The sequence below is a fragment of the Sphingopyxis sp. Root154 genome (assembly GCF_001427105.1).
In the GTDB taxonomy this organism is placed as follows: domain Bacteria; phylum Pseudomonadota; class Alphaproteobacteria; order Sphingomonadales; family Sphingomonadaceae; genus Sphingopyxis.
Genome location: NZ_LMGI01000001.1, coordinates 287,178 through 402,520, shown reverse-complemented (window position 1 = coordinate 402,520; position 115,343 = coordinate 287,178). Strand labels below are relative to the sequence as shown.

94 protein-coding genes and 2 pseudogenes (2 of these 96 cut by a window edge) are annotated in these 115,343 nt (G+C 62.7%); 51 read left to right on the top strand and 45 right to left on the bottom strand.

Annotated features, from left to right (window positions below; genetic code table 11):
* The 7 genes and pseudogenes from ASD73_RS01725 to ASD73_RS23110 form a co-directional block, all read left to right on the top strand.
* On the top strand, positions 1–1,563 hold the 3' portion of the coding sequence (locus ASD73_RS01725) for a hypothetical protein (RefSeq protein WP_056369688.1). 144 nt of this gene lie to the left of the window's left edge; the window shows 1,563 of its 1,707 coding nt (coding positions 145–1,707); the start codon falls outside the window, past its left edge; its stop codon occupies positions 1,561–1,563.
* A 25-nt stretch (positions 1,564–1,588) separates the two neighbouring features.
* The gene (locus tag ASD73_RS01720) at positions 1,589–3,121 is read left to right on the top strand and encodes an aldehyde dehydrogenase family protein (protein WP_162248120.1); all 1,533 of its coding nucleotides are present in this window, start codon (positions 1,589–1,591) and stop codon (positions 3,119–3,121) included.
* Positions 3,118–4,155, top strand: a complete 1,038-nt coding sequence (locus ASD73_RS01715; RefSeq protein WP_056369692.1) for a hypothetical protein — start codon at positions 3,118–3,120, stop codon at positions 4,153–4,155. The genes ASD73_RS01720 and ASD73_RS01715 overlap by 4 nt, the downstream gene beginning before the upstream one ends.
* A gap of 18 nt (positions 4,156–4,173) precedes the next feature.
* Positions 4,174–4,692 carry a cupin domain-containing protein gene (locus tag ASD73_RS01710; protein ID WP_056369694.1) on the top strand — a complete coding sequence of 173 codons (519 nt, stop codon included), beginning with the start codon at positions 4,174–4,176 and terminating at the stop codon, positions 4,690–4,692.
* Positions 4,693–4,735: 43 nt separating this feature from the next.
* Complete coding sequence (locus tag ASD73_RS01705) at positions 4,736–6,202, top strand: FAD-binding oxidoreductase (RefSeq protein WP_162248119.1); 1,467 nt, start codon at positions 4,736–4,738, stop codon at positions 6,200–6,202.
* A 32-nt stretch (positions 6,203–6,234) separates the two neighbouring features.
* Entirely contained in the window at positions 6,235–6,978 is a 744-nt protein-coding gene (locus ASD73_RS01700; RefSeq protein WP_056369699.1) for a GntR family transcriptional regulator, read from the top strand.
* A 152-nt stretch (positions 6,979–7,130) separates the two neighbouring features.
* Positions 7,131–7,486, top strand: a pseudogene (locus tag ASD73_RS23110) (ATP-binding protein); the annotation flags it as partial.
* Between the two features lie 195 nt (positions 7,487–7,681).
* Here the strand turns inward: ASD73_RS23110 and ASD73_RS01695 are convergent.
* From ASD73_RS01695 to ASD73_RS01680, 4 genes are all read right to left on the bottom strand, one after another.
* Complete coding sequence (locus ASD73_RS01695) at positions 7,682–8,152, bottom strand: hypothetical protein (RefSeq protein WP_056369700.1); 471 nt, start codon at positions 8,150–8,152, stop codon at positions 7,682–7,684.
* Positions 8,153–8,404: 252 nt separating this feature from the next.
* A complete protein-coding gene (locus tag ASD73_RS01690; RefSeq protein ID WP_082521291.1) occupies positions 8,405–10,627 on the bottom strand; it encodes a TonB-dependent receptor in 2,223 nt (740 codons plus the stop codon).
* A 151-nt stretch (positions 10,628–10,778) separates the two neighbouring features.
* Positions 10,779–13,139, bottom strand: coding sequence for a molybdopterin-dependent oxidoreductase (locus ASD73_RS01685; protein ID WP_056369704.1), 2,361 nt, complete (start codon positions 13,137–13,139; stop codon positions 10,779–10,781).
* Between the two features lie 76 nt (positions 13,140–13,215).
* Entirely contained in the window at positions 13,216–13,872 is a 657-nt protein-coding gene (locus tag ASD73_RS01680; protein ID WP_082521290.1) for an FAD-binding protein, read from the bottom strand.
* 444 nt (positions 13,873–14,316) lie between these two features.
* On the opposite strand from ASD73_RS01680, the gene ASD73_RS01675 reads away from it, so the two are divergent.
* The 4 genes from ASD73_RS01675 to ASD73_RS01660 all read left to right on the top strand — a co-directional run bounded on the left by ASD73_RS01675 (position 14,317) and on the right by ASD73_RS01660 (position 18,041).
* A complete protein-coding gene (locus ASD73_RS01675; RefSeq protein WP_235534065.1) occupies positions 14,317–15,006 on the top strand; it encodes a MarR family winged helix-turn-helix transcriptional regulator in 690 nt (229 codons plus the stop codon).
* Complete coding sequence (locus tag ASD73_RS01670) at positions 15,003–15,215, top strand: hypothetical protein (RefSeq protein ID WP_056375904.1); 213 nt, start codon at positions 15,003–15,005, stop codon at positions 15,213–15,215. Before ASD73_RS01675 ends, ASD73_RS01670 begins: the two co-directional genes overlap by 4 nt.
* A 10-nt stretch (positions 15,216–15,225) precedes the next feature.
* Positions 15,226–16,524 (top strand): O-acetylhomoserine aminocarboxypropyltransferase/cysteine synthase family protein, encoded by a 1,299-nt coding sequence (locus ASD73_RS01665; protein ID WP_056369711.1) that lies wholly within the window; start codon positions 15,226–15,228, stop codon positions 16,522–16,524.
* Positions 16,525–16,793: 269 nt separating this feature from the next.
* On the top strand, positions 16,794–18,041 hold the full coding sequence (locus tag ASD73_RS01660; RefSeq protein ID WP_162248118.1) for a DJ-1/PfpI family protein: 1,248 nt from the start codon (positions 16,794–16,796) through the stop codon (positions 18,039–18,041).
* A gap of 266 nt (positions 18,042–18,307) precedes the next feature.
* On the opposite strand, the gene ASD73_RS01655 is transcribed toward ASD73_RS01660, so the two are convergent.
* From ASD73_RS01655 to ASD73_RS01640, 4 genes are all read right to left on the bottom strand, one after another.
* Positions 18,308–19,720, bottom strand: coding sequence for an efflux transporter outer membrane subunit (locus ASD73_RS01655; RefSeq protein ID WP_056369714.1), 1,413 nt, complete (start codon positions 19,718–19,720; stop codon positions 18,308–18,310).
* Positions 19,713–22,790: an efflux RND transporter permease subunit gene (locus ASD73_RS01650; protein WP_056369716.1), complete on the bottom strand. Its 3,078-nt coding sequence runs from the start codon at positions 22,788–22,790 to the stop codon at positions 19,713–19,715. Before ASD73_RS01650 ends, ASD73_RS01655 begins: the two co-directional genes overlap by 8 nt.
* A gap of 1 nt (position 22,791) precedes the next feature.
* Positions 22,792–23,910 carry an efflux RND transporter periplasmic adaptor subunit gene (locus ASD73_RS01645; RefSeq protein ID WP_056369718.1) on the bottom strand — a complete coding sequence of 373 codons (1,119 nt, stop codon included), beginning with the start codon at positions 23,908–23,910 and terminating at the stop codon, positions 22,792–22,794.
* A gap of 132 nt (positions 23,911–24,042) precedes the next feature.
* Positions 24,043–24,804 (bottom strand): DJ-1/PfpI family protein, encoded by a 762-nt coding sequence (locus tag ASD73_RS01640; RefSeq protein WP_056369720.1) that lies wholly within the window; start codon positions 24,802–24,804, stop codon positions 24,043–24,045.
* 155 nt (positions 24,805–24,959) lie between these two features.
* On the opposite strand from ASD73_RS01640, the gene ASD73_RS01635 reads away from it, so the two are divergent.
* Positions 24,960–25,949 (top strand): GlxA family transcriptional regulator, encoded by a 990-nt coding sequence (locus ASD73_RS01635; protein WP_200934863.1) that lies wholly within the window; start codon positions 24,960–24,962, stop codon positions 25,947–25,949.
* Positions 25,950–26,166: 217 nt separating this feature from the next.
* Here the strand turns inward: ASD73_RS01635 and ASD73_RS01630 are convergent, their stop codons facing one another.
* From ASD73_RS01630 to ASD73_RS01605, 6 genes are all read right to left on the bottom strand, one after another.
* Positions 26,167–28,314: a TonB-dependent receptor gene (locus ASD73_RS01630; protein ID WP_200934862.1), complete on the bottom strand. Its 2,148-nt coding sequence runs from the start codon at positions 28,312–28,314 to the stop codon at positions 26,167–26,169.
* The gene (locus tag ASD73_RS01625) at positions 28,311–29,435 is read right to left on the bottom strand and encodes a PepSY-associated TM helix domain-containing protein (RefSeq protein ID WP_056369724.1); all 1,125 of its coding nucleotides are present in this window, start codon (positions 29,433–29,435) and stop codon (positions 28,311–28,313) included. Before ASD73_RS01625 ends, ASD73_RS01630 begins: the two co-directional genes overlap by 4 nt.
* Before the next feature lie 28 nt (positions 29,436–29,463).
* The gene (locus tag ASD73_RS01620) at positions 29,464–30,123 is read right to left on the bottom strand and encodes an SCO family protein (RefSeq protein WP_056369726.1); all 660 of its coding nucleotides are present in this window, start codon (positions 30,121–30,123) and stop codon (positions 29,464–29,466) included.
* Positions 30,110–30,595 carry a copper chaperone PCu(A)C gene (locus ASD73_RS01615; protein ID WP_056369728.1) on the bottom strand — a complete coding sequence of 162 codons (486 nt, stop codon included), beginning with the start codon at positions 30,593–30,595 and terminating at the stop codon, positions 30,110–30,112. Before ASD73_RS01615 ends, ASD73_RS01620 begins: the two co-directional genes overlap by 14 nt.
* Before the next feature lie 169 nt (positions 30,596–30,764).
* Positions 30,765–31,190, bottom strand: a complete 426-nt coding sequence (locus tag ASD73_RS01610; protein ID WP_235534064.1) for a DUF2244 domain-containing protein — start codon at positions 31,188–31,190, stop codon at positions 30,765–30,767.
* A gap of 172 nt (positions 31,191–31,362) precedes the next feature.
* Positions 31,363–31,770, bottom strand: a complete 408-nt coding sequence (locus ASD73_RS01605) for a DUF2946 family protein (RefSeq protein ID WP_056369731.1) — start codon at positions 31,768–31,770, stop codon at positions 31,363–31,365.
* Between the two features lie 166 nt (positions 31,771–31,936).
* Between ASD73_RS01605 and ASD73_RS01600 the strand changes: the two genes are divergently transcribed.
* Positions 31,937–32,656: a superoxide dismutase gene (locus tag ASD73_RS01600; protein WP_056369733.1), complete on the top strand. Its 720-nt coding sequence runs from the start codon at positions 31,937–31,939 to the stop codon at positions 32,654–32,656.
* A 400-nt stretch (positions 32,657–33,056) separates the two neighbouring features.
* On the top strand, positions 33,057–33,914 hold the full coding sequence (locus ASD73_RS01595; RefSeq protein ID WP_056369735.1) for an NmrA family NAD(P)-binding protein: 858 nt from the start codon (positions 33,057–33,059) through the stop codon (positions 33,912–33,914).
* A gap of 269 nt (positions 33,915–34,183) precedes the next feature.
* Here ASD73_RS01595 and ASD73_RS01590 read toward each other — a convergent pair whose 3' ends face one another.
* Positions 34,184–35,074, bottom strand: coding sequence for a LysR substrate-binding domain-containing protein (locus ASD73_RS01590; RefSeq protein WP_056370440.1), 891 nt, complete (start codon positions 35,072–35,074; stop codon positions 34,184–34,186).
* A 94-nt stretch (positions 35,075–35,168) separates the two neighbouring features.
* Here ASD73_RS01590 and ASD73_RS01585 point away from each other — a divergent pair, with 94 nt between their 5' ends.
* The 15 genes from ASD73_RS01585 to ASD73_RS01515 all read left to right on the top strand — a co-directional run bounded on the left by ASD73_RS01585 (position 35,169) and on the right by ASD73_RS01515 (position 52,936).
* A complete protein-coding gene (locus ASD73_RS01585) occupies positions 35,169–36,281 on the top strand; it encodes an S-(hydroxymethyl)glutathione dehydrogenase/class III alcohol dehydrogenase (protein WP_056369737.1) in 1,113 nt (370 codons plus the stop codon).
* 73 nt (positions 36,282–36,354) lie between these two features.
* Positions 36,355–36,735 (top strand): VOC family protein, encoded by a 381-nt coding sequence (locus tag ASD73_RS01580; protein WP_056369739.1) that lies wholly within the window; start codon positions 36,355–36,357, stop codon positions 36,733–36,735.
* Position 36,736: 1 nt separating this feature from the next.
* The gene (gene fghA / locus ASD73_RS01575; protein ID WP_056369741.1) at positions 36,737–37,591 is read left to right on the top strand and encodes an S-formylglutathione hydrolase; all 855 of its coding nucleotides are present in this window, start codon (positions 36,737–36,739) and stop codon (positions 37,589–37,591) included.
* 246 nt (positions 37,592–37,837) lie between these two features.
* Complete coding sequence (locus ASD73_RS01570) at positions 37,838–39,058, top strand: NAD(P)/FAD-dependent oxidoreductase (protein ID WP_056369743.1); 1,221 nt, start codon at positions 37,838–37,840, stop codon at positions 39,056–39,058.
* A 16-nt stretch (positions 39,059–39,074) separates the two neighbouring features.
* Positions 39,075–39,485, top strand: coding sequence for a carboxymuconolactone decarboxylase family protein (locus ASD73_RS01565; RefSeq protein ID WP_056370442.1), 411 nt, complete (start codon positions 39,075–39,077; stop codon positions 39,483–39,485).
* A gap of 72 nt (positions 39,486–39,557) precedes the next feature.
* Positions 39,558–40,580 carry a helix-turn-helix domain-containing protein gene (locus tag ASD73_RS01560; protein WP_056369744.1) on the top strand — a complete coding sequence of 341 codons (1,023 nt, stop codon included), beginning with the start codon at positions 39,558–39,560 and terminating at the stop codon, positions 40,578–40,580.
* Positions 40,581–40,642: 62 nt separating this feature from the next.
* Positions 40,643–42,049, top strand: coding sequence for an aminotransferase (locus ASD73_RS01555; protein WP_056369747.1), 1,407 nt, complete (start codon positions 40,643–40,645; stop codon positions 42,047–42,049).
* 16 nt (positions 42,050–42,065) lie between these two features.
* Positions 42,066–43,379, top strand: a complete 1,314-nt coding sequence (locus tag ASD73_RS01550; protein ID WP_056369749.1) for an amino acid permease — start codon at positions 42,066–42,068, stop codon at positions 43,377–43,379.
* Between the two features lie 135 nt (positions 43,380–43,514).
* Positions 43,515–45,800, top strand: a complete 2,286-nt coding sequence (locus ASD73_RS01545; RefSeq protein ID WP_056369750.1) for a TonB-dependent receptor — start codon at positions 43,515–43,517, stop codon at positions 45,798–45,800.
* Positions 45,801–46,232: 432 nt separating this feature from the next.
* Complete coding sequence (locus tag ASD73_RS01540) at positions 46,233–48,551, top strand: bifunctional salicylyl-CoA 5-hydroxylase/oxidoreductase (protein ID WP_056369752.1); 2,319 nt, start codon at positions 46,233–46,235, stop codon at positions 48,549–48,551.
* Positions 48,548–49,309, top strand: a complete 762-nt coding sequence (locus tag ASD73_RS01535; RefSeq protein ID WP_056369754.1) for an SDR family NAD(P)-dependent oxidoreductase — start codon at positions 48,548–48,550, stop codon at positions 49,307–49,309. The genes ASD73_RS01540 and ASD73_RS01535 overlap by 4 nt, the downstream gene beginning before the upstream one ends.
* An 11-nt stretch (positions 49,310–49,320) precedes the next feature.
* Positions 49,321–50,133 (top strand): enoyl-CoA hydratase family protein, encoded by an 813-nt coding sequence (locus ASD73_RS01530; protein WP_056369756.1) that lies wholly within the window; start codon positions 49,321–49,323, stop codon positions 50,131–50,133.
* Position 50,134: 1 nt separating this feature from the next.
* The gene (locus tag ASD73_RS01525) at positions 50,135–51,316 is read left to right on the top strand and encodes an acyl-CoA dehydrogenase family protein (RefSeq protein ID WP_056369758.1); all 1,182 of its coding nucleotides are present in this window, start codon (positions 50,135–50,137) and stop codon (positions 51,314–51,316) included.
* On the top strand, positions 51,313–51,705 hold the full coding sequence (locus tag ASD73_RS01520; RefSeq protein ID WP_056369761.1) for a RidA family protein: 393 nt from the start codon (positions 51,313–51,315) through the stop codon (positions 51,703–51,705). Before ASD73_RS01525 ends, ASD73_RS01520 begins: the two co-directional genes overlap by 4 nt.
* 46 nt (positions 51,706–51,751) lie before the next feature.
* On the top strand, positions 51,752–52,936 hold the full coding sequence (locus ASD73_RS01515; protein ID WP_056369764.1) for an acyl-CoA dehydrogenase: 1,185 nt from the start codon (positions 51,752–51,754) through the stop codon (positions 52,934–52,936).
* A 212-nt stretch (positions 52,937–53,148) separates the two neighbouring features.
* Here ASD73_RS01515 and ASD73_RS01510 read toward each other — a convergent pair whose 3' ends face one another.
* The 11 genes from ASD73_RS01510 to ASD73_RS01460 all read right to left on the bottom strand — a co-directional run bounded on the left by ASD73_RS01510 (position 53,149) and on the right by ASD73_RS01460 (position 66,910).
* Complete coding sequence (locus tag ASD73_RS01510; protein ID WP_235534168.1) at positions 53,149–54,189, bottom strand: amidohydrolase family protein; 1,041 nt, start codon at positions 54,187–54,189, stop codon at positions 53,149–53,151.
* A gap of 50 nt (positions 54,190–54,239) precedes the next feature.
* Positions 54,240–55,370 carry a class II histone deacetylase gene (locus tag ASD73_RS01505; protein WP_056369768.1) on the bottom strand — a complete coding sequence of 377 codons (1,131 nt, stop codon included), beginning with the start codon at positions 55,368–55,370 and terminating at the stop codon, positions 54,240–54,242.
* A gap of 33 nt (positions 55,371–55,403) precedes the next feature.
* Positions 55,404–57,965 carry a TonB-dependent receptor gene (locus tag ASD73_RS01500; RefSeq protein WP_056369770.1) on the bottom strand — a complete coding sequence of 854 codons (2,562 nt, stop codon included), beginning with the start codon at positions 57,963–57,965 and terminating at the stop codon, positions 55,404–55,406.
* A gap of 303 nt (positions 57,966–58,268) precedes the next feature.
* The gene (locus tag ASD73_RS01495; protein ID WP_056369772.1) at positions 58,269–59,480 is read right to left on the bottom strand and encodes a molybdopterin molybdotransferase MoeA; all 1,212 of its coding nucleotides are present in this window, start codon (positions 59,478–59,480) and stop codon (positions 58,269–58,271) included.
* Positions 59,473–60,015, bottom strand: a complete 543-nt coding sequence (gene mobA / locus ASD73_RS22095) for a molybdenum cofactor guanylyltransferase (RefSeq protein WP_082521288.1) — start codon at positions 60,013–60,015, stop codon at positions 59,473–59,475. Before mobA ends, ASD73_RS01495 begins: the two co-directional genes overlap by 8 nt.
* The gene (locus ASD73_RS01485; protein WP_082521287.1) at positions 60,012–60,734 is read right to left on the bottom strand and encodes a formate dehydrogenase accessory sulfurtransferase FdhD; all 723 of its coding nucleotides are present in this window, start codon (positions 60,732–60,734) and stop codon (positions 60,012–60,014) included. Before ASD73_RS01485 ends, mobA begins: the two co-directional genes overlap by 4 nt.
* A gap of 56 nt (positions 60,735–60,790) precedes the next feature.
* Positions 60,791–61,033 carry a formate dehydrogenase subunit delta gene (locus ASD73_RS01480; protein WP_235534062.1) on the bottom strand — a complete coding sequence of 81 codons (243 nt, stop codon included), beginning with the start codon at positions 61,031–61,033 and terminating at the stop codon, positions 60,791–60,793.
* Entirely contained in the window at positions 61,034–63,880 is a 2,847-nt protein-coding gene (gene fdhF, locus ASD73_RS01475; RefSeq protein ID WP_056370447.1) for a formate dehydrogenase subunit alpha, read from the bottom strand.
* A gap of 4 nt (positions 63,881–63,884) precedes the next feature.
* Positions 63,885–65,459 carry an NADH-ubiquinone oxidoreductase-F iron-sulfur binding region domain-containing protein gene (locus ASD73_RS01470; RefSeq protein ID WP_056369778.1) on the bottom strand — a complete coding sequence of 525 codons (1,575 nt, stop codon included), beginning with the start codon at positions 65,457–65,459 and terminating at the stop codon, positions 63,885–63,887.
* Positions 65,456–65,923 (bottom strand): NAD(P)H-dependent oxidoreductase subunit E, encoded by a 468-nt coding sequence (locus ASD73_RS01465; protein ID WP_056369780.1) that lies wholly within the window; start codon positions 65,921–65,923, stop codon positions 65,456–65,458. The genes ASD73_RS01470 and ASD73_RS01465 overlap by 4 nt, the downstream gene beginning before the upstream one ends.
* Before the next feature lie 69 nt (positions 65,924–65,992).
* The gene (locus ASD73_RS01460) at positions 65,993–66,910 is read right to left on the bottom strand and encodes a LysR family transcriptional regulator (RefSeq protein ID WP_056369782.1); all 918 of its coding nucleotides are present in this window, start codon (positions 66,908–66,910) and stop codon (positions 65,993–65,995) included.
* Positions 66,911–67,402: 492 nt separating this feature from the next.
* On the opposite strand from ASD73_RS01460, the gene ASD73_RS01455 reads away from it, so the two are divergent.
* Entirely contained in the window at positions 67,403–68,704 is a 1,302-nt protein-coding gene (locus ASD73_RS01455; RefSeq protein WP_082521286.1) for an AraC family transcriptional regulator, read from the top strand.
* A gap of 50 nt (positions 68,705–68,754) precedes the next feature.
* Here ASD73_RS01455 and ASD73_RS01450 read toward each other — a convergent pair whose 3' ends face one another.
* A complete protein-coding gene (locus ASD73_RS01450; RefSeq protein WP_056369785.1) occupies positions 68,755–71,157 on the bottom strand; it encodes a TonB-dependent receptor in 2,403 nt (800 codons plus the stop codon).
* Positions 71,158–71,585: 428 nt separating this feature from the next.
* On the opposite strand from ASD73_RS01450, the gene ASD73_RS01445 reads away from it, so the two are divergent.
* Positions 71,586–73,064, top strand: coding sequence for an aldehyde dehydrogenase family protein (locus tag ASD73_RS01445; RefSeq protein ID WP_235534060.1), 1,479 nt, complete (start codon positions 71,586–71,588; stop codon positions 73,062–73,064).
* Between the two features lie 233 nt (positions 73,065–73,297).
* Here ASD73_RS01445 and ASD73_RS01440 read toward each other — a convergent pair whose 3' ends face one another.
* From ASD73_RS01440 to ASD73_RS01410, 8 genes and pseudogenes are all read right to left on the bottom strand, one after another.
* Positions 73,298–73,894, bottom strand: a complete 597-nt coding sequence (locus tag ASD73_RS01440; RefSeq protein WP_056369787.1) for an NADPH-dependent FMN reductase — start codon at positions 73,892–73,894, stop codon at positions 73,298–73,300.
* 106 nt (positions 73,895–74,000) lie between these two features.
* Positions 74,001–74,510 (bottom strand): hypothetical protein, encoded by a 510-nt coding sequence (locus ASD73_RS23510; protein ID WP_443027955.1) that lies wholly within the window; start codon positions 74,508–74,510, stop codon positions 74,001–74,003.
* A 57-nt stretch (positions 74,511–74,567) separates the two neighbouring features.
* A pseudogene (locus tag ASD73_RS23505) lies at positions 74,568–75,044 on the bottom strand (3,4-dihydroxy-2-butanone-4-phosphate synthase); the annotation flags it as partial.
* A 119-nt stretch (positions 75,045–75,163) separates the two neighbouring features.
* Positions 75,164–76,225 carry an aromatic ring-hydroxylating dioxygenase subunit alpha gene (locus ASD73_RS01430; RefSeq protein WP_056369791.1) on the bottom strand — a complete coding sequence of 354 codons (1,062 nt, stop codon included), beginning with the start codon at positions 76,223–76,225 and terminating at the stop codon, positions 75,164–75,166.
* 203 nt (positions 76,226–76,428) lie between these two features.
* Positions 76,429–78,723 carry a TonB-dependent receptor gene (locus tag ASD73_RS01425; RefSeq protein ID WP_162248116.1) on the bottom strand — a complete coding sequence of 765 codons (2,295 nt, stop codon included), beginning with the start codon at positions 78,721–78,723 and terminating at the stop codon, positions 76,429–76,431.
* Positions 78,724–79,136: 413 nt separating this feature from the next.
* Entirely contained in the window at positions 79,137–79,892 is a 756-nt protein-coding gene (locus ASD73_RS01420) for a GntR family transcriptional regulator (protein WP_056375897.1), read from the bottom strand.
* Positions 79,893–80,070: 178 nt separating this feature from the next.
* Complete coding sequence (locus ASD73_RS01415; protein ID WP_056369797.1) at positions 80,071–80,454, bottom strand: VOC family protein; 384 nt, start codon at positions 80,452–80,454, stop codon at positions 80,071–80,073.
* A gap of 58 nt (positions 80,455–80,512) precedes the next feature.
* Positions 80,513–81,976, bottom strand: coding sequence for a 4-hydroxyphenylacetate 3-hydroxylase family protein (locus ASD73_RS01410; protein WP_056369798.1), 1,464 nt, complete (start codon positions 81,974–81,976; stop codon positions 80,513–80,515).
* A 964-nt stretch (positions 81,977–82,940) separates the two neighbouring features.
* Here ASD73_RS01410 and ASD73_RS01405 point away from each other — a divergent pair.
* The 6 genes from ASD73_RS01405 (at position 82,941) to ASD73_RS01380 (ending at position 88,687) form a co-directional block, all read left to right on the top strand.
* A complete protein-coding gene (locus ASD73_RS01405; RefSeq protein ID WP_056370451.1) occupies positions 82,941–83,528 on the top strand; it encodes an amino acid synthesis family protein in 588 nt (195 codons plus the stop codon).
* 60 nt (positions 83,529–83,588) lie between these two features.
* Positions 83,589–84,701, top strand: a complete 1,113-nt coding sequence (locus tag ASD73_RS01400) for an alpha/beta hydrolase family protein (protein ID WP_056369800.1) — start codon at positions 83,589–83,591, stop codon at positions 84,699–84,701.
* 63 nt (positions 84,702–84,764) lie between these two features.
* The gene (locus ASD73_RS01395) at positions 84,765–85,337 is read left to right on the top strand and encodes a hypothetical protein (protein WP_056369802.1); all 573 of its coding nucleotides are present in this window, start codon (positions 84,765–84,767) and stop codon (positions 85,335–85,337) included.
* A gap of 3 nt (positions 85,338–85,340) precedes the next feature.
* On the top strand, positions 85,341–86,537 hold the full coding sequence (locus ASD73_RS01390; protein WP_056369804.1) for an amidohydrolase family protein: 1,197 nt from the start codon (positions 85,341–85,343) through the stop codon (positions 86,535–86,537).
* Positions 86,538–86,544: 7 nt separating this feature from the next.
* Complete coding sequence (locus ASD73_RS01385; protein WP_200934860.1) at positions 86,545–87,201, top strand: flavin reductase family protein; 657 nt, start codon at positions 86,545–86,547, stop codon at positions 87,199–87,201.
* 55 nt (positions 87,202–87,256) lie between these two features.
* On the top strand, positions 87,257–88,687 hold the full coding sequence (locus ASD73_RS01380; protein WP_156377247.1) for an NAD-dependent succinate-semialdehyde dehydrogenase: 1,431 nt from the start codon (positions 87,257–87,259) through the stop codon (positions 88,685–88,687).
* 856 nt (positions 88,688–89,543) lie between these two features.
* Here ASD73_RS01380 and ASD73_RS01375 read toward each other — a convergent pair.
* Complete coding sequence (locus ASD73_RS01375) at positions 89,544–90,479, bottom strand: helix-turn-helix transcriptional regulator (protein ID WP_056369808.1); 936 nt, start codon at positions 90,477–90,479, stop codon at positions 89,544–89,546.
* 123 nt (positions 90,480–90,602) lie between these two features.
* Between ASD73_RS01375 and ASD73_RS01370 the strand changes: the two genes are divergently transcribed.
* Both ASD73_RS01370 and ASD73_RS01365 read left to right on the top strand, forming a co-directional pair.
* Positions 90,603–91,043, top strand: coding sequence for a YybH family protein (locus tag ASD73_RS01370; RefSeq protein WP_156377246.1), 441 nt, complete (start codon positions 90,603–90,605; stop codon positions 91,041–91,043).
* Positions 91,044–91,171: 128 nt separating this feature from the next.
* Entirely contained in the window at positions 91,172–91,489 is a 318-nt protein-coding gene (locus ASD73_RS01365) for a nuclear transport factor 2 family protein (protein WP_200934859.1), read from the top strand.
* Positions 91,490–91,607: 118 nt separating this feature from the next.
* Here ASD73_RS01365 and ASD73_RS01360 read toward each other — a convergent pair whose 3' ends face one another.
* The 7 genes from ASD73_RS01360 to ASD73_RS01330 all read right to left on the bottom strand — a co-directional run bounded on the left by ASD73_RS01360 (position 91,608) and on the right by ASD73_RS01330 (position 98,373).
* Positions 91,608–92,240, bottom strand: a complete 633-nt coding sequence (locus tag ASD73_RS01360; protein WP_156377245.1) for a hypothetical protein — start codon at positions 92,238–92,240, stop codon at positions 91,608–91,610.
* Positions 92,241–92,372: 132 nt separating this feature from the next.
* Positions 92,373–93,704 carry an MFS transporter gene (locus ASD73_RS01355; RefSeq protein ID WP_056369813.1) on the bottom strand — a complete coding sequence of 444 codons (1,332 nt, stop codon included), beginning with the start codon at positions 93,702–93,704 and terminating at the stop codon, positions 92,373–92,375.
* Between the two features lie 43 nt (positions 93,705–93,747).
* Positions 93,748–94,491, bottom strand: coding sequence for a maleate cis-trans isomerase family protein (locus ASD73_RS01350; protein ID WP_056369815.1), 744 nt, complete (start codon positions 94,489–94,491; stop codon positions 93,748–93,750).
* Positions 94,492–94,510: 19 nt separating this feature from the next.
* Positions 94,511–95,548, bottom strand: coding sequence for a carbon-nitrogen hydrolase family protein (locus ASD73_RS01345; RefSeq protein ID WP_056369816.1), 1,038 nt, complete (start codon positions 95,546–95,548; stop codon positions 94,511–94,513).
* Positions 95,549–95,678: 130 nt separating this feature from the next.
* Positions 95,679–96,029, bottom strand: a complete 351-nt coding sequence (locus ASD73_RS01340) for a cupin domain-containing protein (protein ID WP_056369818.1) — start codon at positions 96,027–96,029, stop codon at positions 95,679–95,681.
* Between the two features lie 185 nt (positions 96,030–96,214).
* Positions 96,215–97,687 carry an aldehyde dehydrogenase gene (locus tag ASD73_RS01335; RefSeq protein WP_200934858.1) on the bottom strand — a complete coding sequence of 491 codons (1,473 nt, stop codon included), beginning with the start codon at positions 97,685–97,687 and terminating at the stop codon, positions 96,215–96,217.
* An 11-nt stretch (positions 97,688–97,698) separates the two neighbouring features.
* Entirely contained in the window at positions 97,699–98,373 is a 675-nt protein-coding gene (locus tag ASD73_RS01330) for a flavin reductase family protein (RefSeq protein ID WP_056369820.1), read from the bottom strand.
* A gap of 247 nt (positions 98,374–98,620) precedes the next feature.
* On the opposite strand from ASD73_RS01330, the gene ASD73_RS01325 reads away from it, so the two are divergent.
* The 9 genes from ASD73_RS01325 to ASD73_RS01285 all read left to right on the top strand — a co-directional run bounded on the left by ASD73_RS01325 (position 98,621) and on the right by ASD73_RS01285 (position 108,041).
* Positions 98,621–99,748 carry a cupin domain-containing protein gene (locus ASD73_RS01325; RefSeq protein WP_056369822.1) on the top strand — a complete coding sequence of 376 codons (1,128 nt, stop codon included), beginning with the start codon at positions 98,621–98,623 and terminating at the stop codon, positions 99,746–99,748.
* A gap of 36 nt (positions 99,749–99,784) precedes the next feature.
* Positions 99,785–100,699 (top strand): fumarylacetoacetate hydrolase family protein, encoded by a 915-nt coding sequence (locus ASD73_RS01320; protein WP_056369825.1) that lies wholly within the window; start codon positions 99,785–99,787, stop codon positions 100,697–100,699.
* Positions 100,700–101,102: 403 nt separating this feature from the next.
* The gene (locus tag ASD73_RS01315; protein WP_082521284.1) at positions 101,103–102,071 is read left to right on the top strand and encodes a PDR/VanB family oxidoreductase; all 969 of its coding nucleotides are present in this window, start codon (positions 101,103–101,105) and stop codon (positions 102,069–102,071) included.
* A 27-nt stretch (positions 102,072–102,098) separates the two neighbouring features.
* Entirely contained in the window at positions 102,099–103,403 is a 1,305-nt protein-coding gene (locus ASD73_RS01310) for an aromatic ring-hydroxylating dioxygenase subunit alpha (RefSeq protein WP_056369828.1), read from the top strand.
* 3 nt (positions 103,404–103,406) lie between these two features.
* Complete coding sequence (locus ASD73_RS01305; RefSeq protein WP_235534058.1) at positions 103,407–103,901, top strand: aromatic-ring-hydroxylating dioxygenase subunit beta; 495 nt, start codon at positions 103,407–103,409, stop codon at positions 103,899–103,901.
* The gene (locus ASD73_RS01300) at positions 103,898–104,485 is read left to right on the top strand and encodes a cysteine hydrolase family protein (RefSeq protein WP_082521283.1); all 588 of its coding nucleotides are present in this window, start codon (positions 103,898–103,900) and stop codon (positions 104,483–104,485) included. The genes ASD73_RS01305 and ASD73_RS01300 overlap by 4 nt, the downstream gene beginning before the upstream one ends.
* Positions 104,482–105,273: an SDR family oxidoreductase gene (locus tag ASD73_RS01295; protein WP_056369830.1), complete on the top strand. Its 792-nt coding sequence runs from the start codon at positions 104,482–104,484 to the stop codon at positions 105,271–105,273. The genes ASD73_RS01300 and ASD73_RS01295 overlap by 4 nt, the downstream gene beginning before the upstream one ends.
* Complete coding sequence (locus ASD73_RS01290; RefSeq protein ID WP_056369832.1) at positions 105,270–106,847, top strand: phytoene desaturase family protein; 1,578 nt, start codon at positions 105,270–105,272, stop codon at positions 106,845–106,847. The genes ASD73_RS01295 and ASD73_RS01290 overlap by 4 nt, the downstream gene beginning before the upstream one ends.
* 264 nt (positions 106,848–107,111) lie before the next feature.
* The gene (locus ASD73_RS01285) at positions 107,112–108,041 is read left to right on the top strand and encodes an AraC family transcriptional regulator (protein WP_162256166.1); all 930 of its coding nucleotides are present in this window, start codon (positions 107,112–107,114) and stop codon (positions 108,039–108,041) included.
* 59 nt (positions 108,042–108,100) lie between these two features.
* Here the strand turns inward: ASD73_RS01285 and ASD73_RS01280 are convergent, their stop codons facing one another.
* Positions 108,101–108,571 (bottom strand): MarR family winged helix-turn-helix transcriptional regulator, encoded by a 471-nt coding sequence (locus tag ASD73_RS01280; RefSeq protein WP_235534056.1) that lies wholly within the window; start codon positions 108,569–108,571, stop codon positions 108,101–108,103.
* A 156-nt stretch (positions 108,572–108,727) separates the two neighbouring features.
* On the opposite strand from ASD73_RS01280, the gene ASD73_RS01275 reads away from it, so the two are divergent.
* Both ASD73_RS01275 and ASD73_RS01270 read left to right on the top strand, forming a co-directional pair.
* Entirely contained in the window at positions 108,728–110,866 is a 2,139-nt protein-coding gene (locus tag ASD73_RS01275; protein WP_056369838.1) for an indolepyruvate ferredoxin oxidoreductase subunit alpha, read from the top strand.
* On the top strand, positions 110,866–112,371 hold the full coding sequence (locus ASD73_RS01270) for an indolepyruvate oxidoreductase subunit beta family protein (protein WP_056370463.1): 1,506 nt from the start codon (positions 110,866–110,868) through the stop codon (positions 112,369–112,371). The genes ASD73_RS01275 and ASD73_RS01270 overlap by 1 nt, the downstream gene beginning before the upstream one ends.
* Before the next feature lie 36 nt (positions 112,372–112,407).
* Here the strand turns inward: ASD73_RS01270 and ASD73_RS01265 are convergent, their stop codons facing one another.
* On the bottom strand, positions 112,408–113,187 hold the full coding sequence (locus ASD73_RS01265) for a cyclase family protein (RefSeq protein ID WP_056369840.1): 780 nt from the start codon (positions 113,185–113,187) through the stop codon (positions 112,408–112,410).
* 296 nt (positions 113,188–113,483) lie between these two features.
* On the opposite strand from ASD73_RS01265, the gene ASD73_RS01260 reads away from it, so the two are divergent.
* Positions 113,484–115,343: the 5' portion of a bifunctional salicylyl-CoA 5-hydroxylase/oxidoreductase gene (locus ASD73_RS01260; protein ID WP_056369841.1), read on the top strand. It continues 441 nt past the right edge of the window; only the first 1,860 of its 2,301 coding nucleotides appear in the window; its start codon is at positions 113,484–113,486; its stop codon lies off the right edge, out of view.

The following is a 115,343-nucleotide window of genomic DNA, read 5'->3' as shown; positions in this document are numbered from 1 at the left end:
GTCAATCACGATCCCTGCTGCGCAATGGCCCATTGGGGCATCGCCTTTGCCTTGGGGCCCAATTACAACAAGGGCTGGCGCCTGTTCGATGCCGGTGATTTCGTGCAATCGAGCGAAATGGCGCGCGCAGCGCTGGCGAGGGCGCAGGCGCTGGCGGATCGGATCACGCCGGTGGAGCGCGCGCTGATCGAGGCGTTGCCGCGCCGTTTCGCGGCCGAATTTCTACCGCCGATGGAACGCCAGCCGCTCAACACCGCCTATGCCGATGCGATGCGCGAGGTTTACGGAGCGTTTCCGGAGGATCTCGATGTCGCGTCGCTCTTTGCCGATGCGCTGCTGTGCGTCAGCCCGCGCCAGTTGTGGGATTTGCCGACCGGCGAGCCTAAAGTTCCCGGCACGCTGGAGGCGGACGGCGTGCTGACCCGCGCGATGGCCACGCCCGAGGGGGAAAAACATCCCGCGCTCAACCATCTCTATATTCACCTGATGGAAATGTCGCCGCGTCCCGAACTGGCGATCCCCCAAGCCGACCGCGTCCGCCGCATGATGCCCGGAGCGTCGCATATGGCGCACATGGCCAGCCATATCGATAACGCTGTCGGCAATTATCGCGGTTGTATCGATGCCAATGAAATCGCCGCCGCCGCCAATGATGTCTATCTCGACCGGGCGGAAGGGGTGCGCTTCTATCACATCTACCGCGCGCATGATCTTTATGTGCAGACCTATGGCGCGATGATGATCGGGCGCTTTCATCAGGCATGGAAATCGGCCTGTCGGCTCCGCGATGCCCTGCCCGAACATATTTTGCGCGTGACCAGTCCGCCGATGGCCGATTGGGCGGAAAGCCATGTGTCCGCCTATGTCCATGTGCTGATCCGGTTCGGCAAATGGGAAGAGGTGCTGGAACTCGACCTGCCCGAGGACCGCGACCTGTATTGCGTGACGGTGGCGATGATCTGTTATGCGCGCGGCGTGGCGTTGTCGGCGCTGGGGCGGATCGAAGAGGCCGAGGCGGCGAAGGTCGAATTTTATGCCGCCTTGGCCAAGGTGCCGGATAGCCGGATGAGCCTGCCCAACAAGGAAGTCGATGTCCTGAAGGTGGCAGCGGCGATGCTGGAAGGCGAATTTGCCTATCGCGTCGGTGATTATGACGTCGCCTATGGCCATCTTCGTAATGCGATCGAGCTGGAAGATGCGTTGCAATATGCCGATCCCCGGTCGTGGCTCCAGCCGGTGCGGCACGCCTATGGCGCGCTGCTGCTGGAACAGGGCCATGTGGTCGAGGCCGAGGCCGTCTATCGCGCCGATCTGGGCTTTGACGGCAGCCTGCCGCGCGCAAAGGTCCATCCCAATAATGTCTGGAGCCTGCACGGACTGTACGAATGTCTGGTGCGCCTGGGCCGCGACGATCAAGCGGCGATGATCCGGATGCAACGGGACATCGCGGTTGCGTCCGCCGACATCCCGATCGCCGCCTCCTGTTATTGTCGCCGCAGTGCCTATGCCGCTGGCGAGCCAGAGGCCGGCGCGGGCGAAAGCTGCTGCGCTACAGCTGATTGATCATTCTTCCGAAGGACTTGAATTAATGGAGACCACCACAATGGCCGATGCGGCGACTGCGTACCTGGACGGGCGCGAATTCCGGATGCTGATCGGCGGGGACTTCGTGCAGGGTGGTTCAGGACAGACCGCGCCGGTGACCAACCCATCGACCGGCGAGGCGGTGACGCGCGTTCCGATTGCGGATGCCGCCGATGTCGATCGCGCCGTGGTTGCGGCAAAGGGCGCGCAGCCTGCCTGGGAAGCGCTTGGCGTGGAAGGGCGTGGCGAGTGCATGCTCAAATTCGCGCAGCTGGTGCGGGAAAATCGCGAGGATCTCGCGATGCTCGACGCGATCGATTGCGGCAATCCGGTGCAGGCGATGCGGTTCGATATCGACATCTGCGATGCCTATATCAAGGGATGGCCGGCGCTGGCCCGTTCGCTGACGGGTGAGGTTATTCCCGCCAGCCCCGGCAATCTTCATTATACCGCGCACCGCGCTTATGGCGTGGTGGGACGGATCACCGCTTTCAACCATCCGGCGATGTTCGCCATCACCCGGCCGTTGCCGTCGCTGATCACCGGCAACACGCTGGTGCTGAAGGCTTCGGATGAAACATCGCTGTCGACGTTGGCACTGGGCAAGCTGTTCAACGAAGCCTTCCCGCCGGGCGTGGTCAATATCGTGTCCGGCGATGCCGGGGTGGGCGATGCGATCGTGACCCATCCCGTCATCAAGCGGCTCGCCTTTACCGGATCGGTCAACACCGGGCTGGTTATCCAGCGGCGCGCTGCCGAATCGGGCTACGTCAAACATGTGTCGCTGGAACTGGGCGGCAAGAACGCGATGGTCGTGTTCCCCGATGTCGACCTTGAACAGGCAGTGGACGGGGCGATCTTTGGTATGAACCTCAATGTCTGCCAGGGGCAGGCATGCGGCTCCAATTCGCGGATCCTGGTCCATGCGCGCATCTATGACGCCTTTGTCGCCCGCATGGCCGAGAAGCTGGCGAATTATCGCGTCGGTGTCGCTTATGATGAAACGACCGACGTTGGCCCGGTGGTCAGCAAGGCACATTGGGGACGGATCATGGACTATGTCCAGTCCGGGGTCGAACAGGGCGCAACGCTGGTGTGCGGCGGCGAGCGGCCCGACGGCCTGCCCGCAGGGGGCAATTTTGTCGAACCTGCGCTGTTCGCCGATGTCACGCTGGATATGCGGATCGGGCGTGAGGAGATATTCGGTCCCGTGCTCAGTGTGTTCCGCTGGGACGATTATGACCAGATGATCGCCGATGTTAACTCGCTCGACCTGGGGCTGGCGGCCAGCGTCTGGACGAATGACCTGACCATCGCGCACAAGACGGCCGATGCGATCGAGGCGGGTTATGTCTGGGTCAATGATTCCAGCCGGCACTATTTCGGCACGCCCTTCGGCGGGTGGAAGAACAGCGCATTGGGACGCGAGGAATCGAAGGACGAACTGCTGACCTACCTTGAGCACAAGGTGGTCCATACCCGGCTGGGTCAGGCCAAAACGGCTCTCGATCGCTTGATGAACAATGCGGCAGGGTGAGCGGCAAGATGAACATGGTCACCAATCCCCCTACAACGGACCGAACCGCCGGTCACGGGTCGCGCCAAGCCACCCGGCTGTCGATCGCCCTTGATCGGTACGACCGCACGCTGGCCTATTTCAACGCCCGGTTGCGTTTGCCACCCGGGCTTGAATTGCAGCCCAAAGAGGTCGGGATGCTGGAGTCGCGGGCAGATGGCGACCGCCGTCACGGGCGCATGTTGCACGATCGCGAATTCGATATCGCAGAGGTTTCGCTGGCCTCCTATGTCATCGCCCGATCACGCGGCGCGCGCTTTACCGCGGCGCCGGTGTTCCAGCGGCGGCTGTTTAGTCAGGCGCAAATCTATGTCGCGCAGAACAGTGGGCTGGTGCGGGGCGAGGATCTGGCCGGACGGCGGGTAATCCTGCACGCCTTTCAGGTTACGGTTTCGGTTCAGGCCAAGGGTGATTTGCAGCGCGAATATGGCGTGCCCTGGACCGAGGTCGAATGGATGACCATGGCAGACGAGGAAATCGACCGCGAAGGCCTGCCGATCACCCGGCTGCCTGTCGATTGCGATCCGTTCGAAATGCTGCGCCAGGGGCAGGCCGATGCCGTGATCCTGCCGCATCCGCCGGCGGGCGCGCTGGCGCCTGGGCAGGGGATCAGACGGCTCTACCCCGATACCGAAAGCGAATGTTTCGCCTATTACCGGCGTAATGGCTACTTCCCGATCATGCATATTCTGGCGCTGCGCGATGATGTCGCCGAACGCCTGCCCGAACTGGCGCCGATGCTGATGGATATTGACCGTCAGGCGATGGATTATGCCTATGACCTCTATCACGACACCGGTTATTCGGTGACCGCATTGCAATGCCTGGCGCAGGAGCGGCAGAAGGCTTCGCTGGGCCTGGATATCTGGCCCGACGGCATCGCCGCAAACCGGCTTAACCTCGAACGCTTCATCGCCGATCTGGTCGATCAGAAACTGATCGATCGGCCTTTGGCAGTGGAAGAATTGTTCCACCCCTCCACACACGCCAGCTGACATGATGGAGCAATTTCGATGAATGCACCCAGCCCTCTCTTCACCCGCAACGGCACAGGGCAGGCCTGGTGGTTCCTGGGCATGCTTGCGGTGCTGCGAAACCCGTCCGGCGCGCCGCGCACACCGGTGGCGATCGAACTGACGATACCCCCCGGTGGTGCCTCGCCGCTTCACACCCACGCCGCGCTCGACGATTGTTTTCATATGCTCGAAGGCGAAATGGTCGTGCGCTGCGGCGATGAGATGCTGGTGCTGGGCGCCGGCGATTATGCCTGCCTGCCGCACGGTGTGCCCTATACCTTCGTGGTGATCAGTCCCGGCCCGGTGCGGCTGTTGCTGGTCCATGCGCTGGACCGCTTTCTCGCATTGATCGAGGCCGGAGGCACCCCGGCGGGCGAGCTGCGGCTGCCGCGCGACGGCGAATTTAACAGCGATTTTGAAGAAATCGGCAGGCTCTGCGCCGAATATGACGCGCCGATCATGGGGCCGCCACTGGGTGAAGCCGAGGCGCGCGCCTTTCTGGCCCGGTCGGCCTGACGATCGATACGATGACAACCATAAAATCAGCGGGAAGATGGAAATGATCGAAGCCGACCACAATCAGACTGCGCGCCGGACATTCCTGGCCGGAAGCGCCGCCGGCGCCGCATTTGCCCTGTCGGGCTGCGTAACGACCGTCAGGGCAAGGGGACAGGAGCCGGTGCTGCAAGGCGTGCTGGCCCGCCCGGGCAGCGAGGAATATCGCCAGGCGACTTATGCGTGGAACGCATCTGTCCGGCACAGCCCGCCGCTGGTCGTGATCGCAAATGGTGCCGAAGATGTGGCCGCGGCCTTCCGCTATGCTGCCGCCAATGGCCTGCCCGTCGGGGTGAATAGTGCCGGGCACGGGGCCGTGGCCTCGATCGATCGGGGCATATTGGTCAGCACCCAGCGGCTTAAGAAGATAGAGATTGATCCGGTGACCCGCCTCGCAACGGTCGGTGCCGGAGTTAAATGGGGGGAGGCGCTCGAAGCCGCGCAACCATATGGCTTGCTGGGTCTGGGCGGTTCCTCGCCCGATGTGGGGGTCGTCGGTTATACCGTGGGCGGTGGGATGCCGATTATGGGCCGCAAGTTCGGTTTTGCCGCCGACCGCGTAAAAAGCTTTGAAGTGGTTACACCGGACGGGGTGATCCGCCATGTCGATGCAGCGAGCGAACCGGACCTGTTCTGGGGGCTGTGCGGTGGCTCGGGCAATCTTGGCATCGTGACCGAGATGACCTTTGAAATGATCCACATGCCAAGCATTTATGGCGGCGGAATCTTCTACGATGGCCGGGATGCTTCGGCTGTGATGCATCGCTATGTCGCATGGGCCGAATCCCTGCCCGAAGAGATGTGCACCTCGATCGCGATCATTTGGATGCCCGATAGCGAGGATGTGCCCCCGCCCATGCGCGGCAAGCCGGTGACGCATTTACGCATTGCATATGCGGGCAGTCGTGCGGAGGGCGAGCCGCTGCTGGCTCCGATGCGCGCAGTGGCCCCGGCGCTGCTCGACGCAGTGGCCGACATGCCCTATGCCCATTCCGGCTCGATCCACCGCGATCCGCACCTGCCGATCCCTTTCTATCATAGCGGTGTGCTGTTCCGCGAAGTGAACGGGGACACGGTCGATGCGCTGCTGGGCGCATGCGGGCCGGACACCAATATTCCGATGATCCTGTGGGAACTGCGCCAGCTGGGTGGCGGCTTCGCGCGCGGACCGGCGGCGGGCAATGCGGTCGGCGGGCGCGATGCGGCCTGGGGCATCTCGATCGTTGGCCTGAACACGCCGCAGACGGCTGCAGCGGTCGCGGAGGGGCTGGGCCGCGTGGTGCGCGCGCTTGCCCCCTGGTCGACCGGGGGGACCGCGATCAACCTGCATGGCATGATCGGCAATGAAGCGGATCGTGCGCGCGCCTGGGACGATGCGACCTATCAGCGGCTGGTGACTCTGGTCCACAGATATGATCCCAAGGGGTTGATGCGTTTTGGTCATGTGGTGGGACGCAACGCGGGTGGTTGACGTTGAACGCCGATGACCACAAGAGAACAGGAATGGATAATCTGGGTTCCGCATCGCGTCTCGCACCGCGGTTGAATCGCAACTTTTCGCTCTATCATCAGATCGAGGCGATTTTGCTCGAGCAGATCGTGACCGGCGAATTTGCGCCGGGAACGCAGCTGCCGACCGAAAAGGAACTTTGCGATCTCTACCACGTCAGCCGCCCGACCGTGCGGCAGGCGCTGGTCGGACTGGAAAGCCAGAATCTGGTGCGACGCGAACAGGGGCGCGGTACTTTCGTGCTGGAACCGGTTCGGCGCGATCGCATGGCGCTGGAAAAGATCGCGTTCAGCCGACTGCTGGAACCTGAAAAACTTACCCGGATTGCGCTCCAGCGAACGGGGGTCATCCGCGGGCACGGCGACGTGCACGCTAATCTTGGCCTGCCCAAGGACGCCGAGATTTTCTATTTTGTCCGGATTTTCATTCTGGGCACAACGCCGATCGGTGCGGCCAAGGTTCACCTGCCGATCGCTTTCTCTGACCGCCTGACCAAGTCAGACATGATCGCGGGCGATGTCCACCAGATGCTCGAGGAGCGTTGCGGGTTTCGCTTCGGAACAACGGACTGCGGGGTCGGCGCGGTGCTGGCGCAGCCATTTTATGCCGAAATGCTGGGCTGCCAGACCGGCGTGCCGCTGATTCACGCGCGTCGCACCGGGCTCGGCGGTGATCAACGGCCGCTCGAGCACACGGAACTCCTATTCCGAACCGATCGATGCGAAATCATACCATGATCACGCACCGGCCCCAAAATGCTGTCCATTTGCACTGAGAGTTCAGCCGGGACGGGTATATTCCCCTGAAAGTGACCCATGCTCTGCCCCTTCGCCTGGCTGTTGCGTGGGGGATATCGGAATGATTGGCTTGGCAAGTGATGACTAACCCAGGGCAACTCGCCGAGAGCCTGCTACGCCTCGACCTCGTCGCCCTCGATGAGCTGGGCTATCTGCCGTAGCCCGTCAGGCGGGGCGCTGCTGTTCCACCGGCTCAGCAAACTCTACGAATGGCCAACGTCGGCATCACCACCAACCTCCGCTGCAAATGGCCGACGTGTTCGGTGATCCCGAGATGGCCACCGCCCTGCTGGATCGGCCTACCTATCATTTGTTCTTCGTCGAAACCGGAAACGACAGCTTCCGGTTACGACCCAGCTCTGCAGCCCACAAACACGGCAAGAAAAATCAGCAGCTTGCCCCACAACCCGCACTGCGGGACATATCTTGGGCCCGGTCATCTCAATGAAACCCGGGGTCAGCTCTCAGTGCAAATCAACATGCCGCGCGACCTTGCAAGTCGAACCCTGCGTTAGCTCCAATGCAATTTTTCTTTCGTTCGAACTCGATTGCCTCTCGCGCCAGGCCTCTCAGATCAAGCGAGGTGCGAAGCCTCGAGGGCCCCGAAGTCCCGAAGCGGAAGTGCGAGCCTTTCGTCGCCCAATCAGTGTTCAATCGGGATGTAATCCATTCCGGCCGGGAAATAGACATAGAACAGGCAGGGCTCATCGCTCAGGCACTGATTGATATGCCCGGCATTTCCGGGCTGGAACCAATAGCTGCCCGGCACAATCGGGCTTGCTTTTCCAGCTTTGGTCTCGCGCGCGGATTCGGTGCCGCTCAGCATGACTCCCCAATAGTCCGAGCTGTGAATATGCATCGGCGAAAGGCCGCCCGGCATTACCCGGAACACGGCTGCGAAAGGCTTCCCGACCACGCCCGGTTCGCCAAAGACAACGGCCATCGCCGGGCCGGCATCGCCCATTTCGGGGATCATCGGAACCCATTTCGCGTCTTCGGGCGAGACGATTACAGGCGCGGCGGCGATAGTTTCGGCCAAGGCCGGAATGGCGCCTGCGGTGAAGCTGGCGGCAAATGCCAGTGCTGCCGCGGTGAGGGTGGTCGTGAGTTTCATGATCTTTTCCTTGTTCGGTTCGATTTAGACAAATGGTTTTCAGCCGCGGGCAGGACGGCCAGATGATCCGCATCCCTAGTCATGATGTCGGAGCTTTGCGGCCCGATCGGCATACATGGGTGATGATGTCATCTCGCGGATGACGCGGCGGACGAGCATGTTTCTCTGATCTGGCAGCTTGGCGGTCACAATGGTGTCGGCCGCGACCCGAGTGAACCGGATCGCGGCTGAATTCTTCCTCGCGATACAGGATCAGAAATTGAACTTCACCGACACCCCATAAGTGCGCGGCGGGGCGTACTGGATGGCGTCGCCCTGTATTTGCGAATATAAAAGCACGGCGTAATCTTCATTGGCGAGATTGCGACCAAACAACATGACTTCATAGCTTTCGTCTGGCGATGTCCAGGAAATCTGCGCGTTGACCATATGATAGGCCTTTTGGCGCAGGCGCTCGTCAGCTTCGGCAAAGAAGCCGTCATTGTACGTATAAGTGCCGTTCAGCTTGAACTCGCCAACCGAAGAGGGAATCCGATAATCGAGGCCGACCGTCCCCACAAGATCCGGTGCTACGGGCAATTCATTGCCTTTCGCATCGAAGGTGCCAAAGGCCGTGCCGCCGCCCGGAATTGGCGTGCTCAGGACAGCGGTATCGAAATCGAGATATTCGCTGTGCAAAAGGGCGAGGGACGCATGAACTTTCAACCGCGACGAGACGAGCCAATCAGCATCGAGATCCAGGCCATAGAGTCTCGCTTTGGCGCCGTTATAGATGCTTAGAACGCCGCCGTTCAGATCCTGCACCTGGATATTGCTGTAATCATAGTAAAATGCGCTGGCATTGAAGCGCAGACGGCGATCAAATAGACTGCTTTTGATGCCGACCTCATAGGCATTGATCGTCTCAGGCTCATAGGCCGGTGCGTTCGGATTGCCGGGGCTGAAACCACCGCTCTTGAACCCGCGATTATATGACGCGTAACCCAGAATATCGTCCGAGAAGTCATGATCGAGCGACAGTCGCGCGGTTAGCGCGCGTGTTGAAAGTTTCCCTCCGCCGGAAACGGTGCCGACGACGGGTCCATCGATAATCGGAATCGATTGTCCAACCGCACGAAGGGTCCATAAAATGTCCGCGTCGCGCTGCTCCCACGAATAACGAAGTCCGGCGGTCAAGCGAGTCGTATCGGTAATCTTATATGTTCCTTGGCCATAAACAGCCTGAGATTTCGTGTGGTTTTTTGTATTAATCGTTATTCTGATCGGAGCATAAAACGGACCATAAAGCTCTACGGGGTCATATTTCGATTTTTCGGAAAAGAAATATGCCCCAGCGGTCCATGTCAGTGGACCACTGTTATCCGATGATAGCTGAAATTCCTGGGAATATTGATTATGTTCTTCACTGATTTCGAGATTGGAAACAACATTTGAATTAGGCGTAAGGCCACCGTTGAATGATATTTCATTCTTACTGGAACGATAAGCGGAAATGCTCTGCAATGTCGCAAAGCCCATGTCATATTCTGCGGTCAAAGATACGCCGCCGGCTTGCAAGCGGCCATAAGGATCATATGTGCCGTTCATGTCCCGGCGGTCACGGATTTCCGGTCCAGCGCCGCCCAAGGGCGTCGTTCCAGGAGCCGAGGTGAAGACCGGAGAGTAGCGAGAGCGCTGATAATTTGCTGCCAACACAAAACTCAAGTCATCAGATGGCGCAAATTTGATCTTCGATCGAAGTCCCAGTGACCGTTTGTAATCAATCCTGGTGCCGGTGAAAATATTCTTCGCATATCCATCGCTTTGATGCGAAAAATCGAACGCGAAATCAGCGGCGACTATGTCCGATCCGCCGGTAAAGTAACCGGATGCGCTGACCGTATCGTAATTGGCATAGACAATAGCGAAATTACCACCAAGGTCGGGGGAAGGATCCATCGTGCGAATCTGGATAAGACCGCCGGTGGCGTTGCGGCCAAAAAGCGTGCCCTGCGGTCCGTTGATGACCTCGACCGAACGAATGTTGCTGAAATCTGAAACGCCGCCGATTGGCTGAGCAATATAGACGCCATCGACATAAAGCGCGACGGCATTTTCGATGCCGGGGCCATTGCCGAGCGTCCCGACACCGCGCAAGCGAGGCTGAATATAAGATCCCGAAGCAGCCACGCTCAAGCTGGGCGCGAGCAACGGCAGATCGGCGGCGCTATTGACGCCGGACGCGGCGAGATCGCCGCCCGAAATCGCGGTGATGCTGATCGGCACGTCCTGAAGATTTTCCGAGCGGCGCTGCGCCGTCACCACAATCTCGCCGATTTCCAGCTTTTCAGTATCTGCGGAGACTTGTGCGTCTTGAGATTGTGTGGCTGCCGTGTCGGATGGATTGATATCTACGGTCGGCGCGTTCTGCGCGAACACGGGTGATGCCAAAGCGATTCCCAACACGAATAAGCTGGTACGGCTTGTTATCTTCATTCCAATTCTCCCCTGATCAAGTTTATATTCTTGGATTTTAACTGAAAAATTTGCGTTCAAACTGTAGACGGGCACGTCCAGTTCGTTGGAGAAAGGGCGTTCGTTGATCGTGGGATGCGGCCATGCCCCCCTTCATCCGATCGCCCTCTCTTCATCGGGCTTCAGATGCCGGATCGCTGAGGATCTCGGCCATCGGCGTGAAAGCGCGAACCTCCGGCAACGGTCCATCAAAGAGTTCGATCTCGACCAGGCAACTGTGCGCCGTGGGGCCTTGCGCCAAGGAGGAACTGCCTTTGTCACGGGTCAACACATTGGGATTTCCGTGAACTTCCAATGGCTTGTCTTCCACTGGGTCCATTGACCAATACCAGGCGCCTGTCGCCAGCTCGACGACATTCTCGCTCAAATCCTCGCTGATCACGGCGGCGGCCAGGCAGGCGCCGCGATCATTGAAGATCCGCACGATGTCGCCGTCCGTTATCCCGCGGGCGGCAGCATCGCGGGCGGTCATCCGTACCGGCTCGCGCCCCTTGATTTTGGCGGACCGGCTGGCCGGACCATGATCGAGCTGGCTGTGCAGCTTCAGGCGCGGCTGGTTGGAGATCATGTGCAGCGGAAATTGCGTGCTCCGCGGGGCGCCAAGCCATTCTTCCTTGTCCAGCCAGACCGGATGGGCAGGGCAATCATCATAGCCAAAGCCGCCGATAACCTCGGAGAAAATCTCGATCTTGCCGCTGGGTGTCGCAAGCGGATTGGCTGCGGGATCGCTGCGGAAGCGTTCCAGCGTGAATGGCACCTCGGGCAACTGGTCGCCATAATAGATCTGTTCGCCTGCCCAGAATTCCGCAAAGGGTGGTAAAGTGACCCCCTGTTCCGCCGCGCGGGCGCGCGTTTCTTCATGCAGATATTCAATCCATTCGATTTCGGAACGCCCCTCGGTAAAGGCTTGTTCGATCCCGAAACGTTGCGCGATACCGCTGAAGATCTGATGATCGGTCCGCGCCTGGGCAAAGGGCTGCACGACCTGGCGCATCGGTGACATGTTGGCTCCGTCGGTGTCTGCGCCCCAATCCTGTCGCTCCAGCATCGTCGCGACGGGAAATACGATGTCGGCATGACGCGCCGCGCCGGTCCAGAACGGATCGTTGATGATGACCGTATGCGGCTTGCGCCACGCTTTACGCATGCGGTTGAGATCCTGGTGGTGATGGAACGGGTTGCCGCCCGCCCAATAGATCAGCTGAACATCAGGATAGGTCAGCGTTTGACCGTCATATGTGAAAGACCCGCCCGGCTTTTCGAGCATCTCCGTTACGCGGGAGACCGGAATGAAACTGCCGGTGGGATTTTCACCTTGGGGAACGGAGGCACACCGGAAGGGCGAACATCGGCGTCCGCCAAAACCGACATTGTGCACACAGCCATAACCATAGGCGACGCCGCCGCCTGCCAAACCGATGTGACCGAGCATGGCCGCCAGGACGGTGCCCATCCAATAGGCCTGTTCGCCATGTTCCTGACGCTGGAGCGACCAGCTTAATCCGATGACGCTGCGCCCGGCTGCAATCTTGCGGGTTAACTGGCTGATTTGCTCGGCATCGATGCCGCACAGGCCCGACGCCCAGGCTGCGTCTTTGGGAACGCCATCCTCGGTTCCCAGGAGATAGGGCAGAAAGCGATCGAAACCGACGCAATAACGTTCCAGAAAGGCGGCGTCATGCCGGCCCTCGGTGTAAAGAACATGCGCCATCCCCAGCATCAGCGCCACATCGGAACCGGGCCGTGCCGCGACCCATTCGGCATTGAGGAAATCGGCCGTGTCGCTGCGGATCGGGCTTATATTGATGAACGTGACACCGGCATCGCGCATCTGCTTTAACTGGGCAGACGCACTATGGGCATGAAGGCCGCTGGCGTTGACTTGGCTGTTTTTGAGTGCAGCCCCGCCAAACAGCACGACCGTTTTGCAATGGGCGGCGATATCGTCCGCCGTTGGCGCTTCGCCCATGACGTGAAATGCATTCATGCCGATGATGTGAGGAAGAATGACCTCTGCGGCGGCAATGGAATAGGTGTTTGCCGAAGCGGTGTAGCCGCCGATCATATTGAGAAAGCGATGGATCTGGCTTTGGGCGTGATGGAAGCGGCCGGCACTGCCCCACCCATAGGATCCGCCGTAAATCGACTGGCTGCCGTGCTTGTCGCGTGCCTGACGAAGGGCGTCTGCGGCTAGATCGAGCGCGACATCCCAACTGACCGGGACATAGCGATCAATGCCGCGCAAATGCGGTTGGCTGTTATGCGGGTCCTTCAGATAAGAATCGCGCACCATCGGCTGCGGGATGCGGACCGCCGGATCGAGCATCGCCAGCATATTGTCCGCAATCGGGGTCGGTTCCTTGTCTATATCATAAGGATGAATCCCCAGGATATTGTCGCCGCTATGCTCGACGCGATAATTTCCCCAATGCGTACTCGTAGGCGTAAAAGTCGTGGCGGGAGCATCGGTCATAGCGGTTCCTCGTCTCTCAAAGTCTCGCGATTGTGCGGATATCGGCCCGTGCGCGACCGGCGGCAGAGGGCTGGAGCTAGGCTGACTGCGGGTTTTCGCTGCGCCCTACGACGCGGCCAAAGTGCGACCGGCCGTCCGGAACGGCTTCCTGCATGAGCGCGACGAGCCGACGATATGTCTCATCTTCCCGGAAGCGCGCACGATCTGCCTCATCGCCGATGACGCCATGCAGGCAGATGGCAGTCCGGCCCGTCGACCATCTCTCCAATGCGTCGAGGATGCCGCCGCCGACCGTATAGCCTGTCACGGCGACGTCGGACGACGAACCGGACTGATCTACAATCCCATAGGGGGAAGCGGTACGGTGCGTTTCGGACCCTTTCGCACCGGCGCCCACTATCTCCTTGCGATTGGCCGGGTCGATTGCCGACGTTTCCAATTGCTGGGTGCTGACCAGTACAACATCGTCGATGGGCGCGACGGCGCCACGGCCTGCGCGGTCCACGCCGACAGGAAGGTCGCGTGCTGCTGCAAGGCGGAAAGCAGCCTGCATATCCGAGTTATTGGCAACCCCAACGACCGACGATGGCTTGGACCGAAGCGATAAATTCCACGAACAAGCTGCCTTGACAGAGTTGGCCGCGCCAGGAAGCAAACATTCAGTCGGTGCGCTCTCGAACCCGGCTAGCCCCTTGCGTTCGGGCGCGCCAAGACGCTGGCCGGGCATCGTCATCAAAAATCCCTCCCATCATCGGCGGTCAATGCCCGCACGCACCGCTATTCCCACGCCTAACTTGTCGACTGGCAATATGCCGAACTTGTTGTGGCATGCTGCAGGACGCGGAAGCCGCTCGCCTAACAGCCGCAAAGATCATTGGAGTATATTTGTATTGTCATCATTACAACATGTCAAGTGGGCAGCGCGTTGAAGCGACCACCCACGTCAGAGGTCGTTGCCTCGCCAGTGGCGCTCATGCACTCAAGATCTGCCTTCACCTCTCGGAAGGGACCGTCACTCGTTTCGGATTGATAGGGGGCTGCGCGGGTTAGGCGCTATCTGCCGAAGGCGGAGGTGCCATGAATGCCGACCTCGACTCGACCGTCCTCGCCTAGCCAGTGGAGCCCGGTGCAAGGTCGCAGCGGTCGCGCGCCACTCTCCCAGCACCGGGGGGTGTCGATGGTTCGCGAGGCGATGCCCGCGCCATTCTTTAAATCTTCGGCGGCGATGCCGGACAGCGCCGTTCCCCGCGTGGGTTCTCGTTGCAAGGGGATGCAGATCGAAACGCATGCGTGCTTCGGATGGCGTCCGTCCGGTGTTGAACCTAGGCCGCTCGACGAAAGCGCCGCGTGGCGATATGGACCGGCGCCAGGCCGCTCTGCCGGAGCGGCGAATTGTCAAAGGAAGCTTGTGGTAATCGATCCCAAATCCGACGGTTCCAGCTTCGATGCCGATGAGTGGCCATTCTTCTGGTTGACGCATGCAACAGGGCTCTATCTTTCCCGACTCGAAACCAGTCTGAAGCCGGTCGGCCTCGACATCGCGCGCTGGCGCGTCTTGATGTGCATTCGCCCTGTCGAAGCGCGCAGCGTCAGCGAAATCGCGGAACTCGCGATCGTCAAGCTGCCTACGATGATGAAGCTCATCCAGCGCATGGAAGGCGATGGACTCTTGCGCTGCGAACAGCGGATGAGCGACGGGAGGGTCACCGATGTATCGCTTACCGCCGCGGGACTCGAGGCGCGCAAACGTGCCTGGCATAGCGCGAGCAAGATTTTCTCTCAGATATTCGCCGATGCCGAAGGGCCCGATCCCGATCAGCTCAACAAGCTGCTGCGCACTCTCGTCGGGCGTTTGAGAGCGGCATGAATAAGATGCATTCGAGCCGGCTGGGTACTCAATCGCCTGACCGCGCGCTGCGCATCGCCTCCACGCGCCCCGGCGGAGTGTTTTTCGGGATTGCCGCCGATGCCGCCTCGACGCCGGCCCGTGCAAACCGGTTGCGTTGTGCCGGGATCGAAATTGCCCGATCGCACACGGAAATGAAACAGCCAGCCGGCTCGCCCGGCTGCCAGTGAAGGAACCGAAATGACCGAACGCAAATTGCATCCCGAAACCCTCGCGCTCCACGCTGGCTGGCGTGCCGACCCGGTCACGGGCGCCGTGGCTCCGCCGATCTACCAGAGCACTTCCTATCAGTTTCAGGACACGGGGCATGCCGCGCGGCTGTTCGCTCTTGAAGAGCTGGGAAATATCTACACGCGCATCGGCAACCCGACGACGGACATATTGGAGCAGCGTATTGCCGCGCTCGAAGGCGGGGCTGCCGCGGTGGCGGTGGCCTCGGGACAGGCAGCCTCGGCTTACGCCGTTCAGAACCTCGCGCAGCACGGCGACAATATCGTGAGCGGTACCGACCTTTATGGCGGAACCTATAATCTGTTCGCCAACACGCTCAAAAATCAGGGTCTGGAGGTTCGGTTTGTCGATCCCGCCGATCCGGACGCTTTCGTAGCAGCCAGCGACGAGCGGACGCGTGCCTGGTACGTCGAGACGCTGCCCAATCCCAAGCTGGTCGTCTGTCCGATCGGCGAGATCGCCGCTTTGGGGCGCCCCCTTGGCATCCCGCTGATCGTCGATAACACGTCGGCTCCCTTGCTGGCGCGGCCACTTGACCATGGCGCCGCGATCATCGTCTATTCGACCACCAAATATATCGGTGGCCACGGCACCTCGATCGGCGGTATGATTGTCGATGGCGGTAATTTCGACTGGAGCGCCTTTCCGCAGCGGCAGCCGATGCTCAATTCTCCCGATCCCAGCTATCATGGCGCCGTGTGGAGCGAGGCGGCAAAACCATTGGGTCCGATCGCATATGCGCTTCGCGCCCGGACAGTTTTGCTGCGCGATCTGGGAGCCGCGCTTTCGCCATTCAATGCCTTTCAATTGCTGCAAGGGCTCGAGACCCTGCCGCTGCGCATGCCGCGCCACTGCGAAAACGCCGCGAAGGTCGTCGCCTATCTTGCGACGCGGTCGGACGTGACGCGCATCATTCACCCCTCGGTGCAGACGGGTATCGAAGCAGATCGGGCGCGTCGGTATCTCGTCGGCGGTCTTGGGGGCCTGGTGGGGTTCGAACTGGACGGCGGCCGGGAGGCAGGCCGTCGCTTCATCGATGCGCTCGAGCTCTTTTATCATGTCGCGAATATTGGCGATGCCCGAAGCCTCGCGATCCATCCGGCGTCGACGACCCACTCGCAGCTTTCGGAAAGGGAGCAGGCCGCGACCGGCGTGTCGGCCGGCTATATTCGCTTGTCGATCGGGCTGGAGCACATCGAGGATATTCTGGCCGATCTGACGCAGGCTCTGGATAAAGCCGCCGGCTGAATATGGCGCGCAGTCCTGTCCGGCCATTGTGCGGATGCGAGGACAGGAGATAAATTGCGCGTCCGTTCGTGCCGTGCTGAAGGTCTAGCATTGGCAGCAGGCGACGCCAGCGAAGCACAAGCGCCTCGCTGCGTCGCCGATCCACGCGGGTCCCGAACCGCGCTCTTTTGGCCGCGCCGCGAATGACGACTGACCGGTCGCGGCGCGCGGTCGGAATTCGACCACAGGCGGCGCAGTGGCCCTGGGCCACATGCGCAGAGGCGAGCGACATGGATCGCACATCCATGTCGCAAAGCGAGCGATCTACGTCCTTTACGCTATCGGTGCGCCCGGCGGATACTCCGGCCTCGATCTGCGATGAAGGGTATCCCATGCACAATTTGACTCGGCGGACGATGGTCTCATCCGCTGTCATAGCGTTCGCCAGCCTTGCGCTTGCCGGGCGAGCGGCGACCGCTCACCAGGCTCCGGTGACATCGTCCGCGGCGTTCGATGCCTCCGGCAATCCGAACCCGGAAAAAATTGCGCGCTATCAAGCCCGCTTTGGCCGTGCCAAGCCCCTGGTTGCCGTCGTCGGACTCAATGAAGGAACCATAATCTCCGACTTCGTCATTCCGTACGGCGTGATGGCGCGATCAGGCGTGGCCGATGTCGTGTCGGTCTCGGTCAAGCCGGGCCCGGTGAAAATGCAGCCGCTCACCTTCGAACTGCAATCGACGATCGACGCGTTCGACAAGCGCTACCCCGAGGGTGCCGACTATCTGTTCGTCCCGGCCGTTGAAAACTTCAGTGACCCGGACCTGCTGAAGTGGGTGAAATCGCAGGGCGACAAGGGCGGCACCGTGATCAGCATCTGTTTCGGTGCGCTGGTTGTTGCCAGCACGGGCCTGTTCGATGGCCACCGCGCAACTTCCCATTATGGCAATGAGGAGATGCGCGCGGTGCGCTTCCCGAAGGTAAAGTGGGAGAAGAATATCCGCTATGTCGCAGACGGCAAGAGGGTGTCGAGCGCGGGCGTTAGTGCGTCCATGCCGACCTCGATTGCCCTCGTCGAGGCGATTGCCGGTCCGGAGAAGGCCGCCGAGGTCGCCCGCGATGTCGGTATCGACAGCTGGAGCTCGCGGCATGATAGCGACATGTTCCAGGCCGAGGCGGCCGAAGCGGGAATGCCGCCCGCCGATCAGCAGCCGCAGGTGACGCTCGGGATTCCGGTCAAGGCCGGAGACGACGAGATCGCGCTGGCCCTGACCGCCGAGACCTACAGCCGGACGGGTATCACCATGGCCTTTGCCGTGGCGGCGAGCAAAGCGCCCTTGCGCCTCGCCCATGGACTTGTGCTCTTGCCCGACCGGGTCGCGGGCGGACCCGATCCGGTCGACCGCACCCTAGCTCCCCTCGATGCGAGCCAGGCCACGCGCGCGCTCGGCATGTCGCTGGCCGACATCTCGAAAACCTACGGCCGGCAGGCCGCGCGCAACGTCGCGCTGTTCATGGAATATCCTGGCCCAATTGAATGAGCTGCTGCTGTGGATAATCGCAAGACGAACGAGGCGCGATCATCCCGAAGCGAGCAAGTTCAGCACCCACGTCGCGGCTGCCACCTACTTATTCGCAATGCGGACGGATGTACCTGGGCTTCGCGAGGGTCTCGGCTGCCCATCGGTGTCCATTTGTCGTGCTGCGGCGTCTCGGCCAGACTTTGCGTCGATTGGTTCGCCGGTAGTGGCGGCGCTGGCGACCGGGCTTGTCGGCAAATGGGCACACCAGCGATCGCCTTAAGGCTCTATGGCGCGCTGGCGCCTTCCCAGCCACCGCCAAGCGCCTTGAACAGGTCGACACGGCGCGATGACAGTTGCTGCTGCGCGCTGGCCTGCGCCGAGCGGGCCGCGAGCAAATCGCCTTGCGCGGACAGTAAGTCGAGAAAGGACGCCGCGCCCGCGGCATAACGCTGCTTGGCGATATCGAAGGCGATCTGCGTACGCCGCAGCGCTTCGGCGAGGTTCGACAGGCGCGTCTGCGCCGCGGCCACCAGAGTCAGGGCCTGTTCGACTTCCTTCAGCGCCTGAAGGACGCGGCCGTCGAACTGCGCCAACGACGATTCGCCCTGAGCCTGGGCACCGCGCAGCCGCGCGCGCGCCACCGATGTGTTGGGAAAGCTCCACGAAATCAACGGCCCGAGCGAGAAGGAGAAGGCGTCGCCGCCTCGGACCGTGTCGTTTCGGAAGAAATTGCCCGAGCCGCCGAGGCTAATCCGGGGATAGAGATCGGCCGTCGCCACGCCGATCCGCGCAGTATCCGCCGCCAATTGTCTCTCGGCCTGCCGAAGGTCAGGACGGCGCCGGAGCAGCGCGGCCCCATCGCCGACCGCGATTGCGCCGAGGGGTTCGGGTATCACCGAACATGTGCGCGCGGCGGCAGGGACGTCCTGCGGTGTCCCCCCTGTCAGCGCCGCCAGTTCGAACAACGCCACCTGGCGCTGTGCTTCGAGCGGGGCGAGGCTTGCCCGCGCGCTCGCGCCCGCGGCGCCAGCGCGCTCGACCTCGAGCCGGCCCACCGAGCCGGCGCGTTCCTGCGCGCTGACGAGACGCAGGACATCGCCGCTGGTCTGGACCGATTCCTGCGCGATCGCGAGGGCATGCGCCGATGTGCAGACATCGAGATATGCCCGCGTCGTTTCGGCGACGATCGTGACGCGGACCGCGTCGCGCACCGCCTCCACCGCCTCGGTGTCGGCGCTGGCTGCATCGATCGTCCGTCCGACGCGGCCGAACAGATCGACCTCCCACGAAAGGGCGATCCCGCCGTTTTGCGACCATTGCGAACCGTCATTGGTTGCGCCTCCGCCCCCGGAATCCGGGCCATTGCCACGACTGAGTCCGCCCGACAGCGAGGTCGAGGGAAGGCGTCCCGCGCGCGCTTCGGTCATGACCGCTCGCGATTTGGCCAAATTCGCGGCCGCGGCGCGCAGGTCGGTATTGGCGATCAAGGCTTGCTCGATCAGCGCGTCCAAACCGGGATCGCGATAGAGCCGCCACCAGTCCTGCGCGGGTTGCGACGCCGCGTCGAAGCCGGGGGCGCGCGTGACGAAGGCGTCAGCGGCTGCGGCCGGGGGTTGCGGGGGAACATAGCGGGGGCCGACGGCACAGGACGCGGCGAACAGCGGCAAGGGCATCAGAAGCAATCGGCGCTTATGCATGGGCCATATCCCTTTCACCCGGCGATCGCGCCGGCGTCGTGCCGGACAAGCGGTGGTCGCCCGCGAGCAGCGTGTAGACCGTCGGCAAAACGAAGAGCGTGAACAGCGTCCCCACCAGAAGCCCGGTGACCACGACGATCCCGATTGCGAAGCGGCTGTTGGCACCCGCGCCTGCTGCGAAAAGCAAGGGTACGAGACCTGCGGCCATCGCGGCGGTGGTCATGAGGACGGGCCGCGCGCGCACGGCCGCCGCGTGCTTTATCGCTGCGGCACGATCCAGGCCCTCGCTCCGCTGCATGTCGTTGGCAAAGCTCACCATCAAGATGCCATGTTTGGAGATCAGGCCGATAAGCGTGACCAGGCCGATCTGGGTATAGATATTGATCGTGGTGAAGCCCAGATACAGCGGAACCAGCGCGCCGCACACGGCGAGCGGCACGGTCACGAGGATCACCAGCGGGTCGCGAAAACTTTCGAACTGGGCCGCCAGAACCAGAAAGATGACGATCATCGCAAGTCCGAAGGATATCGTAAGCCGGTCCCCCTCGGTTACATATTGCCGGCTGTCGGACAGCCAGTCGACGGTCGTGCCTGCCGGCAGAGGCTGACGGCCGAGAAAGTCGACGGCCTGGCCCATGGTGACGCCCGGCATGAGTACGGCCGAAAGCGTCGCCGAATTCATCTGGTTGAACTGGGGCAGCATGTTGGGCTGCGAGCGAAGGTCGATCCGCACCACGGTCGATAGCGGGACAAGTTTGCCCGACGCCGATTTGACGAAAAACTGCCCCAGGCTCTCGGGCGTCATACGCAGACCGCGCGGTACCTGCGCAATCACGTCGTAGGAGCGGTCGTGCCAATTGAAGCGGTTGACGTAATTTTCGCCGACGAGAATTGCCAACGTATCTGCGATCTCGCTCATCGAGACGCCGATCGCTCCCGCTTTGGCCCGGTCGATGCTGATCCGGGCTTCCGCGCTGTCAAAAGCGAGGTCGCCATCGACAAAAGCAAACAAGCCGCTTTGCCGCGCCGCGCCCTTGAGCGTCTCGAGACTCATGTAGATTTGCGAGAAATCATCGGCGGACCGAATGACTATCTGGAACGGAAGGCCGCCGCTGGCAGCGGGCAGCGGGCTGCCTTGAAAAGCAGTGACCGAGACGCCGGTTACCGCAGGAATCCGGCCCGACAGGTCGGCCTGGACGGCGTCCGCCGGACGATCGCGCTGCGACCAGTCCTTGAGCACGATCCCGCCGAAGCTGCCTGTTGGCCCGAATTCGCCGCCGAAGTTGAAAAAACTCGAGTCGAATTCGGGGAATTGGTGGAAGATGCGCTCGATCTCTGTGCTGAACCGCGCGGTATAGTCGACATTGGCATATTGCGGTGCCTTCGCGGAGACGAATATGACGCCCATATCTTCGCGCGGCGCGAGTTCGCTCTGCGACCCGCTGAACAGGACGAGGATCGCCCCGACCATCGCAGCGCCGACGATCAGCACCGCACTGCGAGCGGCGAGTGTCCGATCGAGCAGGCGCGCGTAGCGCGCCGTCAAATTGTGCATGTTGCGCTCTATCGCCCGCACCAGCCGTCCCTCGCCAAGTTTTGAGGTCAGCAGTTTTGCACTCATCATCGGCGAAAGGGTCAGCGCAACGGCGCCCGAGACGACGACAGAAGCGGCGAGCGTGAATGCAAATTCGCGGAACAGCGCTCCCGTCAGCCCGCCCATCAGGCCGATGGGAGCATATACGGCAGCGAGCGTGATCGTCATCGCGACGATCGGCGCGACGATCTCGCGCGCGCCGAGAAGTGCTGCGTCGAGCGGGGACCGGCCTTCCTCGATATGACGATGGATATTTTCGACGACGACGATCGCGTCATCGACGACCAGCCCGATGGCGAGCACCATGGCGAGCAGAGTCAGGAGATTGAGCGAGAAGCCGAACGCCATCATCAGCGCGGCGGCACCCAGCAGCGACAGCGGGATGGTAACCACCGGAATGATGACGGCTCTCAAGGAACCCAGAAAGAAGAAGATCACCACCACGACGATCAGGATCGCCTCGATCAGCGTCCTTTCCACTTCCGCGATCGAAGCATTGACGAACTGGGCAACGTCGAAATCGCTCAGCACTTTCAGACCTGGCGGCGCGACGCGCTGAAGATCGGGAAAGAGCGCCGTAATGTCGCGAACGATCTCAAGCGGGTTGCCGTCGGGGGTCGGCGAGATCGCAATAAACACGGCGCGACGTCCGCTCGACAGGGCCCCGCCGTCATAATTTTGCGCACCCAGTTCGACCGTTGCGACATCACCCAGGCGGACAATATTGCCGTTAGCGGTCTTCAGCACCATGTCCCGAAACGCCTCGACGTCGCGCAGATCGGTGTCGGCGGTGATGTTGATTGCTGTATTGGCGCCCTTGAGCTGGCCGGGCGATGCCTGGACGTTGTTGGCTCGCAGAGCTGCCGCGACATCGCTCGCCGACAGCCCTCGCGCCGCGAGTTGGACAGGGTCGACCCAGATGCGCATGGCGGGAGGCGCCCCGCCGATGATCTGCGCGGAGGCGACGCCTGGCACCGACGTGATCAGCGGTTGCGCGACGCGCGCCGCAAAATCGGCAATCTGCGGCGAGGACAAGCTGTCGCTGACAAAGGCCACGAACTGGATTGCCGAGGCCCCGTCGGTGATCTTGGTGATGACGGGATCGCTGACCCCGGCAGGAAGGCGGAATTTAACCTGCTGCACCTTCGCCAGTATCTCGGTCATCGACCGGTCGGCATCGGCGTTCAGCGTCAGCTTGGCGCTGATCCGGCTCTGACCCTGCGTCGAGGTCGAGGTGAGATATTCGATGCCGCTTGCGGTGGCGATCGCCTGGGCGATGGGGGTGGTGACAAATCCCTGCATCACGTCCTGCGTCGCACCCGGAAGCGCGGTCTGGATCGTGATCGTGGCGCTCTCCATCTTCGGATATTGCCGGATGGGCAGGTTCAGCGCGGCGATGGCGCCGATCAGGAGAATAAGCAGGCTCACGACCACCGCAAGGATCGGGCGACGAATGAAGATATCGGTGAAGCCCATGTCAGCGGCCCGATGCGGTCACGAAGCGCGTGACTTTGACCTCGCCGCCCGGCGGGACGCGAAGCTGGCCTTCGACGACGACGATATCCCCGGATTTCAGTCCGCTGGTGACGATGACCTGATTGCCGATGCGGCGTCCCGTCACGACCGGGACGATATGGGCCTTGCCGCCCTGACGCGGGGTTTTGCCGCGCACAACGACGATCGTGTTGCCTTGCGGCGACGTCTGGATGGCGGTCGCCGGGACCATCAGCGCGCCTGCCTGCGGCGGGAGCGCCAGCGCGGCGCTGACATACATGCCGGGCCGCAAGGCGCCGCCCGGATTGGCCATGACAGCCTGAACCGCAACATTGCGCGTGTCATTGTCGATCTGCGGTTCGATGGTCCGCACGCGCGCGGTGAAGACCCGGCCAGGATATCCGTCGCTTGTCACCGTCACGACCGCGCCTTTTCGCAGCCGGCTGATCTCCTGCTGCGGCAGCGCGAATTCGACGTTCAGGCGCGAGAGGTCGGTCAGCGTCGCGACCGCCGTGCCGGGGCTGAGATATTGGCCAAGGTTCACACGGCGAATGCCGATTTCTCCCGCAAAGGGCGCGCGGATGCGCTTCTGGCTCAACCGCGCGTCGAGCTGCCGCACCGCCGCGATGGCCTGGTCCCGGTCGGCGCGGCGCTGATCGAGCAACTCGCGCGGTTCTGCGCCGGTGGCCGCAAGCTGCTCCGATCGCGCGACCTGCACTCCGCCGAAGGCGGCGCGGATACGCGCTGCCTCGCGGTCGGCGCGCTCGGGGCCGTCGTCAAGCTGGACGAGGAGCGCGCCAGCGCCGACCTGGGCGCCGCCCTCGAAGCCGATCGCGGTGACGCGGCCGGGGACCTCCGACGACAGGCTGACTTCGCGAACCGCCGCCAGCGTGCCAATTGCTTCGAGCGACACCGGAACGTCCTGCGGCGCGACGCGCATGGCCGCCACCGCGGTTGCCTGTTGCTGCCAGGCGGGCGTTTGCGACATCCGGTAGGCGCGCCATAAAAAGAGACTGCCAAACATCAGCCCGAGGACAATGAGCGTTACCAGGATTGTCCGGCGCTGCCGCCAAGGCGCGCTGCTTCGCTCGATCGAACTCATATTGGTTCCTGTTCTGAAATCCCGCGCGCGAGCGCTGGCAGGCCATCGGAAGAGAAACGGACGGCCCGTCCTTCCTATCATCGGCTCCCCGGGGCGCGGACGGCGGTCCCGCCGCCGGAGCGGCGACGCGGGTCAGATATCGCTGGCCGGATCCGCCAGGCTCGGGCGCCGCTGATATTGCGCGATGATCGGCCCGATCATCGCGCGCGCGCCCGCCAGCATGTCGGGCGAAGCGCCTGCCACCGTGCCGGTTTGGAAGGGCGGGTGCGGGTCATATTCGATAGCGAACTCGGCGAGTTCGCCGGCGCCGCGTCCGAACGCATCCGCTGCGACGAGAAGCGCCACCTCGAAGCTGCCGATGCCGGGACCGGCGGTGTAGAGATTACCGTCCACCGCGGGGCCCGTGCCCGATGCCAGCACGGTCTCGGCGCCGAGATCCCGCAGCAGATCTTCAGCGGCGAAATTGCTCGCCACCGTCTTGCCCTCGATCAGGCCCGCCGCGCCGAGCAGCGCGACGCCGCTGCAAACGCCGATGACATAGCGCGCGCCCTCGGCGGCCTTTCTCGTAAATGCGATGACCTCGGGATCATTCTGGACTTCGGGCGGGTTCATCCCGACGGCGAACACGTCGAGGTCGGGGCAGGTGGCGAAAGTCGTGGTCGGCACCGTGGGCCAGGATCGGAATCCTTCGACCACCTCGCGGTCCTTCCAGATGAAATGGATCTCTGACCCCGGCATCATCGCCAGCACGGTCTGGATCCCGACGATGTCCATCGGGACGAAACCCGGGCCCACCAGGATTCCCACGCGGAAAGGCGGCACCCCCTCGGGCGCGAGAGCGGCAAGCATGCCGTCGTAGGATGTGATGCGTGTCTGATTATGGTCTTTGGTCATCGTGTGCCTCCATTGGATCGATTTAGTCTTAGCCTTATGCCGCGTTGTCCGTTAGGGCGTTGATCCCTCATTTTCAGACATAGGCTGAGTCGATGAGTCAGTGCGCCGCGATGCCGCGGCGGGCTTGGGCCGAGGGTTGGCTTCAGGGATAGACGATGCCTTCGAATATGTTCTTCTATGTGTGTTCGGGTCACCAATTGCTCGATATCGCAGGCCCCATGGCGGTCGTCGAGGCCGCGAACCGTCTGTCGCGGGAGAATCTCTATCACATGGCAATCCTGTCGAGCGCGGGCGGTCCGGTGCGCAGCAGCAGCCATATGCGGATCGAGACCGACAGCGCGGCCGGAGCCGGGGCGGATACGCTCGTCGTCGTCGGCGGCGAGGTCGAGCCGCTTGCGGAGCGCATCGACGTCGAGCAGGTGCAGCAGCTGGCGCAGGGATGCACGCGTCTGGCGAGTATCTGCACCGGGGCCTTTCTGCTCGCCGAGGCAGGTCTTCTCGACGAGCGACGCGCGACGACGCACTGGAGCTTCGCGCGGTTGCTCCAAACTCTCTATCCGCGCGTCCTCGTCGATGCCGACCTCATCTTCGTCAACGACGGACCGATCTGGACGTCGGCCGGGATGACCGCGGGCATCGATTTGATGCTCGCCCTGGTGGAGGCCGATCATGGCCATGAACTGGCAAAGGCCGTCTCGCGCGAGCTTGTCGTCTATCTGAGGCGACCCGGCGGGCAATCGCAATATGCCGCACCCGCGCAGCTCGAGCCCGAGACCGATCGCATCCGGCGGGCACTGTCCTTTGCGCGCGAGCATTTGTCGGAGGCCTTGCCGATCGAGCGTCTCGCGGAGGCGGCCAATCTGAGTGCGCGGCAGTTCGCCCGCTTGTTCCGGAAAGAAACCGGAGAGACGCCCGCCAAAGCCATCGAGCGCATGCGCGCCGAAGCGGCGCGGATCCGTCTGCGAACGGGGCTGGAATCGGTTGAAGCCGTCGCGTGCGCGGTCGGCTTCGAGGATCCCGAGCGGATGCGGCGCGCCTTCCATCGTAACTATGGAAATTCGCCGCAAGTGTTGCGCCGTCTGGACCGGGACATGGAAGTCGATGCCGAAGGGAGCATCCGCTGGCCGCCCAGCCGAAACCGGTGACCAATTCAAGCCCGCACCGACGATCAGTCGCCGCTGGCGGGGCATTGCGGGCCGGTCGCCAGAAGCGCTTGCTATCGATTAATCCATGCTGCGCGTCGCTTCGACCCGCCTCCGGCCTGCCGACGCTCCCCCCGCGACGCACGGAGCTCATGGCGCCCTCAATAAGGCCCATCATATCCCCGAAGGAACCCTCTCGCGGTGGCTTTGATGCCTCAGCTCAGAAACGCCCGATGAACGACAAATCGACGCTGCGCGGCGCGCCGATAAAGACGAGGCCCGATGCATAGCCCGACCAGTCGGCGTAGAAGGCGTCGGTCAGATTGCGACCGCGCAGCGTGAAGGTGCCGACGGACGAATTCCACGCGACCGATGCATCGACCGTTGTGAACGCGTTGACCTTCACGATATTGGCATTTTCGGTGAAGAAGCTGCCGTTATGCCGCAGGCTTCCCGTAAGCGTGATCGGCAGCGCCGCAGGCGAATAGCTCATAACAAGGTCGGCGACGCGTTTGGGGACATTTTGCGGACGGTTACCGGCGCGATCGGCGCCGCCGGCCTCGACCAGCTCTTTGAACCCGGCGTCGAGCAGCGTGCCGCTCGCGGTGACGCTGAGTTCGTCGGTCGGTTTCCAGGTCAGCGAAAGCTCCGCGCCCTTCGAGGCCAGTCGGCCGCCTTGCAGAACGACGGCGGGATTGGCGGGGTCGCGGGTGAGGATGTCGTCCTGCTCGATGTGAAAAGCAGACGCGGTCAGCTCGACCCGATCGTGCGCAAACGACGATTTGACCCCAGCCTCATAGGACTCGCCCTTGCTCAGCTTGAATTGCGCATTTGCGGCACTGAGGAACAACAGGCCGCTGATCGGCGTCACCGCCCGGTTATATTGCGCGAAAAGCTGCGTCTTGGGGGTGATGCTGTAGACGGTTCCGATGCGCCATGAGATCGGGTCATAATCCTGGCCATAGCTCTGCACGGCGCCGCTCGTCACGTTGAGCACGCGGCGGTCGAGCTTGATGTCGTCATAGCGCAGGCCGGCGACGAGGAGCCACGCGTCGGTCAGGTTGAGGGCATTTTCGGCGAAGAAGGCGCGCTGGTCGACGTCGGCGGTCACGTCCTGCCGCGTCGCGAAATTGGCGGGCGTATCGGCCGGGAAGCTTCCCCGCACCGGCGCGACCGGGCTCACCAACGGCGCGGTGCCGAAACGGCGCTCGGTGAAGAAGTCGGTATGGCCGATCTCGAAGCCTGCCGTGAAGCGGTTGCGCAGGCCGGCGATCCGGCCGTCGAACGCCAGATGAACCCGCTGGCTCCAGAACTGGTGATCATGCGTGATCAGCGTCGCGCCGCGATTGATCAGCCCGGTCGCGGCGCTGAAGCTATATTCGTCGGCGTCGCGATAAAAGCGATAGCCGTCATAATAGCTGCTGTCGCTCACGATGCGCAGCGTATCGGTCAGCGCATAGTCGAGCCGTGCGCGCAGCCAGGTCGAGTTCGAATAGTCATTGCCATCGGTCAGGTTGTAGTTGGTCCGCCGCATCGCCTTGTCGAGAACTAGCCCGGCGCTACCGGACACCGCCGAAGACGGGTCGCGCGCGGCCGCGCGTGTCACCACGGGCGTGCCATAATAAGCGGTCAGGAACTTGTCCTCGAAATAGTCGGCCGAGAGCGTAGCCGAGACCCGGTCGCTCGGCTTGAAGAGGAGCGAGCCCGACGCCGCGAAGGTGCGGCTGTCGGTGTCGTCGATCCAGCCTGACGAGCGCGACCAGGACGCGTTCGTCCGAACTGCAACCGTCTCGCCGAGCGGAAGGTTGATGTCGCCGGCAAGGCGCGCGGTATCGAAGCTGCCATAGCTCGCAAGGACTTCGCCGCTGGTATCGCCGAGCTTCGGACGGCGCGGAACGAAATTGATCGCGCCGGCTAGCGCACCGTCGCCCGACGTCACCGAGGCCGGCCCCTTGATCACTTCGATCCGCTCGAAAGCCCAGCTGTCCCAGTTGCGCAGGCCAACATCGCTGTTCGCCATCCGCACGCCGTCGTAGAGATAATTCACCGCGCGGTGGAAACCGCGCATCGAAACCGAGCCGATCGAGCCGGGAAGATTGCCCGAGGTGACGCCGGGCGCAGCATTCATCGCCTCGATCGTGCTGCGCACGCCCTGGAGCTGGAAATCCGCCTGCGTGACGACATCCACGATCGCCGGCGTCTCGCGGATGGTGAGGCCGAGACGCCCCGATACTTCGGTCTTGTCGTCAAGTTCGCGCTGGCCGGTGACGACGATCGTGTCACGTTCGCTTCCGTCGGCGGCTCCGTCCTCGGCGAAGGCGGGCGCGGCCACGAGGCTGGCGGCGATGGCGATAAGAGATGCTTTCACGATATACTCCCTGTTGAACGATATCTGGTGCGCGCCGCGTTGCGGCGGCGCCAGTGCAGAAATCCGGTGATGAAGAGCGCCAGCGGCACGAAGCCAAGGAGAAGGGCGAGGATGCGGCCCGCGAGGTTCCCGACCGATCCGTCGTGCAGCGCGCGGATCCATGTCGCGATGGTCGTGGACGTGTTGCCACGCCGCACATCATGGATGGCAAGGACGCGGCCCGTATATTGGTCGACATAAACGAAGCTGCTCGGGAAGCGCCGATGGGGATCGCCCGGAGCCTGGATTCGCATCCGGAACGGGTCGGTGCCGGCCGCGGGCACGTCGATAAAGGTGAGCGTGCCGCCCGGCATCGCGCGCCGCGCCGAGGCGAGCGCCTGCGCGATGGAAATCTGCTTCCCGGTCGCTGCCGCGGATTGTGGATCGGGCTGCTGGTCAGGCGCGCCCGCCACGGCGGTGAGCACATCGGTCTTTACGTCGGGCAGTGCGAGAAAGATGCCGGTGCCAACGAGCAGGAAGAGCACAGCCATGCTTCCCACGCCCGCGAGCTTGTGGAGATCGTAGAGCCGGCGCATCGACCCGGCGCCGCGCTTGAAGGCGAGGGCCTTGCGCCAGCTGCCACGCGGCCACCACGCAATGAGGCCGGTGACCAGAATGAAAAGAATGACGACCCCCGACCAGCCGGCGACCCGCCGTCCCGGCTCGGCCGCCAGCAGATTGGCATGGAGCTCGTAAATCCAGCTCATCGCATAGCCGCCCCATGGATCGATCCGGACGATCCGCGCGCCATCGGGCGAGAACCAGACCATCTCGCGTTCGGCATGATGATGGCCGGCGCCATGCGCGGGCGGATAATAGCGCGCGGCAATGTCGCCGCCCTGGCCGTCCGCTTCGAACGACCAGGCGCCGACGGGATCGCTCCAGCGTACCCGCCCCGTGGCGAGCGCGCGGTCCCATTTGGACGCCGACCAGTCGGGTGCCGGTGCTTCCGTTTCCACGACTTGCGCCGGATGGAGCGCCGCGTCGATCTCGATATAGAAGACGAGCGCCGACCCGGTTAGCCCGAGCAATGAAAAGAGCAAGCCAAGGCTGAGGCCCAGCCAGAGGTGCAGGCGCCGCAAGGTTGTTCGAAAGCGCATGGTCATCGGATCAGGGCTTCTGGCCTGCTTCGGGAGCGGCCGAAGCCTCGGCAACGATCCGCTTCAGCTTCTCGAGCGCCGTCCTGTCATTCTCATGATAGTCGATCGTGGTGACGAACTTTCCGCGGGCGTCCATCAGGAAGATCGCGGCCGTGTGGTCGATCGTGTAATCGCCCCCCTCGATCGGGACCTTCTTCACATAGACGCCATAACCCTTCCGGATTTGCGCGAGCTGTGCGGGCGAACCGGTGAGGCCATAGATCGGGGTCTTGAACAGCGAGATATAGCTGCCGATGTCGGCGGGCTTGTCATGCTCGGGATCGACCGAGACGAAGACGATGTCGAACTTCATGCCGTCGGGCCCGAGCTGCTGGCGAAGGCTCGCCATGCGCGCGAGCGTCGTCGGGCAGACCTCGGGGCAGCGGGTGAAGCCGAAGAAGATCGCATAGGGCTTGCCCGCCAGCGTCCTGTTGCTGACCGCGCTGCCATCGGGGGCGGTGAGCGTGAACGGGCCGCCGAAGGTGTCGGCATAGGCGCGTGTCGCCTCCGGCTCGTCCTTCGGTGCGAAGAAGATAATCGAGCCGACCAGGGCGGCGAGGGCCACGGCTGCCCAAAGGAGGCGGCGGACGATCACGATCGTCGGCGTGGGCGCTCGGTCAGTGCTGACCATGACGCGCCTCCGCGGGTCCGGTCGCGCCAACCGGCTGGACTTTGAAGCGGACCTGGACTTCGCCTTGCCGGGCGAAGCGCAGCTTGACGGGGACGCTATCGCCGACAGCGAGCGGGCGCTTCAGCCCGATAAACATGACATGCAGCCCGCCGGGCTTCAGTTCGACGGTCTTGCCGGCAGGAATAGCGATGCCGTCCTTCATCTGGCGCATCCGCATCACCCCGCCGTCCATCGACATGGTGTGAAGCTGGACCTCGGTGGCGACGGGGGACGTTGCCGAAACCAGCCGGTCGGCCGTCTTGCCTTTGTTGGTGATACTCAGAAAACCGCCGCCGACCTTTTGGGTCGGCGCGGTCTGGCGCGACCACGCTTGGTCGATGACGAGCTTGCCGGCGGTGACGCTTTGCGCGAGCAGCGGGGTCGCGGCGGCGGACAGCAGCGCGATGGCTGCCAGGCGGGTTACGAAGGTCATGGTTTAAACTCCAGATGAATAGATGTGTGGGGTCCGCGGTGCGACTCAGCCCAGCTTTGAGCGGCCGCCGCGCCGGTCTGCGCGAACAGGGAGAGAGCGATGGCCGCCCAGCAGCGGCGACGAAAGCGGCGCAGCCCGGCAATGCGGCGAGGCGGATGATGGGCCATGCCTACCTCTTGTTGCTTGCCGCGAGCGCACGCGCGAGGATCGGTGCGATCTCCCGCCGTTCGTCGAGGTTCAGACATTGCCCGACCTCGAACCGCTGCGTTCGGTGATGGAAGACGAGCCGGCAGTCGGCGGCGCTCCGCCGCTCGAGCTCGAAGCGGAGCCAGTAGGCCGGCAGATTGACCGACCGCCCCGCCTCGTCGCGATAGCGCCATTGCCCGTCGCCGATTTCGAGCCATTCCTCGGGCGGCGGCTTGGCCTTGTGCCATTCGAGCGCGAGCACCAACGCGCCCATCGTGCCGATGGCGAACAGCGGCACGAGGATGCGCCCCTGCAGCGCGGGCACGATCGCAGCTGCCATGAACAGCCCGATTAGGACGGTGAAGGTCTCGCGCGCATGCTGCGACAGGTGTGAGCGGTTCTCGCGCATCCGCAGGACGAATGGCGCTTCGTCATAGCCCGATCGAACCCGCAGGGGCGCATCGGCATTCCGGCACCGCCCATCCGGGCGGTCCAATATTTCGAACATGCTATTGAAACTCCGGCAACGCGCGCCCGCGCAAAGGCGCGGTGCGGCTCATCCGACACGTCAGTCTAAGGTGTCAGGCAGTTGCCGGTGGACCGCGCAGCGGCGGCCGGAGGTGATGGACGAGGCGCAGCGGCGGCGCGGGAAGGCTCGTGAAACCGAGCGTGAGAATGAAGGCGATCGCCGCGAGCAGCAGCGTCGGATCGATCGCGGGGGCCGCGCCGTAAGCAAGCGCGGTAAAGGCACAGTCGCCCTTCGCGGCCTGATTGCCGTCATGCTCGCCCTTATTGTCGAATGGGATGACGAGCTTTTGCGCCACCTGCATGCCGGTGGGATCGGAGCAGACAATGATGTCGAAGGTTCGTGTGCTGCTCTGGCCGACCATATAGCCGGCAGGCACCAGCGCCTTGATGAGCAGCGCCAGCGCGACCAGCCATAAGGCGGCCCCACGGTGGCGATGGATCAAGGCGCGAATCCGCTGCATTCGAGCGCGCCATAAGCGAGTGGGTGCACAAAGTCATCAGGCGGGGCATGGACAAAATGTCATAGTGTCTTCGCGCGGCTGATCTACCAGGTTGCGCAACCTCTCGGCGGGGCACTCGTCTGACCGGTGAATGGCTGTCGCCAACTTGGTCAACAGGAGACATATTATGAAATGGCTTTCCCTCGTCGGTGTATCGGCGTTCAGCCTCTCGGCGGCAGTCGTAACGCCCGCGCTCGCGACGCAGCAGGCATCGGCGCCCGCCGAGGCGGCGTTCGCGCTTCCGGCGCTGCCATATGCCGCGGGCGCGCTCGAACCTGCGATCGACGCGCAAACGATGACGATCCATCATGGCAAGCATCACCAGGCCTATGTCGACAATCTCAACAAGGCGGTCGCCGCCGACCCCGCGCTCAAGGGCCAGTCGCTCGAGCAGCTGGTAGGAAAGGCGGGGGCATTGCCTTCCGCAGTGCGTAACAATGCCGGTGGGCACTGGAACCATAGCTTCTTCTGGCAGACGATGGGGCCCGTCGTCGAGGCAGGCGCGCCGTCGCTTGCACTCAAAGCGGCGATCGATGCCCAGTTCGGCTCCCTCGACAAGTTCAAGGAAGAATTTGCGAAAGCGGGCACCGCGCGGTTCGGCTCGGGCTGGGTGTGGCTGACGCTCGGCGCCGATGGCAAACTTGCGATCAGTTCGACCCCTAATCAGGACAATCCGTTGATGGATGTCGCTGAGGTCAAGGGTACGCCCCTCCTTGGCAACGACGTCTGGGAACACGCCTATTATCTCAAATATCAGAACCGGCGCGGCGACTATCTCGCCGGCTGGTGGCGGGTGGTGAACTGGAAGACCGTGTCCGACCGCTTTGCCGCCGCGACCCGAAAATAAAATGCCTGCGCGGGACTCCGGATTTGGGTCGCCGCATGCTCCGCTGCAAGAATCTCGACGGTTCGAGATCTGCACGATCCTGTAAGGCCTCGTGATCCGGTGGGTTCGCAGCCTCGAGCGCCGCCATCGACCGGGCCAGATCGAGCTACCGATATCCGTCGCGGAGATAAAGGCGAACGAGGCAGGCATATGGTCCTTTGCAGACCGGGAGGTGGAGCGCCTCAATATGCCCCCTTCGCGTGATGCGATCGCTAAAACCGCCGATGGCCGAAAATGAGGGATCATTGCCCTATTGCCATTTGAGGCTCCGGGCTAGGCCGTGCCAGCCACCACGAACTCCTGAGATGGAATCACCCAATGAGGGGCGATCCAGGCCGGGGCCATCAATAAGGAATATTGCATGTCCTATATCATTCATGGCGCGACAGGAGCGCAGGGGGCGCCCCTTTATTCGCTGCTGCTCGCGTCCAATCAGACCGCACTTGCTGCGGTGCGCGACCCTGCAAGCATGCACGGCAAGCCAGCCGTCAGGGTGGACAATGACTCGGTGGAGTCGCTGGTCGCCGCCTACAGCGACGCGAACGGGGTCTTCGTGCACCTGCCGCAGACGGCCGAACCGGTTCGCCTGCAGCAGGCGAAGAACATAGCGGACGCGATCGCCGCCGCCAGGCCGAAGCGTGTCGTGATCTCGACCAGCGGGGCGATCGTCGACCAGCCCGGAAGCGCGCTGCAGGCGACGGGCGACAGCGCGATCGGAACCCTGCTGCGCCGCGTCGCCGCGAGCGGTGTTTCGCATGCCGTTATCGCGCCGAGACTCTATCTGGAAAACCTGCTGCTGCCGATGGTCATCGGCCCGGTGCAGTCCGACGGGCTGCTATCCTATCCACTTCGCGCCGATTTTTCCGCATCATGGAGTTCGCATCTCGATGTGGCCGTGGTAACGGAACGCCTGCTGACCGACCATTCCGTAACCGGCGTCGTCGGCATCGGCCAATTGCCGGGCATCACGGGGCCGGAACTGGCACTGGCATTTTCCGAGCGCCTGGGCCGCGATGTCCGGTTCGAGGCGCTGTCACCTGAAACCTTCGGCTCCCTTCTCGAGCCGTTGATCGGCCCCGCCGCCGCAAACATTGCGGGATTCTACGCCGCCCTGTCCCATGTTCCGGACAATGTGATTGCATCCGACACCAGCGCGCAGCATCGGCTTGGGCTGGCACCGCGTAGCGTAGCACAGTGGCTTGCAGATATGGGCATGTAACCGAACGACGGTTCACCGCATCCGGCCAGTCAGGCCATCGTGGCGGCGGCTTGGCGCGGCGTCGATCCTGGCGCCCCTCATCGTTCGTCCGACCCGAAGTGGCAGGTGGCACCGTATCGAAGGTCGAGCGGCGTGCCCTCAGATCGAGACATATTCTCCATCGGCGGGAATGCTGACTCAACGACCGGGGTGAATCCTGGCAGCATCCTGTCGGCAAGGCCATGCTGACCTGGGATCGAAGCCGTTTCGCGTCGCTGCGGAACGTGAGGCTAGAAGGGGTCGGTCGCCATTCCGGCGGTCAATTCCAATCTGATATGATCGATCGCGCGGCTGATCTTTGGCAACAAATGCCGTCTTTGCGGATAGACCGCCCAGATCGGTTCGGGTTGCGGTCGGTTTTCGTCGAGAACCAGGCGGAGCCGCCCGGCTCGAATATGGGGAACCACGTAGAATTCAGGCAACTGGCAAATGCCCATGCCTGCGAGGCAGGCATCGACAACGGCATGGCCGCTGTTGCAGCGGAAACGGCCGTGCGGCCGGTACAGAATTTTACGGCCCGATTGAACGAAGGACCAGGTTGACGACGTTCCGATGACTGCCTCATGCGCATCGAGGTCTTCGACCTTGGCAAGCGGGCCGGCCCGGCCAAGATAGTCGGGCGCGGCACAGGTGAGGAATTGCCGCGAAGCGACGCGCGTCCCGATCAGGCGCGAATCCGCGAGCTCTCCCGTCCGAATGGCCAGATCATAACCCTCGCCGACCAGGTCCACGAGACGATTGGTGAGATCGATCGAAACGGTCAGGCGGGGATGCCGAATCGCGAACCGTCGGAGGATCGGTGCGATGAAATTTTCTCCCATTGCGGTCGAGCAGGTGAGCCGCAGGTCGCCTTGCGGTTCGCCCTGTTCGTTGATCATCGCAATGGCATCGTCGCGCTCCTGCAGGATACGCTGGCAATGATCGAGAAAAATGCGCCCAGTGTCGGTCAGCCGGACGGTGCGCGTCGTTCTCACGAGCAACTGGGCTTGAACCCGATGTTCGAGCGTCTTGATCACGCGGCTGACATGCGTTGGCGACGTCCCGAGCGCTTTGGCGCCTTTCACGAAAGACCCCGACGCTGCGACCGCAACAAATTCGTCTATCCCGGTCCAGCGTGACATGATTATCCCATATTTGGTGTAATGATTTGCGAAAATCATACATTATCGCAGCATTGGTTCAAGGCTAGTCGGGTCTTCTTGTAAGGAGATCCCGATGAAGACCCGTGCCGCCGTTGCGTTCGAAGCCAAGAAGCCGCTCGAGATCGTCGAGCTCGACCTCGAAGGCCCGAAGGCGGGCGAGGTGCTGGTCGAGATCATGGCTACGGGTATCTGCCACACCGATGCGTACACGCTCGACGGCTTCGACAGCGAGGGCATCTTCCCGAGCGTGCTGGGGCATGAAGGCGCGGGTATCGTGCGCGAGGTCGGCGCGGGCGTGACGAGCGTCGTTCCCGGCGACCATGTCATCCCGCTCTACACCCCCGAATGCCGCCAGTGCAAAAGCTGCCTGTCGGGCAAGACCAACCTGTGCACCGCGATCCGCGCCACCCAAGGAAAGGGGCTGATGCCCGACGGCACGACGCGCTTTTCGTACAAGGGCCAGCCGATCTTCCATTATATGGGTTGCTCGACCTTCTCGAACTTCACCGTGCTGCCCGAAATCGCGGTCGCGAAGATCCGTCAGGACGCGCCGTTCCAGTCGAGCTGCTACATCGGTTGCGGCGTGACGACTGGGGTCGGCGCGGTGATCAACACCGCGAAGGTGCAGGTCGGCGACAATGTCGTGATCTTCGGGCTCGGCGGCATTGGGCTCAACGTGATCCAGGGCGCGCGCCTCGCAGGCGCCGACAAGATCATCGGCGTCGACATCAATCCCGCGCGCGAGGAATGGGGCCGCAAGTTCGGCATGACCGACTTCCTCAATTCGAAGGGCCTGAGCCGCGAGGAGGTCGTCGCGGCGATCGTCCAGATGACCGACGGCGGCGCCGATTACACCTTCGACGCCACCGGCAACACCGAAGTGATGCGCACCGCGCTCGAAGCCTGCCACCGCGGCTGGGGCACCTCGATCATCATCGGCGTCGCCGAGGCGGGCAAGGAAATCGCGACGCGGCCGTTCCAGCTCGTCACCGGGCGCAACTGGCGCGGCACCGCGTTCGGCGGCGCCAAGGGCCGCACCGATGTGCCCAAGATCGTCGACATGTACATGACCGGCAAGATCGAGATCGACCCGATGATCACCCACGTCATGGGGCTCGAGGACATCAACAAGGGCTTCGACCTGATGCACGCCGGGACAAGCATCCGCAGCGTCGTTCTATTCTAGCCCAGGCGCGGTAAGCCCTGGGGAATTCATCGAAAATCCAAGCGCACCCACTTTTCAAGAAGAGGAAAATGAAATGAGCTTTACCCATGTCACCGTCGGGACGAATGATCTGTCCGCAGCCCGCAGCTTCTACGACCAGGTGCTCGCGGCACTGGGCTGGTCGCGCGTCGCCGATCTCGGCGATAATGGCTCGATCTGGGGCGCGGGGAAGCCGGCTTTCTTCGCGCTAAAGCCGGCAAATGGCGAGCCCGCGAGTGTCGGCAACGGCGTGACCGTCAGTTTCGAGGCACCCAGCCGGGCGGCGGTGAAGGCGTTTCACGAAGCGGCGCTCGCGCTTGGCGCTCCGAATGAGGGCGATGTCGGCGAGCGCGGCTGGGCGCCCAACGCCTTTGCCGCCTACACGCGCGATCCGGACGGAAACAAGCTCGCCGTCTACAGCTTCACTGCCGAGTAGCATGGTCTTGGATCTGCTCTCGACGAACCGGTCCTACGGCGGCGAGCAGGGGGTGTATCGACACGCCTCTGCCGCCACCGGGACCGACATGAGTTTTTCCGTCTTCGTCCCCGCGCATGCCGCGGGCGACAGGCTGCCGGTCGTCTGGTATCTGTCGGGGCTGACCTGCACGCATGCCAATGTAACCGAAAAAGGCGAGTTCCGCCGGCATTGCGCCGAACTCGGATTGATTTTCGTAGCGCCCGACACGTCGCCTCGCGGTGACGATGTGCCCGACGATCCCGGTGGCGCCTATGACTTAGGCCTGGGCGCCGGCTTCTACGTCGATGCGTCGCAACCGCCCTTCGACAAACATTATCGGATGTGGGCATATATCACCGAGGAACTGCCGGCGCTTGTAGAAGCGCATTTTCCCGCTGATATGACCCGCCAGTCTATCATGGGACACAGCATGGGCGGCCATGGTGCGTTGACCATCGGGCTGACCTATCCCGATCGCTACGCTGCCGTCTCGGCTTTTTCGCCGATTGTTGCTCCCAGCCAGGTTCCGTGGGGTCAGAAAGCGATGTCGGCCTATCTCGGCGCCGATACGGCGAGCTGGCGGAAGCATGACGCGGTTGCCTTGATCGAGGACGGGGCGAGAGTTCCGGCGCTGCTTGTCGATCAGGGGCGCGCCGACCCCTTCCTCGAGGAGCAGCTTCGGCCCCACTTGTTGCAACATGCCTGCGCCGCCGCGGGACAGGCGCTGACCGTGCGGCTGCACGAAGGCTATGATCACAGCTATTATTTCATCTCGACGTTCATGGCCGATCATCTGCACTGGCACGCGAAGCGGATGCAAATCGAACGCCGATAGAAACCAAAGGGAGTCCAATGCACCCGGCATCGCTAAATCCTCATTCAGTGGTCGGTGCGCGGCCCATGGGTTCGTTCCGATGACCGATGCGATCTGCGAGCGCGTCGAAGACCGACCGGACGAGGCGCATGTTGTTGCGGATATCGCGGAGCCGCGCGCTCTCCTCGCGCACTGGGCCTTTTGTGCGTTTTCACCCGTGACGACCGGCGCGAGCCCGCCAGTCGTCTTCGCTGACGGGAGAGCTACATGGCGCAATTCGATATCCTGATCGTCGGAGGGGGGCACGCCGGCGCGCAAGTGGCGATTTCACTCCGCCAGCGGAAATATACGGGATCGATCGCGATCGTCGGCGAAGAAGCCGAATATCCTTATGAACGTCCGCCGCTGTCGAAGGACTATCTTGCGGGCGCCAAGGATTTTGGCAGGCTTCTCATCCGGCCGGCGCCCTCCTGGGCCGAGCGGAACGTCGATCTTGTTCTGGCCACGCGGGTCACACAGGTTCTTCCCGCGGACCATATCGTCCGGACGCAAAATGGCGATTTGATCGGCTATGGGCAGCTCATCTGGGCGGCTGGCGGTTATCCCCGCCGTCTCGCGTGTCGCGGATCCGGCTTGGCGGGAATTCATTATGTGCGCAGCCGCGCAGATGTCGACCGGATGAAGGCCGAACTTGGCGACGCGAAGACCATAGTCATCATCGGGGGCGGCTATATCGGGCTCGAGGCCGCCGCTATTCTGTCCGGCCTGGGCAAACAGGTGACCATTGTCGAGGCGCAGCCGCGCGTGCTCGCCCGGGTCGCGAGCGAAGAACTTTCGTTATTTTATCAAGCCGAACATGAATCCCACGGCGTCGCGTTCCGGCTTGGAGCGGGCGTGGAGGCTCTGGAGGGCGCGGAACGGATTTCCGGCGTCGTGCTCGCGACCGGCGAAGTCCTTCCGGCCGACATGGTTGTTGTCGGCATCGGCATCGCGCCGGCCGTCGAAGCGTTGGAGGTCGCTGGCGCCGCGGTAGAAAATGGCGTTCTCGTCGATGGTCTCTGCCGCACCAGCGTGAGCGATATCTTCGCAATCGGCGACTGCGCGGCGCATGAGAATTCCTTTGCGGACAATGCGACGATCCGCCTCGAATCGGTCCAGAACGCGAACGATCAGGCGATGACGGTCGCCAAGCATCTTACCGGTTGCGACGAGCCCTATCACGCCGTTCCCTGGTTCTGGTCCGACCAATATGATCTCAAGCTGCAGACGGTCGGTATTTCGACCGGACATGATCAGGTGGTTCTGCGCGGCGATCCGGCGCGCCGGTCCTTTTCGCTTGTTTACCTGCGCGGGAACAGCGTAATCGCGCTCGACTGCGTGAATGCCACGAGAGACTATGTGCAGGGTCGGGCGCTGCTCGGACGAAATCTGAACTTCCCTTCCGGCCAGTTGGCCGACGCGGACATTCCGCTGAAGAATTTTGCATAGCACGAAGGAGATCGCGATGTCCGACGAGGCTTTGTTCGAATTGGGTTTGCCGATCCGCCGGGAGGTGCTCGGCGCCGAATATGTCGACGCCTCGATGGAAAGCGCCGACGCCTTCATGATGCCCTTCCAGCGCGCCGCGACGTCGTGGGCCTGGGGATGGGCCTGGGGCGACCCCACGCTGGACCGCAAGACACGCAGCTTGCTCAACCTGGCGATGTTGACCGCGGCCGGAAAGACGCAGGAACTCAAGCTTCACGTCAGGGGTGCGCTGAACAACGGCGTATCGGTCGACGAAATCAGGTCAACGCTGCTGCACGCCACCGCCTATTGCGGAATACCCGCCGGGCTCGAGGCATTTAAGGCGGCCCACGAGATATTGCTGAGCGAGGGCGCGCTTCCGGCGGCAGCCCCCCTGGCAGACGAATAGAGAGCGCGCACGGAATAATTGACAGTCTGACCGATCTGCCAAATGTTGCATTCGCTCGCGAGGAGGACCCGAATGGAGATCGTCTTATCCGAAGGCATGAACATGACCCATGTCACGCTCGATGCGGTCAAGGCCGGATGGCGCTGCCAATATTGGCAAGAGACCTTCAACTCCATTCACCCACGATCCTCGGCGTCGGTTCCCGATGAGACGCTCTTTCACGGGCGGGTTTCCTGGAGGCGCATGGGCGAGTTGCTGCTCTGCGATATCAGCTCGGCTGCCCAGCGCGTGCGCCGCCAAAGCAGCCATATCCGGCAGGGAGAGCCCGAGGTCGTCGAAGTAAACCTTCAGCTCGAGGGCGAGGGCATGCTCATACAGGATGGCCGCGAATGCATCACGCGGCCCGGCGATATCGTGCTCTACGACAGCGCCCGGCCATATGAACTCTTTTACGACGGTCCCTTCCGCCTCTTGTATATCAACTTTCCGAAAGAGCTTTTTCGGGCCCGTTTCGGTCTCACCGAACATGTCACGGCGCGGACTATCAGCGGCAGCAGCGGGGTGGGGCGCTTTCTTTCCGGCTATGTGACAGAATTGGTGCTGCGATCCGAGGAGGATGACGCACTCGCCTGCGAGGCGCTGCAACATCATCTTGTCGACCTGCTGATTACCGCTGTTTCCGCGTTGCCTCGGGGCAATGGGACATCCGCGGGTTTCTGCCGCGCAATGACGCTTTGCCGGGCGAAGACATATATTACCGAGAATCTGGGAGACGAAGGACTGTCGCCCGCGACCGTCGCCGCTGCGCTGGGCGTTTCCAGGCGCTACCTCTATAATCTTTTCGCGGACGAGGAGATCCCGGTCGCGTTCTGGATCCGGCAGAAGCGCCTCGAGCGTTGCCGGTCGGATATCGAGAATTCTGCCCTCTCGATGCGTTCGCTGAGCGACATCGCCTTTTCCTGGGGATTCAGCGACGCAGCGCATTTCAGTCGGGCGTTCCGCAACCATTACGGCATGTCACCGAAGGGTTGCCGAAGCGCAAAAAGGGCCTCTGCCGCCGTTGCCCTCGCGCATGCACGAGCGGACAATTTGTAGTTCACGCCGGGGCCAGACGCGCCGGCATTGCTCCTCCTATTCCTATCGCCTCACCAAGGCATATGAGAATGGATGGACAGTTCATGGCGACCGATACGCAGCCCAAATTCGACACCGCGGCCCTGCAAGCGCTCGACAACGCGCATTATCTTCATCCGTTCACCGATTATCGCGAGTTGCACGCCGAAGGCGCGCGCATCCAGGCGCACGGAGACGGCATCTACATCTATGATACCGACGGGAAGCGGATCATCGACGGTTTGGCTGGGCTATGCTGCGTCAACATTGGCTATGGGCGCCGCGAGCTGGGTCAGGCGGCTGCCAAGCAGATGGAAACGCTGTCGTTCAGCCATTCCTTCTTCAAGACATCGAATGTGACGGCCATCCAGCTTGCCGAACAGCTGGTCGCGATGACGCCGGCCGGGCTCAATCATGTTTTCTATGCAAGCTCGGGCTCGGAAGCGAACGATACCTGCCTGAAGCTCGTGCATCGCTACTGGGCACTGGCCGGGCGGCCCGAAAAGCAGGCCGTGATCGCGCTTGAAAATTCCTACCATGGCAGCACCATCGCGGCGGGCGGGCTGTCGGGACTTCCCTTCCTCCACGATGCAGGTCCCTATCTGCCCCTCGCGCAGGTGCAGTGGATCCCCTCGCCCTACTGGTATCTCAACGGCAGCGGCGAAGCGCACGACGACTTCGGACGCACCGCCGCGGGCTGGCTCGAGCAGAAAATTCTCGAGATCGGCCCCGATAATGTCGCGGCCTTCTTCGGCGAGCCGATGCAGGGCGCCGGCGGCGCCATCATTCCTCCCGACAGCTATTGGCCCGAGATCGAGCGCATTTGCCGTCAATATGACGTGCTTCTTGTCGTCGACGAGGTCGGCTCGGGATTCGGCCGGTCGGGCCATTGGTTCGCATGCGAGGCGTTTGGAATCGTGGCGCCCGACCTGATGGTTCTCGCCAAGGGCATTACCTCATCCTATTTCCCGATGTCGGCGGCCATGGTGGGCGACCGGATCGCTTCGCTGCTGATCGAAAAAGGCGATGAATTCTATCACGGGTTCACCAATTCCGGGCACCCGGTCGGATGCGCGGTGGCACTCGAGAATATCCGGATCCTGCGCGACGAGAACATCGTCGACAATGTGGCCGAACTCGCGCCCTATTTTGCCGAGGCCATCGAGACGCTCGCCGATCATCCGCTGGTCGGTAACGTCCGTGCGCGCGGTTTCCTCGCCGGTATCCAGCTTGTCGCCGACAAGGAAAAGCGCGAGTTCTTCGACGAGGCGCTTCGCGTCGGCGAACATTGCAGCGCGGAGGCGCTTTCGCGCGGGCTGGCCTTGCGGGCGATCGGCGACACGATGGCGCTCATGCCGCCGCTTATCATCACCGCCGCCCAGATCGACGACATGATCGCGATCGTTCGCCAAGCCCTCGACGCCACCGCGCGCTGGCGGGCCGGGGCCTGAGCGGGGAGGGGGGAAGGTGTCGCAGGACGTTCGCGATCCAGCCCCGCCCGGAAGCGGCTCGCTCGGGGTCGTCAAGCTCGCCGCGCTTGGCGTGGCGCTGGCCGTGGCGGGAAGTTTTGCACCTTGGGGCTACGGCGTCGGGCTTGCCGGGTGGGGCGGCATGCTGGTGGCGTTCCTTCTGGTGGGCGCCTTTTACCTGTGCCTCCTATGGTGTCTTGCGCAGCTTTCGTCGAGAATAGCCGAGCCGGGCGGCGGGCAGGCCTATGCCGAGCGGGCCTTCGGTCCGTTTGGAAGGATATTGGCGGGCGGAGCGGCAAGTCTCGAGTTTCTGTGCAGCGCGTCGGCGCTCGGGGCGCTGACCGCCATCTATACGCAGAGCCTGACGGGTGTCAGCCCGGCGATCACCATTCCGTTTCTGTTCGCGGCGGTGGTCCTCATCCATCTGCGCGGGGTGGGGGAAGCGATCGGAATCACCTTCCTCCTGTCCGCCCTGACCGCATTCGGCGTTCTGACCTTCGTGGCGGTTCAGGGCGCCGCAGCCGAACCGCCCCTTCTCGCCGCCCTCGCCGGGACGCTCGACCCCAAATCGATATGGCTGGCGCTCCCCTTTGCGGTCCCGTTCTTCATCGGTATCGAAGGCGTCCCGCTCGCGGCGGCGGATGCGGTGAACCCGGTTCGGGATATCCCGCGCGCGATGCTCGTCGCGCTCGCGTTCGTCACGATCCTCGGTCTCGCCGTTTTGGTCGCCGGGCCAATGGGTGCCGGCGTCGACGCCATTAGTGGAACGTCCGACACGATGTTGGCCGCGCTGGCCGCTCCAGCGGTTGCCGCGCCGAAGATCGTTCGGATCGTGGTCAATATCGCGGGACTGGCCGGACAGTGCGCAAGCTTCTTCGGGATCATGTACGCCTGCTCGCGCCAGTTTCAGGCGATGGCGCTCTCGGGCGACCTTCCGCGCATCCTTGTCCGGACCAACCGTCACGAAGCGCCTGTCTTCGCGCTGATTGGACCAGCCTTCGTCGCGGCGCTGCTCGCGCTGCTCGTCGCGCTCGATCAGCTCATCGTCATTCTCGTGGCCGCGGCGCTGATTTTCTATCTTGTGACGATCGCCGCCTATGTCGTCCTCGGCAGGCAATGGCCGCGCGAAAGCCAAGGCTTTCGAGGCAAGGCGGCCGTGCTGGTCGGCACGGTGCTCGGGCTCGTCATTTTCTCGTCCTGCGTCGCGTCGGATCTGCCCGCACTCGCGGCCGTCTCCGCGGGACTTGTCCTGCTGGCGCTGTTCCGTCTGAACCAGTTGTCCGCGGCGAAGCGGCGGTTCGGCTCGATTTGAGGGGGACAGGCGGCGGTGACGGTCGAGAAACCGGACCGCCGAATGTCGAAGGTTCGCCTCCCGGCCACCGGGCGGCATCGTTTAAGACATGAGGCCTGCAACAGGGCCTATGATCGATTTTGGGAGGATTTTATAATGACCAACCGGCGCTTTCAATCGACCCTGTTCGCACTGCTCGGCGGGGCCGCGACATTCGCGGCGCCCGCGGCAACGGCACAGACGTCGTCCGAAACGATACCGGGCGAAATCGTCGTGACCGCCCAGCGGCGTGCCGAAAAGCTCCAGGACGTGCCGATTTCGATCACCGCCTTCGGTTCGGAGCAGATCAAGGAGCAGCGCCTGACCGGGGCAGCCGATCTCGTCGGCGTCGTTCCCAACCTGCAGTCGACATCGACTTCGGGCGATGCGACGCCGATTTTCTCGCTGCGCGGGATTTCAATGTCCGATTACAGCTTTAACCAGTCGGGCCCTGTCGCGACCTATTTCGACGAAGTATATCGGGGCAACATCGCCCTGCTGGGGGTTTCGATGTTCGACCTCGAACGGGTCGAAGTGCTGCGCGGTCCGCAAGGGACGCTCTATGGCAAGAATACGACCGGGGGAGCGATCAATTTCATTTCGCGGGTCCCGACGTTCGAGACGGCTGGCAATCTGAGCGTCGGCGTCGGAAATTACGATCGCCACGAAGCATCGGGCGCCGTTCAAACCGCCCTCGGCGACACGCTTGCGGCGCGCGTCGCCTTTACCTTTGCGCGCGCCGATGGAACGTTCCACAATCTTCTGGCGGGTCAGCCCGACCCGGACTCGGTCAGGGAATATGGAATTCGCGGAACGCTGCTCTTCGAACCTTCCGATGACGTCAAATTTGTCCTGCGCGCTGCTACCAGCCTTCAAAATCCCTGGAATTATGGCCTGTATGCGGAGCCCACGGCTGCCGGCATCGGCGGAGGCGTCTACAGCCAGTTTCACGCGATCGATCCGGTCGCCTATCCGCTCACCGACTATTTTCGGACCGGCCTCGACCCGCGTGAACTCGAAGCCAATGCGATCTCGCGTCGCCGCAACCGGACCTATTCGCTCTCGCTGACCGGCAATGTCGCGCTTGGAAGCGATCTGACGCTGACGTCGATCAGCAGCTGGAACCGGGGAACGCTGTTCAGCGCCGAGGACGGCGATACCAGCCCGCTCAAGGTGATCGAGATCGAATATTTCGGGAAGGCGACCCAGCTGGCGCAGGATTTGCGGATTTCCAGCGACTTTGGCGGCCCGTTCAACTTCATTCTCGGCGCCTATTATGACGAAGAGAAGGTCTATAATCGCACCTTATTCCCATTTTATCAGGATCTCGACGTCGACGGCAACGGCAGCCTGAACGGCGACGACTGCCTGGCGGGCTTTCCGCTCGCCTGCCAGATCCGGAACAGCTTCGATCAGAAAAAGTCGAGCCTGGCGGTCTATTCGGATTTCCGCTTCACGATCGGCGAGGCCCTCACGCTGCGCGGCGGGCTGCGCTATACCCACGACAAGGGCGACCTTCGGAATTTCATCAGTCAGGCGATCGGTCCCGACGACGTCACGCTGATCAACCTCATTCCCGGCAGCTCCACCGATCTCGATGCGACAACCGGCCTTGCGTTTCGCAAGGACAATGTGTCGGGCAAGATCGGCGTCGATTATCAGGCGGGGCGCGACGTCCTGCTCTATGCCAGCTACAGTCGCGGCTATCGTGGCAGTGCGTTCAACGCCCAAGCCCTGTTCGATCCGAGCGAGCTCACTATCGCGAAGCCCGAAACAATCGATTCCTACGAGGCCGGGTTCAAATCCCAGCTCTTCGACCGCATGCTGCAGCTCAATGGCGCGCTGTTCTATTATGGCTACAAGAATCAGCAGTTCATCGATATCGACCCGGTCAGCGCGGCGCAGCGCCTGGTCAATCTTCCCCGATCGCGCATCATCGGCGCCGAACTCGAACTGGTGGCGCGCCCGACCGACGGGCTGCAACTGAACGGCAGTATCGGCCTTCTCGACACGAAAGTGAAGGAGGGAACGCTGCAAGGCGTATCGATCGTCGGCAATGAGCTGGCGAACGCGCCGCGGTTCAGTGCCTCGTTCGGGGCGAACTGGAAGATGATCGAAATGGCACCCGGCAGCATCCATCTCCATGTCGATGGCCATTATTCTTCGAAGCAATGGTTCGAGCTTCAGAACATGAGCCACTTGCGCCAGAAACCCTACACGCTCGTCAACGGCTCGATCTCGTTCGAAAGCGCCGACGACAAATGGAAACTCTCCATCTGGGGAAAGAATATCTTCGACAAATTCTACTACACGTCGCGGCTCGACGTTTCCAATTTCGGTTTCATCACCAATCACATCGGAGCGCCACGGACCTACGGGGTGTCGCTGGATTACAAGTTCTGACGCGAGCCGTCGGGCCGGGACTCGGGTGCGTTCGCGACCGGTTCCCGGCTCTTCTCGGCGATAGACCCGCGCGGCAGCAAACAGCGATTTGAACTTCCGGCGGCGATCGGGAATTAAATGCGACTGGACATATCGCCGCAACGAGGGCGATCATGACAGGTCTTTCCGATGGGGCAAAACGAGAGAGACTGGGCTGGCCGCGTCGACGCTGCGGCCCCGGTTACTCGGTGCTTCCCCATTCCTGTCTTCCACGGCGGGGTGTTTTCGATGTTTCCGCGCCAGGCTGCGGTCATCGCGGTCCTGCCACCGGCATTCTCGCAAAACGAACCAATTTTTTTGGAAAGCAGGCCAGCGGCGATGCCAATATATTTTAGACTTGAAATAGATCGGTTCGGCGATATATTTCAAGCTTGAACAATCAAGGTGAGTGGGATGCGGATCGGATGTGTCGGAGCAGGACCTGCGGGACTCTATTTCGCTATCTCGATGAAATTGCGGAATCCCGCCCACGACATAACGGTGTTCGAGCGCAACCGTGCCGGCGATACCTTTGGCTGGGGCGTGGTCTTTTCCGACCAGACCATGGAGCATCTGCAATCCAATGATCCGCTAAGCGCCCGGACGATGGCCGACGAACTGGCGCATTGGGACGATATCGCGGTCCATATCGACGACGGCGAGCGCAATGTCAGCACGCGCTCGGGCGGCCATGGTTTCATTGGGATCGGACGCAAGCGGCTGCTCGCGATACTGCAGGACCGCGCCAGCGAACTGGGCGTGAAGCTCGTATTCAACGTGGAGGTGGAGCCCGATAGCGATTTCCTGGCGGACTTCGACCTGGTGATTGCCGCCGACGGCGTGAACAGCAAGCTGCGCCGTAAATTCGATGCGAACTTCCAGGCCGACATCGACATGAAGCGGAACAAGTTCGTCTGGCTAGGGACGCACCAGCGTTTCGACGCGTTCAACTTCATTTTCAAGCAAACGCGCTTCGGCTGGATTTGGGCGCATGCCTATCAGTTCGACAAGGACACAGCGACCTTCATCGTCGAATGCTCGCCCGAAACATACGAACGGGCCGGTTTTGCCACGATGAGCCAGGACGAGTCCTGCCGGCTCTGCGAAGAGATCTTCGCCGATCATCTGGACGGCCATGAACTGATGACCAACGCCGGCCATATCCGGGGTTCGGCATGGATCAATTTTCCCCGCGTCATCTGCGGCAACTGGAGCCACGACAATATCGTCCTGCTCGGCGATGCCGCGCACACGGCGCATTTCTCGATCGGATCGGGAACCAAGCTCGCGCTCGAGGATGCGATCAAGCTGGCCGAGGTCATGAATCGTCCCGGACTTGACCAGCGCGAAGGGCTGGCGAGCGCGCTCAAGGATTATCTCGACGAGCGCCAGCTCGAGGTCGTCAAGCTGCAGAATGCGGCGCGCAATTCCACCGAATGGTTCGAGAATCTCGATCGCTATCTCAAGATGGATCCGATCCAGTTCACTTACACGCTCCTCACGCGCAGCCAGCGGGTGAGCCACGAGAATCTGCGCCTGCGTGATCCCGCATGGCTCGCCGAACTCGAAAAGACCCTCGCTGAAGCAGCGTTCGGGCGCGCGCTGGATGCACCCGTGCCGCCGATGTTCACGCCCTTCAAGCTTCGCGACATGATCCTGCCCAACCGGATCGTGATGTCGCCCATGGCCATGTATTCGGCCCGGGACGGCGTGCCGGACAAGTTCCACCTCGTTCATTATGGGGCTCGCGCCCTCGGCGGCGCCGGGCTCGTGGTCACCGAGATGACCTGCGTCTCGCCCGAAGGGCGTATCACCCCTGGCTGTACCGGACTCTGGAACGACAAGCAGGCTGCCGCCTGGCGCGAGATCACGGACTTCTTTCATCAAATTCCCGGGGCGCACATCGCTGTGCAGATCGGGCACAGCGGTTCGAAAGGGTCGACACGCGTTGCGTGGGAGGGCATCGACAAGCCGCTCGAAACGGGCAACTGGCGTGTCGAGGCGCCGTCCGATATTCCCTATTCGTCCGAAAGTCAGATCCCCGTCGCGCTGACGCGCAGGCGGATGGACGAAATCCGCGAGCAATTTGTCGACGCGACACGGCGCGCGGACGAGGCCGGGTTCGACATGGTCGAGCTTCATTGCGGCCACGGCTATCTGCTCTCGGGATTCATCAGCCCGACGCAGAACCGGCGCACGGATGAATATGGCGGCAGTCTTGAGAACCGGTTGCGCTATCCGCTCGAGGTCTTCCACGCAATGCGCGCCATCTGGCCCGAAGAAAAGCCGATGTCGGTGCGCATCTCGGCGCATGACTGGGTCGGCGAGGACGGGGTCACGCCCGATGAAGCGGTCCTGATCGCGCGCGCTTTCAAGGAAGCGGGCGTCGATCTGATCGACGTATCCTCGGGGCAGGTAACCAAGGACGAAAAACCGGTCTATGGCCGGATGTTCCAGACACCCTTCTCCGACCAGATCCGCAACGAACTCGATGTCGCGACGATGGCGGTGGGCAATATCTGGGAAGTCGATCATGTGAACTCGATCATCGCGGCGGGCCGCGCGGATCTTTGCGCGATGGGCCGCCCGCACCAGATGGATCCCAACTGGACGCTGCACGCGGCGGCGCAGCTGCAGCTGAAGGAGGCTCCCGTGCCGGTTCAATATCAGAGCGGCTATTTCCAGCTTGCGCTGAACACGCGGCGCGCCGCGCAGATGGCGGCGTCGCGGTGAGCGCAACCGGCAATCATGCGCTGGTGACGGGCGGCGGCAGCGGCATCGGCCGCGCGATCGCTCTCGCGCTCGCCGATGCCGGTTGGCGCGTCACGATCCTGGGACGCAATCCGGATCGGCTCGAAGCGGTCCGCGCCGAACGGCCAGCCATTCTCGCGCTGGTGTGCGATGTCGCCGATGAGGGCGCGGTGGCCCAGAGCGTCGCGAAGGCGGCTGAGCTCAACGGTCCGGTCGCAGCCTTGGTCAATTGTGCGGGCGTCGCCCGGACCGCGCCGTTCGAAAAGACCGATGCCGAGACGTGGGATCTGCTGTGGCGGACCAATGTGATGGGGGCCGTCCACGCCGCGCGCGCGGTGCTGCCGGGGATGCGGGCGCTCCCCGCTGGCCGCATCGTCAATATCGCCAGCACAGCGTCGCTCAAGGGCTATGCCTATGTGAGTGCTTACACCGCGACGAAACACGCCCTTCTTGGCATGACGCGCGCGCTCGCGCTCGAACTTGCGCGGACCACGATCACCGTCAATGCGGTGTGTCCGGGCTACACCGACACCGACATCATCCGTGACGCGGTCGGAAATATCGTCGCCAAGACGGGCCGCAGCGAGGCCGAGGCGCTCGAGACATTCACCAAGACAAATCCGCAGGGCCGACTGATCGATCCTGCCGAGGTCGCGAATACGGTGCTTTGGCTTCTGTCCGATGGCGCGCGCTCGGTCACGGGCCAGGCGACCGTCGTCGCCGGTGGAGAAATCATGTGAAAGGGAAGCCGATGTTCGATCCAGCAAGCTACGAGCCCGACCATTTCGTTTTCAGCTTTGCCGACAAGGTGGCGACGATCACGCTCAACCGGCCCGAGCGGAAGAACCCGCTCACCTTCGACTCCTATGCCGAACTGCGCGATCTGTTCCGCGATCTGGCCTACGCGCCCGCCGTCAAGGCGGTGATCCTGACCGGGGCGGGCGGCAATTTTTGCTCGGGCGGTGACGTGCACGAGATCATCGGCCCGTTGACCAATATGGACATGCCCGAACTGCTCGCCTTCACGCGCATGACAGGCGATCTGGTCAAGGCAATCCGCCGCTGTCCACAGCCGGTGATTGCGGCCATCGACGGCGTCTGCGCGGGGGCAGGGGCGATTTTGGCAATGGCCTCCGATATTCGGTTCGCGACGCCGGCCGCAAAGACCGCCTTTCTCTTCACCCGCGTTGGCCTCGCCGGCGCCGATATGGGGGCCTGCGCGATCCTGCCGCGCATCATTGGCCAGACGCGAGCCGCCGACCTGTTGTTCAGCGGCCGCTCGATGTCGGCTGAGGAGGGGGAGCGCTGGGGCTTTTTCAACCGCGTGGTCGCGGCCGACGCGGTGCTCGCGGAGGCGCAGGCCTACGCCGCGATGCTCGTCGCGGGGCCGACGTTCGCGCATGGCATGACCAAGAACCAGATGGAGATGGAATGGGCGATGCCGATCGATACCGCGATCGAAGCCGAAGCTCAGGCGCAGGCGATCTGCATGCAGACGAAAGACTTCGAGCGCGCCTACCACGCGTTCGCCGCGAAACAGAAACCGGTGTTCGAGGGGAACTGACATGGCCGACGCAAGCTTTATAACCTGGCCCTTCTTCGAAGAGCGCCACCGGGAGCATTTCACGGCCCTGTCGGACTGGTGCAGAGCGAAGGATGCCGAGCTCCATCACGAAAGCGCCGATGTCGATGTCGATTGCCGCCGGCTCGTTCGCCTGCTGGGCGGCGCGGGTTGGCTGCGCGACACCGTGCCGGCGGCCTATGGCGGCACCTCGCCCACGCTCGACGTGCGAACGCTGTGCCTGACCCGGATGACGCTCGGATACCATTCCGGGCTCGCCGACTTCGCATTCGCCATGCAGGGGCTTGGGACAGGCGCCATCAGCCTGTTCGGCAGCGAAGCGGTCAAGCAAGCCTATTTGCCGAAGGTTGCGACCGGCGAGATGATCGCCGGCTTTGCGCTATCGGAGAAGGAGGCGGGCTCCGACGTGGCGGCCATGAGCGCGACCGCCGAACGCGTTGCGGGCGGCTGGCGCATTAATGGCGAGAAGACCTGGATTTCGAACGGAACGATTGCGGACATCCTTACTGTTTTCGCGCGCAGCGGCGAGGCGCCCGGCGCTCGCGGTCTCTCCGCCTTTGCCTTCCCGACCGCGACCGAGGGCTTTTCCGTCGTCGAGCGGATCGATGTCATCGCACCGCATCCGCTTGCGACCCTGCGGTTCGACAATTGCTTCATTCCCGACGATCATCTGATCGGCGAGGCCGGCGATGGTTTCAAGATCGCAATGGCCACGCTCGATGTCTTCCGCTCCACCGTCGCCGGTGCGGCGCTGGGGTTCGCCCGGCGCGCCACCGACGAGGCGCTGGACCGGGCGACATCGCGTCAGTTGTTTGGTGCGCCGCTGTCCGATCTGCAGCTGACCCAGGCGTCGCTGGCGGACATGGCGTTGGGCAACGATGCGAGCGCATTGCTGATCTTCCGCGCGGCGTGGGCGAAGGACCTCGGCCAGGCGCGCGTCACGCGCGAGGCGGCGATGGCGAAGCTTTACGCCACCGATACCGCGCAGCTGACCATCGACAAGGCCGTGCAGCTGTTCGGCGGCGCGGGCGTGGTCAGCGGAAATATGGTCGAGCGGCTCTACCGGGAAATCCGTGCGTTGCGGATCTATGAGGGCGCGAGCGAAGTCCAGAAAGTGGTGATTGCGCGGGCCGCGATCGCCGCGGCGCAGGAGCAACGCGCATGAGAATTCTCCAGCCCGCCGGATGGCCGCGGCCCAAAGGCTATTCAAACGGGATCGAGGTGCGGGGGCGGCAGATCTTCATCGCGGGTCTCATCGGCTGGACGGCCGAGGAGATTTTCGAGGCGAAGGATCTGGCCGGGCAGTTCGAGCAGTTGCTGCGCAATCTGGTCGCCATCCTGGCGGAAGCCGACGCCCGGCCCGAGCATGTCGTGCGCATGACCTGGTACATCACCGACAAGCAGGCCTATTTGAAGAATGGCCGGCGGATCGGCGAGATTTATCGCGAGGTCATGGGGCGTGTCTATCCGACCATGGCGGTCGTTCAGGTGGTGGCGCTGATGGAAGACGAGGCGAAGATCGAAATCGAAGTGACCGCCGTCGTTCCCGACTGATGTCTTTCGGCGGGCAGAGGATGCCGGCCTTGAATCGAGGATTGCTATGAGTGAGATGAGCCGGTTCGACTGGGCGGACCCTTTTTTCCTGGACGATCAGCTCACCGACGACGAGCGGATGATCAGGGATGCCGCGCGTGCCTATGCGCAGGAGCGGCTGCAGCCGCGTGTTATCGAAGCCTATGCCAAGGAGCATACTGATCCCGAAATATTCAGGGAAATGGGGGCCCAGGGTCTGCTCGGCGTGACGGTGCCGGACACTTATGGCGGCGCGGGCGCATCCTATGTGGCCTATGGTCTCGTCGCGCGCGAGGTCGAGCGCGTCGATAGCGGATACCGCTCAATGATGTCGGTGCAGTCGAGCCTCGTGATGTACCCCATCTATGCCTATGGATCCGAAGCGCAGAAGGAGCGCTATTTGCCGAAACTGGCCGCGGGTGAATGGATTGGCTGCTTCGGCCTCACCGAACCCGACGCTGGCTCGGATCCGTCGGGAATGCGGACAAGGGCGGTCAAGACCGACGGCGGCTACCGGCTCAACGGCAACAAGACCTGGATTTCCAATTCGCCGATCGCCGATGTTTTCGTGATCTGGGCCAGATCGGATGCCCATGACGATCAAATCCGCGGCTTTGTGGTAGAAAAGGGAAGCAAGGGCCTTTCCGCCCCGAAGATCGAAGGCAAGCTGTCGCTCCGCGCGTCGATCACCGGAATGATCAATCTCGACGACGTCGAAGTCGGCGAAGATGCACTGCTTCCCGGCGTGCAGGGTCTCAAGGGACCCTTCGGCTGTCTCAACCGCGCGCGCTATGGGATCAGCTGGGGTGCGATCGGCGCAGCCGAATTCTGTCTCGTCGCCGCACGCCAATATGGTCTCGATCGCAAGCAGTTTGGCCGGCCTCTAGCCGCTACCCAGCTCTATCAAAAGAAGCTCGCCGATATGATGAGCGATATTGCGCTCGGCCTGCAGGCGAGTCTCCGGGTCGGGCGCTTGATGGACGAAGGGCGCTTTGCACCCGAGATGGTTTCGATCGTCAAGCGCAACAATGTCGGCAAGGCGCTCGACATCGCGCGGACGGCACGCGACATGCACGGCGGTAACGGGATTTCGGAGGAGTATCAGGTCATCCGGCATATGATGAATCTCGAGACCGTTAATACTTACGAAGGCGCGCACGATGTCCATGCGCTCATTCTCGGACGGGCGCTGACCGACATCGCCGCATTCTGATCGAACGGATCCAGCATCAGCCGGTTGATTGGCGGTCGCGGGCGCCCGCATGGGACCAGAAGTTGATCGAAGGACCAGCCTGCCTTTTGGTGCGCGGTTTACCCGGCAGCCGCGGTGATGGCCGACCGGCCCGCGAACGCCCGGCTTTGGTGGACGAGCCAAACTTGCCTCGTCCCACCGAGTTCGACGGTCTCGTGACAGCTTCGGCCGTGCTACTTCTCTAATCTCAAAAAGCGCGCGGCATTATTGTAGAGTATGTCGCGCTTTTGCTCGGCGGTAAGGAAGTCTGCACTCTGAATCTCCTCGACCGACGCGGCGACGCCTTCGGGCCATAGCATCTGATCCGAACCGAACATGATCCGCTTGCCGAAGCCGGCATCGACCAACAGCTTGAGATAGCGGTAGAATTCGGCGCGCGGTACGATCCAACCAATCGCCGCCGTGTCAACATAGACCTGGGGATGCGCCTGCATGAGCGCGATCATCCGTTCGCCCATTGGATAGCCCGCATGGTTCACATAGATGCGCATGCGCGGATGCCGCAGAAGAACCTCTTCCAATAGCAGCGGGTCGCCCAGGCTCGCGCGGTAATCGGGCATGCCGAAATAGGCGAGACCGGCCGCATTGGGACCGACATGCATGGAGAAGGGGATATCGAGCTCCTCCGCCAGGGCATAATAGGGTTCGAGTCTGGGATCGTTGGGCGCTATTCCGACAAGTTGCACGGCGACCTCGCCCAGGGCCTGCATTTGTCCCGTGGCATGGAGCGCGCGCAATTCTTCGACGGGCGGAAGTTTTCCCGGCCCGAAGTGAAAGCCTGGGATGATCCGGTCGGGCGCCTGCTTATGCCATTGTGCGACGACATCCGCATCGCCGCTGGTCACAGCGACGATGTTCAGGCGTTCGAGTTCGGCTATGGTGCGCTTGCGCAATTCCTCGGAATTGAGCACCGATTTGAACTTGCGCTGGCATTCGGGATTGCCGCCATAGGCGTCCATATAGCGTTCGATCGGTTCGCCCGGATCGCGCGCCGGCCAATTTTCATAAGGCGCGCACGTCATTTGGGACGCCTTGTAAAGATTCTCGTTGTCGTTCAGCTGCTTCTCTGCCGGTTGGTGGGCATCGGGCGCATAGGCATGCAAATGCACGTCGATGATCGGGAGCGGCGCAGCCGGCTCGGCAAGGGCGGGAGAAGCTGCCAAAAGGAGAAGGGACGATAACCAATATCGCGTCTTGCGCGTACAACCACTCATCATTGTCGTTTTCCTGTTCGCGATTGAATCTGGGGATTGCGCCACTCGGTTCATTGAAGTCCGAACGCCTCAACGACCTGGTCAATGATCTCTTCCTGGTGCGGCAGGAGCATGAGGTCGGGGCAATCGGCGACAAGGGGATCGAAGGGATCTTCGACGCCGGTGGCGATTCCGCTCAGTTCTTCAACGACCGCAAGCGCCGAAAACAGCGTCGCGGTCGGATTATATCCACCTTCATGCTCGAAAATAATGCGCCCGGCGCATAATGTCGCGGCCGCATCGATCAGCATCCTCGACATCGTCCGGAACGCGTCGGTCGTGACGATCATCCGCCCGGTAACGTCGAAGGACCCCGCGTCATAGCCGGCCGCGACAAGGATCAAATCGGGCTTGAAGCGATGCAGCGCCGGCACGATCGCGCGTTCGAACGCGCTGATGAAGGCGCCATTTCCCGAGCCGGCAGGCAGGGGGATATTGATATTGGCGCCGTCGCCCGCACCTTCGCCGCGTTCGCTGACTTCGCCCTTCAGCGTAAACCAGCCACGCTGGTGGATCGATATGGTGAGGACCGACGGATCGTCGTAAAAGGCTTCCTGCGCGCCATTCCCGTGGTGGACGTCGAAGTCGACGATAGCGACGCGGGCTACGCCCCGTACCCGCCGGGCGTGATGGGCCGCAATGACGACATTTCCGAAAATGCAGTTGCCCAGACCTTGATGCGCCTGCGCATGATGACCCGGCGGGTAGAGCAAGGCATAGGCATTATCGACCTTGCCATCGAGGACATGATCGACCGTTTCAAGGAGCGCGCCAGCCGCCCTCCTTGCGATTTCGAACGTATCGGCTCCGAACGGGACATAGGGCCCGGCCATGCCGCCCATCCCCTTCGATCCTTCGCGGACCAGCGCCATATGGTCCGCCGTGTGGAAGTAGCAGAGTTCTTCCTCGGTCGCGGGGCGGGATTTAATCGGAACCAATTGTTCCGTCAGGCCGCTGCGGTCCATGAGGTTTTTAAGCCGGCGCTTGGGTTCGGGGTTGTCGACCATCCCATGCGGTTCGACCCACCCGCCCGCGAGGACCAGGCCACCGCCGCGCCCCGTATTGTGCCACATGAACCATTCGTCCCAGGCAAATCCTGTGCGGGGACGTTCGTCGCGATGGTCATTGCTGTTCGTTTGCATTTCAACCCTCTGTTTTCTGGCTGTGGTCAATCTTCAGAATTTGACGCCGAGGCGGGCATACCATTCGGCGGGCGAGCTCCAGCTGCCGAATATGCCGCCTGCGATCTGCGTAAGACCCGTGACGATGTAGCGTTCGCCCGTCAGATTGGTGACCCCGACGGTGACATCCCAATTGGTGCTGGGGGCGCGATACGAGATGCTGGCATTGACGATATCGGTGGAATTGCGGCGCAGAAGGAAGGTCCGCTCGGTGTCGTTCCATTGCCTGGACGTCCAGGTATAGTCGGCGACCAGAACGATCGAACCCTTGTCGCCAAGCTCCAATTCGTACCGCGGGCTGATGTTCGCTTTCCAGTCGGGCGTCTTGGGCAGCGGCGCACCTTTGAACACCCCGGCCTGCAACGGATTGGGGGCGACCGCAGCGGCCGGCGCCACGGATGTGAAGGAGGCATCGACATAGCCGAGCGCACCGGTAATCGTCAGCCCGGTCACCGGGGCGGCGACCACCTCAAGTTCAAAGCCCCTGATCCGCGCATCGCCGGCATTCTCGATCGTCGGCGAGATCCCCTGCTGGAAGTTCAGCTGGATGCCGTCATATCGCGTCGTGAACGCTGCTGCGTTGATCTGCAATCGCCGGTCAAGCAACATCGATTTGATGCCGACTTCCCAGCTTTCGGCCTTTTCTTCACCGAAGTCGGGAGCGAAGGGTAGTGGATTGGTAAGACGTGTTGACCATCCGCCGGTCTTGTACCCGCGCGACCAGCTTCCGTAGATCATGACATCGTCGCTCGGGTGCAGTTGGACACCGAGTTTGGGCGAGAAATTGGTGAAGGTCCGGCGCTGTTCTTCGGGAACATAATAGCGCAGCGGTTGGGTCGGATCGGGAAAGCCGAGCGCTGTCGAGCAAGGATCGCCATAAACCGGGCAATTGAACAATTTATAATTGAAGCCGTTCAGATCATAGATTCCGCCGGTGAAGCGCTTGCTTTCATGCGTGTAGCGCGCGCCGGCGGTGAAGCTGATCAGATCGTTCAAACGCCAGTCGACCTGACCGAAAAAGGCATAGTTGGTCGTCGCCAGATCATTGGGTGCCCCGATCTGGAGAAGGCCTTCGCCGAGGATGACATAATCCTCCATGCGGCCCTTTTCCTTGAAGTAGTAGCCGCCGAGAACATAGTTCAGGCGCTTGTCGAGCGCCTCGCCGATCAGCTGCACCTCCTGGCTGACCTGCCACTGCCGCAGCGAAAAAGAGTTTTCGAGCATCTGGAGCGGCGAGTTGTCGAGATCGATTCCGGAACGCCATTCAAGGTCGCGGTATCCGGTGATGGATTTCAGCTGGACGGCATCGCTCAGATCAAATTCGATCGTGTTCGCGATTCCCCAGGACTTCATCTTCGAAAAGTTGATGCCCGTTGCATAGCTTTTGTCCTTGTCGGTGCTGAGCCATCGCGCATCATAGGGCAGGCGATCGTTGGATGGATCGGCATCGACATTCACGCTGGCAAAGGCCGGCAGCGTTTCGGACGGATTGAGAGGCGTTCCGCGGGGACCGCACAGCGCGGCGGCATTGCGCGCGGCGATTTCGCCGGGGCTCGAGCCAATGCAGAAATTATAGAGGCCCGCGTGAAAAAATCCGGTGGTGGCGGTGGGATCGAGTGCGGTTCCGGGGATGCTTGCCGTGCCCGCGAACGGTCCGGGGACATCGGACAGGACCGCCAGCATGCTGCTCGGCATGGCCGATTGGTCCATCTTCATATAGTCGCCCGTTAGCCGCATCTTGAGCCGGTCGGTGGCTTCCCACACTAGCTTGCCGCGAAGCGACCATTCGTCCTGCCCGCCGCCGCGCGTCGGCGCGTCATAGCCGGTGTGACGGAACGCCGTCAGCGGCTCGACGTCAAACTGAGCGACGCCGGGATAAGGGGTGCGCTTTTGGTAGCCGTCGCGCTTCTTCATCGAAAACGTCACCATGGCGCTCAAGCCGTCCGTGATCGGCAGGTCGGCGGACCCGCGCACGTCGAGGCGACCGAACCGCCCGGTGGTCACATCGCCTTGAAAGGCGAATTCCTCGCCCGGATCGCGCGTCACGATCGAAATGGCGCCGCCAATCGTGTTGCGGCCGAACAAGGTTCCCTGCGGCCCCTTGAGGATCTCGATCCGTCCGACGTCGGGCAGATCCAGATTGGCGCCGACATTCCGGGCCAGATAGATCCCGTCCAGATAGACGCCGACACCGGGGTCGAGATTCATTGCAAAGTCGTTTGCGCCGATGCCGCGAATATAAGCGGCGAGGATACTGCTGGACCCTGAAAAAGGTGTTCCCGCATCGAGGCTGACGTTCGGCGTTATATTGGCGAGCTGCGACACCTCGCCGATCGTCCGCTCGCGCAACGCGTCGGAGGTGAAGACCGAAATCGCGATCGGAACATCCTGGACATTTTCATCGCGCTTCTGCGCGGTGACGATGATTTCAGCGATGCCGCCTGAAGGTTCCGCTGCCGGTTGCGCTGAAGCCGTCGTGACAGCGTCTTGCGCCTGCGCGGGCGTTCCGGTCGCCGTGGCCAGCGCGAGTGCGCTCGTGAGCATGGAATATTTCATGTTTCCCCCCTTTTATTGCTGCCGCGACCATGTCTCGACAGCGACATCCCCATTTCGCCCGCGCGGCGTCGCATGGCGCCAGCTTTGGACATTCGGCCTCAAACCATTGCGAACAATAGAGAGTCTCGGCTATGGTCCGAACGACCATGGCTGGCGGCTTCGACCGCTCCTATGCCAGCGAACCAGCGCTATTCGAGATAAGCGGACGCGTCTTGCCTCAGGGTGACGTAAAGATTGACCAGCGTTGCATTGCTTTGAGGATTGGATTGCAGGCAGCCGGGCGGCGGCGCCCGTGCGAGAAATTCACCGGGAGGTCAGACGCGGCCGCTGGTCGAAGCAGAGAGCAAGCGGCGCCCCGCGATCCGCCTCCAGCCGAACCCAGCAATCCGACGTAACCACCGATCCAAGCACATGCGATCTCTGGTCCGCGTCAATTTCAACGCCGCCGTGAAGGTCGTCGCGGCGGCCCCGGAGAAACAGAGTGGTCCCGGTGCGTGCCGGGCCGACGCCGGTTACCGGGGTGCCGCGCTCGCGCTCGAGACCAAGCGCGCGCCGAATTGCCGTCAAAACGAAGAAACGGAAGCCGACGAGCGCGGCTACGGGATTTCCGGGCAAACCGAAAAAGGGGCGCCCGTCGGGGAGCAAGGCGAACAGAATCGGCTTTCCGGGCCGCATCGCGACACCGTGAAATATGATCCGGGCGCCAATCGCCTCGAGCGCTTGGCGCACATGATCGTGGGCCCCCCCGGAGACGCCACCGGTTGATATCAACATATCGGCGCGCGGCGTATTTTCCGGGAACAGAAATCGGTCACAAAGCTGCCGCAGATCGTCGGGCACCGGCCCGGTCAACCGGTAACGCAATCCGAGCGAACGGCACATGGCGGCGATCATCGGACCGTTGCTGTCGATGCGCGCCAAAGAAGCATTGCAAGCATACGCGGTAAGCTCGGATCCGGTGGCGATGATATCGATGGACGGCGGACGCCGGACCGCAACATCCGACACGCCATAGGCAAGCAAGGCTCCGATCAGCGCAGGCGTGAGCGGTGTCCCGGCAGCCGCGACATGCCCACCGGCCGGTACGTCCTCGCCGCGCCGGCGGATGTGGCGCCCGGCCGCGACGGCCTCGGTCACTTCGAGCATCCCGCCGGCGACCCGGCACGACTCCCGGGCGACAACGGCATCGGCGCCTTCGGGGATGGGGGCGCCGGTGCTGATCGGTGCCGCGGCTCCTGCAGATAACGCCAGCGGGCTGGCTTCAGCCGGGACGTCGTCTGCGAGGGCGAGACACGCCGGCTCCGATGCGGTTGCATATCGCGTCCCCTCGCTTGCGAGGGCAAAGCCATCCATCGCCGAACAATCGAATCGGGGCGTGGCGGCGGCGGCGTTTACAGCGGCGGCGAGCACAAGCCCTTCGGCCTCGGCGTCGATCAAGATCCGCTGTGGCACGGATGGAGAAATGTTGCGCTCGATCCGGTCGAGCGCTTCAGCGACCGATATCTTGTCAGCCATGGGGACTGGCCATACGGGCCAGATCGGAAGCGCAGTTGATATTGGGGATCTCGCCGAAGCCGGCCAGTGGCGTGATGGACTCGCTCACGGCCCAAACTCGAACCGCTCTGTTGTCACCGTCTGCGAGATGGCGCTCGAGATCGCTGCCGAGACGCGTGGGCCAGAAGCCTATCACGGGGCAGGAGGCGGCATAGGCGCCCGCGGTGCGCGTCATAAGCGCTGCCAGCAGGGGGGCGGGGAGGTGCGGCCTATCGCAAGCGATCGACAGAAGGTGCGAGAATCCCAGAGCGTTCGCTCTCTGCATGGCGCCGGCGAGCGCGCCAAGTGGACCATAGCCTCGGCCCGGACGATCGGCCGAAACGGGATGCGCGGGATGAAAGCGCCCCGAGACGAACAGGATGTCACAATGAGAGCGCAGCGCGAGGATCGAGAAATCGAGAAGGGCCCGGCCCTGAAATTGCGCTACGGCCTTGTCCGAGCCGAAGCGTCGTGATCGCCCTCCAGCGAGCACGACCCCTGCGATCCGCATGGTCATGTCACCGCCGCGAGCAGCGCATCGCGCCGCGCGAGCACGCGCAGGGCAAGACCGGCGGCGGCGGCACGGTCGACCGCGAGGCGCGATGGCGCGGAGATGGTCACGAGCATCGGGCAATCGGCAAGCACTGCCTTCTCGACCAGTTCGAACGAGCAACGCGAGGAAAGCAGCGCGAACCCGCCGTTCCACGCCGAACCCGCACGCCGCATCGCGCCGATCAGCTTGTCGAACGCGTTGTGGCGGCCGACATCCTCGCGAGCCATTTGGACGGCGCCGCTTGCATTGGCCCATGCCGCGACATGGACCGCACCGGTGCGCGCGTTCAGCGGCTGGAAGCTGTCGAGCTCGCCGAGCGCGCGAAACACGGCGGTGTCGCCTGGCATGGATTTACCGGATATGGACGGCAGCGGTCGCATCGCCTGCTCGATATTTTCGATCCCGCACAGGCCGCAAGATGAGTCCGTCGCGCGATGGCGCACGCGGCCGAGCAGTGCCGCCGTCCGGTCGGCGGGCAGATTGGCGCGGGCGACGATCCCCTTGTCGGTACGATGAAGCGCGACCTCGACCACCGGATCGCCGGGAGATTGCAGCCGCTCGGAAATCAGGAATCCGGCGACGAGATCGGAAATGTCTTCCGGTGTTGCCATCAGCACCGCATAGCCGATGCCGTTGAATTCGAGCGCGACGGGCGTCTCCTCCGCGAGTTCGCGTTCGATCATTTCATGCCCGCCGTCCGGCACGATTCTCCGGAACCGCTGCGCGGATGCGCCGTCGTTCAAGCTGCTGCGATCCGCCGCACCGCGGCGGCGGCGATCGGCGACAGCGCATTGGGCCGGTCCGCCGCGAGGGCGACGATGCGCTGGCGCATCGACGGATCCCAGAAGCTGCGGATATGGTCGGCGACCATCTCGGCCGAACGCTCGCCACCTTCCGATGCCAGATTGCGTGCGATCTGGTTCGCCATGTAGATCAGGCGTTCGCCGGTCGACATGACGCCCTCTTCGTCCTCCATCGCCATCTATTCGGCCGCCTCGAGCGGTGCGATCCGGCGGCTCTGCCGGGCATGATCGGCATAATCCTCCTGCCAGTCCGACGGGCCGTTCGAGAGGCCGACCTGCACCGCGGTTACCTTATATTCGGGGCAGTTGGTCGCCCAGTCCGAATAGTCGGTGGTGATGACGTTCGCTTGCGTGTCGGGATGGTGGAAAGTCGTGTAGACGACCCCCGGTGCAACGCGTTCGGTGATTTGGGCGCGCAGCGTGGTCTCCCCGGCGCGACTCTTGAGGCCCACCCAGTCGCCGTCCTTGATCCCGCGATTCTCGGCATCGGCCGGATGAATCTCGAGCCTGTCCTCGGGGTGCCACGCGGTGTTCGCGGTGCGCCGCGTCTGTGCGCCGACGTTGTAATGGCTGAGAATGCGGCCAGTGGTGAGCAGCAGCGGGAAGCGCGGCCCGGTCTTCTCGTCGGTTGGGATATAGTCGGTAACGATGAACTTGCCCTTGCCGCGCGCGAAGCCGTCGATATGCATCGTCGGCGTGCCGCCCGGCGCGGCATCGTTCGCGGGCCATTGCAGCGAGCCTTCGGCGTCGAGCCGGTCATAATGGACGCCCGCGAAGGTCGGCGTGAGCGCCGCGATCTCGTCCATGATTTCCGATGGATGGCTATAGCTCCAGCCGAGCCCCATCGCGTTGGCGACGAGCTGCACGATCTCCCAGTCGGCCTGGCCGTTCAATGGCGCCATCACCTTGCGGACGCGCTGGATGCGGCGCTCGGCATTGGTGAAGGTGCCGTCCTTTTCGAGGAAGGTCGAACCCGGCAGGAAGACATGCGCGTAGTTCGCGGTTTCGTTCAAAAACAGATCCTGCACGACGACGCACTCCATCGCGGCGAGCCCCGCCGCGACATGATGCGTGTTGGGATCGGACTGCAAGATATCCTCGCCCTGGATGAACAGCGCCTTGAAGGTCCCGTCGGTCGCGGCATCCAGCATGTTGGGGATGCGAAGACCGGGCTCATGATCGAGCTTCACGCCCCAGGCGGCTTCGAACATCGCGCGCGTCGCGTCGTCCGACACATGGCGGTAGCCCGAAAATTCGTGCGGGAAACTGCCCATGTCACACGCGCCCTGGACATTATTCTGGCCGCGCAGCGGGTTTACCCCGACACCCTCGCGCCCGATGTTCCCCGTCGCCATCGCGAGGTTGGCGATCGCCATCACAGTCGATGATCCCTGGCTATGCTCGGTGACGCCGAGGCCATAATAGATCGCGCCGTTGCCGCCGGTAGCATAGAGGCGCGCCGCGCCGCGGACATCTTCGGCGCGGACACCGGTCAGCGGTTCGATCGCCTCGGGCGAGCGCGCGGCTTCCGAGACGAAATCCGCCCAATCCTGGAACTCGTCCCAATCGCACCGTTCGCGAATGAAGGCTTCGTCGTAGAGTTCTTCGGTCACGATGACATGCGCCATCGCGGTCAGCATCGCGACATTGGTACCGGGACGCAGCGGAAGGTGATGTTCGGCCTCGACGTGGGGAGACCTGACCAGGTCGGTCCGCCGCGGATCGATGACGATCAATTTTGCGCCTTGCCGAAGTCGCTGTTTCATCCGGCTGCCGAAGACGGGGTGCGCGTCGGTAGGGTTGGCGCCGATGACGAGGATGACGTCGGACTGCATCACGCTGTCGAAATCCTGCGTGCCCGCGGAAGTGCCGAAGGTCGTCTTCAGCCCATAGCCCGTCGGCGAGTGACAGACGCGCGCGCAGGTATCGACATTGTTGTTGCCGAAGCCCTGCCGGACCAGTTTCTGAACGAGGAAGGTCTCCTCATTGGTGCAGCGGCTCGAGGTGATGCCGCCGACCGCGAGCCTGCCATATTTTTCCTGGATGCGGCGGAACTCGCTCGCGGTATGGACGATCGCTTCGTCCCAGCTGACTTCGCGCCACGGTTCGGTGATGCTCGTGCGGATCATCGGATGGAGGATGCGCTCCTTATGCTGCGCATAGCCCCAGGCGAAGCGGCCCTTGACGCAGCTATGGCCGTGGTTCGCCTTGCCATCCTTCCACGGCACCATGCGCACCAGTTCCTCGCCGCGCATCTCGGCGCGGAAGGTGCAGCCGACGCCGCAATAGGCGCAGGTGGTTATCACGGACCGGTCCGGGGTGCCGGTCTCGACCACCTTCTTCTCGATCAGGCTCGCGGTCGGGCATGCCTGCACGCACGCACCGCACGACACGCATTCTGACGCAAGAAAGGCATCGTCCTGCGACGCGGCGACCTTCGATCCGAAACCCAAGCCCTCAATGGTGAGCGCGAACGTGCCTTGCACCTCGTCGCACGCGCGCACGCAACGCGAGCAGACGATGCACTTCGACGGATCGAAATCGAAATAGGGGTTCGACTGGTCCTTCGGCTGGCCCATGTTGGTCGCGCCGTCATAACCATAGCGCACGTCGCGGAGACCAACAGCGCCCGCCTGGTTCTGCAATTCGCAGTCACCGTTCGCGGCGCAGGTCAGGCAGTCGAGCGGATGGTCCGAGATATAGAGCTCCATCACCCCGCGGCGGAGCTCCTTCAGCCGCTCGGTCTGGGTGCGCACGACCATCCCTTCGGCGATCGGTGTGGTGCATGAGGCGGGATAGCCGTTCCGTCCCTCGACCTCGACGAGGCACAGGCGGCACGAGCCGAAGCTTTCGAGATTGTCGCTGGCGCAGAGTTTCGGAATTGCGGTGCCGGTCAGCGACGCGGCGCGCATGATCGACGTGCCTTCGGGCAGGGTAACGTGTTCGCCGTCGATGGTGAGTGTGACGTTCGCGCCGGTCGCGAGCGCGGGCAGGGTGCCATGGTCGGTTTCGCGGGTGAAGCCCATGTCCTTACTCCGCTGCTTCGAGGGCCGGTGCGGGCGCACCGAAATCTTCGGGGAAATGATCGAGCGCGCTCAGCACTGGATAGGGGGTGAAGCCGCCAAGCGCGCAGAGCGATCCATATTTCATCGTATCGCAGAGATCGCGGAGCAGCGTGGTCTGCGCGCTGGGGCTTACGTCGATGCGGTCGGGCGCACGCGAATAGAGCGCCTTGCCAAGCACGCCGTTATTCGCGGTGGGGCGGGCCGGCTCGCTTTCGCGCGCCGCAATGATCCGATCGACGATCTCGACTCCGCGCGTCGACCCGATCCGGCAGGGCGTGCATTTCCCGCAGCTCTCGGCCGCGCAGAATTCCATTGCGAAGCGCGCCATTTGCGCCATGTCGACGCTGTCGTCGAAGATGGTGATCCCGGCGTGGCCGATCAGTCCGCCGGCGGCGGTGAAGGCTTCATAATCAAAGGGCAGGTCGAACATCGATGGCGGGAAATAGGCGCCGAGCGGTCCGCCCACCTGCACCGCGCGGACTGGACGGCCGCTCGCCGTGCCGCCGCCGATGTCGTTCACCAGTTCACCGAGCGTGATACCGAAACCGACCTCGAACAGGCCGCCGTGCTTCACATTGCCCGCAAGCTGCACCGGCATCGTCCCGCGCGAGCGGCCGAAGCCGACATCGGCATAGGCTTGCGCCCCTTCGGACAGAATGAACGGGACCGCGGCGAGGCTCAGCACATTGTTGATCACCGTCGGCTTGCCGAACAGGCCGGCGAGGGCAGGGAGCGGCGGCTTGGCACGAACCTGCCCGCGCCTGCCCTCAATGCTGTCGAGCAGCGCGGTTTCCTCGCCGCAGACATAGGCGCCGGCGCCAACGCGGACCTCGAGCTCGAACGGAGCGACGCGGTCGGCCGACAATTCTATCGCTGCCCGCATCGCGTCGATCCCGAACGGATATTCGCTGCGAATATAGATGAAGCCGCGGCTCGCGCCGACGGCGTGCGCAGCGATCGCCATGCCCTCGATCAGGCAGAAGGGGTCGCCTTCCATCAACATGCGATCGGCGAAGGTCCCGCTATCGCCCTCGTCGGCATTGCATACGATATATTTGGTGCGGCACGGTGCATCGAGCACCGTCTGCCATTTGATCCCGGTGGGGAAGCCCGCGCCGCCGCGCCCGCGCAGGCCGCTCGCCCTGATCGCGTCGACAACCGCTTGCGGTTCGGCGGCGCGCGCAGTGTCGAGGCCGATCCATCCGCGATGGGCCGCATAATCGGCAAGACTCAGCGGATCGACGATCCCGCAGCGCGCGAAAGTGAAGCGTTTCTGGGCGGCGAAGAAGCGGTGTTCATCCACCGCGCCGATATAATTGCGGTGCGTCCCGTCGAGGACGGCTTCCACCTCGCACGGCGCGACGGGGCCATAGCCGATCCGGCCCGCCTCGGTTTCGATCTCGACAAGCGGCTCGATCGAAAACAGCCCGCGCGATCCGGTGCGAACAACTTCGCAGCCCGCCCCGACGAAGGCCCTCGCAACGGCGTCAGCGCCCAGCGCAACCGAGGCCATGTCGCAGCTGATGAAGACGCGCTTCACGCCGCGACCGCCTGGGCGATTGCTTCCAGCGCCGCTTCGTCGACGCGCGCTATCGGGCGTCCGTCGACCAGCGCATTCGGGCCGATCGCGCAGAGACCAAGGCAGAAAACGGGCTCGAGACTGACCTGACCGTCGCTGCGCGTCGCGCCCATGGCGACCCCAAGCCGTCTGGCCGCGGCGGCCTCGATCCGCGCGCCGCCACGCGCCTGGCAGCTTTCGGCGCGACATAGTTTGACGACGTGGCGTCCCGCCGGCCGCCGCCGGAAGTCATGATAGAATGTCACGACCCCGTGGACGTCGGCGCGCGACAGGTTGAGCGACGCCGCGAGCGCTCGCACGGTGGCGTCATCGATAAAGCCTATCTCGTCCTGGACGGCGTGAAGAAGCGGAAGCAGTTGGTCGCGGCCCGTTCCGAGCCGCTCGACCCATTTCTCAACCACATGTTTTGTGTTGTCCGCGTGCATAGTTCGACATCTCCGACGAGTTCGGGTGCCTGCGCGCGATCAGAGCGTCAAATCGAACTATCGCATGAGTTATAGAGAAAACCTATGAAGGGGGCGATACTCCGCGGGAAGATCAAGCTCGCGCGCGACTGTGAGCACGCCCCGCGCAAGCGGACTCATTGGCGTTCGATCCGAAACGATCAAGCCGACGCGGTTCATGTCGTCCGTCTCCGGCAGCGGGACCGCTGTGATCCAGTCGAGGCCGTCGATGAGCAGCGCATGGCTATCGGGCATGATCGAACAGAGCCGGCCATGCCGGACGATGGCAAGGAGCGCGACGTAGCTGTCGGCGGTGACGACGGGCCGAAGTCCGAGGCCCAGCGCAGCGAGCCGCGCATCGAGAATGCGGCGGTTCTGCATTCCTTGCGGGAGGAGGCATAGCGGCAGTCGTGCGAGGTCCGCCCAGACGGGCTCGGGCGGAATGGCAATGCCCTGCGTGGCGCTCACGATCATGCTGCGCTCACGGTAGAGGGGAACCGACAAGGCGTGGGCAGGGGGTTCGAAGTCGATATAGGTGATGCCGGCGTCGAGCTCGAACGCGGCCAGTTCGCGTTCGATCTGGCGCGACGTCAGCGAACGAAGCTGTACATTGAGTTCGGGAAACCGGACGCGGATTGCCTCGACGAGATGCCCCGTTGCCGGCATCGAAGCGGGGATGGCGCCCAGGCGCAATTCTCCTTTGAGCGGCCCTCTCGCGGTCCCGGCGGCGTGCGCAAGCGCCTCAGCCGCCGCCACAAGCTGCTGAGCCCACGGCAGGATCGCCTCACCCTCGGGCGTGAGCCCGGTATATTTCCGATCGCGCGAAACCAGTCGCTTGCCCAGCTGGCTCTCGAGCATCGCGATGCCTGCGGAAAGCGTCGGTTGGGAAACATTGCACGCCGCGGCCGCACGGACGAAATGCCGCTCGCGATGAAGCGCGAGGAAATATTCAACAAGCCTCGTCTGCATAGCCCGACGCTCTAAGATAATCCGGCGCGGTTTGCCATTGTCAACTTCCTGGTCCCGGGGTGTCCGCCCGGCCCCTTGCGGACCGTGCGATGCCGACCTGTTGGAGAGAGGCGCGCCGTGCCCAGCAACCCGCATGTACGCGGGAGGGCCGCGGCGGCGCGGTAAAGCTCGGCACGACAATCGAGCCGCGCCTCGCAGATTACCATACAATAGTCGAGATCCGGCCGCGTGCAACGGGGGAGCCGTCGTTTAGCGAGCTTACCGGCCGCCCCTCGAGTTCCTTCCAATGGGAAAGGCGGCCCCCCCCCCGTCGTGCGCCAATGTCCCGCGGCATGGGGAATTTGGTTGACAATCATACAATAGTACGATGTGGTTCAGCATGGGTTGGAGCTCGTCAGGGGAAGCCAGTGACACAATGTGCGCTCAAGTGAGGCAGCTCGAAGCGGCCCGGCTCTACCGCAAGCCTGTTATCGCCTGCGCGACCGCCTGCGAATGCGGCGGGGCAAGGCGCCGTGGCTCGGGCGAAGCGATGCTGATCACGCCAAACCGCGATGCGCTGAGCCGGTCACGGCCGAGGCGGTTAGAAATTGCCTGGCCTTCCTTTCCGGACGGCTGCGCTGCGTTACCTGGAAGAACGCGCTATTTCCGCGCCGTCCGCTCACCCCGGCAGGGGCGGCTGCGAGGCCAATCCATTCGAGCCTCGGCGCCGGGTCGATGATCGCCCATGCGCGGGCCGAATCTGCTGCCTTCGCGAAGCAAGCGAATGACAGCGGGGTGCGGACGCCGTCTGCTCTTGCCGAAGCGGGTGCTGGCCTGGCAATGCTGAGGCATGACGTGTGCCGGCTCGAACAATATACGGTGTTCGAAAGCACGCAGGTCGAGGAGGTGCAACGCAAATTGACCGAGGCGGTGGCTCCGCATCGGCTGATCGTCGCCGAACCGGCCATGGACGCGTCGCTACGGCGCATCAGGCTGGGCGATCTCGCCATCCTTCTTCTCCGTTATGGAGCGAAGGCGGTGGTGCTACCGAAGTGCGCCGACGACCTGGTGCTGGTAAAATTCATCCTGTCGGGCGAATGTGAAGTCAGCGACCGCGATGGCCGGTTCACCGCGCGTGCCGGGGACATATTGATCCTGGAATCGCTCCGATGCCTGCGGCTGGTCATGTCGTCCGATTGCGAGGAGCTTATCGTCCCTCTCCGACGCGCGGACATCGCTGCCGTTTCAGAAGCGCTGTCGGGGCGGACGCCGCCTCGGAGCTTCGACTTCGATCGGCATTTCAACATGGGCGACCTCAACGGGACGGCCTTGATCAGATTGCTGCAATATCTGATCGTGCAAGCGACCGCGAGCCATGACTCGGCGGCTGTTCTGGCTGTCCCGGTCACCAGTTTGTTGATCCATCATCTTCTTTTGAACCACGCGGCGGTCCGTCATGCAAATTGCCTCCCGCGAACGACAGTGGTGCCCTATTATATTCGAAGGGCCGAGGCGTTCATGGCGGAAAATGTTCGGGAGAGAGTCACGTTGGGATGTCTCGCCGACCACGCCGGCGTCAGCGTGCGGACAATTACTTCCGGTTTTCGCCGATTTCGCGGCGAAAGTCCGCTTGCCATATTGCGTGACCTCCGCTTGCAGCGCGCGCGCGACCAACTTCTGGATCCTCGCGCGGGCTCGGTAACCGAGGTTGCGCTGCGCTGCGGTTTTGCGCATTTCAGCCGCTTCGCCTCGGCTTATCGCGCCCGCTTCGGCGAAAGTCCGAGCGCGACATTGGCGAAGGTGCGGCCACACTGAAGCAGGCTGATCCCGATGAGGGGAAGCGCCCCAAACGGGGCGCTTCCCGATCAGAAGGCAACCGAACTGCGTACATACCATTGACGGCCACGGTCATAAGAGGCCGTCTTGGTGCCGAATGACTGCTGGAAGTTGCCATAGGCCTGGAACTTCTTGTCAGCGAGGTTGTCGACGCCGACTTGCAGCGAGTATTTCTCGCTTGCGCTTGCCCACCGGATACTGGCGTTAAACAGGCTGTAGGCCGGCTGGTAAAGCGCCGCATCATTCAGTCCGTTGATATTGTTGAAGGTGCCCGAGCGATAGGACCAGTCAACGCGGGGTGTGAGCATACCCGAGTCGCCAAGTTCGATTTCCTTTTGGATCGCGCCACTGAGCGTCCATTTGGGAACATAGTTGAACTTCGAAGCTAGCGTCAGGCCCACCGTGTTGTTGAGCTTGGTATATTGGGCGTCGGTCAGCCCCGCCGATCCGGTGATCAGCCAGCCACTGCCAGGCGCCAGTGTTGCTTCCGCTTCGAAACCCTTGATCTCCGCATCGCCGGCGTTGATGTAGAACGGGCCGAGGCGTCCGAAAGGTGTACCATCAACCAGCAACTGAAGATCGGTATAATCGGTGTAGAAGGCTGCGACGTTGAAGCGCAACTTGCGATCCAGCGTCGTGAGCTTCAGACCCGCTTCGTAGGAATTCACCTTTTCCGGCTTGAAGGTCGGCATCGTCGATTCGGGCGGGAAGATCCGCTGCGTGAACCCGCCGCTCTTATAGCCTTGCGAGAAGGTCATATAAGTCATGATATCCGGCGTCCACTGGTAGGCCAGGTTGACCATCGGCGTCACGCGCTCTGCGTTCGACTCAACCGTGACGAAAGGAAGGATCCGGTTTCCGTTCGGGTTGAGTATTGGGTCCGCCGTGCAGCTGAGATCAGGCGGAAGGATCGGGGGGCCCGAACGGACGAAGCAGCGGCTTAGCACCAGCGTTCCATTTGCGGGCCCAAGAATATTTCCAATGCGATCTTCTATGATAAACTGATCGGGCAGGAACTTCTTGCGGTCCTCGGTATAACGGATACCGGCGGTCAGGGTGAGCTGGTCGGTGATCTTATAGGTCAACTGGCTGAACGCTGCCCAGCTCTTGAAGTTGTAATAACCGCCGCTCTGCGCAAAGACGGCGTTGAAGTCGATCGGGCCGATATCCTTGCCCTTTTCCTTGAAGTAATAAAGGCCGAACAGATAATCCAGTCGTCCATCGAGGGCGCTGCCGAGCAGTTGCAATTCCTGCGTGAACTGGCGCTGGGTAAAGGTGTCCGGTGATAGATAGGCGACATTGATTGGGGTGTGGTCGTAATCGACCGCAAAAAGTGCATCGACCTTGCGGAAGGACGAAATGGACTTCAGCGTCATATCGTCGGTGACGTTCCATTCCGCCGTCAACGCGGACGACCAGACTTTGATGTCCGAAAAAGTGTCGCGGCTGGAAAAGTCCGTATCGCGGCTGAGCCACTGGTTGTTCAGGCAGTTCGGATTGGTCGCGTTCGCCGCGTCAAAACAACTGCCAAGTGCGCCGAAGTTGGTGGCCAGCGCGTTGTTGAGGCCGCCGAAGCTGCCCGGAGCCGACACGTCGATGCCAACCAGCACAAAGGGTGCACCGTTGCTTTTGTCGCGCATATAGTCGCCGCTGAGCGTCAACTCCAGATTGGGAGCAGCTTCCCACAACAGCACCGCGCGCGCCGTCTTGGTGTCCTGGTTGCCCAGCTTGGTGCCAAGGTTCGGCGCGTTGACATAACCATCCTGGCTGAACAAGCCGCCCGACACTTTCAGGAACAGCGTATCCGCGATCGGCATGTTGATCATCCCGCGCACATTGACGCGGTTGTCGGTTCCAATCTTGAGGTCGGCCTTGCCTTTGAACTGGTCGGTCGGTTTGGCGGTCGTGACGCTGACCGCGCCGCCGATGGTATTGCGACCGAACAATGTGCCTTGCGGGCCGCGCAATATTTCGACCCGGTCGATATCGATCATGTCGAACACGCCGCCCACGCTGCGTCCCTGATAGACCCCGTCGACATAGATGCCGACGCCGGGATCGACGCCGGGAGCAAAATCGCTCTGGCCGATGCCGCGGATATAAACCGCCGCATTCGACGCGACGCCGCTGTTCGACGGGATATTCTTGAAGGTCAGGTTCGGGGTCGTATCCTCGAGCTTCATGATCGACGTAATACCCCGCGAGTCCAGCGCGTCCGCACTCACGGCGCTGATCGATATCGGGGTGTTCTGAAGATTTTCTTCGCGCTTGCGCGCCGTAACGATGATGTCGCTGATTCCATCCTGGGCGGCTTCGCTAGCCGTCTCCGACGATGCACTTTCCTGGGCGGATACCTGCGCCGGCAATGCCAGAGCCGCCCCTGCCAGCCCCAGAGCGAATTTGGTTACACGCCGATCATGTTCTTTTGTCATATAGCCCTCCCTAATTGGATTCTTGCCTGCGGGACGGCGCAGCGTTGGTCTATCCGGTGCGGGCAGTCGGAGGCCGGATCGGGCAAAAATTCGGCGCAGCATGTCCTGCCGGGGTTCCGTGTGGCGCTTCAAGCGGCGGGCGGGACACCATGGGACATACCGCACCCCGGATTCTACGGACAGGCGTGCAACCCATCGGACCGGACCGACGCGTGACCGCCGGTTTATTCGGCGGGCCGTCACGGCTCCGCCGGCGCGCGGGCAGCTGGCCTCGGCACGTCACGACCCTTGCGTGCCCAATCGATATATGCAAATAATATTGTATTACGATTCTAGGGAAGTCCCTGGCAGTGGCCGCCTTCGGGCCTTGGTCGCAAGCGATATCGCTTGTCCATGAGAACCCGTCCAAAAGGAGAGATGATGTGCAGTTGACGTTCGACGCGGTTCAGAAAGTGGCGCGGCAGTTTGACCAACCCCGGACCTACGGCCATTTCATCGGCGGCGAGTGGGTCGACGGCGACAGCGGCGAATTGATCGAACTCAGTAACCCCGCCACCCGCTCAACGCTGGCTTATATCCAGTCGGGCAACGCGGTGGATGTCAAGCGCGCCGTCGATGCCGCCCATGCAGCATTTCCAAAATGGTCGCGCATGTATCCGGGTGAGCGTCAGTCGATCATTGCCGCCATGATCCAGAAATTGCGTGATCGCCGACTTGAATATGCGGTCATGGAAACGCTGAACAACGGCAAGTCGATTTTCGAAGCCTATAATTTCGATACGACGGTCGCCATGGGTTTCCTCGAACCCTTCGTCGGCGCCGCGTTCGACGTGAAGGGCGAGACGTTCGAGGTGCCCGACGCGACGGTGCTGTCGTTCCGCGAGCCGATCGGGGTCGTCGCGCAGATCATTCCCTGGAATGTTCCGTTGATCATGTTCGCGCTCAAGGTGGGACCAGCGCTCGCCGCGGGATGTACCATCGTATTGAAGCCGTCCGAGATCGTGTGCATGTCGGTTATGGAATATGTAAAGGACATTGCGGAGCTTCTGCCCCCCGGCGTGCTGAACATCGTCACCGGATATGGCCCCGCCATTGGCGAGCCGCTCATTACCGATCCGCGCGTTCGCAAGGTGGCCTTTACCGGTTCGCGCGCGACGGCGCAGAAAATCATCACGATGGCGTCGCACAACATCATCCCGCAGACGATGGAGCTTGGTGGAAAGTCGGCGCATATCATTTGCGAGGATGCCGATCTGGAAGCGGCCGCCGAGTCGGCGGTCATCGGGAACATCGTCAACAAGGGCGAGGCCTGCATCGCGGGCACGAGACTGTTTGTGCACCGCAAGATCGCCGAGGAGTTTCTCGCCCGTTTCCAGGCGAAACTGGCGGCGGTGCCGCAGGGTGATCCCCTCGATCCGGCCATCATGCTCGGGCCACAAGCCTCCCAAATGCAATATGACAAGATCTTGAGCTATATCGAACTTGGAAAGAAGGAAGGCGCGCGCGTCATGATGGGCGGCCAGCCCGCGATCATTCCCGGTTTCGAAAAGGGTCTGTTCATCCAGCCGACGCTGCTGGGTGATGTGCGTAATGACATGCGCGTCATGCAGGAAGAGATTTTCGGAGCCGTTACGGGAGTCTTCATCTGGGACGATGAGGCCGACATGATGCGCATTGCCAATGATACCAGCTACGGATTGGCGGGCGGCATTTTCACAAGAGACCTGTCGCGGGCGCATCGGATGGCGCGTTCGTTGGAAACCGGCATGATTTGGGTAAACCGTTACCTGAACTTCAAACCCAATCAGTGGGTTGGCGGCCACAAATCGAGCGGCTACGGGACCGAGGGCGTCCGTGCCACCATGGATCATTACACGGTCATGAAGAGCATCGTCATCAATCTGTAGATTGTACGGAGGGGGCGGCTAGACGTCGTCCGGTTGCCCCCTCCCGCCATTGCAGCACACCCGACTCGAAGGCCATGCTGTGCCGGCATCCTGCCCAGCGGCTGATCACCCCGCTTGCGAGAGATGGACCTATTCCGAAAGCGCGCGGCAAGTCGGCGCAAATTGCGCCCAATTGACCTTCGTTGGGACGAGTTGGCGTTAAGGGCCGCGGACGTCGCGACCGCCAGCGAGCGTCACGCGGCGGAGGTATTCATTATCGCCGGCCGGCTGCGGCGCAGGCTCGCAAACTCCTGGACCTGACGCCCGACGAGCTGCAATTGCGTCGCCGTTCTTTCATCGAGACATTCGCCGTCCCGGAAAATACCCGCGGACGTATTGATCGCAGCGCCCAGCGGGGTCGGCCAACCGCGCAGGGCGTGGACGATCGAGCGGAGCGTGGCGAGCGTCGAACCGGTGGCCTGCCAGCCATAAGCGGTGGCGATCAGGCCGACGGGCAGGCCGTCGAGATAGACGCGGTCGTCCTTTGCCGTGTCCTCGATATAGTCGATCGCGTTTTTTACGAGGCCCGAGATCGACCCGTGATAGCCCGGGCTTGCCAGAATCAGTCCATCCGCCCGGCGGATCGCATCGACAAGGGTTCGGCCCGTATCGCACTCGGCCGCCGCTGGCGTCAGATAGTGCGGCAAGGCGGCGATCTCGTCGCAACCGAACATGCGAACCGTCGCCCCGGCCGCCTCGGCGGCGGTCAGGGCGAGAGCAAGGGCTTGTTCGGTCGAGGATCGCGGGCGCGCCGTGCCTCCGATTCCGACAATGAAAGGGGCTGTGTGCATTCGACGATCCTCATATTCTCTAAACGGGAGTTTCGGCGGTTCGCCCTGCATTTCCGGGCCTCTGGCGAAGCGCGCATCCGCAAGCGATGACCGGCGATAATCGATATCAGACCGCGTCCGCCAGCTGCTGCTCGCCGACGACGTCGAAGCCGTGGCGTTTCAGGCTCATGTGGATCGCAGGGCATGGTTTGCCGGTGAGGAGCGTCAGGCGTCGTATACCGAGACTGGCAAGAATCTGGGCGCCGACGACATGATTTTTGTGGATCTCGGTGGACTGGGTAGGGGCCGACAACAGCTTCGCCAGACTGCCCGGCGCGGTGTCGCGAAAAATGATGATGATGCCCGCGCCTTCCTCGGCGATAACATCCATCGCGCGCTGCAGCGTTCCTGCTTCGCTTCCGTCCTCGCCGAGAATGTCCGACAAGAGCGAGCCGGGATGAATCCGCACCAGTGCAGGTCGGTCCGGGAGGAACGCGCCTTTGCGAAGAACCAGATGTTCGGCATCGTCCGCCTTGTCGACATAGGCCTGCACCAGCCACTCGCCGCCGTGGCGCGACACCAGCCTGGCCTCGGCCTCGCATCCGACACTGCGATCGTTCCCGAGCCGGTGGACCACCAGATCCCGAACGGTTCCGACCTTGAGACCGTGGGCGCGTGCCAATGCGAACAGGTCCGAATGCTTCGCCATCGCGCCCTTTTGATCCATGATCGCGCAGATCACGCCTGACGGATTGAGGCCGGCCAGCCGAGCCACATCGACGGCGCCTTCGGCGGCCGCCGCGCGCGCCAGCAAGCCGCCGTTTTCGGCGACCAGCGGAAAAATGTGGCCCGGCGTCACAATGTCGCTCGACGTCGTGGCCGCATCGATCGCAACAGCGATCGTACGCGCCCGATCGGCGGTGGAAATTCCCGTCGTCACGCCCACGCGCGCTTCGATCGAAACGGCGAAGTCCGCCGAACCGCGCGGCCTGTCGCGGGTCGCCATCATCGGCAACGCCAACTGATTTGCGCGCCCTTTGGTGATCGCCAGGCAGACAAGCCCGCGGCCATGCGTGGCCATGAAATTGACGGCTTGAGGGGTCGCCATCTGCGCCGGAATGACGAGATATCCTTCGCCATTTTCGCTTCCGTCGTCGACGAGCACGAACATGCGTCCGTTTTTCGCCTCGTTGATGATGTCCTTTGGCGTCGCCAGCGTGTCGCGCGCAAGCGTCGCGCTGCCCGCGTGCTGTTCGGGATATTTAAGGGCTGCGGAGGATGCACCTGGCCTCATGATGCCAAATTCGCGGGTTCGGACTGTGGCGCGTCCTTTCGACCTGCCGTTTCGGCGTGAATGAGGGCATCGACTTTGCGCCTTACCTTTACCGCGCCTTCGTCGCTACGAAGCAGAACCGGCTTCAGCGACCAGAAGTCCTGGCCCTGCATCCGCTCTTGCTGGAGCTCGATCATCGGCTTGTCTTCGCGAGTGAAGATGGACGCGCGGGTGGCCGCTATGCGGTCGTTCAATTCTCTGTTCGCGAGTTCGAAGTCCCGTGTTGCCGCAAAGAAATAATGGGTCGTCGTCTCGGTCTCCGGCGTCATGATATGTGCGACGAGGAAATTCTTGCCGTCTTCGCGGGGCGTGCCCGCCGGCACCGCGCCATTCCGCAACGTCATGATGGACGGCGCCTGCCATTCGATTTCCGTCCAGCTATCGGCGGTATCGGCGGTGAAGCCATTCAGTCGCATGTTCGGCTGGGGCACCTCGTCCCAGCAATGCCACTGGAGCGACATGCCCTTGTCATGTTCGCTGACCTTCACCTTGGTCCGCGTATAAGATCCGCCCCCCAGCGTGTCGGGATGCAAAGTATCGGCATGGGTCAGGTCGAGAATATTGTCGACGAACAACATATAGTTCGCGGCGCAATGCAGATAGCCATTGCTGTACGCTGTTTCGGGAACATCGTGAAAATGCTGGAGATCCGGGACGGGGGTGGCCTCCGCACGGTCGGGATCGCCCATCCATATCCAGATGCCGTGTTGCGATTCCCGCACGGGATAGGCCTGAACGCACAGACTGCGGACGATGGGGCCATGCGGATTTTCGACGCATTGGCCGTCGGTGCCGAAACCGATGCCATGATAGCCGCAGTAGAGCGTGCCATCGGCGAGTTTTCCGCTACTCAGCGGGGCAAAGCGATGCGGGCAGCGGTCGTGCAGTGCGGCAATATTGCCGTCCGCGTTGCGGTAAAACACCACGGGTTCGTCGAGCAGGCGCCGGGGCAGCAGCGTGTCCGGGCCGACTTCCCGGCTCCATCCTGCAAGGTACCAGCAATTGCGCAAAAACGTCATGGTTTCCCTTTCCCGTTCGACTCGGTCGGCGTCCTAATTCCCTCGGAGAGATTGTATTACTATCATATAATAAGCAAGCTTCAACGCGCCTTTCGCGGGTCCAGCCTGCCCGACCCGCAGGACAAGCAAGGCAGGCCGAACCCTGCAGGGCATTGTCGCCGGACCGCCAGGGATCTGTCCGGCCCATGCACCTGCAAGAGCGGTCAGTTGAACCGGAATCGGGCGGTGACGCCGTAGGTTCGCGGCCGACCGGTCAGGCGGTAAGCCGCGTCGGGGCTCGGGGCGGCGACATTGTTCCAGTAATAGACGTCGCCGATATTCTGGATGAATCCGGTTAGGCGCCAGCGGTCCTGCTCGTCGCGGATGCCGACGCGCACGTCCACGAGCGAATAGGCTTTGATATCGAAAAGCGCTTCCTGGCCGAGCGCCCCATTTGTTTTTCCCTGATGCGTCGCATTGGCGCCGAGAAACAGGTGAACATCGGAGGTGACCGGAAAATCATACTGGATATCGCCGGTCAACTGCCATTTCGGCGTAAGAGGGAAGGGCTCTCCGCTCAGCAGTTTCTGATTGAGAAGCGGCGTGAAGTTCACGAAGGTGCCGAGAATCTTGCTGTCGATATATGTGGCGCCGCCGTTGATGCTGAGCCCCGCGAGCGGTTCCCACACGATCTGCAGTTCCGCGCCCGCGCTGCGCGACTGGGGGACATTGAGGATACGGTTGAATGCGCCCACGACCGGATCGATGATCCGGCCCCGGATTTGTTTGTCGCTATAGTCGTAATAGAATATGGCGCCGTTGATCTGCAAACTTCTGTTGAGAAGACCGAGCTTGAAGCCGGCCTCATAAGCGAGGACGGACTCTTGCTTCGCGGGAGCCAGCGAGAGATCGAAGGTCGCGCCCGTCGTGATGAACACGCCGTTCTTATAGCCTTTACTGACCGAGGCGTAGAGCAGCTTGCGTGGATCGATTTGCCAGTTGAGGCCGGCTTTCCACGAGAGGCTTCCCTCCTTCAGCTGGTCCTCGACGACTTGCGGTTTGAAGTTCTGGGAATTGAGCGTGACACAGCCGCCAGGCGGAATGACGGTCGGCGTTCCGCTCAACCGCGTCGAGACACCGGAAAGCAGGTTGGCGAGCACGCCGGACCCGGTGTCGTAAAGGCAGCCCTCGAACGCGCGGTCCTGCCAACTATAGCGGAGCCCGCCGGTAAATGTCAGCCCGGAGGCGAATTCCCAGTCGAGGTTGCCGAACCCGGAATAGGTGTCGACCTTGTTATGAGCGACGGCGTTGGCGCTGTCGAAAGGAAAGCTCGAAACACCGACATAGGGGGCGGACTCGTCGTCGACCCGGTCGTGCTGGTAATTTGCGCCCAGCATCCATTGTATGTTGGAGCCCACTTCCCCGGCGAGACGCATTTCCTGGGAAAATGTCTCGATCGACCCGATGCCGCGCGACGAGAAGACTTGGAACGCCGTTCCATCGGCGTCGAGAAATTGGTCCTGGTCATAGGAGGAATATGCGCTGATGCTTGTGAAGGACAGCGCGTCGTTCAATTCATATTCGCCGCGAAGCGCGACCTGCCAGAAATCATTGTTCAAATAGAAATTGCTGTTCGGATCCCAGTCGGCCAGCCGGTTGCTGCCGGTGGGTCGCGCCTGTTGCCCGACGATGGCCGGCACGCGCGCGTTCAGCACCCCACCGAACTGCCCCGCCTGCGGTTCGGACTTGTTCTGCCAGCCATTCAGATTGAGCAGAAGCGACAGGCGATCGGTAGGTGTCCAATCGAGCAGAAAGCGCGCTTGTCGCCGGTCCGTCTTTCCCATCCGGTCCTCGGGGCGCGATACGCTGCGCTGCCATGCATCTCCATAGTCCTTGCGCACGACAAGCCGGGCGCGAAGCGTTTCGCTCAGCGGACCGCTGACAAAGGCTGTCGCGCTGATGGCGTTGAAGCGGGCCACGGTGAGGTCGAACCCGCCCTCGCGCACCGCGGTGGGCTTCGCCGCGATAAAATTGATCGCGCCGCCGGTCGAATTCTGCCCGAAAAGCGTGCCCTGAGGGCCTTTGAGGACCTCGACGCGCTCGAGATCGAGTCCGACGGCTTCGGTCATCAGCGAATAGGGAAGGGGAATTTCATCGACATAGGCCGTGACCGTTGGCGCCGCCGCCAGACTCGTTTCGTTAAAGCCGATGCCGCGCACCGTGAAAACCGGTTGGCCATACGCTCCCTTGGTATAGTTGAAGCCTGGGACGACCTTCACAAGGTCTTCGGCGTTGACGACGCCGAGGTTCGTCAGTGTTTCGCCGCTCAGCGCCGTAATGGACATGCCGACCTGGTTGACGGACTCTTGCCGTTTTTGCGCGGTGACGACGATATCGCCGACTCCCGGCTCGGCGTTTTCATCCGCCTGGCTCGCGGCCGCCGACTGCGCCGACGCGCCGGTTACGCTGCCCGTCGCCAGCATAGCGAACCACGCCGCCCCCAGCGACAATCGTGTCATGCCTCTCATCATCCGCCGTCTCCCAATAGCGTCATACGATAAGATTGTATTATTGTATGGACTGTGAGCGAACGCAAGTCAAAAAGCATATGACAGCGGGCAGAGCGGAGATCGCGTGCAAGCACAGGCGAGGCGCGGGCTGCTGCCGACGGCCGGCGCTCGGGACGCCTGATCGCGCGCGGGTCGCGCCTTTTTTATATGGCTGTCACTGGCGTGCGGTGACGGCGTCCGTGGAGGGGACGCCGGCCCTCCACGGCAAACGAGGGACCATGCGGCCGTAAGCGATCCTTACCGGAGAGCATGACTCCACCGTTCAGGTTCGGGGAACACCAGACTCGCCTCGGCGGAGGTCAGGTGCGATCATCCCCGGCGCCCGGGTCGCCGCCCGCTCGGCGGCGGGAGTGGTTAAGGACCTATTTGGCTCCATCGGCGCGAGGGGGCGCATCGACGTCGCCCTTATGGTCGGCGAACACCTTACGAGCCGACGCCGCTGCGCTTCGCACATGATCCTGGGCGGCGGTTCGTGCTCCCGCGGCGTTGCCCTTTGCAATTTCCTCGTAGATTCTGCGAAGTTCGACGATGCTTTCATTCGCTCGCCCCGAGCGCGACATCGAGGTCGCACGAAGCAGGGACACACGTGCGTTGAGCCCGACGACCATGTCGCGCATGACGTCATTCGCGCACCCGTCCAGGATCGCATCATAAAAGGCTTCGGTCGTGCGGATGCGCTTGATTGCATCATCCGCCCGAACTGCCGTTTCAAACGCGTCAACCGCCCGCTCGATGGCCGTCAACGTATCGGGAGAAGCGCGTTCGGCACACAAAGCCGCGACCTCTCCTTCAAGCAGGCGCCGTACTTCGTAGATCTGCTCTGCCGCCTTCCAGTCGATGATGGCGACCGAAGGACCGATATTCGGAGTATTCGTTACCAGATGCTCGGCTTCGAGCCGGCGAAGCGCTTCGCGAATTGACGTGCGGCTGACCCCCATCCGCTGACACAAGGCGGTCTCTACGAGCCGCTCGCCCGGCTGCAATTGTCCCATCTCGATCGCTTCGCGAAGTTTCGCCACCGTTTGAGAGCGGACGGACACCGGCGATATCCGAAGGTCGAGGGCGTCCCCCGCTTGGGCGTCCATCTCGGGCAAGCGCATTTTCGGCATTTCCTTCATTTGGCCAGCCCTCTCGGCCGGCCCGGTATTTTGTATGCTCGTCTTCTTTGCATTTCGTCAAGCCGGCGATCAAGGGGGATCGCGCCAACCCGACAGGCGCGCGCGCCTGCCCGGTCGGGCACCGCCTCGCCAGCGAGGCGTTCCGGATGACCAACTTGCAACCCGAAATAATCGCCGATCAGGGATCCCGATCGGACCGGGGAGCAAAGGCGCAAATCTTGTTGCCGTCCGGATCGCGAAGATATGCGCCATATTTTCGGCCGGGCGAGCTTTCGCGAAACCCCGGTGCACCCCCGCACGCACCGCCGTTCGCCAGGCCCGCCGCATGAAAGGCATCGACCTGCGCGTAGCTGGTCGCCCGAAAGCCGATCGTTCCGCCATTGGCGTGGCATGCGGGTTCACCGTTGCTGGGCGACACGACGACGAAGTTGCCGCCGTCACTGGGGTAGGCAGCGATGCCGGGCACCGAGCTCGGCGAAAACCCCAGCGCGCCGAGAACTGCGTCGTAGAACCGGCGAGCGCCATCGACATCGTTGCTGCCGACCATGACATGATTAAACATGGATCACCTTTCTTTAAACCGAAATGCTCGTTCTTCGCACGATATTCGACCGGGTGGATCAGCCGGGCCCGGGGACGCGCGCCAGGAACGCATCGACCTGCGATCCAACGGCTTCCCAGTCGAATGAACCAAAGTTGCGCATCCGGCTGGAAAAGGTTGGGCCAGCATAGAACATTTCATACTGGGTATGCCGCGACGCGAACTCCGAACCGATCGCATCCCACGCCAGGTTGAACAGCTTAACGCGATCAACCGCCGACTGGATGCCGCTGCCCTGAGTTCGCTCGATAAAGTCCGCGCTCGCGGCACTCGTCAGATCGAGATGAGAGGATGGGCGCGCGAGGACCGAGCCGCCGGCCAGTTCGCGAAAGCGCGTGATGAACTTCGGATAAAGCTGCTGGCTGAGGACCTGCGCACTATATTGGAGGGAAGAGTCGGGAATGAAATATTCGCCATACTGGACTCCGCTCACCTCCATCGCGAGGACCATCGCCCGAACCTGGTTTGCGTCGGCCGCCATTTGTCCGAGCGCTTCCTGCGTGCCGGGCATCTGAAGGCTGCCGTTTGCTATCGACATTCGGTGCGCCAACCCGACCATGAAGGCCAACTTGTTGCTCAATCGGATCTGCGCGGGATAATTTTGATAGGCCATCAGTGGCGTATCGAACCATTGCGCGCGCGCCGCTTCGACATCATTGTGGATAAAGACCCGCTCCCAGGGAATCTTCACTTCGTCGAAATAAACGACACTGTCATTCTCGTCATATTGGGAGGAGAGCGGGGAATCGAACGGACTGACCGAATGCGCTTCATAGGAGCGTCGGGAAATCAGCTTCAGCCCCTTTGCGGATAGCGGCACCATCGCGGTAAAGCTGACATTCTCCTGACCGGGTTTGAGCGGGCGGACCGCGGCGATCAGCAGTTCCTGCGCCATCGGAAGTCCCGTCGACAATTGCCGTGAGCCCTTGATGGTGATGCCTTCGCTATCCTCGTCGACGATCGTCGCATCGGCCGGCTCGCCCGGGACCCGGGGCGGCAGCCGGTCGATCTGCGACGGCACGATCGCATAGCCGCACCAAATGTCATTGTCGCGCGCCCAGGTGAAATAATCGCGAACCGCGGCGGCGCGCTTGGGGCCGTGCCGTTCGAAGAAGTCGATCGACATCATCATGGCCGACAGCGCCGACGCGACATGATCGGGCGTGCGTCCGACCCAGCCGAAGGTCGATTTCGAGATTTCGTCGAGCGCCTCGCGTCGCTGCACCAGTTCCTGGTAGTTTCTTGGCAACTGCCAGGCGCGGCTCACACGTCGGCCTGATGTCGGCGATGCGAATGTCATTTTCTCTTCATTGGCGGGATTGGCGGCAAAATCGTACAAGGCGGCGCCGGTTCGCACGGCGTTGGCGAATGCGGGATGATCGACATGCTCGGTGACTAGAGCGCCATCGAGGATGATCGTTCGACCGTCGCGCAACGCATCGATATGTTCCGCGCCAGTTTTGGGCGCCGCCGTATTGCTCATAATATCGATTGCCTTTCCGTGTTCACCGACTCAAATCGGGCCGTTGCCCTATATCGTCATACAATATGATTGTAGTAAAGTTTAGAGGTGAATGCAATATGCGGATGCCGGAGAGGCGTCCGGGGTTCGACAGGCGCATCCATGATGTGCAGCGGTGCGGTCGCGAGGCGCGCGCCGCGGGTGCATTGGCGACCCGATTGCGCGCGAGGCCCGCGGCGGCGCCTTATCAAAGCGGGCGCACGCGGCTCCAAGCTCGCCTGGAAGCATCGTACATCTTTGTTCACCGATGATCGCCGGAAAAGCTGGGTTCCTGGGAGCGCGGCGGAAAGCGCCACCGTTAAGGCCGCCAGATGATCGTCCCTTTCGACGCGGCGCCTCTCCGTAATCGATCGTGCGGCCGTAAGCGGTCGCCGTATAGTCACTTAGATTGTATGACTAGCGGTAGATCGGCTCCAGCCTCGTGCCGGCCGGGCGGGACGATCCATTGGGAAGGCCATTTGGGCGTGCTTTCAAAGGCGCTCACCCAGCTCGATTGCAAGCGGCGGCGACGGGCGGGAACCGCCTTGAGATGGCCGAATACTCTCGGCCTAGCGTGTACTGGCTGGCTGAAGAAAGAAAAAATTGCGTAAATACAGAGTTTTGTGGTTCTAATGCATTGGCCCGTAACCGTTCCTGTGCGCTTTTACCCGTCGCGGCTGCGATCCGCTTCCGAGGAAATTTCGGTTCTCCCGAACTTCGGGCCTTGCATATGATAATACAATAATATAACCCGAGGTCATGCCACTCAGTGCATTTCTGAAGGGCAGGGCGGCCGATGTGGCCGACGGAACAATCGGCACGGCCTGAGCGGAACACGCAGTTCCGCTTCATGGGTCCGGCAGGCGGGGTCACGATGGTGCACTGGGGATATGAAATGGCAGAAATCATCATCGATAACGCAAGATCGAAAAGGCATCGCAAAATCATGGAAAATCTGCGGATCCGCAAATGGTATGAGTATTCGGAAGAGGTGCACTACAGCGAAATGGGCGTCGCGGTAGACGGCGAGCCTGTTCGGAAGTTTGTTGTCGCCGCAGCCGTGACCAATCCCTTCGCCGGGGCGTTCGGTGAGGATTTAAGCGCCTCGATTCTGCCTTCCGAGACGCTCGGTGCACAGATCGCCGAGCGACTTGTCGCGGCAGCGAACGGGCATGAGATTCAGAGCTATGGCAAGGCTTGCATCGTCGGAACCGCCGGCGAATATGAACATGGCAATGCGATGCTCACGTCGCTTTTCGCAGATCCGATCCGGGAAGCGATCGGCGGCGGCAAGTCGTGGGTTCCTTCCACGGGCAAGCGCGGCGGTCCGGGTGCTTCGATCGATGTGCCGCTGGCGCACAAGGACGCGCTTTATGTCCGTTCGCATTATGATACGGTGACGGTGACATTCGGGGATGCCCCATCGCCGGACGAGGTACTGGTGATATTTGCGGTGGCGACCCGCGGTCGCCCCAACGCGCGTGTCGGGGGCCTCGCGGCGAGCGAGATCAAAGGGCTGGATGGCCTGACCTGAAGGTCGGGTTGTCTAGAGCCTTCTCGGATCAGTTTTCACAAAGCCGGCGGAGCCTGAAGCATGTTTGAGTTTTTTCCCGGAAATTATCGCTGGTCCTACAATACGCTGCTCGCCTTTTCGGCGGGTGCGCAGCTGGGCGACGTCGCGCTGATCCACCAGACGCTCCTCGCGAGCGGCGGGGACGATGCAGTCTGGCACAAGGAGTGGGCGCGGCTCGCGGAGCGTCTCGAAGCGCGCGCGCGAGACGAAGCGAGCTCGGCGTTCACTGCCTCGGAGAATTTCTTCCTCGCGGCGCTGTATCACACGATTTCGGAACATTTCATCTCGCCTTCGGACCCGAAGCGACTGGAATCCTATGCCGAGGTCCTGAAGAGTTTCGACGAAGCGCGATCGAGGGCTTCCTATCCCGTCGAGCGCGTCGAGGTTCCGTTCGAAGGCGCTTCGCTTCCGGCCTATTTCGTCCCCGGTGTCGGCGACGGGCCGCGCCCGGTTGCGATATTCATCTGTGGGCTCGATACGACCAAGGAGCTCTGGTTCCTGCGGGCCCGGACCCAGTTCGCGCAGCGCGGCATCTCGGCTTTGTTCATTGACACGCCCGGAATCGGGGAGGCGCTGCGGCTCCGCAAATTGGTGACGCGCGCCGATTACGAGCGGCCGGTGGATGCCGCGATCGCCTATCTGTCGTCGCGCGGCGACGTCGATGCCGCGCGCATCGGCCTGGTCGGTTCGAGCTTGGGCGGCTATTATGTCGCGCGCGCCGCAGCCTTTTCCCCGGGGCTCAAGGCCGTTGTCGCCTGGGGGGCGATCTACGACTATCATCGCGTTTGGGTAAGGCGCATGCAAGGGACGGGCATAGCCGGCGCCCCGACATTCCAACTGATGTACATAACCGGGACCGACACGATGGAAGCCGCGATCGATGCGGTCAAGGATTTCAGGATCGAACCTTTCGCGGACAAGATCACCTGTCCGTTCCTGATCATGCACGGTGCGGATGACCGGCAGGTGCTGATGGACGATGCCAATGAAATGTTCGCCGCGATTGCGTCGGAAGACAAGGCCATGGTGATATTCGACGGGGACAATGGCGGGGCTGCCCACACGCAGTTCGACAACCATCTCCCGGCGCTTCAGATTTGCGCCGACTGGATGGCGAGGAAACTTGCCGTCTGACCGGCTCGACAATTGAGATCTCCGGGCAATTTTGCACGGTCCATAACTTGGGAGACAGAAGCGATGGGAAAGACGGTCAAGGAATTCGTGACCTATTGGGGACCCTCCATCGCCGACTGGGGCGATGGGCCGGACGAGCGTTTCACGATCGATCGCGACGAGGATATGCTGAAGAACAGCAACCGCGGCGGTCGCAAGATGGAAAAGCTGTCGCTCGATGAAATCCTGACGCCCGATGTCGTCACCGGCGTCGACATGGAAAACGGGTTTTTGCCACTGGTTCTTTTCGGCAACGAGGATATCATCATCGAAGTGGCCAATTGCGATCGCGAGCAGGGCGGCTGGCACCGCAATCTGGGCGCCGACGAGTGGGCGTTCCAATATAAGGGATCGCGCACGCTGAACAGCGAGACGGGGCCCATAACGATCAACGAGGGCGAGATGACCGTCATTCCGCGCGGGGTCGCCCACCAGAATGTCGGACATGGTCCGAATATCGAGATCACCATCTATTCGCGCAAGACATTGCAGCGGCTCTGTCCGCTCGACGTCGAAAAGGCGCGGGCGCGGATGAAGATGAAGGACGGCAAACCCGTCGTTCCGCCGGTGAAACTCGATACCAAGATTGAGGATTGAATCATGAAGGTCGCGATCGTCAACATCGATGTCATCGTCACCGGCGACTGGCGGGAGCCTTTCGCTGCCGGCAACACGATCATAACCGAGGATGGCAAGATCGCCTTTGTTGGCGATGAACCCGCGAACCTGGCGCAGGACTGCGATGTCGTCATCGATGCGGCGGGCGCCACGGTTATTCCGGGCCTGATCGATTCACAGATTCACAACACGTTCGGCGATTATACGCCGCGGCAAAAAACCGTGGGTTTTCTTGAAAGCTATGTCCACGGCGGCACAACCACGTCGATTAGCGCGTCGGAAGTCCATGTGCCCGGGCGACCGAAGGATCCCGAAGGCGTGAAAGCGCTCGCCGTCGCGGCGATGAAATGTTTCGAGAATTACCGGCCGGGCGGCATGCGCGTTCATGCAGGCTCGATCATCCTCGAACCCGGTCTGGTCGAGGCCGACTTCGCCGAGATCGCCGCCAAGGGCGTCTGGCTTGCCAAGGCGGGATTCGGGGGCGTCCTGACGCCTTATGACTATGTGCCGATGATCGGCTGGGCCCGCAAGTATGGCATGATCACGACGGTCCACACGGGTGGGTCATCCATTCCGGGATCCTCGGGAATCTGGGCCGAGCATCTGATGGCGATGAACCCGCATGTGTCCTTTCATGTGAATGGCGGGCCGGTGGCTATGCCGGAAGCCGGATTTGCGAAGATGGTCTATGAAAGCGACATCGCATTACAAGTCTGCACCGCCGGCAATTTGCGCACGCTGCTGCTTTTGGGGGATATGGTGCGCGAGGCGGACGTTTTCGATCGCTTTCTGATCGCAACGGACACACCAACGGGATCGGGCATCATGCCGCTGGGAATGCTCTATACGATCACCCATCTCGCGAGCCTGACCGACATGCCGGTCGAATGGGCGATCGCAGCCGCGACCGGCAATAATGCCAAGGTTTACGGGTTGAACAATGGCTTTGTGAAGGTCGGCTGCGATGCTGACCTGGTTATCCTCGATGCCTGCGTGGGCGGGTCGAAGGACAATGCGCTCGATGCCCTGCGTAACGGTGATATCCCGGCGGTTGCGGCGGTCATCACCGACGGTATTCCTCGTTTCGTGGGCCGCAGCCGTAATACGCCGGCGCCGATGAAAACGGTTCGTGTTGCGTCTTCGCGCGTCGTCCAAGATTTTTCTGCCGCAGCGCATTGACGGCATCATGGAACGTCTGTTCATCGAGCCGCGCGACCTTGCGGACGCGGATAAGCTCGCGGCGATGGGACTGCGGCACAATCCGGTAACGGCGCTCGTGGTGCCAAGGCCAATCGCCTGGATCAGCACGATCACGTCCGAGGGGATCGCCAACCTAGCCCCTTTTTCTTTTTCGGGCATGGCATGCCAATCGCCACCGATGGTGATGTTCTGCGCCAACGCGAGCCACGCCGAGGGAGGGGACAAGGATACGCTTCGCAACGTTCGGCAAAATGGCGAATTTGTCTTCAACGTCGCGACGTGGGAGTTGCGCGAGCAGATGAATCGCTCGTCGAGCATGGTGGATCGTCACATCGACGAATTTGACCTCGTCGGAGTGACCAAGGCGCCGAGCCGCGCGATCCGTCCGCCACGCGTGGCGGAATCGCCTTTGTCGCTGGAATGCAAGGTAGCGACGATTGTCGAACTCCCGGCTTGCCCGGTCTCGGGGCAGCGCAACACGGCGACCTTCGGCGAGGTCGTGGGGATCCATATCGACCCGGACATCATCCACGATGGCCGGATCGATAGCGGACGCTATCGACCGCTCGCGCGGTTGGGATATCTCGACTACGCGACCTGCGGCGATATTTTCGAGATGCATCGGCCCGGCCCGCGCAGATGAAACCGCGACTGGGCGGCCGTTCGCTATCACATCCTTTCCCAATTCGGAGCATTTGATGATCGAGCTGAAACGTGAGGCATGCCTCATCGACGGCGACTGGGTCGCGGGCGATGCCTGGCTCGACGTCGACGATCCGGCGACCGGCGCGATCATCGGGCGCGTGCCGCGGCTGGGGAAGGTGGAAGCCGGCAGGGCGATTGCGGCCGCCGACCGGGCGAGAGCTGGCTGGGCCGCGCGTCCGGCGAAAGACCGTTCAGCCGTTCTGCAGCGCTTTTATGCGCTGGTGATCGACCACCGCGAGGAACTGGCAGCGCTCCTGGCGCAGGAGCAAGGAAAACCGCGCGCCGAGGCCCGCGACGAGATCACTTATGCGGCCGGCTTTATCGAGTGGTATGCCGAAGAGGCGAAACGCATATATGGCGAATTGCTTGCGGGCCCGACGACCGACAAGCGCATCATGGTCTTGAAACAGCCGATCGGGGTCGTCGCCGCGATTACCCCATGGAATTTTCCGGCAGCGATGGTGACGCGGAAGATTGCGCCCGCCCTCGCGGCGGGTTGTGGGGTGGTCGTCAAGCCCGCGGAGCAGACGCCATTTACCGCGCTCGCCTTGGGTGCCCTGGCCCAGGCTGCCGGGCTGCCCGCGGGGCTGCTCAATATCGTCACCGGGGATGCCGTCGAGATCGGACAGTGCCTCACGGAAAGCCCGGTGGTGAGAAAATTGTCCTTCACCGGGTCTACCGCGGTCGGCTCGCTTCTCTATGCGCAGTGCGCGCCGACGATAAAGAAGCTCAGCCTTGAACTCGGCGGAAATGCACCCTTCATTCTTTTTGACGACGCCGACGTAGACGCTGCAGTGGAAGGCGCGATCCAGTCGAAGTTCCGCAACGCCGGCCAGACCTGCGTTTGCACGAACCGGATCTATGTCCAGCGCGGCGTCCACGACCTGTTCGTGACCAAGCTGATAGCGGCAGCAGAGCTGCTGAAAGTGGGCCCGAGTTCCGATTCCGAAAGCCAGGTCGGTCCACTCATCGACGATGCGGCGGTGGCCAAGATATTGGCGCACATCGGCGACGCGGTGAATGGGGGCGCGAAAATCGAGACGGGCGGGGGCCCGGCACCCGCGGGTGGACGCTTCATGTCGCCGACGATCCTGACCGGCGTGACCGGCGAGATGCGGGTGATGCGCGAAGAAACATTCGGCCCGGTTGCAGCGATCATGTCGTTCGAAGATGAGGCCGAGGCGATCGCCTTGGCGAACAGTTCCGAGGCCGGGCTGGCAGCTTATGTGTACACGCGAGATTTGTCACGGGCCTGGCGGTTCGTTGAAAAGGTGGAAACGGGGATGGTCGGGGTGAACACCGGCTTGATATCGACCGAACTCGCGCCTTTCGGCGGCATCAAGACCTCGGGTCTTGGCCGCGAAGGCGCGCGCCAAGGCATCGATGAATATCTCGAGACGAAATACGCCTGTATCGCGGTCTAGGCTGCGATTCTATATGTATGACGGGGGATTTTCGGACATATGGCATAGGCCGCGGTCCGGTTCGCTTCGAATGCTGAGCCGGACTGTTCAAATCCGCCGAGCGTCACAGGTTCGAGCAAGTCCATTCCTTCTCGCTCTGGCTCCCTCTCAAAGTCTGTACCCAGCGATCGCGAAGCGGGTCGAGCACAGCATGCGTCGTGCGCGGTGGAATGTGCCGCAGATCCGGTCAGAACGCGGCCGGCTCAAGGGTTCGGCAGGATCGAGCTGGAAGCCCGATCAACTCGATTTGCCGCGATTTCCGGACGATCTATGGCCAGTGCGGCGTCGTTGATCCGCCTCCAGCCAAGCTGCCAACGCTTTCGGCGCCGGGATCGACCGCATGTCGACCGATCTCCGGTGGTCGCCAGAGCTACCGCTTCGGTCTTCGCTGACGGCGCCACTGCGGCCGGTCTGGTCGCCGCCTATTCCCGCGCGACCGGCAGGGCCTGGCGCCAGCAATTGGTTTCGTGCACAGTCTCTGGGAGGCGGGGTTCGCGGCGCTGGGCGCCTGTGGTGACCCGCACGATTCGGCGCTCCTGGCAGAAACGCTCGCCTCCCTGGAAGTCGATACGCTTGTCGGCCGCTCTCGTGGCGCGAGACCCGTGACGGGACCGCCGCCATGCCTCTTCTCGGCGGGCAATGGCGAACCGACCGCGCATCGGGCCGGCCGCAGCTTCCTGTCACGACACCCGATCCCGCCCGTGCGCTGCAGCCTGAGGCCCGGTTCGAGCTGATGTGAGAGCCTGGTTTCGCGAGACCTGCGGCAGTCGGCTTCGGCGACGCGCCGGACCGCCCGCGGTCGGACCGCGACCGGTTTCTAACGCCCCGCGGCCTTTGCGCCGGCGGCGCCGTGCGCCGGCAGCGACCGGGTGCTGCTGCGATGTCGCCGCCTGAAGAAAGCGGGCGTCAATTCTGATTCGCGCTTGAAAAACTTGGAAAAATTGGTGGGTTCGTCAAATCCCAATTCGCCGGCGATCTGATGGATCGACAGGTCGGTATGGGCCAGCAATCGCTTCGCCTCGAGCGCGAGCCTGATGGCGATGACCTGCTTTGCCGTGCGGCCGTCCACATCGAGTGCGGCGCGCGTCAGGCTTCGCTCGGTGCATCCCAGTGCTGCTGCATAATCCGCAACCTGGTGCCAGGAGGCATGTTTGCGCTCGACGAGTTCGCGAAATTTCGCGAAGCGCTGCTGCGCCTTTCCCGGTGGGACAGTCCGGCGGTCGGGCTCATGGCGAAGGAGTATCAACCGAAGAAGCAGCGCGCAAAGCTCATGCTTCAACAAAGCCTGGACCATGTCGAGACGCGCAATGGACCGAGTGTCCGCGCGCATGCGGACGATCGATTGTGTCACCGTGCGCAACGCCGGTACGCCCAGCAGGAGATGAACCGGGAGGCGCTCGATCTCGAGCATGTAATCGTTCGGGTGGCCATCGATCGATGCGCGAAGAAACTCGGATCGGAACAGCAGCATCCATCCCTCCCAATCCGTATCGCGGCCGAAGTCGTGGAGCTGGCCGGGCCGGATGACGACGACCGAGCCGGGAGCGCACGCGACAGGGTGAAAATCGACGAACTGGATCGGCGTGCCTTGGGTAACGCAAATGATCAGATGGAATTCATAGCGATGGCTTGCGCGCAGTTCCTCATGCGTTGCGCGCTGTCTGAGCTCGGAAACCTGGAAGATCTCGATATCCAGATCGACCCCGGGGGGGCGATAGTCGAGCCTTGTGATTTCGGACTTGTCGCCGCGCATGGCAGATTGCCTCCAGGTATGACTGATTGTCCGAAAAATATCGGAAAATGGCAAAAAACGACCGTGTAATGGCAGCTTGCGGATATTAATTATCGGTTTGGCAAATGCAATCGGAGATGTAAATTGGCAACGGACAAGAGCGGCATAACGCAGACCATTATCGATATGGAACTGGCGATCAACGAGCGCTGGAACCGCGGGGATGTCGATGGCGCCCTTGAGGCCTATACCGACGACGTGACCTATTTCGATCCGCTTACGGAGCGACGGCTCGACGGCAAGCCCGCCGTCGAGGCCTATTTCCGCGAAATGTTCGAGGGCAAGCTCAATATTCTGCGTAACGATCTTCCCAACCCACAGGTGATCATCAGCGACGGCGGCGACATGGCGGTCGCTACCTACAATCTGTTCAATTTCGTTCCGGACGGCGCCGGCGGGGAGAAGGGAGGGATGACGTGGAATTCGACGCAGGTCTACCGGGTCGTCGACGGGAACTGGAAGGTGGCGCACGTCCATTGGGCGTTCACGCGCCTTCCCGCAGCCATAGAAGGCATCATGTCCTGACTTTCGGAAGGATGGAGCCCCAATGGCTCCGTCCTTTCCATTGCGGAACGGCGCCAAATGACGAACCTCGAAATTGCCAGGGCCTATATCACTGCGGTCCAGCAGGGCGACCAGGCTGCTCTGGGGCGTTGCTCTCGCCGGCTGCCATCTGGCACCAGCCGGGAAATAATCGCTTCTCCGGCACGCACACCGGCATTGCTGCCGTTGGCGGTCTGCTCGGTCAAATGACGGAAGTGTCTAAGAGGAGCTTCGCGATTGCAGCAGCTAACCGGTTCATGGCGAATGGAGACCTGGTCGCGGTGGAAATCGAGTTTTCCGGCGAACGTGACGGGGTGAAGCTGTCGCAGGCCGGCATCGATCTGCTTCGTTTTTCGGAAGGCAGGATCGTTGTGATGTGGCTGTTTTCGTCCGATCCCGCCGAGGAAGATTCCTTCTGGGTTCGTTGAACAGGCTTATCGCTTGCGGCGCATGAACTCAGGAAGCCGCGGGCTATTCCCCTCTACAAATGCAAAGTGTTCATTCGACGACGGGCGCCAGCACCGCCGCGCTCCATAAGCCGGGCCGTCAACCGCAGAAGAGGAAGCAGGCTGGCGACGCCGTCGCGGCGCTGGCTAGCAGGCCGGCGAGCATCTTCGGCAGTTCCGGCAAGGGGGATGCGGGACGCGCAACCTCGACAAATTGGCCAGTCGGGCGCGGCAGCGCGGGGCGCGCCACCGACGCCGACGTCGCGCCCGGCTCCCGATCTGGCCCGCCGGCCGGCGGCGCCGCGCGTTCTTGGATGATGATCGCGTAACGACCCCGCGGAACGCTGAGGCGATGACGCCATTGAATCTGGTCATAGTAGCGGTCGAGCAATATTCGCAAGCGCGCCGCCATGACCCTTGGATAGCTGTCGCTGGCCAGATGGAAATCGGCGCGGCGACCCAGCGCCCCGGTCGCGATGACATATCCTTTGGGAGGACGACCGCCCCCACGCAGTCGATGATCGACCAGAAACGTCAGCAACCGCGACAGCATCGGCGCTCGTACGAATTCTGGGGATGCGAGCAGGCGTGCCAGCTCGACTTCGATGAAAGCCCGGCTGCCGTCTCGTGGCGACGATTCGCCCTCAGCCAGTCGGACACTCCTGTCAGACCAATATCGGGGAAACGAGCGAGCGACTTCGAGATGACGGTCTGATTTGGGCCGGTTGCCCATGGATCGCCTCGGGCGGGTTGTGGTTGAGGCGGGCCGAAACAGCCATCGCGCAAAAGAGGACTGTTTCCCCGGGCGGGTTGACGCGGGCGTTGACCCTGCCATTGCCGACGCGCCGGCGCAGGGCGCGCGCCGTCAATGCGCTTCCTTGCGGTTGTGCCGCTGCGAGAAGAGTGCGGCGGCGCCGAAAAACGAGCCGAGGCTCATCAGGGTGACGACCCACATCAGACCCCACCCGTCGGCAAGGAGCGCGCCCGCGATGATCGGCCCGAGCGCCGAACCCGCGCGACCGAGACCCAGCACCAGTCCGGCGCCGGTGGCGCGCAGATAGCTCGGGAAGGACTGGGCGATGATGGCATAGGAACCGACAACCGCTGCGTGACCGGCGAAGCCGGTGAGCGCTGCCGCGGTTTTCAGCCAAGGAAGCTCGTTGGGCGCCTGTCCGAAAAGGAGTATCGCGACGCCGGTTGCCGCAAGCACCGCGGGAACGACCAGGCGATTGTCCAGCCTCAGATTGGCAAGAGTGATCAACAGGCATCCGCACAATCCGCCGGCATTGAGCCATAGCAGCACCGCGACGCCCTCGGCCGGCGCATGCCCCAGATCGACGACGATCGTCGGCAGCCACTTCATCATGAAGTAGATCGAGATCATATGGAGGAAATAGGCGAGTATCAGCATCAGCGTGACGCGCAGATAGCCGCCGCCCACCAGTTGACGGACGAGCCCGCTCGGCCTGTCCGCGTCGGCGATCGCGAGGCGTTCGACCGGCGGATGCCCGAACCGGGACAGGACGACGTTGATGCGCAGGAGCCGGTCCTCTTCGGAGCCGCGCGCCTGGACCAGATAGGCAGGCGTTTCGCACAGGATCGCCCAGCAGAGCGGTATGAGCAGCGCAGTGACCCCCGCGCCGAGGAGAAAGACGGCCGGCCAGTTTCCGGACGCAAGGAATTGGCCCGCCACCGGCCCGCCGAGCAGCGCGCCGACCGGCAGGCCAGAGGCCATCAACGTGACGGCGGCGCCCTTCGCCTTGGCGCTCGATACTTCGGCCGCAACCGCGCTGGCGCAAGACATGACCCCGCCGATGCCAAAGCCGGTGAGAAGGCGAAAAAGGGAAAGGCTTGCAACGCCGCCGGCAAAGGATGCCATGGTCATACCGGTCGCTATCAGGATCAGGCAGCCGATCATCGTCGGCCGGCGTCCCGCAAGGTCGGCAACCCGGCCGAGGAGGACCGAACCGAACGCCATGCCGACCAGTTCCATCGACAGGACCAGACCGAGCATGCGCTTATCGATGCCCCACTCGGCCGCGATCGCGGGTGCTGCGAAACCGATCGAGAGCACGTCATAGCCATCGACCGCGAGAATCAGCACGCAGAGCGCGATAATGAGCTTCTGACGCACGCCCATCGGGGCCTGTGCAATGATATCGCGCGGATCGGCGCCGCGTTGGCCTGCATCTTCCATTCCGCCCCCCTTGATTTTCGGTTCACGCCACGTCGGCGGGCCGTCAGAAACGTCCCGACAGCAGCGTGCCGCAGTCGGGCACGCGGGTGTCGATTCCGAGTTCCTTCATCATCTTCCAGCTCGTGCAAACGGCCGCCGACGTGACCGGGACGCCGAGGCGATCCTCGACCTGCTGGATCGCGGCGAGCGATGGCATCTGCACACAGGCCGAGAGGACGACGGCATCGACGCCTTTCGTGTCGAGGCGTGGATAGATGTCGAGGAGGGCGAGGGGGTCGCGCGCGCCGACCGCAAGATTGTCGGGGATCTCCAGCGCGATATAATCCTGCACCGTTACGCCCTCATTCTCGATATAATCGACGACCATTTTGGTGAGGGGCTGCATATAAGGCGCAATCACCGCGATCTTCTTGGCACCGAGGGCGTCGAGACCCTCGACGAGCGCGCCGGCGCTGGTCACGACGGGCGCGTCGCCGTCATTCTCGCGCGTGCGTTCGCGAAGGCGCGCCTGCGAGACGCGATGATAGCCGTGCCCCATCGACATGATCGCAACCAGACACGCATAGCCCAGCACATCGACCTTTGCGTCGGACAACTCCAGCGCGCAGCGGTCGGAATCGGCGTCCATCGCTTCCAACTCTTCCTTCGTCACTTTCTTCATCCGCATGCGGCTCGAATGAAAGGAGAAGCGCTCGGGCGAAACCTGCTCGCGGGCACGGAAAATGGCGGGTATTTCCCGCTCCATCGTCAGGTTGGAACTGGGGACGATCTGTCCGATCTTGATCATGGCCGGGAAATTCCTTTTCTTAAAATGATGTCGCGTCGGGACGCGGCGCATCCTCGCCCGCGTCGGCGGGTTCGGACCGGTCAGCGAGCCCCGGGAAAAAAATGGCAGATTGCGGCGCCTGGTTCACTTCGAGGCGGAAAATGTCGAAACGATTATAATGGCCGATGATGTCGTGCATCTGCTTTGGCTGGATGCAGCGGTTGAGGTCGATCTCGCCATAAACGATCCCCTCCTCGTCTATCAGCGGCGATCCCACAACACGGCCGTCGGGGCCGATGATGCCCGAAAAGGCGCTCGATTTGCGTTCCAGCATCTGTCTCGCGTTGGGATTGACCGTTTCCATCGCGGTGATGATCTCTTCCGAGATGGTTGAGGTCGCGACGATGGTGAAGACTTTGCCCTCGAACGAATGCGCCGAGGCGCGCAGGCGGATCGCTTCGGCCATATCATAGTCGGGCGGCGCGACCGGGAGCGAGATATAGCTTGCTGCATGAATGAGTTCGCCTTGCGCGAGCAGGGCGAAGCGCGCGAGGGTATTGGTATTCTCGCCGCAGGCGAGCCCTCCGAGCGGCCCCAGTTCCGTATCATAGACCTTGAGCGATGACCCATCGCCGCCCGCCCAGGTCATCTTTTCGGCCCAGGTGGGCACCAGCTTGCGGTGCTTGCCGATGATGGCGCCGTCGGAACCGATGAAGACCAGCGTATTGTAAAGCGTTCCCAGCGAAACAGGACTGCGTTCGTTGACCCCGATGACGACATGCACCTTGTGCGCCGCCGCCGCCTCGCACACCCGCGCGATTTCGGGACCCGGAATGAGGATCGAGGCCTTGACCAACTTCTCGAACCAGGGGCTTCCCGTGACCGGATCCGAGATCCACGACCAATAGGGATAGCCCGGGATGAAGACTTCCGGGAACACGACCAGCTTCGCGCCGCCCGCCGCCGCCTCGCGAATCGACGAGGCGGCGATTTCCGCTGTCGCCATCGCATTCAGAAAGGCGGGAGCCTTTTGGACGGCGGCGGCGGTAAAGCAGGGCAGTTCGCCGGTTGGAATCATCGATCGATCTTTCTTGATTGTAGACGGCGTTCCGGCCGCGCGGGCATTTGGCAATCGGGCGCAGGAGCAAAGCAACGGGAAACGACCGGTCTCGCGCCGGCCGCTTCCGTTCGGTGCCCGCCGGGGTGGGTCAGACGGGCTGTGGCTCGACCTGATACTGGATGTTGGGCAAGGCCTTGATCAGCAGGATATCGGTGTTGTCTTCCAGGCCGATCTCGCGATGCTCGTCTCCGGGCTCGACGCAATAATAGTCGCCCGGGCCGCACTCGCGATCCTCGATCGAGCAGTGGAGTCTGCCCGACAGGACGAAGACCTGAACCCAGCTGTCATGGCGGTGCATGCCAAGGTCCTGACCCTTGTACATCCGCACCACCGACGTCTGGAACCCCATGCCATCATATAGGACGGCGCGGGGGATAGCATGGCCGACGGCGGAATCGTCCTTAAACTCGCGCTCGTTTTTCATCACATATTTTGTCATTTTCCGTCTCCTCTGCAAATCGCTTCGCAGTGCCTGCCGCCGATCGGCAAGGCCGTGACGCGAAGCGCATCTTCTTTCGTTTCGCGAGCAGCGCCGTCGATGGCGGTCTGCCGCATACTACTTCATTTTGATTGCAGTTGCACGTATGTCGTCCCGCGATGAAGGCGGGGCTAGCGCGCGTCCTCTCATGAAAAATAGATCGCCTTGGTCTCCAGATAGGGTTCGAGGCCTTCGGGACCCGCTTCCCGGCCGATGCCCGATTGCTTGTAGCCGCCGAAAGGAATTCCGGGATCGACCTGCAACCCGTTGATGCTGATGTTTCCGGTGCGGACCTGCCGGGCGATTGCCTCGGCGCGCGCGAGATCGCGCGAAAAGACCGTGCCGCTCAGCCCGAAATTGCTGTCGTTGGCGATCCGGACCGCGTCGGCGTCATCGTCATAATCGATGATGCACACGACAGGCCCGAAGACTTCTTCCTGCGCGACGCGCATGTCGCTCGTCACGCCTTCGAAGATCGTCGGTTCGATAAAATAGCCACGGTTGAAGGCCGTCGACGCGCTGCCGCCGATGACGGCGCGCGCGCCCTCCTGTTTCGCGATGTCGATATAGTTCAGCACGCGGTCGCGCTGCACTGCGCTTGCGACGGGGCCCATGAAGGTCGAAATCTCCCAGGGATCGCCCAGCGTCTTGCTCGCCATGGTGTCGGCATAGGCTTCGACGATTTCCTTGTGCCGGCTGCGCGGGACGAGGACGCGCGTCTGCGAAAAGCAGACCTGCCCCGCCAGCGGCATGGTGAAGGGCAGGGCGGTTTCGAGCCAAGCGGAAAGATCGGCGTCCTCGCAGAGGATCGAAGCCGATTTACCCCCGAGTTCCAGGCTGACCCGGGCAATCCGGTCGGCGCACACCGCGGCGATATGCCTCCCCGCCGCAACCGAGCCGGTAAAGCTGACCTTGTTGATCTGCGGCTGGCGGATCAGCCAATCGCCCGTCTCGCGGCCGGCAGGAACAATATTGACGACGCCCGCCGGGATTCCGGCCGCTTCGACGCATTCGGCGATGATCAACGCGTCGATCGGAGATTCGGGGCTCGGCTTGACCACGACGGTGCAGCCGGCAAGGAGCGCCGGCGCGAGCTTCTGCGTCAGCAGGAACAGCGGCGAGTTCCAGGGAACGATCAGCGCGCAGACCCCAACGGGTTCGCGGATGACCTTGGCATAGCCGAACTGGGTCTTGCGTTCTTCTTCGAAGGTGAAACTCTCGGCCAAGCCCGCGAAAAAGTCGAAATGGGCCGGCGCCGAAGGCACGAAGCCCTCTGACATCCACATGGGCGCGCCGATCTGGGCGGGCCAAAGGCGTTTCAGGAGCGGCAGGCGTGCGCGAATCTCGTCAGCAACGCGGCGCAGATAGGCCGCACGCTCTGCCGGCGTCAGTCGCGGCCAGGGGCCGGCCTGGAACGCGAGGTCGGCTGCATCTACCGCCTTGGCCATATCGGCGATCGAGCCGGCTGGAACCTGCGCCTGGACTTCCTCGGTGACGGGCGAGACCAGCGAGATTAACGCATCCGTTTCCGGAAATACCCATTGCCCGCCTATGTAGAAGCGGCCGCGGACATTCGAGGAAAGTTCCTCTTCGGCCCGGAATCGATCTGCAATCTCCACGATTTTCTCCTCTACCCTTGTTGATCTAGCTGTTGCGCGACCGCACCGCACGCGGTGGAGCGCGCGGCAGGCGCCCACTCGGTGAAGTCGGGGCGCAGCATTTTGAACTGGTCGGTCGAACGCAGGTACCAGCCGGCACCATGCATGCGCGAGACAAGGCGCATGGCGTCTGTATCGACATGGAAACGCTCGGTATCGATCAGGCGGTCGTCGATATGGAAATGATGGACCCGCCCAAGAAATATGGTCGCGCCTCCGACGTCGACCTGCTCGAACAGCCGGCATTCCATAGCGACGGGCGCCGAGGCGATGCGCGGCGGCGCGACATTCACCGAAGGGCTTGTCGCGATAGCGCCATGCTCGATTTCGTCGAAATCGGGCGGACCATCGATGCTGGTGAAATTCATCGACGCCGCGTCGGCCTCGGAGACGAGGTGGACAACGAACTCGCCGCGATCGAGAATATTCCGCGCCGTATCCTTGAGGCTCCCGTCGGCGCGGCGAACGATGCCGAGGACGATGAGCGGCGGATCCGAGCTCATCATGTTGAAGAAGCTGAACGGCGCTGCGTTGGCGTGCCCGTCCGCCGATAGCGAGGTGACCCACGCGATCGGCCGCGGGGTGATTGCAGCGCTCATGAGCTTGTAGCGATCGGCCGCGCTCGTCTGGGAGAAATCATATTCCATCAGCGCCTCGCAGACTGCTGCTGGTTGCGCGGGCGCGCTCGCGTGCCGGCGCCTGGCGCGTTCGAAGGCATGCGCGAATCATGCCTCGCGCAGCCTGCGCCCCCGCCTGCAATGCCGTGACTTTCCATGATTCCTGGTCCTTCAGCAGCGAGTGCGGGGGAGCGATGGCGACGAAGCCACTCTAGTTGCATTTGACACTCCCGCCAAGATATTTTAAGTCTATAGTAATTTCGTTGCGGAGAATCCGATGTCGACGGCAAGTTTTGACCAATATCGCGAGGATGTGGCCGGCCGCGCCAATGTTGCCGACACCCCCGAGCTCGTCGCCTATTACAAGAGGCTCGGAGAGCTCGGCACCGGCGCGCTATGGACCGTCGCCAACAAGATCGAACCATGGGAACCGGTCTCGACGTCCGTCCCGATGCTCTGGCGCTACCGCGACCTGCGCGCCGACGTGCTGAAGGCGCTCGATCTCGTCACCCCGGAACAGGCCGGTCGGCGCGTCGTCTATCTCGAAAACAAGGGGCGCAGCGATGTCGTCGCGGCCGTAGGCTGGCTCTATTCGGGCCTTCAGGTGATGGCGCCGGGCGAGTGCGCTTCGAGCCACCGCCACAGCGCCAGCGCGCTACGCTTCATCATGGAAGGGAGCGGAGCGTTCACCAATGTCGACGGACACAAGATGACGCTGGGCGCGAATGATTTTGTGCTGACGCCGAACGGCACCTGGCACGAACATGGCGTTGCCGAGGACGGCACCACCTGCATCTGGCAGGACGGTCTCGACATTCCGTTGATGAACGCACTCGAGACGAATTTCTACGAGGTTCATCCCGATCTCAACCAGGCCGTCGCATACCCGGTCGACGACAGCAGCGCCGCATGGGCCGGAGCCGGTTTGCGTCCCGCCGGAGTGGCATGGACGAAGCGCTATTCGCCGCTGCTGAAATATGAGTGGGCCCCGACTTACGATGCGCTCACCCGCTATGCGCGCGCGACCGACGGTTCGCCCTTCGATGGGGTGTGCATGGATTATGTCAATCCCGATACCGGCGGACCGGTCATGCAGACGATCGGCGCGACGATGCAGCTGCTGCGACCCGGCGAACGCACCAAGGCACACCGCCAGACCGGCAACTTCGTCTATCAGTGCGCGAAGGGAAGCGGCTGGTCGGTCATCAACGGCCAGCGCTTCGACTGGCAGGAGCGCGATATCTTCGTCGTGCCGGCCTGGATGTATCACGAACATGCAAATGCTTCGGACAGCGAGGACGCTTGCCTGTTCAGTTTTCACGATCTGCCCGTCATGCGCGCGCTCGGCGTGTACCGCGAGGAAGCCCTCGGCGAAAACGACGGACACCAGCCCATCCTCGCCTGATCGCCAGATCCCCTATTTTCCTTCGAAAGGAGTCCCATGCGTCTCGTCACCTATCGTGCCACCGTCGAAACCGAAGCCCGCCTCGGGGCGCTTTCGGGCGATCTTGTCGTCGACCTACAGCGTCTCGGCGCGGCGAGGGGCGTGCCGCTTCCCGCCTCCATGCTCGAATTCATCGACCTCGGGCCGCAAGCGGTCGCGATAGCGAACGGGCTCGTCGAAGAGGCCGCTGGCCTGTTTCCGGTCGGCACCGCGCTCCCGCTGTCGAATGTCCGCCTGCTCGCGCCGATTCCGCGTCCGCGCAAGAATATCTTCGGCATCGGGCTCAACTATACCGAGCATGTTGCCGAGTCCGCAAAGACGCTCGACACCTCGGCCGATCTCCCCAAGCAGCCGGTGATCTTCTCCAAGCCGCCGACGACGGTGATTGGTCCCGACGAGCCGATCCTGCACGATGCGACAATTACCCAGCAACTCGACTGGGAGGTCGAGCTTGCCGCAATCGTCGGACGAACCGCCAAGCGGGTCCGTCGCGAGGATGCGCTCTCCTATGTCTTCGGTTACACCGTCCTCATCGACATGAGCGCGCGCGACTGCCGCCGCGCCGGACAGTGGATCTATTCGAAGGGGCAGGACAGCTATGCGCCGATGGGTCCGGTGGTGGTGACCGCCGATGAAATTCCCGATCCGCAGACGCTCGACCTCTGGCTCACCGTTAACGATGTCGAAAAGCAGCGCAGCAACACCGCCTATATGCTCTTCAAGGTCGACGAACTCATTGCCGACATCTCTCGCGGCATCACCCTCGAGCCGGGCGACATCATCGCGACCGGGACGCCGGCCGGCGTCGGGGCGGGGCGCGATCCGCAGGAATGGCTGTGGCCCGGCGATGTCGTTGTTGCCGCCGTCGAAGGCATTGGAACCCTGCGTCACCCGGTCGTTAAAGCTAGCTAACGGTCCCGGAACGCACAGGGCCTGCCGGCAACCGCCGGCAGGCCCCTTTTTTGCCTTTGGCAGACGGTGAAGCAAGCCGCGGGCGGCGGAAAGTCGGGCCGCCGCAACTGTTTTGCACGATGATCCAAGAAACGCGCGATTGGCGAAATCATGCGCCGTCGCCGACCGCCGGGACGGCCTGTGCAGGCGGCGTTTCGAACGATGCCGTATCTGGATAGATGCTGCGGGATTCGCTCATGGTGCCGCGTTGAAGGCTGGGCGTAACTACTGTTGAATAGGCTGCAGAAGAGAGAGATGCCGTTGTGATTTGCGCGATTCCGCGTCGCGCAGATGTCGGCAAGGTGCGGCGATCGGTCCGTCGTCGCCAGATGCGCCACCCGCAAGGTCTCTCAAGGATTGGGATATGGAAAACACAACGACGCTAAGAGAAATGAAAATCGCGGGCATCCGCGACGTCGCTCGCGACATTCGGGAAATCGAGCTTGTTCCGGTCGACGCCGCGCCGCTCGATAATTTCTCTGCGGGCGCCCATATCGAATGCGCGGTCATCCTGCCGGACGGCTCGCCGGGCCTGCGCGCTTATTCACTTGTCAATGCGCCGGGTGAAACGGATCGATACCGCGTCGCCGTCGCGCGAAGCGCCGACAGTCGCGGCGGGTCGGCTTTCATGCACAGGCTTGAGGTGGGGGGTACGCTCCAGGTTGGCCGCGCGCGCAATGATTTTCCGTTGCTGCTGTCCGCCTCGCAATCGCTACTCGTCGCCGGCGGCATCGGCGTGACGCCGATCCTCGCGATGGCGCGTACTCTGGCGCATACCGGGCGGCCCTTCCAGCTCCATTATGTGGGGCGCGAACGCGCGCTGATGGCCTATGCCGACGAAATCGAGGCAATGGACGGCGCGTCGGTCGTGACCGATGGCGGCGACCCGGCGCAGGGCCTCGATCTTGCCGCGCTCCTGAAGGATCCGCCGCCGGCATGTCATCTTTATGTTTGCGGTCCGCGCCCGCTGATCGAGGCGACGCTCGCCGCGGCGCGCGCTGCCGGCTGGACCGATCGTCAGCTTCATTTCGAACTGTTCGGCGGCGAGGCGCCGCTCAGCGGCGACCGGCCGTTTACGGTCGAATTCGCGCTTAGCGGCCAGAGCGCCGAAGTCGGCGTGGGCCAGACGATCCTCGACGTCATGGAGGAATTGAACCTCGACCCGATATTCGACTGTCGCCGCGGTGAATGCGGGGTCTGCGTCGTCGATGTCATTTCGGGCGAGCTCGACCACCGCGACATGAATCTCAGCGAGCGCGAAAAAGGCGCCGGCAAATTGATCTGCACATGCGTGTCGCGCGCCAAGGGCGATCGCATCGTAATCAACGCCTGACCAGAAACAGGAAATAGGGAGTTCCCCATGGCAATTGATCTGAACAATATCGGAGCCCTCGTCGAAGAGGATCAGGTACACAAAGCTGTCTATACCGACGCGGATGTCTTCGATCTCGAAATGGACAGGATTTTCGGCCACGCTTGGGTCTATGTCGGCCACGAAAGCCAGATCCCCAACACCGGCGACTACCACCAGGCTTTGATCGGGCGCGAGTCGGTCGTGCTGATTCGCGGCGAAGACGGAAAAGCCCATGTTCTGTACAACCGTTGCCCGCACAAGGGCGCGGCACTTGTCGTCAATCCTTGCGGCAATGCCGGCCGTTTCCTCCGCTGCCCGTTTCATGGCTGGAACTTCCGTTGCGACGGCCGGCTGCTGTCGGTCCCGGCGCGCGAAGGATATGAGGACACCCGGCTCGACACGCGCGACCCGCAATATTCAGTGAAGCGCGTCGCGCGCTATGCATCGTACCGCGGCTTCGTATTCGCCAGCCTTGCCGAAGACGGACCGTCGCTCGAAGAATTTCTGGGCGGAATCAGCCTCTCGATCGACAATTTCTGCGACCGGGCGCCCGAAGGCGAAGTCGAGGTCTCGGGCGGGGTCTTCCGTGTCAGGCAGCGGTCGAACTGGAAGATTTTCTTCGAGAACCTCAATGATACGTCGCATCCGATGGTGACCCACGAAAGTTCAGTCAACGCGGCGCGCGCCAAATATAAGAGCCTGCCGGAGGGCTCCGAAATGCCCTTCCAGCTCCACATCATCGAGGGCAATGGCGAACCCTATGATTTCTGGGGCGCGCTTGAAATGGTCGCCTACGATCATGGCCACAGCTATATGGGCGCCATCTTCATGCCGCCGACCGACCGTATCTCGCTCGAGCATCAGGCGTCGCTGGAGGCGGTCCACGGGGCAGAAAAGGCACGCGAGATCCTGGCGGTCCAGCGGCACAACTCGGTCATCTACCCCAGTTGTTCGCCGCACACGTCGTTTCAGCAGCTGCGCGTCATCCGCCCGATCTCGGTCAATGAAACGATGGTGGAAATCTACACCTTCCGCCTCAAGGGCACCTCGGACGAATTTTATCAGCGTTCGGTGGCATACGCCAATATCGTCAACTCACCCTCGTCCAACGTGATGCCCGACGATATCGAAGTCTATGCCCGCTGCCAGGAGGGTCTCCAGACCGATGGCGGCGACTGGGTCAGTCACCACCGCGAAGCGGGCCGCGAAAAGGCCGAAGGTGATGGCCGATATACGGCGGGCGGCCTCAGTGAATTGCCGATGCGCAACCAGTTCCGCGCCTGGGCGGGTTATATGACGAAGGAGGCTTGAGCGATGGCAACGATGGTTTCGACGCAAGCTGACATCGGCCGCGTTTCGCAATTCCTGTATGAGGAGGCCGCACTGCTCGACCAGCGCCGCTGGTTCGACTGGATGGACCTGTTCGCCGAAGGCGCGATGTACTGGGCGCCGCTCACCCCCGACCAGCCCGATCCGATCAACCATGTGTCGCTGTTCTACGAGGACGCGATGATGCGCGAAGTGCGCGCCCGCCGGCTTGAAGAACAGCGGGCCTGGTCGCAGCAACCGCTGGTGCAGGCCGCCCGCATCGTCGGCAATATTCGCCTGGGCGAACCCGAGCAGGACGGCGAGATACTGGTGCGCTCGACCTTCATCATGGCCGAGAGCCGGATCCCCTTCCATCGCCAGATCGCAGGCTTCTACACGCACCGCCTGGTCGAGCGGGAAGGCCGCTTCCTGATCGCGCAGAAGCGGGTCGATATTATCGACAGCGAAGGCGTTCACGGCAATTTCGAAGGCTTTTTGTGAGCCACACGGTCCTGCTCGCGCTGCATTACCAGAATGAGGTGATGCACGGGGCAGGCCGGATTCGCCTCGGGACCCGCGACGACACGCGGCGGGCTGAGCTGGTAGCGGCGGCGCACGCCTTGCTGGCGGGCGCCCGCGCCGCGTCGGTGCCGGTCGTCCATGTGCGGATCGCCTTCCCGAAGGGGCACGAAGGCGTGCTGACGAACGCACCGATCTTTCGCAATGTCGTAGCGTCCGGCGCGATGGAAGAGGGGAGCTGGGGCGCCGAATTCTTCGACGGGCTGGAACCGCGCGGCGGCGAAGCGGTGGTGACGCACGGCCGCGTCAACGCCTTTTTCGAATCATCGCTCGAAGAAACATTGCGCGGGCTCGATGCGGGGCGGCTGATCGTCGCGGGCGTTGCCACCAATTCGGTGGTCGAGCACAGCGTGCGGCATGCCGCCGACATGGGCTATGACGTCGTTGTGGCCGCCGACGCTTGCTCTGCCGCCGACCCGGCTGTCCATGCGGCCGCGCTTTTCAACCTGTCGCTCGTCGCCGAAGTTTCGGCGGTCGATGACATATTTCCGGGAGTTGCGGCATGAAGGATCTCGAAGGGCGCACCGCAATCGTGAGCGGCGCGACACAGGGGCTGGGGCTCGCCATCGCCCATGCGCTGCACGCGGCCCAAGTCAATGTCGTGATGCTCGGTCGCGGTGAAGCGACAGGGCTGGCGGCAGCGGCGGAAGTCGGGGAGCGGGCCTTGTTCGTGCAAACCGACATCGGGAGCGACGCGGATATCGACGCCGCGGTGAACGCCGCGCTCGCGCGTTTCGGCCGCGTGGACATGTTGATCAACAATGCCTGCATCTATGTCGACCGCGGGCTGGACTCCACGCGCGAGGAGTGGCTGGGGACGCTGAACGTCAACTTGGTCGGCGCGGCGATCCTGACGCAGAAAGTGGCCCCGCATCTGCCGGACGGCGGGGGCGTCATCGTCAACATCACCAGCGTCGGCGGAAAATTCGGCGCGGCGGGCCGTGCTCTTTATCCCGCGTCGAAAGCGGGTCTCGCGCAATTCACCCGTAACGCAGCGGCGACTTTGGCGCCGCGCGGCATTCGCGTCGTCTCGGTGACGCCCGCCTGGACATGGTCGCCGGCGTTGGAGGCCCGTGCGGGCACGATGGAACGCGCCGACCGCGTGGCGGCGCGCCTTCACCCGCTTGGACGGGCCGGTCGCGGCGACGACGTCGCCGACGTCGTGCTGTTCGCCTGTTCAGACGGCGCGCGCTTCATCACGGGCACCGAAATCTCCGTCGATGGCGGATTTACCATGCTGGGCCCTGACCAGGGACGAAGCCCGGCAGCCTGGTTCGAGGAGGCAGGGCAATGACCAGCTACGACGTGATCATCATCGGCAGCGGCATCAACTCGCTCGTCTGCGCGGCCGAACTGACTCAAAAAGGGCGCAAGGTGCTCGTGCTCGAACGCGAGGCTGTGGCCGGGGGCTGTATCCGCACCGAGGAAGCGACACTGCCGGGATTTCGGCACGATCTTTTTTCCATGTCTTACCCGCTGTTCGTCACAACGCCTTTCTACCCGAAACTGAAGCCGCTGCTCGATGCGGAAGGGGTCAGCATGGTCAATGCGACGCTGCCGACAGGCGTGTTGCTCCCTGACGGGCGGTCGCTGGTCTTTCGGCAGGATCGCGATGCCAACCGGGCGGCGTTTGCGACGCTCGGTGCCAAGGACGGCGACGCACATGTCAACGCCATGCGGGGCATCGAAGCCGAAGCGCCTTTGCTCTTCGGCCTTTTGGGCAATGAGCCGCGTTCGGCCGCGACGGTCAAGCTGCTGGCGAAAGCTGGCTGGTCCAAGGGGATCGACGGCATGGCGCACTTTGGCGCCGACGCGCTTGTTTCGGTGCGCGACTGGCTCGAACAGACGTTTGATTCCGACCTTATCCATGCCTTGATGGCCCCTTGGGTTCTCCATGTCGGGCTTGGTCCCGAAAGCAGCTTTTCGGCGATGATGGCAAAGGTCGTGATGTTCACCCTCGAGGCCGCGGGACTGCCCTTTGTCGAGGGGGGCAGCGACCGGATCGTCGGGGCCTTTACCCGCATCATCGAAAACGGCGGCGGCGCCGTGCTCCGCGACTGCGATGTCGCGCGCATCGACGTCGCGGGCGGCCGGGCGACGGCGGTTCGCACGACCGACGGCCGCCGCTTCGAGGCGCGGCGGGCCGTCGCCGCCAATGTCACCCCGGGGCAGCTATATGGCCGCCTGCTCGACACCGATCTGGTCCCTGAGCCGGTGGCTGTCCGCGCCGCCGCCTATCGTTTCGGCCGGGCCGACATGCAAATCCATCTTGCCCTGTCGGAGCCGGTGCGCTGGGCCGATCCCGAATTGGCGAAGGTGGGGCTGCTTCACCTGACGAGCGGTCTGGACGCCGTCTCTCGCGCGGTCAACGAGGCCGACCGGGGGCTGCTTCCGGCCGAAGGGACGATCGTTGTCGGGCAACCGGCCGATGCCGATCCCAGTCGTTGCCCGCAAGGAAAGTCGATCCTGTGGATCCAGCTCCAGGAGTTGCCGCGCGCCATTCGCGGCGATGCCGCGGGGGTGATTGATGCGCCCGCCGATGGCCGATGGGACGACCGGACGGCCGCGGCCTACGCCGAGCGTATCCTCGATCGGATCGAAGCGCATGTTCCCGGCTTCCGCGCTACGATCCTCGGCCGCAAGATATACGGTCCGCACGACCTCGAGGCGCATAATATCAATCTCGTCGGAGGCGATCCCTATTCGGGGGTCTGTTCGATCGACCAGTTTCATCTGTTCAGACCCTTCGCCGGCAGCCGCAACCACGCCACGCCCGTGCGCGGGCTTTATCATATGGGCGCCTCGACCCATCCGGGACCCGGGTTGAGCGGGACATCGGGATTTATGGTGGCACAGGCGATCGGCTGATCAGGGGAGGTGGATCGTAAGCCGCCCGCGCGACGAGTCCCGTTCGGCGGGGCTCGGGCAACGGCATTGCACCCTCGCCCATAGATGCTAAGATGCAGGCGCGGACGCGCCTATGTTTCGTGCGTCCAACTTTTGAAACGGGTCTCGCTGGACCGCCGTCGCGTTTGATGCTGATCGGTGACCTGCCGGCCCGGTGGGGACGGCATGGCTTCATTGCACAGTTTTCGCCGCGAACTTCGCCGGATGGATCACGGGCGTGTCCTCTTGGGCACGGACGTCGGCCAGATCTGCGAAAATGTCGCGTCGGCGCTCGCGCCCCACCAGATGGAGCTGCGCGGACGCACGCTGCCCGAAAAGGCCGCGATGAGCCGCTTGCGCGTCGGAGATCTCGATCTTGTCAAGCTGCGCTACGGGTCGGACGTCGCGATCTGGCCCGAGCCGTCGAACGAGTTTCTTTTGCTGCAGTTCGTGCTGTCGGGACGCGTCGAGGTTGAGCATGAGGGCACGCTAACCGTCGGGAACGAGGGGCAGGGGCTCATCATAGAAGCGCTCGATCATCGTCACCTCCGCTTGTCGGCCGATTGCGAGCAGCTGATCATCCCCGTGCGCCGATCGACGATTTCACGCGCGATCGAGGTTCTCACCGGTCGGCCCGCTCCGGCCCGCTACGGTTTTGACCAGAGCTTCGACCTCGGTCAGCCGTCGGGTGCCTCGCTGCTCTGCCTTGCCCGCTACTTGCTCCTTTGCCCGCCCGGTATCGCTTCGTCGGGCTCGCCGATCGGCACCCTGGCGGCCGATCTTCTCGCAAATCACCTGATCCTCGCGCATCGCGGTGCCGGTTCGCTCGAACCGAAGAGCGCCGCCGCGCCCTATCCTGTGGTGAGGGCCGAGAAATATATGCGCGAAAACTATGCCTTGCCGATCTCCATCAACGACCTGGCCAGCCACGCGGGCGTCAGCCCGCGGACCTTGTCGTCGGCGTTTCGCCGCTTTCGCGGGGTCAGCCCGATGGAACGGCTGCGCGAACTTCGCCTCGAGCAGGTGCGTGCCTCGCTGAGCGACGGCAGCGCCGTGACGGTCGCGCATGCCGCGGCGATGGCCGGCTTTCCACACGCGGGGCGCTTTTCGGAAATTTATCGGCAGCACTTCGGCGAAAGCCCGAACGTCACCCTGGCCAAGGCGCGAACGAACTGAAGGGTTCGCGGCGGACGACCGGACCCCGAAGCCCGGCGCCTTTGACAACCGCGTCCGTCTTAATCGTCCAGATTGGCATGCATCCGATTGAGCAGGTCCAGAAGCTTGTTGAATTCGGGCTCTTCGATGTCGGCGATGAGCTTGCGGTAGACCGGCGCTGCCGCCTCGCGTGCGTTCACCGTTTTGGCCCGGCCCAGCGGCGATAGCGAGACTTCGGTGACCCGCGCATCCTGGCGACTCGGTGCCGCGCGAACGAACCCCGCGGCCTCCATCCGCTGGACGATGCGCGTCATTGTCGACAGCGGAATGACCGCCGCGGTGGCGATATCGCGAACGCTCCGCGGCGACGCTTCGCCGAGGATCATCAGAACGCGCCAGCTCGGAATGTCGAGGCCGAGCTTCTGCAATTCGCGCCCGATGACCTTGTTGTAGCGCCCGACCAGCCGGTTGAGCAGGTAAAAGGGATATTGGGCCACCTGGAATGCGGGGGTCCCCGGGTCGGCCAAGATTCGGTTGTCCAAGTCGATCATCCTTCGGCGCCGCCCCATATCGTCAACACCCGCGCCACGCAACGCGCTTCGGATATTGGTTGCATCTGCACGTAAATTGCGGCAGGTTGATAATTGCTCCCGGCGCGACGGAGCAGACTGTGGTTCGCGGTGCCGGGGCTAAGGAGGAGAGGGAAGGTGGCCGAACGTTCGTTCAAGAAAGAGGTCGAGAAGCTCCGCCTCGGCAATGGCGAAATCTTCGAAGGCGAGGGGATCCTTGCCGTGACAAAGGCGCTGTTGCAATCGGGTGTCGCCTATGTCGGCGGATATCAGGGCAGCCCGATCAGTCACTTGATGGACGTGTTTTCCGACGCCGACCCACTCTTGCGCGAACTGGGCGTCCATTTCGAATCCAATGCAAGCGAAGCTTCGGCCGCGGCCATGCTCGCGGCATCGGTCAACTATCCGCTGCGTGGCGCGGTGGCCTGGAAGTCGGTCGTCGGCACCAATGTCGCATCCGACGCGCTGTCGAACATTGCCTCGGGCGGTGTGACCGGCGGCACGCTGATCATCATCGGCGAAGATTATGGCGAGGGATCGTCGATCATGCAGGAGCGCACCCACGCCTTTGCGATGAAATCGCAGATGTGGCTGCTCGATCCGCGTCCGAACCTTACCAGCATTGTCGATATGGTGGAAAAGGGCTTTGCGCTGTCAGAGGCGTCGAATACGCCGGTGATGCTCGAAATGCGCGTCCGCGCCTGCCACATGACGGGCGAATTCGTCGCCAAGGACAATCGTCGTCCGCCGCTGACGGTGGGCGAGGCCGCACAAAACCCGGTGCGCGACGTCGATCGGATCGTGCTTCCGCCCGCCAACTTCCTGCACGAGCATGAGAAGATCGAGAAGCGCTGGCCGGCGGGCATCCGCTTCATTGCCGAGAATCATTTCAACGAATGGTTCGGGCCCGAAACCGACGATATCGGCATCATCGTTCAGGGGGGGCTCTATAATTCGCTCAACCGGGCGCTCGAAATCGCGGGTTTGTCGGATGCCTATGGCGCCAGCCGCGTGCCGATTTACTGCCTCAACGCCGTCTACCCGCTTATCCCCGACGAGGTGCGCTCCTTCTGTGCCGGCAAGACCGCGGTGCTCGTCGTCGAGGAAGGGCAGCCCGAGTTCATGGAGCATGAGCTCAATACGATGATGCGCCGCGCCGATCTGCAGACGCGAATTGTCGGCAAAGACATCCTGCCGCGCGCTGGCGAATATTCGGCGCAGGTTCTCTATGACGGCGTTGTCGAATTTCTGCGGCAATGGGCGCCGGCCCGCGTACCGGCCGGCATGGCGGTTCTTCCGCCCGAACCCGAACTGGCTGGGCAGGTCCCCCCCCGGCCGGCGGGGTTCTGCACCGGTTGCCCCGAACGCCCGATCTTTTCGGCGATGAAGCTGGTCCAGGAAGAGCTCGGCGATTTTCACGTTTCGGCCGACATCGGCTGCCATCTTTTTTCGATCCTGCCGCCGTTCCATATTGGCAACACGACGATGGGTTATGGGCTGGGCACCGCGGGCGCATCGGCGTTCAAGCCGTCCGAAGGGGCAGGCGCGAAGCGCGCGATCGCCATGATGGGCGATGGCGGCTTCTGGCACAACGGCCTGACGTCGGGTATCGGAAATGCCGTGTTCAACCAGGACGACAATGTCACGATCATTGTCGATAACGGCTATTCGGCGGCGACCGGGGGGCAGGATGTCCTTTCTTCGCAGGCCGAAAATGCGACGCGCACGACGAACAATCCGATCGAAAAGGCGCTTCGCGGTCTGGGGATCACCTGGGCACGCACATTGACGCGAACCTATGACGTGACGCGGATGCGCGACACGCTGCGCGAGGCGCTGACCAGCCCAGAACGCGGGCCAAAGGTGATCGTCGCCCAGTCGGAATGCATGCTCAACAAACAGCGCCGCATCAAGCCGCTGATGGCCAAGGCCGTGTCCGAAGGCAAGCGCGTCGTGCGCGAGCGTTTTGGTGTCGATCCGGAAACCTGCACCGGCGATCATGCCTGCATCCGTTTGTCGGGTTGTCCGTCCTTGTCGATCCGCGCGAATCCCGATCCGCTACGCGAGGATCCCGTCACGCATATCGATAACAGCTGCGTCGGATGCGGCAATTGCGGTGAAGTCGCGCATGCCGCCATCCTGTGCCCGTCCTTTTACAAGGCCAGCATCACCGCCAATCCGGGGCGTTGGGAAAAAATTGGCCGCCGTTGGCGCGCCGCGCTGATCGGATGGTCGCAGTCGCGTCATGCCCGAGCGCTTGCGGCGAGGTCGTTCTGATGACACAGAATATCGAAAGCGGCCGTGACCGCATCACCGTCGCGATCCTCGCACTCGGCGGCCAGGGCGGCGGCGTGCTGGCCGACTGGATCATCCATCTGGCGAACAGCAACGGCTATATCGCGCAGGGCACGTCGGTGCCCGGGGTTGCCCAGCGCACCGGATCGACGGTCTATTATATCGAGATGATCCGGCGATCGGCCGCGTCGTCGAACGCGCCGCCGCCCGTGCTGGCGATGATGCCGATGCCGGGCGATGTCGACATCGTGCTCGCCGCCGAACTCGCCGAGGCGGGGCGTGCAATCCTGCGGGGCTTTGTAACGGAGGATCGGACGACGCTGATCGGATCGACGCACCGCGTCTATGCCATCTCCGAAAAATCGGCGCTAGCCGATGGTACGGCGTCGAGTCAGCGCATCCGCGAAGCGGCCGAGCGGCGCGCGAAGCGCTTTATCGGATTCGACATGGAAGAGGCGTCGGTCCGCGCGCGAAGTGTCATCAGTTCGGTTTTGTTCGGTGCGCTCGCGGGCTCGCAAGCGCTTCCGTTCGACCGTGAGATGTTCGAAGAAGCGATCCGTCACGGCGGCAAGGCGGTCGCGTCGAATTTGAAGGGCTTCAGCGACGGAGCCGATCTGGCCCGGACCCGCCGCGAGGAAATCGAGATTGCGTCGGCGCCCCCCGCGCCGACGACCGAGAGTGGCCGGGCGCTTGCCGACCGTATTGCGCGGGACTTTGATCCGGCGCTGCATGCGACATTGTTATACGGTGTCGCAAAGCTGATGGATTATCAGGACCGGGCTTATGCCAATCTCTATCTCGACCGCGCCGCGACGGTGGCGGTGCTCGACGATGGCCGCGACGGTCGCAAGCTGAGCGTCGAGGCCGCACGCTACCTCGCGCTCTGGATGGGCTATGAAGATACGATCCGCGTCGCCGATCTCAAGATCCGGCAAACGCGCCTGCAGCGCGTCGAGCAAGAAGTGCAGTTGAAGGATGATCAGACGCTGCGCGTCACCGAATATATGCATCCGCGATTGCAGGAAGTGTGCGAAACCATGCCGGCTGCGATCGGTCGGGCCATTCTGGCGCGCCCGCGTCTGCGGGCCTGGTTAGAGCCTTTTTTCCGCAAGGGGCGCCATGTCGAGACGACCGGCCTGCGCTGGCATGTCGCGTTGCGTCTGCTCGCATCGATGCGCGGGATTCGCCGGTCCACGCTGCGCTATCGGGACGAACAGCAACGGATCGAGGAATGGCTCGGCCTCGTGCGCGCGACCGCGCTGACCGACAGCGCCGCGGCTGCGGAGATCGCGATGCTGCCCAAGCTCATCAAGGGCTATAGCGATACGTTCGAGCGCGGTTTGGCCCGCTACCAGCGTATATCTGCTGCGGTTCCAGCGGTGCTGCGCGCGCCCGAGGCCTCGGACCGCATCGCCGCGCTGCGCGCTGCGGCGCTTGCCGACGACAAGGGGCGGGCGCTCGACACCCTGCTGGCGGCCGAAGCCTGAGAGCTTCAGCCGCCCGCGGGGCGAGGCCGGCCGCGATCAGCTGGGGATCAGCGCGAGGACGCGCAGTGGGCTTCCCGATCCGTCGCGAATTTTGAGCGGCGGACAGATCAGGATCGTCCCCGTTGCCGGCAGGCGGTCGAGATTTTCAAGGCATTGCAGTCCCATCCGGCCCGCACCGTGAAGCAGCGTGTGCGCCGGGTAGGCGGGGTCGAGCAAATGGGCCTGTCCGGCGTCGGTTCCGATGGTTTCGGTGCCGAAACCGCGAATCCCGCGGTCGAGCAGATAACGGATCGCATCGGCCGCCGGCCCCGGCGTATGCGCGCCGTCCGGCTGCCGGTTGGTGTAGGCATCGCCGGTATTTTTCGACCAGTCGCTACGGAAAAGTACCCAGGAGCCTTCCGGGATCGCACCATGCTCGGCTTCCCACGAACGGATATGTTCGCTCGTCAGCAGGAAATCGGGATTGTCCCGGCACTCGCGGGAGAAATCGAGCACGACCGCGGCGGCAACGAAATTCCCGACTTCGACCCGATCGACGCTATTGTCCGCAAGATCCTTGCCGGTCACCCAGTGAACCGGCGCGTCGAAATGCGTCCCGGTGTGCTCGCCGACGGTGAAATTGTTCCAGTGCCAGGCGACGCCGCGCTCGTCGTAGCGCGAAATCTCTTCGCGGCTGAACGCCGCGGTCTGGCCAAAGGGTTCGGGTAGGATGAGCAGCGGCGTGTCTTCCGACAACATCTGCGTAAGATCGACGATCTGAACCGACCCCGTCGCGAGGGCGGAGGCAAGAGCGGACAGGCATTGTGCACCGGACATGATAATTCTCCCAAATTCTGATCGCGCCAAAACTATCGGATAAACGTGCATATGCAAGTAAAATTGCCTGCACAGCTTTTGTTTTTGCAGCACGCGGACCGCGCGAACGCGAAGCAGGCCGTTCCGCGCCCGGTCCGCGTGGGCGCCGGGGTGCGCGTCAGCGCGCCGCGGCTTTCCGGGGGCCGGCGCTGCCCTTAGACAGCGTTGTGTCCTGCCCCCGCGCCCCCGCCCGCGGGGACATCGCTTGCATTGCTCCGAATATTTGTTTAGGCTTAAAACAAATTGGAGAGCATGAAATGCGCATTGCCTGTCTGGGTGGCGGTCCCGCCGGATTCTACTTCGCGATCTCGATGAAAATCAAAAACCCGGATCATGAAATCCACGTGTACGAACGCAATCCCGAGGGCGTGACGTTCGGTTGGGGCGTGGTCTTTTCGGACCAGACGCTGGCGAACCTGACCGCGAACGATCCCGTCAGCGCCGACACGATCGCGGCGAGCTTCGCGCATTGGGACGACATCGAAGTCAATGTGTCGGGGGAGGCGGTCGTTTCCTCGGGCCATGGTTTCATCGGCATCGGCCGCAAGCGGCTCCTCCAGATATTGCAGCATCGCGCGGCCGAGCTCGGCGTCGTTTCGCATTTCGAATCCGAGTTCGGCACCGACCTTGCTCGCTTTGCGGATTTCGACCTCGTCGTCGTCGCCGACGGCGTCAACAGCCAGATCCGAACCGCGAACGAAGAAGCGTTCGGCGTCGATATCCAGACGCGCCGCAACAAATTCTGCTGGCTCGGGACGACGCGGCTTTTCGATGCCTTCGGTTTCCTGTTCGAAAAGACCGATGCCGGCTGGGTGTGGGCGCACGCCTATCGGTTCGACGAAACCCACTCGACCTTCATCGTCGAATGCTCGCCCGAGACATGGGAAGGGCTGGGTTTCGACAAGATGGAGCAGGCCGAGTCGATCGCACTTTGCGAGCGCATCTTCGCCCGGCATCTCGGCGGTCATTCGCTCATCTCCAACGCGACGCACCTTCGCGGCTCGGCGGCCTGGATCAATTTTCGCCGGGTGCTGTGCGAGCGCTGGTCGTTCGATAATGTCGTCCTGCTCGGTGACGCGGCGCACACGGCGCACTTCTCGATCGGATCGGGCACCAAGCTCGCCCTCGAGGATGCGATCAAGCTCGCTGACGTCCTCGGCCGGGAGGGCCTGTCAGACCGCACCGCGCTGGGCGACGCGCTCGCCGAATATCGCGCCGAGCGTCAGCTCGAAGTCCTCAAAATCCAGAACAGCGCGCGAAATTCGACCGAATGGTTCGAAACGCTCGATCGCTATCTCGGCTTCGAGCTGCCGCAATTCGCCTATTCGCTGATGACGCGCAGCCAGCGCGTGAGTCACGAAAATCTGCGATTGCGCGACCGCGACTGGCTCGAAGACCTGGAGCATTGGTTTGCCGCCCGCGAGGCCGCGGAGGATCGGGCGGCGCCACCGATGTTCGTGCCGCTGCAGCTGCGCGAGCTGCGCCTGCAAAACCGCGTCGTCGTGCCGCCGATGCTGACCTACTCGGCGAATACCGACGGGTGCGCCAATGATTTCCACATGGTCCACTACGGCGCCCTCGCGCTCGGCGGCGCGGGACTGGTCTGCACCGAGATGCTCGCGGTGTCGCCCGAAGGCCGGGCGACCGATCACTGTCCGGGACTTTACGACGACGCGCACGTCGCGCGATGGCAGGCGTTCAACGCGTTTGTACGCCGCAGCGGTCGCGCGCGAACCTGCGCGCAGCTCGGCCATGCCGGTCCGCGCGCGAGTTGCCGCGTACCCGGCGAAGGCTCCGACATGCCGCTCCATGCGCCCTGGCCGATCCTTTCGGCATCGGCGCACGCCTGGAGGGAGGGCGGTCTCGCTCCGTCCGAGGCGAGCGAGAGCGACCTGCAGCGCATCTGCGACGACTTCGTCGCCGCGACCCGGCGTGCGGAGGCGGCGGGGTTCGACATGCTTGAGGTCCATGCCGGTCATGGTTTCCTCCTCTCGAGCTTCATCACCCCCGTCATGAACCGACGGCGCGACGCTTTCGGCGGCACGCTGGAAAACAGGCTGCGTTTCCCGCTGCGGGTCGTCGAAGCGGTCCGCGCTGCCTGGCCCGGCGACAAGCCG

Excerpts from the sequence above, each read along its gene's own strand:
- ASD73_RS01675 (WP_235534065.1), top strand. The coding sequence starts at position 14,317 with ATGGTTCGCGAGGCGATGCCCGCGCCATTCTTTAAATCTTCGGCGGCG.
- ASD73_RS01690 (WP_082521291.1), bottom strand. The coding sequence starts at position 10,627 with ATGAAGATAACAAGCCGTACCAGCTTATTCGTGTTGGGAATCGCTTTG.
- ASD73_RS01330 (WP_056369820.1), bottom strand. The coding sequence starts at position 98,373 with ATGGAATATGATTTCTCCCAGACGAGCGCGGCCGATCGCTACAAGCTC.
- ASD73_RS01455 (WP_082521286.1), top strand. The coding sequence starts at position 67,403 with ATGCGGCGGGGCAAGGCGCCGTGGCTCGGGCGAAGCGATGCTGATCAC.
- ASD73_RS01615 (WP_056369728.1), bottom strand. The coding sequence starts at position 30,595 with ATGACCTTCGTAACCCGCCTGGCAGCCATCGCGCTGCTGTCCGCCGCC.
- ASD73_RS01495 (WP_056369772.1), bottom strand. The coding sequence starts at position 59,480 with ATGGCTGACAAGATATCGGTCGCTGAAGCGCTCGACCGGATCGAGCGC.
- ASD73_RS01720 (WP_162248120.1), top strand. The coding sequence starts at position 1,589 with ATGGAGACCACCACAATGGCCGATGCGGCGACTGCGTACCTGGACGGG.
- ASD73_RS01295 (WP_056369830.1), top strand. The coding sequence starts at position 104,482 with ATGAAGGATCTCGAAGGGCGCACCGCAATCGTGAGCGGCGCGACACAG.
- ASD73_RS01650 (WP_056369716.1), bottom strand. The coding sequence starts at position 22,790 with ATGGGCTTCACCGATATCTTCATTCGTCGCCCGATCCTTGCGGTGGTC.
- ASD73_RS01415 (WP_056369797.1), bottom strand. The coding sequence starts at position 80,454 with ATGTTTAATCATGTCATGGTCGGCAGCAACGATGTCGATGGCGCTCGC.
- ASD73_RS01375 (WP_056369808.1), bottom strand. The coding sequence starts at position 90,479 with ATGCGCGGCGACAAGTCCGAAATCACAAGGCTCGACTATCGCCCCCCC.
- ASD73_RS01655 (WP_056369714.1), bottom strand. The coding sequence starts at position 19,720 with ATGCATAAGCGCCGATTGCTTCTGATGCCCTTGCCGCTGTTCGCCGCG.
- ASD73_RS01385 (WP_200934860.1), top strand. The coding sequence starts at position 86,545 with ATGGAACGTCTGTTCATCGAGCCGCGCGACCTTGCGGACGCGGATAAG.
- ASD73_RS01265 (WP_056369840.1), bottom strand. The coding sequence starts at position 113,187 with ATGTCCGGTGCACAATGCCTGTCCGCTCTTGCCTCCGCCCTCGCGACG.
- ASD73_RS01645 (WP_056369718.1), bottom strand. The coding sequence starts at position 23,910 with ATGAGTTCGATCGAGCGAAGCAGCGCGCCTTGGCGGCAGCGCCGGACA.
- ASD73_RS01425 (WP_162248116.1), bottom strand. The coding sequence starts at position 78,723 with ATGACACGATTGTCGCTGGGGGCGGCGTGGTTCGCTATGCTGGCGACG.
- ASD73_RS01270 (WP_056370463.1), top strand. The coding sequence starts at position 110,866 with ATGACACAGAATATCGAAAGCGGCCGTGACCGCATCACCGTCGCGATC.
- ASD73_RS01595 (WP_056369735.1), top strand. The coding sequence starts at position 33,057 with ATGTCCTATATCATTCATGGCGCGACAGGAGCGCAGGGGGCGCCCCTT.
- ASD73_RS01355 (WP_056369813.1), bottom strand. The coding sequence starts at position 93,704 with ATGGAAGATGCAGGCCAACGCGGCGCCGATCCGCGCGATATCATTGCA.
- ASD73_RS01325 (WP_056369822.1), top strand. The coding sequence starts at position 98,621 with ATGTCGACGGCAAGTTTTGACCAATATCGCGAGGATGTGGCCGGCCGC.
- ASD73_RS01665 (WP_056369711.1), top strand. The coding sequence starts at position 15,226 with ATGACCGAACGCAAATTGCATCCCGAAACCCTCGCGCTCCACGCTGGC.
- ASD73_RS01440 (WP_056369787.1), bottom strand. The coding sequence starts at position 73,894 with ATGCACACAGCCCCTTTCATTGTCGGAATCGGAGGCACGGCGCGCCCG.
- ASD73_RS01395 (WP_056369802.1), top strand. The coding sequence starts at position 84,765 with ATGGGAAAGACGGTCAAGGAATTCGTGACCTATTGGGGACCCTCCATC.
- mobA (WP_082521288.1), bottom strand. The coding sequence starts at position 60,015 with ATGACCATGCGGATCGCAGGGGTCGTGCTCGCTGGAGGGCGATCACGA.
- ASD73_RS01685 (WP_056369704.1), bottom strand. The coding sequence starts at position 13,139 with ATGACCGATGCTCCCGCCACGACTTTTACGCCTACGAGTACGCATTGG.
- ASD73_RS01590 (WP_056370440.1), bottom strand. The coding sequence starts at position 35,074 with ATGTCACGCTGGACCGGGATAGACGAATTTGTTGCGGTCGCAGCGTCG.
- ASD73_RS01585 (WP_056369737.1), top strand. The coding sequence starts at position 35,169 with ATGAAGACCCGTGCCGCCGTTGCGTTCGAAGCCAAGAAGCCGCTCGAG.
- ASD73_RS01670 (WP_056375904.1), top strand. The coding sequence starts at position 15,003 with ATGAATAAGATGCATTCGAGCCGGCTGGGTACTCAATCGCCTGACCGC.
- ASD73_RS01380 (WP_156377247.1), top strand. The coding sequence starts at position 87,257 with ATGATCGAGCTGAAACGTGAGGCATGCCTCATCGACGGCGACTGGGTC.
- ASD73_RS01345 (WP_056369816.1), bottom strand. The coding sequence starts at position 95,548 with ATGATTCCAACCGGCGAACTGCCCTGCTTTACCGCCGCCGCCGTCCAA.
- ASD73_RS01450 (WP_056369785.1), bottom strand. The coding sequence starts at position 71,157 with ATGACAAAAGAACATGATCGGCGTGTAACCAAATTCGCTCTGGGGCTG.
- ASD73_RS01460 (WP_056369782.1), bottom strand. The coding sequence starts at position 66,910 with ATGCAGACGAGGCTTGTTGAATATTTCCTCGCGCTTCATCGCGAGCGG.
- ASD73_RS01710 (WP_056369694.1), top strand. The coding sequence starts at position 4,174 with ATGAATGCACCCAGCCCTCTCTTCACCCGCAACGGCACAGGGCAGGCC.
- ASD73_RS01310 (WP_056369828.1), top strand. The coding sequence starts at position 102,099 with ATGGCAATTGATCTGAACAATATCGGAGCCCTCGTCGAAGAGGATCAG.
- ASD73_RS01695 (WP_056369700.1), bottom strand. The coding sequence starts at position 8,152 with ATGAAACTCACGACCACCCTCACCGCGGCAGCACTGGCATTTGCCGCC.
- fdhF (WP_056370447.1), bottom strand. The coding sequence starts at position 63,880 with ATGGGCTTCACCCGCGAAACCGACCATGGCACCCTGCCCGCGCTCGCG.
- ASD73_RS01515 (WP_056369764.1), top strand. The coding sequence starts at position 51,752 with ATGAGTGAGATGAGCCGGTTCGACTGGGCGGACCCTTTTTTCCTGGAC.
- ASD73_RS01420 (WP_056375897.1), bottom strand. The coding sequence starts at position 79,892 with ATGAAGGAAATGCCGAAAATGCGCTTGCCCGAGATGGACGCCCAAGCG.
- ASD73_RS01400 (WP_056369800.1), top strand. The coding sequence starts at position 83,589 with ATGTTTGAGTTTTTTCCCGGAAATTATCGCTGGTCCTACAATACGCTG.
- ASD73_RS01340 (WP_056369818.1), bottom strand. The coding sequence starts at position 96,029 with ATGACAAAATATGTGATGAAAAACGAGCGCGAGTTTAAGGACGATTCC.
- ASD73_RS01560 (WP_056369744.1), top strand. The coding sequence starts at position 39,558 with ATGGAGATCGTCTTATCCGAAGGCATGAACATGACCCATGTCACGCTC.
- ASD73_RS01530 (WP_056369756.1), top strand. The coding sequence starts at position 49,321 with ATGTTCGATCCAGCAAGCTACGAGCCCGACCATTTCGTTTTCAGCTTT.
- ASD73_RS01705 (WP_162248119.1), top strand. The coding sequence starts at position 4,736 with ATGATCGAAGCCGACCACAATCAGACTGCGCGCCGGACATTCCTGGCC.
- ASD73_RS01545 (WP_056369750.1), top strand. The coding sequence starts at position 43,515 with ATGACCAACCGGCGCTTTCAATCGACCCTGTTCGCACTGCTCGGCGGG.
- ASD73_RS01510 (WP_235534168.1), bottom strand. The coding sequence starts at position 54,189 with ATGAGTGGTTGTACGCGCAAGACGCGATATTGGTTATCGTCCCTTCTC.
- ASD73_RS01580 (WP_056369739.1), top strand. The coding sequence starts at position 36,355 with ATGAGCTTTACCCATGTCACCGTCGGGACGAATGATCTGTCCGCAGCC.
- ASD73_RS01660 (WP_162248118.1), top strand. The coding sequence starts at position 16,794 with ATGGATCGCACATCCATGTCGCAAAGCGAGCGATCTACGTCCTTTACG.
- ASD73_RS01320 (WP_056369825.1), top strand. The coding sequence starts at position 99,785 with ATGCGTCTCGTCACCTATCGTGCCACCGTCGAAACCGAAGCCCGCCTC.
- ASD73_RS01540 (WP_056369752.1), top strand. The coding sequence starts at position 46,233 with ATGCGGATCGGATGTGTCGGAGCAGGACCTGCGGGACTCTATTTCGCT.
- ASD73_RS01520 (WP_056369761.1), top strand. The coding sequence starts at position 51,313 with ATGAGAATTCTCCAGCCCGCCGGATGGCCGCGGCCCAAAGGCTATTCA.
- ASD73_RS01620 (WP_056369726.1), bottom strand. The coding sequence starts at position 30,123 with ATGGTCAGCACTGACCGAGCGCCCACGCCGACGATCGTGATCGTCCGC.
- ASD73_RS01680 (WP_082521290.1), bottom strand. The coding sequence starts at position 13,872 with ATGACGATGCCCGGCCAGCGTCTTGGCGCGCCCGAACGCAAGGGGCTA.
- ASD73_RS01280 (WP_235534056.1), bottom strand. The coding sequence starts at position 108,571 with ATGATCGACTTGGACAACCGAATCTTGGCCGACCCGGGGACCCCCGCA.
- ASD73_RS01315 (WP_082521284.1), top strand. The coding sequence starts at position 101,103 with ATGGAAAACACAACGACGCTAAGAGAAATGAAAATCGCGGGCATCCGC.
- ASD73_RS01390 (WP_056369804.1), top strand. The coding sequence starts at position 85,341 with ATGAAGGTCGCGATCGTCAACATCGATGTCATCGTCACCGGCGACTGG.
- ASD73_RS01610 (WP_235534064.1), bottom strand. The coding sequence starts at position 31,190 with ATGCGCGAGAACCGCTCACACCTGTCGCAGCATGCGCGCGAGACCTTC.
- fghA (WP_056369741.1), top strand. The coding sequence starts at position 36,737 with ATGGTCTTGGATCTGCTCTCGACGAACCGGTCCTACGGCGGCGAGCAG.
- ASD73_RS01635 (WP_200934863.1), top strand. The coding sequence starts at position 24,960 with ATGCCTTCGAATATGTTCTTCTATGTGTGTTCGGGTCACCAATTGCTC.
- ASD73_RS01350 (WP_056369815.1), bottom strand. The coding sequence starts at position 94,491 with ATGATCAAGATCGGACAGATCGTCCCCAGTTCCAACCTGACGATGGAG.
- ASD73_RS01600 (WP_056369733.1), top strand. The coding sequence starts at position 31,937 with ATGAAATGGCTTTCCCTCGTCGGTGTATCGGCGTTCAGCCTCTCGGCG.
- ASD73_RS01410 (WP_056369798.1), bottom strand. The coding sequence starts at position 81,976 with ATGAGCAATACGGCGGCGCCCAAAACTGGCGCGGAACATATCGATGCG.
- ASD73_RS01485 (WP_082521287.1), bottom strand. The coding sequence starts at position 60,734 with ATGATCGAACGCGAACTCGCGGAGGAGACGCCCGTCGCGCTCGAATTC.
- ASD73_RS01555 (WP_056369747.1), top strand. The coding sequence starts at position 40,643 with ATGAGAATGGATGGACAGTTCATGGCGACCGATACGCAGCCCAAATTC.
- ASD73_RS01465 (WP_056369780.1), bottom strand. The coding sequence starts at position 65,923 with ATGCACGCGGACAACACAAAACATGTGGTTGAGAAATGGGTCGAGCGG.
- ASD73_RS01500 (WP_056369770.1), bottom strand. The coding sequence starts at position 57,965 with ATGAAATATTCCATGCTCACGAGCGCACTCGCGCTGGCCACGGCGACC.
- ASD73_RS01360 (WP_156377245.1), bottom strand. The coding sequence starts at position 92,240 with ATGGGCAACCGGCCCAAATCAGACCGTCATCTCGAAGTCGCTCGCTCG.
- ASD73_RS01605 (WP_056369731.1), bottom strand. The coding sequence starts at position 31,770 with ATGCAGCGGATTCGCGCCTTGATCCATCGCCACCGTGGGGCCGCCTTA.
- ASD73_RS01525 (WP_056369758.1), top strand. The coding sequence starts at position 50,135 with ATGGCCGACGCAAGCTTTATAACCTGGCCCTTCTTCGAAGAGCGCCAC.
- ASD73_RS01480 (WP_235534062.1), bottom strand. The coding sequence starts at position 61,033 with ATGGCGATGGAGGACGAAGAGGGCGTCATGTCGACCGGCGAACGCCTG.
- ASD73_RS01505 (WP_056369768.1), bottom strand. The coding sequence starts at position 55,370 with ATGCAAACGAACAGCAATGACCATCGCGACGAACGTCCCCGCACAGGA.
- ASD73_RS01640 (WP_056369720.1), bottom strand. The coding sequence starts at position 24,804 with ATGACCAAAGACCATAATCAGACACGCATCACATCCTACGACGGCATG.
- ASD73_RS01405 (WP_056370451.1), top strand. The coding sequence starts at position 82,941 with ATGGAAAATCTGCGGATCCGCAAATGGTATGAGTATTCGGAAGAGGTG.
- ASD73_RS01305 (WP_235534058.1), top strand. The coding sequence starts at position 103,407 with ATGGCAACGATGGTTTCGACGCAAGCTGACATCGGCCGCGTTTCGCAA.
- ASD73_RS01290 (WP_056369832.1), top strand. The coding sequence starts at position 105,270 with ATGACCAGCTACGACGTGATCATCATCGGCAGCGGCATCAACTCGCTC.
- ASD73_RS01565 (WP_056370442.1), top strand. The coding sequence starts at position 39,075 with ATGTCCGACGAGGCTTTGTTCGAATTGGGTTTGCCGATCCGCCGGGAG.
- ASD73_RS01430 (WP_056369791.1), bottom strand. The coding sequence starts at position 76,225 with ATGACGTTTTTGCGCAATTGCTGGTACCTTGCAGGATGGAGCCGGGAA.
- ASD73_RS01700 (WP_056369699.1), top strand. The coding sequence starts at position 6,235 with ATGGATAATCTGGGTTCCGCATCGCGTCTCGCACCGCGGTTGAATCGC.
- ASD73_RS01570 (WP_056369743.1), top strand. The coding sequence starts at position 37,838 with ATGGCGCAATTCGATATCCTGATCGTCGGAGGGGGGCACGCCGGCGCG.